The organism is Paraburkholderia sp. FW306-02-B (genome assembly GCF_058782725.1).
Genome location: NZ_JBYSXZ010000001.1, coordinates 2,981,091 through 3,096,433, shown reverse-complemented (window position 1 = coordinate 3,096,433; position 115,343 = coordinate 2,981,091). Strand labels below are relative to the sequence as shown.

89 protein-coding genes and 3 pseudogenes (2 of these 92 cut by a window edge) are annotated in these 115,343 nt (G+C 62.1%); 52 read left to right on the top strand and 40 right to left on the bottom strand.

Features of this window, described 5'->3' with window-relative positions; genetic code table 11:
- Positions 1–193 carry the 5' portion of an acetoacetate decarboxylase gene (locus AC3WOG_RS13730; RefSeq protein WP_492578512.1) on the bottom strand. It extends 545 nt beyond the left edge of the window, so 193 of the gene's 738 nt are visible here — the first part of the coding sequence; it begins with the start codon at positions 191–193; the stop codon falls past the left edge of the window.
- A 280-nt stretch (positions 194–473) separates the two neighbouring features.
- Between AC3WOG_RS13730 and AC3WOG_RS13725 the strand changes: the two genes are divergently transcribed.
- From AC3WOG_RS13725 to AC3WOG_RS13715, 3 genes are all read left to right on the top strand, one after another.
- Complete coding sequence (locus tag AC3WOG_RS13725; protein ID WP_492578511.1) at positions 474–1,865, top strand: EAL and HDOD domain-containing protein; 1,392 nt, start codon at positions 474–476, stop codon at positions 1,863–1,865.
- A gap of 176 nt (positions 1,866–2,041) precedes the next feature.
- A complete protein-coding gene (locus AC3WOG_RS13720; protein WP_492578510.1) occupies positions 2,042–3,541 on the top strand; it encodes an ATP-binding protein in 1,500 nt (499 codons plus the stop codon).
- 53 nt (positions 3,542–3,594) lie between these two features.
- The gene (locus AC3WOG_RS13715; protein WP_492578509.1) at positions 3,595–4,767 is read left to right on the top strand and encodes an alpha-hydroxy acid oxidase; all 1,173 of its coding nucleotides are present in this window, start codon (positions 3,595–3,597) and stop codon (positions 4,765–4,767) included.
- 51 nt (positions 4,768–4,818) lie between these two features.
- Here AC3WOG_RS13715 and AC3WOG_RS13710 read toward each other — a convergent pair whose 3' ends face one another.
- Complete coding sequence (locus AC3WOG_RS13710; protein ID WP_492578508.1) at positions 4,819–5,463, bottom strand: response regulator transcription factor; 645 nt, start codon at positions 5,461–5,463, stop codon at positions 4,819–4,821.
- A gap of 105 nt (positions 5,464–5,568) precedes the next feature.
- Positions 5,569–6,663 carry a porin gene (locus tag AC3WOG_RS13705; RefSeq protein ID WP_492578507.1) on the bottom strand — a complete coding sequence of 365 codons (1,095 nt, stop codon included), beginning with the start codon at positions 6,661–6,663 and terminating at the stop codon, positions 5,569–5,571.
- Between the two features lie 514 nt (positions 6,664–7,177).
- On the opposite strand from AC3WOG_RS13705, the gene AC3WOG_RS13700 reads away from it, so the two are divergent.
- The 6 genes from AC3WOG_RS13700 to AC3WOG_RS13675 are packed head-to-tail and all read left to right on the top strand — an operon-like array spanning position 7,178 to position 13,747.
- On the top strand, positions 7,178–8,329 hold the full coding sequence (locus tag AC3WOG_RS13700; protein WP_492578506.1) for an ABC transporter substrate-binding protein: 1,152 nt from the start codon (positions 7,178–7,180) through the stop codon (positions 8,327–8,329).
- A gap of 19 nt (positions 8,330–8,348) precedes the next feature.
- Positions 8,349–9,386, top strand: coding sequence for a branched-chain amino acid ABC transporter permease (locus AC3WOG_RS13695; protein ID WP_492578505.1), 1,038 nt, complete (start codon positions 8,349–8,351; stop codon positions 9,384–9,386).
- The gene (locus tag AC3WOG_RS13690; protein WP_492578504.1) at positions 9,383–11,191 is read left to right on the top strand and encodes a branched-chain amino acid ABC transporter ATP-binding protein/permease; all 1,809 of its coding nucleotides are present in this window, start codon (positions 9,383–9,385) and stop codon (positions 11,189–11,191) included. Before AC3WOG_RS13695 ends, AC3WOG_RS13690 begins: the two co-directional genes overlap by 4 nt.
- On the top strand, positions 11,192–11,914 hold the full coding sequence (locus AC3WOG_RS13685) for an ABC transporter ATP-binding protein (protein WP_492578503.1): 723 nt from the start codon (positions 11,192–11,194) through the stop codon (positions 11,912–11,914). It begins immediately after the preceding gene.
- Between the two features lies 1 nt (position 11,915).
- On the top strand, positions 11,916–12,935 hold the full coding sequence (locus tag AC3WOG_RS13680) for a ketopantoate reductase family protein (protein ID WP_492578502.1): 1,020 nt from the start codon (positions 11,916–11,918) through the stop codon (positions 12,933–12,935).
- 41 nt (positions 12,936–12,976) lie between these two features.
- The gene (locus AC3WOG_RS13675; protein WP_492578501.1) at positions 12,977–13,747 is read left to right on the top strand and encodes a class II aldolase/adducin family protein; all 771 of its coding nucleotides are present in this window, start codon (positions 12,977–12,979) and stop codon (positions 13,745–13,747) included.
- Between the two features lie 128 nt (positions 13,748–13,875).
- On the opposite strand, the gene AC3WOG_RS13670 is transcribed toward AC3WOG_RS13675, so the two are convergent.
- Positions 13,876–15,333 (bottom strand): HDOD domain-containing protein, encoded by a 1,458-nt coding sequence (locus AC3WOG_RS13670; RefSeq protein ID WP_492578500.1) that lies wholly within the window; start codon positions 15,331–15,333, stop codon positions 13,876–13,878.
- Positions 15,334–15,424: 91 nt separating this feature from the next.
- Positions 15,425–17,239 carry a putative bifunctional diguanylate cyclase/phosphodiesterase gene (locus AC3WOG_RS13665; protein WP_492578499.1) on the bottom strand — a complete coding sequence of 605 codons (1,815 nt, stop codon included), beginning with the start codon at positions 17,237–17,239 and terminating at the stop codon, positions 15,425–15,427.
- A 322-nt stretch (positions 17,240–17,561) separates the two neighbouring features.
- Between AC3WOG_RS13665 and AC3WOG_RS13660 the strand changes: the two genes are divergently transcribed.
- The 4 genes from AC3WOG_RS13660 to AC3WOG_RS13645 all read left to right on the top strand — a co-directional run bounded on the left by AC3WOG_RS13660 (position 17,562) and on the right by AC3WOG_RS13645 (position 22,275).
- Positions 17,562–18,899, top strand: a complete 1,338-nt coding sequence (locus AC3WOG_RS13660) for an EAL and HDOD domain-containing protein (protein WP_492578498.1) — start codon at positions 17,562–17,564, stop codon at positions 18,897–18,899.
- 228 nt (positions 18,900–19,127) lie between these two features.
- Positions 19,128–19,691 carry a peroxiredoxin gene (locus tag AC3WOG_RS13655; protein ID WP_492578497.1) on the top strand — a complete coding sequence of 188 codons (564 nt, stop codon included), beginning with the start codon at positions 19,128–19,130 and terminating at the stop codon, positions 19,689–19,691.
- A 109-nt stretch (positions 19,692–19,800) separates the two neighbouring features.
- Positions 19,801–20,265, top strand: a complete 465-nt coding sequence (locus AC3WOG_RS13650; RefSeq protein ID WP_492578496.1) for a hypothetical protein — start codon at positions 19,801–19,803, stop codon at positions 20,263–20,265.
- 879 nt (positions 20,266–21,144) lie between these two features.
- Entirely contained in the window at positions 21,145–22,275 is a 1,131-nt protein-coding gene (locus tag AC3WOG_RS13645; RefSeq protein WP_492578495.1) for an IS110 family RNA-guided transposase, read from the top strand.
- Positions 22,276–22,860: 585 nt separating this feature from the next.
- Here the strand turns inward: AC3WOG_RS13645 and AC3WOG_RS13640 are convergent.
- From AC3WOG_RS13640 to AC3WOG_RS13620, 5 genes are all read right to left on the bottom strand, one after another.
- Positions 22,861–26,181, bottom strand: coding sequence for an efflux RND transporter permease subunit (locus AC3WOG_RS13640; protein WP_492578494.1), 3,321 nt, complete (start codon positions 26,179–26,181; stop codon positions 22,861–22,863).
- A 3-nt stretch (positions 26,182–26,184) separates the two neighbouring features.
- Positions 26,185–29,307 (bottom strand): MdtB/MuxB family multidrug efflux RND transporter permease subunit, encoded by a 3,123-nt coding sequence (locus AC3WOG_RS13635; protein ID WP_492578493.1) that lies wholly within the window; start codon positions 29,305–29,307, stop codon positions 26,185–26,187.
- Between the two features lie 18 nt (positions 29,308–29,325).
- Positions 29,326–30,747 (bottom strand): MdtA/MuxA family multidrug efflux RND transporter periplasmic adaptor subunit, encoded by a 1,422-nt coding sequence (locus AC3WOG_RS13630; protein ID WP_492578492.1) that lies wholly within the window; start codon positions 30,745–30,747, stop codon positions 29,326–29,328.
- Positions 30,748–31,224: 477 nt separating this feature from the next.
- Positions 31,225–32,061: an IclR family transcriptional regulator gene (locus AC3WOG_RS13625; RefSeq protein WP_492578491.1), complete on the bottom strand. Its 837-nt coding sequence runs from the start codon at positions 32,059–32,061 to the stop codon at positions 31,225–31,227.
- A 722-nt stretch (positions 32,062–32,783) separates the two neighbouring features.
- Positions 32,784–33,236, bottom strand: a complete 453-nt coding sequence (locus AC3WOG_RS13620) for a helix-turn-helix domain-containing protein (protein ID WP_492578490.1) — start codon at positions 33,234–33,236, stop codon at positions 32,784–32,786.
- Between the two features lie 269 nt (positions 33,237–33,505).
- On the opposite strand from AC3WOG_RS13620, the gene AC3WOG_RS13615 reads away from it, so the two are divergent.
- The 3 genes from AC3WOG_RS13615 (at position 33,506) to AC3WOG_RS13605 (ending at position 35,485) form a co-directional block, all read left to right on the top strand.
- Entirely contained in the window at positions 33,506–33,793 is a 288-nt protein-coding gene (locus tag AC3WOG_RS13615; protein WP_492578489.1) for a hypothetical protein, read from the top strand.
- Positions 33,754–34,479: an HAD domain-containing protein gene (locus AC3WOG_RS13610; RefSeq protein ID WP_492578488.1), complete on the top strand. Its 726-nt coding sequence runs from the start codon at positions 33,754–33,756 to the stop codon at positions 34,477–34,479. Before AC3WOG_RS13615 ends, AC3WOG_RS13610 begins: the two co-directional genes overlap by 40 nt.
- A gap of 544 nt (positions 34,480–35,023) precedes the next feature.
- The gene (locus AC3WOG_RS13605) at positions 35,024–35,485 is read left to right on the top strand and encodes a hypothetical protein (RefSeq protein WP_492578487.1); all 462 of its coding nucleotides are present in this window, start codon (positions 35,024–35,026) and stop codon (positions 35,483–35,485) included.
- 214 nt (positions 35,486–35,699) lie between these two features.
- On the opposite strand, the gene AC3WOG_RS13600 is transcribed toward AC3WOG_RS13605, so the two are convergent.
- Positions 35,700–35,930 (bottom strand): DUF6817 domain-containing protein, encoded by a 231-nt coding sequence (locus AC3WOG_RS13600; protein WP_492578486.1) that lies wholly within the window; start codon positions 35,928–35,930, stop codon positions 35,700–35,702.
- A gap of 345 nt (positions 35,931–36,275) precedes the next feature.
- Complete coding sequence (locus tag AC3WOG_RS13595; RefSeq protein WP_492578485.1) at positions 36,276–37,115, bottom strand: asparaginase; 840 nt, start codon at positions 37,113–37,115, stop codon at positions 36,276–36,278.
- A gap of 259 nt (positions 37,116–37,374) precedes the next feature.
- Here AC3WOG_RS13595 and AC3WOG_RS13590 point away from each other — a divergent pair, with 259 nt between their 5' ends.
- Together AC3WOG_RS13590 and AC3WOG_RS13585 are read left to right on the top strand one after the other, a co-directional pair.
- Complete coding sequence (locus AC3WOG_RS13590; RefSeq protein WP_492578484.1) at positions 37,375–38,301, top strand: LysR family transcriptional regulator; 927 nt, start codon at positions 37,375–37,377, stop codon at positions 38,299–38,301.
- Positions 38,302–38,426: 125 nt separating this feature from the next.
- The gene (locus AC3WOG_RS13585; RefSeq protein WP_492578483.1) at positions 38,427–39,557 is read left to right on the top strand and encodes a DSD1 family PLP-dependent enzyme; all 1,131 of its coding nucleotides are present in this window, start codon (positions 38,427–38,429) and stop codon (positions 39,555–39,557) included.
- A gap of 44 nt (positions 39,558–39,601) precedes the next feature.
- Here the strand turns inward: AC3WOG_RS13585 and AC3WOG_RS13580 are convergent, their stop codons facing one another.
- A complete protein-coding gene (locus AC3WOG_RS13580) occupies positions 39,602–40,234 on the bottom strand; it encodes a helix-turn-helix transcriptional regulator (protein WP_492579794.1) in 633 nt (210 codons plus the stop codon).
- Between the two features lie 188 nt (positions 40,235–40,422).
- On the opposite strand from AC3WOG_RS13580, the gene AC3WOG_RS13575 reads away from it, so the two are divergent.
- The 7 genes from AC3WOG_RS13575 to AC3WOG_RS13545 all read left to right on the top strand — a co-directional run bounded on the left by AC3WOG_RS13575 (position 40,423) and on the right by AC3WOG_RS13545 (position 47,916).
- A complete protein-coding gene (locus AC3WOG_RS13575) occupies positions 40,423–41,535 on the top strand; it encodes an asparaginase (RefSeq protein WP_492578482.1) in 1,113 nt (370 codons plus the stop codon).
- A 120-nt stretch (positions 41,536–41,655) separates the two neighbouring features.
- Complete coding sequence (locus AC3WOG_RS13570) at positions 41,656–42,066, top strand: RidA family protein (protein WP_492578481.1); 411 nt, start codon at positions 41,656–41,658, stop codon at positions 42,064–42,066.
- A 28-nt stretch (positions 42,067–42,094) separates the two neighbouring features.
- The gene (locus tag AC3WOG_RS13565; RefSeq protein ID WP_492578480.1) at positions 42,095–43,414 is read left to right on the top strand and encodes a dicarboxylate/amino acid:cation symporter; all 1,320 of its coding nucleotides are present in this window, start codon (positions 42,095–42,097) and stop codon (positions 43,412–43,414) included.
- A 106-nt stretch (positions 43,415–43,520) separates the two neighbouring features.
- Positions 43,521–44,492 carry an ornithine cyclodeaminase family protein gene (locus tag AC3WOG_RS13560; RefSeq protein WP_492578479.1) on the top strand — a complete coding sequence of 324 codons (972 nt, stop codon included), beginning with the start codon at positions 43,521–43,523 and terminating at the stop codon, positions 44,490–44,492.
- A 24-nt stretch (positions 44,493–44,516) separates the two neighbouring features.
- Positions 44,517–45,485 (top strand): threo-3-hydroxy-L-aspartate ammonia-lyase, encoded by a 969-nt coding sequence (locus AC3WOG_RS13555; protein ID WP_492578478.1) that lies wholly within the window; start codon positions 44,517–44,519, stop codon positions 45,483–45,485.
- A gap of 18 nt (positions 45,486–45,503) precedes the next feature.
- Positions 45,504–46,328: a proline racemase family protein gene (locus AC3WOG_RS13550; RefSeq protein ID WP_492578477.1), complete on the top strand. Its 825-nt coding sequence runs from the start codon at positions 45,504–45,506 to the stop codon at positions 46,326–46,328.
- 295 nt (positions 46,329–46,623) lie between these two features.
- Positions 46,624–47,916 carry a D-amino acid dehydrogenase gene (locus AC3WOG_RS13545; RefSeq protein WP_492578476.1) on the top strand — a complete coding sequence of 431 codons (1,293 nt, stop codon included), beginning with the start codon at positions 46,624–46,626 and terminating at the stop codon, positions 47,914–47,916.
- 287 nt (positions 47,917–48,203) lie between these two features.
- Here AC3WOG_RS13545 and AC3WOG_RS13540 read toward each other — a convergent pair whose 3' ends face one another.
- The 8 genes from AC3WOG_RS13540 to AC3WOG_RS13505 form a co-directional block, all read right to left on the bottom strand.
- Positions 48,204–48,512: an acylphosphatase gene (locus AC3WOG_RS13540; RefSeq protein ID WP_492578475.1), complete on the bottom strand. Its 309-nt coding sequence runs from the start codon at positions 48,510–48,512 to the stop codon at positions 48,204–48,206.
- A gap of 199 nt (positions 48,513–48,711) precedes the next feature.
- Positions 48,712–48,981 carry a DUF1488 family protein gene (locus tag AC3WOG_RS13535; protein ID WP_492578474.1) on the bottom strand — a complete coding sequence of 90 codons (270 nt, stop codon included), beginning with the start codon at positions 48,979–48,981 and terminating at the stop codon, positions 48,712–48,714.
- Between the two features lie 243 nt (positions 48,982–49,224).
- Entirely contained in the window at positions 49,225–49,668 is a 444-nt protein-coding gene (locus tag AC3WOG_RS13530) for a response regulator (protein ID WP_492578473.1), read from the bottom strand.
- A 1,022-nt stretch (positions 49,669–50,690) separates the two neighbouring features.
- Positions 50,691–51,266: a phasin family protein gene (locus AC3WOG_RS13525; protein ID WP_492579792.1), complete on the bottom strand. Its 576-nt coding sequence runs from the start codon at positions 51,264–51,266 to the stop codon at positions 50,691–50,693.
- A 1,458-nt stretch (positions 51,267–52,724) separates the two neighbouring features.
- On the bottom strand, positions 52,725–52,991 hold the full coding sequence (locus tag AC3WOG_RS13520; protein ID WP_492578472.1) for a hypothetical protein: 267 nt from the start codon (positions 52,989–52,991) through the stop codon (positions 52,725–52,727).
- 881 nt (positions 52,992–53,872) lie between these two features.
- Positions 53,873–54,076: a cold-shock protein gene (locus AC3WOG_RS13515; RefSeq protein WP_154560554.1), complete on the bottom strand. Its 204-nt coding sequence runs from the start codon at positions 54,074–54,076 to the stop codon at positions 53,873–53,875.
- 315 nt (positions 54,077–54,391) lie between these two features.
- Positions 54,392–54,601 carry a hypothetical protein gene (locus tag AC3WOG_RS13510; RefSeq protein ID WP_492578471.1) on the bottom strand — a complete coding sequence of 70 codons (210 nt, stop codon included), beginning with the start codon at positions 54,599–54,601 and terminating at the stop codon, positions 54,392–54,394.
- A 308-nt stretch (positions 54,602–54,909) separates the two neighbouring features.
- Complete coding sequence (locus tag AC3WOG_RS13505; RefSeq protein WP_492578470.1) at positions 54,910–55,137, bottom strand: hypothetical protein; 228 nt, start codon at positions 55,135–55,137, stop codon at positions 54,910–54,912.
- Between the two features lie 396 nt (positions 55,138–55,533).
- Between AC3WOG_RS13505 and AC3WOG_RS13500 the strand changes: the two genes are divergently transcribed.
- Positions 55,534–56,091 carry a Uma2 family endonuclease gene (locus tag AC3WOG_RS13500; RefSeq protein WP_492578469.1) on the top strand — a complete coding sequence of 186 codons (558 nt, stop codon included), beginning with the start codon at positions 55,534–55,536 and terminating at the stop codon, positions 56,089–56,091.
- A gap of 215 nt (positions 56,092–56,306) precedes the next feature.
- Here AC3WOG_RS13500 and AC3WOG_RS13495 read toward each other — a convergent pair.
- Positions 56,307–57,611 (bottom strand): annotated as a pseudogene (locus tag AC3WOG_RS13495) (acyl CoA:acetate/3-ketoacid CoA transferase); the annotation flags it as partial.
- Between the two features lie 339 nt (positions 57,612–57,950).
- Between AC3WOG_RS13495 and AC3WOG_RS13490 the strand changes: the two are divergent.
- The gene (locus tag AC3WOG_RS13490; RefSeq protein WP_492578468.1) at positions 57,951–59,837 is read left to right on the top strand and encodes a TniQ family protein; all 1,887 of its coding nucleotides are present in this window, start codon (positions 57,951–57,953) and stop codon (positions 59,835–59,837) included.
- 388 nt (positions 59,838–60,225) lie between these two features.
- Here AC3WOG_RS13490 and crcB read toward each other — a convergent pair whose 3' ends face one another.
- Both crcB and AC3WOG_RS13480 read right to left on the bottom strand, forming a co-directional pair.
- Positions 60,226–60,606 carry a fluoride efflux transporter CrcB gene (gene crcB / locus AC3WOG_RS13485; RefSeq protein ID WP_492578467.1) on the bottom strand — a complete coding sequence of 127 codons (381 nt, stop codon included), beginning with the start codon at positions 60,604–60,606 and terminating at the stop codon, positions 60,226–60,228.
- A gap of 248 nt (positions 60,607–60,854) precedes the next feature.
- Entirely contained in the window at positions 60,855–62,057 is a 1,203-nt protein-coding gene (locus AC3WOG_RS13480; RefSeq protein ID WP_492578466.1) for an ammonium transporter, read from the bottom strand.
- Positions 62,058–62,472: 415 nt separating this feature from the next.
- Here AC3WOG_RS13480 and AC3WOG_RS13475 point away from each other — a divergent pair, with 415 nt between their 5' ends.
- Positions 62,473–64,230 carry a sensor histidine kinase gene (locus AC3WOG_RS13475; protein WP_492578465.1) on the top strand — a complete coding sequence of 586 codons (1,758 nt, stop codon included), beginning with the start codon at positions 62,473–62,475 and terminating at the stop codon, positions 64,228–64,230.
- Here the strand turns inward: AC3WOG_RS13475 and AC3WOG_RS13470 are convergent.
- Both AC3WOG_RS13470 and AC3WOG_RS13465 read right to left on the bottom strand, forming a co-directional pair.
- The gene (locus AC3WOG_RS13470; protein ID WP_492578464.1) at positions 64,217–64,543 is read right to left on the bottom strand and encodes a hypothetical protein; all 327 of its coding nucleotides are present in this window, start codon (positions 64,541–64,543) and stop codon (positions 64,217–64,219) included. The two genes, AC3WOG_RS13475 and AC3WOG_RS13470, sit on opposite strands and share 14 nt — an antisense overlap.
- Before the next feature lie 128 nt (positions 64,544–64,671).
- On the bottom strand, positions 64,672–65,253 hold the full coding sequence (locus AC3WOG_RS13465; protein WP_492578463.1) for a DJ-1/PfpI family protein: 582 nt from the start codon (positions 65,251–65,253) through the stop codon (positions 64,672–64,674).
- A 266-nt stretch (positions 65,254–65,519) separates the two neighbouring features.
- On the opposite strand from AC3WOG_RS13465, the gene AC3WOG_RS13460 reads away from it, so the two are divergent.
- From AC3WOG_RS13460 to AC3WOG_RS13445, 4 genes are all read left to right on the top strand, one after another.
- Positions 65,520–65,996 carry a BCAL1086 family glycoprotein gene (locus AC3WOG_RS13460; RefSeq protein WP_492578462.1) on the top strand — a complete coding sequence of 159 codons (477 nt, stop codon included), beginning with the start codon at positions 65,520–65,522 and terminating at the stop codon, positions 65,994–65,996.
- Positions 65,997–66,094: 98 nt separating this feature from the next.
- Positions 66,095–66,550, top strand: a complete 456-nt coding sequence (locus AC3WOG_RS13455; RefSeq protein WP_492578461.1) for an Rrf2 family transcriptional regulator — start codon at positions 66,095–66,097, stop codon at positions 66,548–66,550.
- Positions 66,551–66,694: 144 nt separating this feature from the next.
- Positions 66,695–67,342, top strand: a complete 648-nt coding sequence (locus AC3WOG_RS13450) for an NAD(P)-dependent oxidoreductase (protein ID WP_492578460.1) — start codon at positions 66,695–66,697, stop codon at positions 67,340–67,342.
- Positions 67,343–67,530: 188 nt separating this feature from the next.
- Positions 67,531–70,137: a mechanosensitive ion channel family protein gene (locus tag AC3WOG_RS13445; protein WP_492578459.1), complete on the top strand. Its 2,607-nt coding sequence runs from the start codon at positions 67,531–67,533 to the stop codon at positions 70,135–70,137.
- Between the two features lie 67 nt (positions 70,138–70,204).
- Here the strand turns inward: AC3WOG_RS13445 and AC3WOG_RS13440 are convergent, their stop codons facing one another.
- Complete coding sequence (locus AC3WOG_RS13440) at positions 70,205–70,849, bottom strand: cysteine dioxygenase family protein (protein WP_492578458.1); 645 nt, start codon at positions 70,847–70,849, stop codon at positions 70,205–70,207.
- 137 nt (positions 70,850–70,986) lie between these two features.
- Here AC3WOG_RS13440 and AC3WOG_RS13435 point away from each other — a divergent pair, with 137 nt between their 5' ends.
- Together AC3WOG_RS13435 and AC3WOG_RS13430 are read left to right on the top strand one after the other, a co-directional pair.
- Positions 70,987–71,469 carry an Lrp/AsnC family transcriptional regulator gene (locus tag AC3WOG_RS13435; protein WP_492578457.1) on the top strand — a complete coding sequence of 161 codons (483 nt, stop codon included), beginning with the start codon at positions 70,987–70,989 and terminating at the stop codon, positions 71,467–71,469.
- 195 nt (positions 71,470–71,664) lie between these two features.
- Positions 71,665–71,862 carry a hypothetical protein gene (locus tag AC3WOG_RS13430; RefSeq protein ID WP_492578456.1) on the top strand — a complete coding sequence of 66 codons (198 nt, stop codon included), beginning with the start codon at positions 71,665–71,667 and terminating at the stop codon, positions 71,860–71,862.
- A gap of 58 nt (positions 71,863–71,920) precedes the next feature.
- On the opposite strand, the gene AC3WOG_RS13425 is transcribed toward AC3WOG_RS13430, so the two are convergent.
- Positions 71,921–74,350, bottom strand: coding sequence for an FUSC family protein (locus AC3WOG_RS13425; protein ID WP_492579791.1), 2,430 nt, complete (start codon positions 74,348–74,350; stop codon positions 71,921–71,923).
- A gap of 202 nt (positions 74,351–74,552) precedes the next feature.
- Here AC3WOG_RS13425 and recC point away from each other — a divergent pair, with 202 nt between their 5' ends.
- From recC to recD, 3 genes are read left to right on the top strand one after another with little or no spacing between them, the layout of a single operon-like run.
- Entirely contained in the window at positions 74,553–77,924 is a 3,372-nt protein-coding gene (recC, locus tag AC3WOG_RS13420; RefSeq protein ID WP_492578455.1) for an exodeoxyribonuclease V subunit gamma, read from the top strand.
- Positions 77,921–81,613 (top strand): exodeoxyribonuclease V subunit beta, encoded by a 3,693-nt coding sequence (gene recB / locus AC3WOG_RS13415; protein ID WP_492578454.1) that lies wholly within the window; start codon positions 77,921–77,923, stop codon positions 81,611–81,613. Before recC ends, recB begins: the two co-directional genes overlap by 4 nt.
- Positions 81,610–83,694, top strand: coding sequence for an exodeoxyribonuclease V subunit alpha (gene recD, locus AC3WOG_RS13410; protein WP_492578453.1), 2,085 nt, complete (start codon positions 81,610–81,612; stop codon positions 83,692–83,694). The genes recB and recD overlap by 4 nt, the downstream gene beginning before the upstream one ends.
- A gap of 71 nt (positions 83,695–83,765) precedes the next feature.
- Here the strand turns inward: recD and AC3WOG_RS13405 are convergent, their stop codons facing one another.
- Complete coding sequence (locus tag AC3WOG_RS13405) at positions 83,766–84,407, bottom strand: VC0807 family protein (RefSeq protein WP_492578452.1); 642 nt, start codon at positions 84,405–84,407, stop codon at positions 83,766–83,768.
- A gap of 159 nt (positions 84,408–84,566) precedes the next feature.
- Between AC3WOG_RS13405 and arfB the strand changes: the two genes are divergently transcribed.
- Positions 84,567–84,971 (top strand): alternative ribosome rescue aminoacyl-tRNA hydrolase ArfB, encoded by a 405-nt coding sequence (arfB, locus tag AC3WOG_RS13400; RefSeq protein WP_492578451.1) that lies wholly within the window; start codon positions 84,567–84,569, stop codon positions 84,969–84,971.
- A 3-nt stretch (positions 84,972–84,974) separates the two neighbouring features.
- Here arfB and AC3WOG_RS13395 read toward each other — a convergent pair whose 3' ends face one another.
- Positions 84,975–86,273, bottom strand: a complete 1,299-nt coding sequence (locus tag AC3WOG_RS13395; protein WP_492578450.1) for an EAL domain-containing protein — start codon at positions 86,271–86,273, stop codon at positions 84,975–84,977.
- A gap of 536 nt (positions 86,274–86,809) precedes the next feature.
- On the opposite strand from AC3WOG_RS13395, the gene AC3WOG_RS13390 reads away from it, so the two are divergent.
- The gene (locus tag AC3WOG_RS13390; RefSeq protein ID WP_492578449.1) at positions 86,810–87,100 is read left to right on the top strand and encodes a putative quinol monooxygenase; all 291 of its coding nucleotides are present in this window, start codon (positions 86,810–86,812) and stop codon (positions 87,098–87,100) included.
- Between the two features lie 118 nt (positions 87,101–87,218).
- Here AC3WOG_RS13390 and AC3WOG_RS13385 read toward each other — a convergent pair whose 3' ends face one another.
- From AC3WOG_RS13385 to AC3WOG_RS13375, 3 genes are all read right to left on the bottom strand, one after another.
- Positions 87,219–87,476 carry a hypothetical protein gene (locus AC3WOG_RS13385; protein WP_007182306.1) on the bottom strand — a complete coding sequence of 86 codons (258 nt, stop codon included), beginning with the start codon at positions 87,474–87,476 and terminating at the stop codon, positions 87,219–87,221.
- Positions 87,477–87,733: 257 nt separating this feature from the next.
- On the bottom strand, positions 87,734–87,979 hold the full coding sequence (locus tag AC3WOG_RS13380; protein WP_492578448.1) for a hypothetical protein: 246 nt from the start codon (positions 87,977–87,979) through the stop codon (positions 87,734–87,736).
- Positions 87,980–88,224: 245 nt separating this feature from the next.
- Positions 88,225–88,944 carry a YdcF family protein gene (locus AC3WOG_RS13375; protein ID WP_492578447.1) on the bottom strand — a complete coding sequence of 240 codons (720 nt, stop codon included), beginning with the start codon at positions 88,942–88,944 and terminating at the stop codon, positions 88,225–88,227.
- A gap of 266 nt (positions 88,945–89,210) precedes the next feature.
- Between AC3WOG_RS13375 and AC3WOG_RS13370 the strand changes: the two genes are divergently transcribed.
- On the top strand, positions 89,211–89,534 hold the full coding sequence (locus AC3WOG_RS13370; protein ID WP_492578446.1) for a hypothetical protein: 324 nt from the start codon (positions 89,211–89,213) through the stop codon (positions 89,532–89,534).
- A gap of 277 nt (positions 89,535–89,811) precedes the next feature.
- Here the strand turns inward: AC3WOG_RS13370 and AC3WOG_RS13365 are convergent, their stop codons facing one another.
- Positions 89,812–90,066 (bottom strand): hypothetical protein, encoded by a 255-nt coding sequence (locus tag AC3WOG_RS13365; RefSeq protein WP_492578445.1) that lies wholly within the window; start codon positions 90,064–90,066, stop codon positions 89,812–89,814.
- A 294-nt stretch (positions 90,067–90,360) separates the two neighbouring features.
- Positions 90,361–90,756, bottom strand: a pseudogene (locus tag AC3WOG_RS13360) (transposase); the annotation flags it as partial.
- A 409-nt stretch (positions 90,757–91,165) separates the two neighbouring features.
- Between AC3WOG_RS13360 and AC3WOG_RS13355 the strand changes: the two are divergent.
- The 4 genes from AC3WOG_RS13355 to rluB all read left to right on the top strand — a co-directional run bounded on the left by AC3WOG_RS13355 (position 91,166) and on the right by rluB (position 96,885).
- A complete protein-coding gene (locus AC3WOG_RS13355; protein ID WP_492578444.1) occupies positions 91,166–92,068 on the top strand; it encodes a LysR family transcriptional regulator in 903 nt (300 codons plus the stop codon).
- Positions 92,069–92,222: 154 nt separating this feature from the next.
- A complete protein-coding gene (locus tag AC3WOG_RS13350) occupies positions 92,223–93,449 on the top strand; it encodes a pyridoxal phosphate-dependent aminotransferase (protein ID WP_492578443.1) in 1,227 nt (408 codons plus the stop codon).
- A 337-nt stretch (positions 93,450–93,786) separates the two neighbouring features.
- Positions 93,787–94,935, top strand: a complete 1,149-nt coding sequence (gene scpB / locus AC3WOG_RS13345; protein ID WP_492578442.1) for an SMC-Scp complex subunit ScpB — start codon at positions 93,787–93,789, stop codon at positions 94,933–94,935.
- A 63-nt stretch (positions 94,936–94,998) separates the two neighbouring features.
- Positions 94,999–96,885 (top strand): 23S rRNA pseudouridine(2605) synthase RluB, encoded by a 1,887-nt coding sequence (gene rluB, locus AC3WOG_RS13340; protein ID WP_492578441.1) that lies wholly within the window; start codon positions 94,999–95,001, stop codon positions 96,883–96,885.
- A 100-nt stretch (positions 96,886–96,985) separates the two neighbouring features.
- Here rluB and AC3WOG_RS13335 read toward each other — a convergent pair whose 3' ends face one another.
- Positions 96,986–97,231 carry a hypothetical protein gene (locus tag AC3WOG_RS13335; RefSeq protein WP_492578440.1) on the bottom strand — a complete coding sequence of 82 codons (246 nt, stop codon included), beginning with the start codon at positions 97,229–97,231 and terminating at the stop codon, positions 96,986–96,988.
- 184 nt (positions 97,232–97,415) lie between these two features.
- Between AC3WOG_RS13335 and rimP the strand changes: the two genes are divergently transcribed.
- The 5 genes from rimP (at position 97,416) to truB (ending at position 103,961) form a co-directional block, all read left to right on the top strand.
- A complete protein-coding gene (gene rimP / locus AC3WOG_RS13330) occupies positions 97,416–97,874 on the top strand; it encodes a ribosome maturation factor RimP (RefSeq protein WP_007182297.1) in 459 nt (152 codons plus the stop codon).
- Positions 97,871–99,346: a transcription termination factor NusA gene (gene nusA, locus AC3WOG_RS13325; protein WP_341312467.1), complete on the top strand. Its 1,476-nt coding sequence runs from the start codon at positions 97,871–97,873 to the stop codon at positions 99,344–99,346. Before rimP ends, nusA begins: the two co-directional genes overlap by 4 nt.
- A gap of 94 nt (positions 99,347–99,440) precedes the next feature.
- On the top strand, positions 99,441–102,389 hold the full coding sequence (gene infB, locus AC3WOG_RS13320) for a translation initiation factor IF-2 (RefSeq protein ID WP_492578439.1): 2,949 nt from the start codon (positions 99,441–99,443) through the stop codon (positions 102,387–102,389).
- A gap of 203 nt (positions 102,390–102,592) precedes the next feature.
- Positions 102,593–102,958 (top strand): 30S ribosome-binding factor RbfA, encoded by a 366-nt coding sequence (gene rbfA, locus AC3WOG_RS13315; protein ID WP_115109196.1) that lies wholly within the window; start codon positions 102,593–102,595, stop codon positions 102,956–102,958.
- Between the two features lie 67 nt (positions 102,959–103,025).
- Positions 103,026–103,961: a tRNA pseudouridine(55) synthase TruB gene (gene truB, locus AC3WOG_RS13310; RefSeq protein WP_492578438.1), complete on the top strand. Its 936-nt coding sequence runs from the start codon at positions 103,026–103,028 to the stop codon at positions 103,959–103,961.
- Between the two features lie 106 nt (positions 103,962–104,067).
- On the opposite strand, the pseudogene AC3WOG_RS13305 reads toward truB, so the two are convergent.
- From AC3WOG_RS13305 to AC3WOG_RS13290, 4 genes and pseudogenes are all read right to left on the bottom strand, one after another.
- Positions 104,068–105,639, bottom strand: a pseudogene (locus AC3WOG_RS13305) (DHA2 family efflux MFS transporter permease subunit); the annotation flags it as partial.
- A 22-nt stretch (positions 105,640–105,661) separates the two neighbouring features.
- Complete coding sequence (locus AC3WOG_RS13300; RefSeq protein ID WP_492578437.1) at positions 105,662–106,882, bottom strand: EmrA/EmrK family multidrug efflux transporter periplasmic adaptor subunit; 1,221 nt, start codon at positions 106,880–106,882, stop codon at positions 105,662–105,664.
- 76 nt (positions 106,883–106,958) lie between these two features.
- Positions 106,959–108,467, bottom strand: a complete 1,509-nt coding sequence (locus AC3WOG_RS13295; protein WP_492578436.1) for an efflux transporter outer membrane subunit — start codon at positions 108,465–108,467, stop codon at positions 106,959–106,961.
- A 49-nt stretch (positions 108,468–108,516) separates the two neighbouring features.
- Positions 108,517–109,032 carry a MarR family winged helix-turn-helix transcriptional regulator gene (locus tag AC3WOG_RS13290; RefSeq protein ID WP_492578435.1) on the bottom strand — a complete coding sequence of 172 codons (516 nt, stop codon included), beginning with the start codon at positions 109,030–109,032 and terminating at the stop codon, positions 108,517–108,519.
- 315 nt (positions 109,033–109,347) lie between these two features.
- Here AC3WOG_RS13290 and typA point away from each other — a divergent pair, with 315 nt between their 5' ends.
- The 3 genes from typA to odhB form a co-directional block, all read left to right on the top strand.
- Positions 109,348–111,174 carry a translational GTPase TypA gene (typA, locus tag AC3WOG_RS13285; RefSeq protein ID WP_492578434.1) on the top strand — a complete coding sequence of 609 codons (1,827 nt, stop codon included), beginning with the start codon at positions 109,348–109,350 and terminating at the stop codon, positions 111,172–111,174.
- Between the two features lie 371 nt (positions 111,175–111,545).
- Entirely contained in the window at positions 111,546–114,407 is a 2,862-nt protein-coding gene (locus tag AC3WOG_RS13280) for a 2-oxoglutarate dehydrogenase E1 component (protein WP_492578433.1), read from the top strand.
- A gap of 133 nt (positions 114,408–114,540) precedes the next feature.
- On the top strand, positions 114,541–115,343 hold the 5' portion of the coding sequence (gene odhB, locus AC3WOG_RS13275; RefSeq protein ID WP_492578432.1) for a 2-oxoglutarate dehydrogenase complex dihydrolipoyllysine-residue succinyltransferase. Its footprint extends 478 nt past the window's final position; 803 of the gene's 1,281 nt are visible here — the first part of the coding sequence; its start codon is at positions 114,541–114,543; its stop codon lies off the right edge, out of view.

The following is a 115,343-nucleotide window of genomic DNA, read 5'->3' as shown; positions in this document are numbered from 1 at the left end:
GAATGAATTCGTAATGTACCAACGGCTCGCCGATTTCCAGCGGCTCGGGCACGACGGCCCGCAGTTTGTCCGGATCGGTGCGGTAGGTGATGATCAGAAATTCCCGATCGGTGAACCGATACGGGCCCATCGGAAACGCCGGGCTCGTGATCGGCATCGCGAAGGCATTTGAAAGCACGCTTTTGACGTCCATGGTTTTCCTTGGTGGTTAAAGACCGGGGTAGCACAGGTGGAGCGCTTTTGCATTGCACAACAGTATCGTCGATTCCTTCCGGGCTTTCAGCGGGGCCGGCACGCAATTATTTCGAGATATTGCTGCATCGCCATGTCCGCGCGCGGCGGCCTGAGCTAAAATCGCCGGGCGCCCGTAGCCGGCGCCGCGCGGTGCCGCGAGCCTCGGGGGTTGGGGCGCGCCGTCAGCGGAAATCAAAATACAGCAGCAAGCGCCAGGGCGGCGCTCAGCGGGGATCGGAATGACCACCATCGCAATCGAGAATTCGCGCCGGACGGGTGTTGCGCCGGATGGCGCAGACGACGCGCAATTGAACGCCAGTTTTGCCCGTCAGCCGATCCTGAATCGGGACAGCATGCTATGCGGCTATGAGATCAAGGTGCGTGCGCCGGATCTGCCGGCCGCCGACTCGAGCGCGGCAGCGGCCGGCGCCGCCGCTGCGGGCTCGAACGCGAACGCCGACGCCTTGCTGGGTCGCGAGCCCGAGCCGGCGCAACAGGTGGCGCGAGCCGTCATTCGCGGTCTGCTCCAGAGCAACGTGCGCGGCGCGCTCACCGGTCATCCCGCCTACGTGGACGTGAGCCGCGACATGCTGTTCGACGACTCGATCAGGTACCTGCCCACTGACCGTTTCATGTTCGAACTGTCATCTGCGCTCGAAGTCGACGAGGCGTTGATCGCGCGGATCGTTCAGCTGCATGGGCGGCGCTATCGCTTCGTGCTCGATGAAGTGGCCCAGCCCAACGAGACGTTCGCGCGGCTGCTGCCTTACGCGGATGTCGTCAAGATCGATTTCACGCGCGCCTCGAGCGCGCTGCTGCCCAAGCTGAGCAGCGTACTCAAGTCCGCGGGCAAGCTGTTGATCGCAGCGGGCATCGATGCGCCGGGCGATTTCGAAACGGCGCTTGAGTTGGGCTTCGACCGTTTCCAGGGCTACTTCTTCGCGCGTCCCCAGACCTCGATGACGCGGCGTGTCAGCGCGCCACGGCACGCATTGCTGAACCTGCTGCAACTGCTGGCGGGCGAGCCGACCGTCGCGCAACTCGAAGCCGAACTCAAGCTGAACCCGGTGCTGGTGATGCATCTGATGAAGCTCGCGAATTCGAGCGGGCTGGCGGTCGGCCACAAGGTGACGACGCTGCGCGAAGCGATCAACGCGACCGGCACCGATCGGATCGCCCGCTGGACGCAGTTGCTGCTGTACGCGGACGGCCGCAAGGTCGCGCTGGAAGACGATCCGTTGCTGCAACTGGCGGCGACTCGCGCGCGCTTCATGGAACTGGCGATCGAGCGCTTGCCCGAGGCCGGGCGTGACGAAGCCGACGCGGCGTTTCTGACCGGCGTGTTTTCGTTTGTCGATGCGGTGTTTGGCGGCTCGCTCGAGAGCACGTTGAATGTGCTGACGCTGTCGCGGCCGATCCAGGCGGCGATTTTGCATCGCGAGGGCGTGCTGGGGATGTTGCTGAACGCGGTTGAAGCGCTGGAGCGGGGCGCCTGGGATGAGATCGATACCCTCTGCGCGTGCTTGCAGCCGCTGACGGCGGGAGAGGTAGCACAGCTTGGCCTGGCGGCAGGGGCATGGGCCGGGACCGCGGATCGGAGCGCGGAGGGCCTGGAGCGGATTGAGGATTGAGTTTGGCGCCGGCGGGGCGCGATTCTCCTAACTCATGAACCTCGGCCGGGGGGGCCACTAAAGAAACCTTTAGTCGCACGCTCCATTTCGACCCTAGGAACCCATATTGACGATGCGTTAAGCTGCGTTCAGGCCTTTTTGCACGGCCGTTACACCTCGTCGTTGGGCCTGAACGAATGGAAACGTCCCCCGTATTCGAACTGTTGGATGCCGATCGCCTCGCGCTTCTTCAATCGCTGAAGACGTGCATGATCCTGCATGACGCGGAAACCAAGGCCATTCTTTGGGCCAACGCCGCGGCATGCAACGCACTGGGTTTCACCGTCGAGGAATTGCTGCCGCTGAAAGCCCCCGATATGAGCCGCAACGCGGAGAAGTATCGGCACGAGATCGGTTTGCAGTGGCTGAAGGACGCGGTGGCGAACGGCGAGAGCATCATCGAATGGTGCTATCGCGCGAAAGATGGCACGGAAATTCTCTCCGAAGCGGTAGCGACACGCGTCAAGCTGCACGATCGCGACGTGCTGATGGTCCAGTTCAGGGACATTGCCGCCGAGGAGCGGATCAAGAAAGATCTGAAGCGATTCGAGACCCGCCTCAGGGAATTCATGCATGACCTGAGCGAAGGCATCGCGGTGCTGTCGGCAAGCGGTGAAATCAAATATCTGAGCGAGTCGTCGTGCCGGCTGCTGGGCTTGCAGGCAGATGTTTCGACACTGATGAATTTCACCGCGTTATGCGATGGCGCGTCGCGGCAGGTCGTGCTCGCGCAGCTCGCCCAAGCTGAGCTGCGCCACGAGCCGACTTCGTTTCGTTACCGGATCCGCAATGGCGACGGATCGCTGCGCTGGCATGACGCGTTCTGCCGCCATGTCGAGCTGGAAGACGATCTGAGCGGCATCCTGCTGCATTTTCGCGACGTGACGCCGCAAGTCGAGGCCGAGGAAATGCGCCGCGTCAGCGAGCGCAAGCTCGAATACCTCGCGCGCTACAACGCGATGGGCGAAATGGCCATGACGCTTTCGCACGAACTTAGCCAGCCGCTCGCGTCGGCGCGTAATTTTCTCGAAGGCGGCATGATGCGGCTCAACGCGTCGCCCGGTACGCCGGCAGACGTGATGTGGGGGCTGGACAGCGTGCTCAAACAGGTCGAGCGCGCATCGGTCATCATCAAGAGCGTGCGCGATTACGTGGTGAAACTCGAGCAGGTCGAGGAGGCGACCGACCTGAATGCCATCGTGCACGATGTCGAGTATTTCATCGCGCTGAAAGCGCGCGAGGCCGGCGTGCCATTCGAATTCGCACTGGACGATCACCCGTTATGGGTTCGCTGCGAAAAAATCCTGATCGGACAGGTGATCCTCAATTTCGCATTCAACGCGGTCGAGGCCATGCTCGACGTGTCCGAGCCCTCGCGTTTCCTGACCATCAGAACATGTTCCGAGCGCGGCCGGGCGATTCTACGCGTGTCGGACACCGGCGTCGGAATCGATCTCGGCCAGCATGAGAAGGTATTCGACGGTTTCTTCACGTCGAAGCTCGGGGGCAACGGCATCGGGCTTTCGCTCTGCAAGAACATCATTTCCCGGCACGGCGGCGACGTCTGGGCAGAAGCCAACCCGGGCCGCGGCACGTCCTTCTGCTTTTCGCTGCCGCTGCAAGGGCGGGATGACTGACTCGCGGTCAACCGTGGCGTTTCCGCTGCACCCCATCCATACCTCCAACACCGATGAAAAGACGTCTTTCCACTCCCGCTCAATTTCACCGCGCCTGCAATGTCGACGAACTCCGGCTGCTGGCCCGGCGCCGGCTGCCGAATTTCGCGTTCGAATATCTGGACGGCGGCGCAGAGGACGAGGTGACGATGCGGGCCAACCGGAGCGCGTTCGAACGCTGGCGCTTCGTGCCGAAGGCGCTCGTCGACACGCAGCGCCGAGACATGTCGAGCACGCTGTTCGGCAAGCGCGTAGCGTTGCCGCTGATCGTCGCGCCCACCGGTTTCAACGGTATCTACCACCGTCAAGCGGATCTGGCGCTCGCGCGTGCTGCGGCGCAGACGGGTATTCCGTTCACGCTCAGTACGGTGTCGAACATGCGCGTCGACGAACTGGCGCGCGACGCGGGCGGCCGTGTCTGGATGCAGCTCTATATGCTGAAGGACCGCGCGGTGACGGCAGGGCTGATGCAGCGCGCGGCTCAGGCGGGTTGCGACGCGCTGGTGCTGACCACGGACGCGACCCATCTCGGCAATCGCGAATGGGCGCAGCGGCCGTTTCGCGCGCCGATGAAACTGAACTGGCGCAATCAGGTCGATGTGCTGCGCCACCCGCGTTGGATCGGGAACGTGCTGATGCCGCACGGTGCGCCGTCGTTTGCGAACCTCGCCGACTATCTGCCGGCCGATCAGCAAAGCGTGCGCAGCGGCATGGGCTACATGGCGAGCCAGATGGATGCGTCGATCACGTGGGACGAGGTGGCATGGCTGCGCGAACGCTGGAGGGGCACGCTGATCGTCAAGGGCGTGCTGGATGCCGAGGACGCGACCCGCGCGATTCAGGCGGGCGCGGACGGCGTGGTCGTCACCAATCACGGCGGCCGTCAGCTCGACGGTACCGTGCCGTCGATCGACGTACTCGCGGAGATCGTTCGCGCCTGCGCGGGACGTGCAACGGTGATTGTGGATAGCGGTTTTCGCCGCGGCACCGACGTGGTGAAGGCGCTCGCATTCGGCGCGCACGCGGTGATGATCGGCCGGCCGGTGCTTTACGGTGTCGCGGCGGGCGGAGAGCAGGGCGCGCTGCATGCGCTGTCCTTGCTGGCCGCTGAAATCGACCGTACGTTGGGGCAACTCGGGTGTCCCTCGATCGACGCATTGGGGCCGCAATTTCTGCGCGCTGCATAGTGGTTGGCAGCGTGCCAGATGAGAGGCCGGCGGAGAGCCGGCCCTGGAAGCCTACCCATGCGGGTGATGCGCGGCCATCGCGTGCCGCGCTTCGATCACGTCCTTGAGCAGGCTTGCAATGGACGTCGCACCGAGTTTCTCCTTGATGCTCGCGCGATAGACGTCGACGGTTTTTGCGCTGATACCGAGCTCACGCGCAATCAGCTTGCTTGCCTTTCCTTCGATCACGCCGTTCAGCACTTCTTGCTCACGCGGCGTGAGCGCGCGGATGCGCTGGATCATCGCCTGGCGGTGCTGATTCGCCCGATGCGTTTCGCTCGCAACGCGCATCGCTTTCTGGATCCGTTCGAGCATCTGCTGCGAGTTATACGGCTTCTCGACAAAATCGATCGCGCCGTTTTGCAGCGCGCGTACCGACATCGGGATATCGCCATGGCCCGACACGAAGATGATCGGCAGCGAGACACCTTGACGGTTGAGTTCAGCTTGCAGATCGAAGCCGCTGACGCCAGGCATGCGCACATCCAGCACCATGCAGCCCGGCACGCGGGGATCGAATTGCTCGAGGAACTCCGCCGGGCCCCGAAAGCAGCGGGCCTGAATCTTCACCGAGGCGAGCAGCCAGGAAAGCGACGTACGCATGTCTTCATCGTCATCGACGACGTACACAATGGGGGACTGGGTGGGTGCGTCCATGTCGTGCTTCGGCTCGCTGCTGTGAGAAGAGCTGGCCGCCCCGAAATATCGAGCGGTCAGCTGTCATCGTAGCGGTTCAAAAAATTGCGGTAAACGAATCCGCGCCTAGAACATGTGCAACATGCCGACCACGACCGAGTTCGAATTATGGCCCGGCTTGGGTGCGGCGAGCGCGGCGGGGCCGCCCGCATTGTTCAGCGAGAAGGCCGCGGCGTCGCCGTTGCGCACTTCGGCGGCACCCGCATACACAATGGTGCGCTTCGACAACGGATAGTCGTAGCGGATGCCGAACGAATCGGCGTTGCCGTCGCTATTGGCGATCTTGCGATAGTGGCCGTAGCTGAGCAGCAGTTTGCCGACGCTGATCGGTACTTCCGCGCTCGCTTCGAAAAAGTCGGAATGCGGATTCGCATAGGTCGAGCCGGCCATACTGGCGACGTCCTGGCCGCCACGATGCCGTACATACACGAAGGCCGGCTTCACGAAGCCGAAGTTATACGACACGCCGGCAAGCGCGTAATTGCCGCCCTCCACCGGGCTGCTTGCCGTGAGCGTCGTGACCGGGCTGAAGCGCTGCAACTGGTAGCCGATATCTACTGACAAATTGTTGTACACGTAGTTGACGCCGCCGCTGTAGGTGTCGCCCAGCGACGCCGGCGCGTTGTTCGACGAGCCGTTGTTGCCCCGCGCGACTAGCGCACGCACCAGGAATCCGCCCATGCGCGGCGACACATAGCGCACCGAGTTGCTCACGCGCAGTGACGGCCCATAGACGAAGTTGTCGGCGGCATTGCCCCAGCCCAGACCCGCACCGTAGGCGGGCAGCGAATACGTGACGAGAATCGTGTGGATCGGCGTGTAGTTGACGCCTGCCTGAAACGCGCCGAACGACCCCGCGAGTCCGACCCAGGCTTCACGGCCGAACAGCGCGCCGTTCTGGCCCGCTGCGCCGTTAAAGGAATTGAAGCCGTTCTCGAGCTTGAAGATGGCGCGCAGCCCGCCGCCCAGATCCTCGACTCCTTTAAGTCCCCAAGAGGTGGCGGCGATATCGCCGCTGCCCATGTGAACCACGTGATTGGGCCCGAAGTTCGAATATTCGATCGATGTGTCGATCCGGCCGTACAGGGTGACGCTCGATTGAGCAAAGACCGGCGCTGCGCACAACGTCAACGCCGAGGTGAGAATGATTCGCTTGGCCATGCTGTTTATTCCCCTAGAGTAAAGGTCCGCTACGTGCCTCGTTGTTTTAGGTGAGGCAGCCGCCGACGGCGACGCCGGCAAATGCAAGGTCTTTCCGCGAGACAGTAAGCAATGCTTATTGAAGAAAATTCAGGCTGAAATTTTCGTCCGCGGCAGCACCGGCCGTGCCACGGGGTGTCCGAATGATGAGGGGCAGTCTAAGTGAACGTTTTTTTGGCGGTAACCCAAGGAATGCACGTTTCCTACCGGGAAAATCTTTAGGCTCGCGCTTATTTCGTCACTGCCGTTCCTGCTGTCTGGAACAGCGCCGCGTGCAGCGGGCTTGCTCAGCCGCCCATGCTTCGATCCCGTACCCGCCTAAAGATTTTCCTGGGGTGGGCGGTGGTTTGGTTGGGTTACCGCCAAAAAAACGTTCACTTAGACTGCCTTCACCGTTTAACGAGTGGGCACGTCATTCGTGAGCAATCCAGACGTCACTCATTGGTATCAGTCAACCTGTCCTCGGGGGTTTGCAATGTTGTTGAAGAAAATTTCGACGGTGGCGCTCGTCGCCGTGGCCGCTGCATGTTCGCTGCCGGCATACGCCCAACTCAAGGTCGGTGTGATTACTTCTTCGACGGGACCGACCGCGCTCGTCGGCATTCCGCAGAAGAACACGGTGCCGCTGTTGCCGAAGAAAATCGGCGATCTGAGCGTCGACTATATTTCGCTGGACGATGCGAGCGATCCCACTGCATCGGTAACCAACTTCAAGAAGCTGATCGCCGAAAACAAAGTCGACGCGATCATTGGGCCGACCGGCTCGCCTAACGCGATGGGCGTGATCCAGTTCGCCGCCGAATCCGGCACGCCGATGCTTGCGCCGGTCGGCACCGCGGCCGTGGTCCTGCCCATGACCGAGCAGAAGAAGTGGGTGTTCAAGACCACGCAAAACGACGATCTGATTGCTCAGGCGCTGGTTGACTATATGGTCAGGACCAACGTGAAGACGGTGGGCTTTATCGGCTTGAACGATCCGTACGGCGAGAACTGGTACCGGGTGTTCGCGGGCCTCGCGAAGACCCACGGCATTCAGATCACCGCGAACGAGCGCTATCAGCGCGCCGACAGTTCGGTGACGGGGCAGGCGCTGAAGGTGCTGGCGAGCCACCCGGATGCGGTGCTGATCGCGGCGCCCGGCGGCGCCAGCGTCCTGCCGGAAGCGACGCTGTACGACCTCGGCTACAAGGGCAAGTTCTATCAGACGCACGGCGCGGCATTGCCCGATTTTCTGAAGCTGGGCGGCCGCAAGGTCGAGGGCACCGTGCTGGCCGCGAGCCTGATGCTCGTGTTGCCCGAGATGCCCGACAGCAATCCGTCGAAGAAGGTGGCGACTACCTATATCGATGCCTATCAGAAGCTGAACGGCGTGAAGCCCGCTACCTTCGGTGCGAATGTCTACGATGCCGGCCTGTTGCTCGAACGCGCGGTGCCGCTTGCCGAAAAAGCGGGGCGCCCAGGCACGCCAGCGTTTCGCAGCGCATTGCGCGACGCGCTCGAGCAGACCCACGATCTGGTCGGCACGCAAGGTGTCTACAACATGAGTCCCGCCGATCACAGCGGTTTCGATGATCGCGGCCGCGTGCTGATTACCGTCAAGGACGGCAATTGGGCACGCATCAAGTAAGTCAAGGCCGGACGTCCCGATGAACGCTCAAATTGTTTTGATCCTCGGTCAGGACGGCTTCACCAACGGTGCGATTTATGCGTTGCTGGCGTTGTCGATCCTGCTGGTATTCAGTGTCACCCGGGTGCTGTTCATCCCGCAGGGTGAATTCGTGGTCTACGGTGCGCTGACGATGGCGGCGATGCAGGCGGGCAAGCCGCTACTCGTGGCCTGGTTGCTGGCCGCCTTTTCGGTGGCCGAAGCAGTGGCGGACCTCGCCGAGCGCTATCGGCGAACGCGCACGCTTCGCCTGTCGGCCACCGGGTGCGGGAAGCTCGCTTACGCGTTCGCGCTGGCTGGAATGGTGCATGTGTTGCCGGTGACGCAACTGCCCGTTGCGGTGCAGGCGCTGCTGACATTCGCGCTGATCGTGCCGCTCGGTCCGCAGTTGTACCGGCTCTTCTATCAACCTCTTGCCGGATCGTCGGTGCTGGTGCTGATGATCGTGTCGATTTCGGTGCATATGGCGCTGGTCGGTTTGGGTCTGCTGATCTTCGGCCCCGAGGGCGCACGCATCACGCCGTTCATCGACGTGCCGCTGCAACTCGGCGCCGTCAACCTGAGCAGCCAGGCATTGCTGATTATTTCGACATCCGTACTGTTGATGATCGTGATGCGCCAGGCGCTCGAATGCACCGTCTATGGCAAGGCATTGCGCGCGGTCGCATTCAACCGGCTGGGCGCCCGGCTGATGGGTATTTCGCCGGTATTCGCGGGCAAGGCGACGTTTTTCATCGCTGCGCTAATCGGCGTGCTGTCCGGCATTCTGATCGCGCCGCTTACGACGCTGTATTTCGATTCAGGTTTTCTGATCAGTCTGAAAGGCTTTGTCGGCTCGATTATCGGTGGGCTCATCAGCTATCCAGTCGCGGCGGCCGGTGCGTTTCTGGTGGGGCTGATCGAATCGCTCTCGGCATTCTGGGCCAGTCCCTACAAGGAGATCATCGTTTTTACGCTGCTCATTCCCGTGCTGCTGTGGCGCTCACTGAAAAGTCATCCTGTTGAGGAGGAAGAATGACGCCTCGCCGCATCTTTCTCTGCGCGCTGGTGTTGCTGGCGATCGGGCCGCTGGTGCTGCCGCCGTTTTACGTGACGCTGCTCAATTACATCGCCCTCTATGCGCTCGTGACGCTCGGCCTCGTGCTGTTGACCGGCGTCGGCGGCATGACCAGTTTCGGCCAGGCGGCCTTTGTCGGCATTGGCGCGTACACCACCGCTGTGCTGAGCGTACAGGGCGCTACGTTACCGGCATGGTTCGGTTGGCTCGGCGCATCGCCATGGCTGACGCTCGTGGCCGGTCTGCTGTTGACGCTGGTGGCGGCCTGCCTGATCGGTGTGCTGACCTTGCGCCTGTCGGGTCACTTCCTGCCGCTTGGGACAATCGCGTGGGGCCTGAGTCTCTATTACGCGTTCGGCGCGATCGGCGGACTGGGCGGCAATACCGGCATCGCCGATATTCCGCCGGTGACGGTGGCCGGCTTCAACCTGCGCGATGGCGCGCGCATGTACTACCTGATCTGGCTGTTCCTGCTGGCGGCGATCGTCTGTACCGGCAATCTGCTCGATTCACGCGCGGGCCGCGCGATACGGGCGCTCAAGGGCGGCACGGTGATGGCCGAAGCGATGGGCGTCGATACGGCGCAGGCGCGCATGGTGATCTTCATCATCGCTGCGCTGCAGGCGAGCGCGTCCGGCTGGCTCTATGCGCATATGCAGCAGTTCGTGAACCCGGTGCCATTCGGCATCCAGATGGGGATCGACTATGTGTTCATGGCCGTCATCGGCGGCGCGGGGCAGGTGTGGGGCGCGTTGCTGGGCGCGGGCGTGTTCACCATCACGAAAGAGTGGCTGCAGAACATCCTGCCGAAGCTGCTCGGCGAAACCGGCAACTTTGAAATCATCGTATTCGGCTTCGGCATGGTGTTTTTGCTGCATTACGCGCGTGGCGGATTGTGGCCGCTGCTCGCGCGCCGGCTGCCGGTCATCGGGCGGAGCGTGCGCCGGGCAGGTCTTCGCGTGGACGCGAATGCCGCCGCGTTGCCGAGGCGGTCCATGCCGCCAAGGGGCGAAGTTCTGCTGGAAGTGCGCGACGTCACGCGCCGCTTTGGTGGTCTGGTGGCGAACGATTCCATCAGCCTGACCGTGCACGCAGCGGAAATCGTCGCGTTGCTGGGGCCGAACGGCGCGGGCAAGAGCACGCTGTTCAACCAGATCTCCGGCGTCGATACGTCGACCTCCGGCGAAGTGGTGTTTCGCGGCGAGTGCATCACCGGCATCGGCTCGAGAAAGATCGCCCAGCGCGGCATGAGCCGCACCTTCCAGCACGTGCGGCTGTTGAGCCGGATGAGCGTGCTCGACAACGTCGCGCTCGGTACGCACCTGCGCGGCAACGGTGGCGTGCTGCGCGCCGCGTTCCGGTGCGGGCAGGCCGAGGAGCGCAGTTTGCTGGCCGAAGCGGCGCGGCAGATCCAGCGGGTCGGGTTGGGTGCGTATCTGAACGAGGAGGCCGGGTCGCTCGCGCTAGGTCAGCAGCGCGTGCTGGAAATCGCCCGGGCGCTGGCGTCCGATCCGTGCCTGCTGCTGCTCGACGAGCCTGCTGCCGGTCTGCGTTATCAGGAAAAGCGCGATCTCGCCGAGTTGCTGAACAAACTGCGCGCAGAGGGACTGGCGATTCTGCTTGTCGAGCACGACATGGACTTTGTGATGAACCTGGTCGACCGCGTGGTGGTGATGGATTTCGGCAAGAAGATTGCCGAGGGTCTGCCGGCCGAGGTGCAAAAGCATCCGGCCGTGCTCGAGGCCTATCTGGGCGGGGAGGATTGAATGGCCGGACAACTGCTGGAGGTACGCAACCTGTCGGCCTCATACGGCAAGGTGCGCGCGCTGTCGGACGTCAGCCTGCAGGTGGGCGAAGGGCAGATCGTGACCGTGATCGGGCCGAACGGCGCGGGCAAGACCACGCTGCTGTCGGCGCTGATGGGCGTGCTGCCGTCGGAGGGTGAGATTGCATTTTGCGGCCGCCATCACGCGCATGCGCAGATCGAAGACAGGGTAGCGGCCGGTATGAATCTCGTGCCCGAAAAGCGCGAGTTGTTCGCCGAAATGCCGGTGGAAGACAACCTGTTGCTGGGCGCGTTCAGCCGGATTCGCCAGGGGCATCGCGATCATTCGCAGACCATGCAGGAAGTCTACGAGCTGTTCCCGCGCTTGCGGCAACGCCGCACCCAGGCTGCGTGCACCCTCTCCGGCGGCGAACGCCAGATGCTGGCCGTCGGCCGCGCTCTGATGGCGCGGCCCAAGCTGTTGATGCTCGACGAACCGAGTTTGGGGCTCGCGCCGCTGATCGTGCGTGAGGTGTTTCGCATTGTCGCCGCATTGCGCGAGCGTGGCGTGTCGATCCTGCTGATCGAGCAGAACGCGCGCGCTGCGCTGAAGGTCGCGGACTATGCCTATGTGCTGGAAACCGGCGCGTTGACGATGGAAGGACCGGCGGATCAGATCGCGCGGGACTCGCGAATCGTCGACGTCTACCTGGGATTAGCTTGAAATGGGTTGGGTAGAAGAACAAGTGCGTCGCGGCGGTATGCCGTCGTCGCCGAAGATCTGCGTGGCCGGCGCGGGCGCGATTGGCGGCACGCTGGCGGCGCGGCTCGCCGCCGGTGGACATGCGCTCAGCGTGTTCGCGCGTGGCGCGACACTAGCGGCCATTAGCCGGCACGGTATTGAACTGACTGATCTGTCCGGGGCGACCCAGGTGAAGGTGCCGGTCAGCGATCAAGCTGAATTCGGTATTCAGGACATCGTGTTCGTGTGTGCAAAGGCTCATGCGCTAGCCGGTCTGGTGACATCTATCGCGCCGATGCTCGGCGAAGAGACGCTGATCGTGCCGGCGGTCAACGGCGTGCCGTGGTGGTTTTTCGGTGGTGAAAGCGGTGGCCTCGATGGCGAATCGATACGCGCCGTGGACCCGGACGGCAGGCTCGCAGCGATGCTGCCGGCGCGGCAAATCCTCGGCTGCGTCGTCTATATCACCGCCGAGGTACGGGAACCCGGGAGCGTGATCGCGACCAATCCACACCGGATGATTCTGGGCGAACTGGACAATCTTCCGAGCGCGCGCCTGCAGCAGGTCTGCGCGCTGCTCTCGGGCGTGGGCATCGAGGCACGCGCGAGCAGCCGCATTCGCGATGACGTGTGGACCAAGCTGATCGGCAACCTCACGTCCAATCCGCTTTCCGTCGTTACGGGAGGAACCTTGCAGGACATCTACGGCGCGGCGGAGTTGCGCGAGGTGGTAGCCGACATGATGGATGAGGTGATGAGCGTTGCGCAGCGTTACGGGGCGCGCATCGCGCTGAATCAGGATGCGTTGTTCGCCCAGGGGGCAAAGATGGGGGCATTCCGCACCTCGATGCTGCAGGACTACGAGAAGGGGCAGCGTCTGGAACTGGCGGCGATCGGCGACGCGGTGCTGGAGCTTGCCGACCGGTATGGCATTCCGATGCCGACGACCCGCGCGATTCTCGCGCTGACGCGCTTTCGAACGACGCAGCGCGCGCTTCGGTAAAACGCGCGCGATACAGCTTTGCTTTTTAACCGGAAACAGTCATGACATACGCCATCCTCTCTGACATCCGCAAGCCGGCTCACATCGACGATGCCGAATGGGCGCTGCGCATTCAACTGACGGAGTTCTACCATCTGGTCGATTACATGGGCTGGACGGAAATGATCTTCAACCACATCTCGGCGCGCTTGCCCGGGGCAGACGCTCATTATCTGGTCAATCCGTTCGGCCTGAACTATTACGAAGTGACGCCGGAAAACCTGCTGAAGGTCGACCACGAGGGCCATCTGGTCGAGCCGTCGCCGTATCCCGGCAACCCGGCCGGGTTTGCGTTGCATAGCGCGATTCATGGCGCGCGAGAAGACGTGCATTGCATCGTCCATACGCATACGACGCCGATCTCGGCCATTGCGTTAAAGGAAGAAGGCTTTCGCTACGACGACTTTTACGGCGCGCAGCTGTTTGGACGCGTGGCCTACCACACGTTCGAAGGGATCACGCTGTTCGCCGACGAGAAGGCGCGCATGCTGGCCAGCCTCGGCGACAAGCATGTGCTGGTGCTGCGCAACCATGGCATTGCCGTTTGCGAGAAGGATATTCCGGGCACCTTCATGCTGCTGTGGACCGCGCAGCGCGCCGCGGAAATTCAATGCCAGGCGGCGGCGCTGCGCGGCGACGATGTACCGCTGTCGGACGCCATCAAGGAGCGTTGTTCGCAACTGGCGGCGCAACTGATTCGCAACGATCGGTTCGCGATCAAGCTGTTTGATGCAATGGTGAGGAAGATGCGGCGTGCGCGTCGGGTTGGGTGAGGGGGCGACGGCAGCATCAACTGCGTCGCCTGAGTCAGGCCGCGAGTTTCAGTAACTTGATCGGCCAACTCGATTTAGGGCAAATGCGGGAGAATTGAAGCACCGTGATCAACGATCACGCCACGTCTTCACATCGTCTCCATTTCCTGCATTTGCCCCTGGGCGAAAAAACGTCCTAACTCCCTGGCCAGTTCATTTAGCGCGCCCATCTCTTTCTGTGAGATCCGGCGCGCCTCCTGGGTATCCGACCAGTCGCCGTAGAGTAGCGCGACGGTCTTCTCGGTCTCGTCGACCACCGGCAGCAGCACGAACGCACGCGTGTCGTCGAACGAGCGGCGGAACCAGTCGGGCAGTCGCGCGACCATCTTCGGATCGCGCGCGTTCTCGATGAAGATGCCCACCGAGTTCGCTATCGCGAGATGAAATACGTCGGGCTCGAAGGCGGTGTTGAACGATAGCTTCGGCAGCGCCGCGTCGATTTTCGGACCGAGACCGAGGCGCGCCCTGAAGGTGCCGTTGCTGTGCTTGACGAACACAACCGTGCGCGCAAATCCGAGGCCGGCCAGCACGGTTTCGGAGGCCATTGCCAGCGCCGGCGCGAGCGGGCTGCCGGCGGGCAGGGCACGCAGATCTTCGACCCCTGCCGTGATGCGCGCTTCCGGATTGAGCGCCTCGCGCGCAATCGCGTCCGCATTGGCGCGCAACTCGACGATTTCGCGCATCACGCCGTCGCCGCCTTCTTCACGGGCGAGCGCGACGCTCATATCGAGCAGCACCTCCGGGTCGGTGTTCAGCGCGCGGCTGTAATCATGGGCCAATTCGCCGATGCGGGATTCGCGTTCCCAGTCCGGCATGTTTTGCTGGGTCAGCACGCCGGCCACGGCCGTCGAATAGTTGGTGATGGCGCGCAGCCACTGCACCTGGCGCGGCTGCTCGGTATCCTGCGGATCGAACTCGCCCATGCCCGAGCGGATCATGTCCGGCAGACGCCAGCGTGTGGCCGCTTCCATGCCGATTTCGTCGAACGTTACGCCGAGCACGAGGACGCAGGCGTCGGATTCGAGCGTGCCGCTTTCGATGTGGCGGCGGATCTGATCCCACTCTGCGTCGAGATAGAACACCACCAGCAGCTTGCCGATCTGCCGCATCAGCGTGCAGACCACCGCCTCCTCGCCGGCGCGCAGATCGCCGCGCTCGGTCAGCTTGCGCGCGACGCAGCCCGACAGCAGCGTGCGGTTCAATTCGAGTTTCGCGTCGATGCGGCGCGGCGCGCTGTGATGAAAGTGATCGACGATCTTCAGGCCGACGACGAGGTGGCCGACCGCATCCATGCCGAGCACCATCAGCGCGCGCGACACGGTCGTGATGTTGCCGCCGAACGCCATATACATGGCCGAGTTGGCGAGGCGCAGCACTTTTTGCGTCAACGCGAAATCCGACAACACGACTTGCACGAGTCCGGTGAAGTCGAGGTCGTCGTTGTTCATTGCCGCCATGGTGGTACGCAGCGACTGCGACAGCATGGGGAAATCGCCACGCTCGCTCATTCGCGTCCAGAGCCTGTCGAGCACCGCCGCCTTTACCATGTGATTCCCGCAAAAGCCATACAAGTTCCAATGAGTGCCACGCCGGCGTGAAGCCGGCTCGTTCCACTGCACAAGCGCTTCGCCTGCATCGCTAGGCGGCGTGCAAGTGTAGCGTGCGTGATTCGAAACGCTGTGCGAGTTCGTCGGAGGGCAACGCTTTGCAGACGAGCCAACCCTGAATATGGTCGCATCCCATTTCGGTCAGAAGGGTGCGCTGTTCTTCCGTTTCGACACCCTCGGCGACCAGTTCGAGATCGAGTGTTTGCGCGAGACCCACGACCGCGCTAACGATCGCCTGATCGTTCCGGGAGGTTAGCAGATTCTCGACAAAGCTCCTGTCGATCTTGAGCTTCGCGAGAGGGAATCGCTGCAGGTAAGCGAGGCTCGAATAGCCGGTGCCGAAATCGTCGATGGCGAAGCGAATGCCCATCGCGGTGAATTCCTCGAGCAGGCCTTTGGCGTGCGCCGGGTCGTGCATCAGCAGGCTTTCGGTGATCTCGAACACGACGCGGCGCGGATCGATGCCGGTCAGTTCGATCGCTTCGCGTACGGCGTCCTTGAAACGCGGATCGCGGAACTGCTGCGGCGACACGTTCACGGCCACGTACTGCAACGAGATGCCCTGCGCGTCCCACTGGATCAACTGCATGCAGGCCACCTTCAACACCCAGTTGCCGAGAAAGTTGATCAGGCCGATCGATTCCGCGAGCGGAATGAACATCGAAGGGGGAACCAGGCCGTGCACGGGATGCAGCCAGCGGATCAGCGCCTCGACGCCGACCACGCCATGCGTGCGGCTGCTGGTGATCGGCTGGAAGTGCAGCGAGAACTCGCCGTTGCGCACGCCGTCGTACAGATCGGCTTCGAGCTGCAGACGTTCGGCGTCGGCCGGGTTGTCGTCCGGCACATAGAAGGCGAGCGTGTTGCCGCCGGCCGCCTTGGCCTGCTGCAGCGCATGGTCGGCCCAGCGCAGCAGATGCGTGTCGTGCGCGGCGGTGTCGTTGGCGTGGCGCACGTCGGGGTAGAGCGCAATGCCGATGCTCGCCGACAGATGCACCTGCTGGCCGTTGAATACGTACGGTTGCTGGATTGCGGTCAACAGGCGGCGGGCTAGCGCTTCGGCCGCCGCCGCCGCGTGGGTGCGATCCGTCGCCGCCTTCACGAGGATCGCGAACTCGTCGCTGGCCACGCGCGCGATCGTCTCGCTCGGGCTCGTCATGTTCAACAGACGCCGCGCGGTGTCGCGCAGCATTTCGTCGCCGGCGTCGTAGCCGAGCGCGCGGTTCACGCGCTGATAGTCGTCGATGTCGAGCAGCAGCAACGCGGCCGGTGTGCCGTGTGCGTCGGCTTGCTGTTGCGCGTCGAGCAGCGCGGGGATCAGCGCCGACTGGTTGGCGAGGTTGGTCAGGCGGTCGTGATGCAGCGCCTGGGTCAAGCGTTCCTCGGTGGCGCGCCAGGCCGACACGTCGAAGCCGGCGATCGCGTAACCGTCGATGCCGCCGTGGTTGGTGCGCACCACGCGCAGTTCGACCGTGATCGGGTAGGTCAGCGACTTGATGAGGCCGAGCGTCGTTTTCTCGACGTTGCCCGTCGTGGCGGCGCGCGCGAGCAGCGCGTCGAGGCGCTGGACATCGGTGGGCGCCACCAGATCGTGCAGCGTGATGGTCTCGAGATACTCGCGGTGATAACCGATGAAGCGCAGACTGGCGTCGGAAACATAAAGAAAGCGCAGTTCGTGATCGACGTGCGCCAGCAGGTCGACGGCGCCGACCACTTGTTCCAGTTGCGCAGCGCGGCCTGCGTCCAACTGCGGTTTGCGCTCCGCGCGCCGGCCGAACGCCCGCAGCCGGTCGATGACCGTGCGCAAGGAGCCCCGGCGGGGCGCGGTGATCCTGTTCGCTTCCATGTTTGTCGCTGGGAACCTGTGTTCGTCTGCAGGCGAGGCGGCTTGCTGCCCGCCGTGCTCTCGGGCGGTCGAGAGGTATCAGGCCGCCCCATCAGAACAAGATAACGACCGGCGGCGGGAAATCTTTAGCGCCAGCTGAAAAAAACCGTTGGTAAGGAATGGCTGCGCGAGTCGCTCCCGCGGCGGGATCGATTCGGTTAAAGTGCAATCGCGCCGCGTCCGTTAATACGGCAAACCCGCGGCAAACCCTGCGGCAAACCCGTTGTGCAGCGTCGGCCGTGACGCCGTTGCACAGCTTTTCCGAATACATGCACCGATGCCCATGTCTGAACGTCACCCTGTCAGGGCCGAGCCTGGGCACGTCGAGGTGCTTGCTCAATGTGCCGACAGCGTCGATCCGGCGGCTCGGGCGCAGTTTGTCTATCTGGGCCGCCAGCCGATTCTCGATCGCGACGGCGCGCTGAATGGTTACGAATTATTGTTTCGAGCCGGCGTGCATAACTACGCCGAAGTCAGCGACGACGCCCAGGCGACGGCGCAGGTAGTGGCGCGCACGATCGGCGGGATCGGTGTGCCGGCGGTACTGGGCCCGCACCACGGCTTCGTCAACATCGACCGCGCGCTGCTCTTCAACGACATCGTTCATCTGATGCCGCCTGAGCGCTTCGTGCTCGAAATCCTCGAGACCGTGACGTTCGATGCGCAACTGGCGCGCCGGCTGACCGAGTTGCGCCGCGCGGGCTTCCAGGTGGCGCTCGACGATGTAAGCGAGCTGTCTGACGAGCTGATCGCCGTGCTGCCGCACGCCGACATCGTCAAGATCGACTTCCTGCAGACCGAGCGATCCGCGCTGGCGAAACTGGCGGCGACCGTGCGCGGCCACGGCAAGGTACTGGTCGCCGAGAAGATCGAGACGCGCGAAGACTTCATGCTGGCTCGCGAGCTCGGCTTCGATCTGTTCCAGGGATATTTCTTCGCACGGCCGCAGGTGCTGGCCGCACCGCGTAACCGCTCGCCGCGTCCGGCCTTGCTGCGTTTGCTCGCATTGCTGTCGCGCGATGCCGGCATCGTCGAGCTCGAAGCGGAGCTGAAGCGCAATCCGAGCGTCGTGGTGCAGTTGCTGCGCCTCGTCAATTCGAGCGCGTTCGGCTTGGGGCGCAATATTGCGTCGCTGCGCGAGGCCATCATCGCCACCGGCACGCGACAGATTGCGCGCTGGGCACAACTGCTGCTCTACGCCGACGGCGGCGAGCTGCCGTGGCGCGCCGATCCGCTGGTGCAACTGGCCGGCACGCGTTCGCGCTTCATGGAACTGGCCGCCGGCTGGCTGCGTCCACGCGATGACGATTTTTCCGATGCGGCTTTCATGACCGGTATTTTTTCGCTGGTCCACGTGGTGCTCGGCAGCACGCCCGCTGCCGTGCTCGAGAAGCTCGGCCTCGCGCCGCAGATCCGTGAGGCGATTGTCTCGCGTAGCGGTCCGCTCGGTACTTTGCTGCGCATTGCCGAAGCGGCGGGCGAGGGCGCCGATGCCGCGCCGATCGCTGCCAGTCCCGATGCGCCGGCCGGCTTCGCCACGCTTACGCCTGAGGTGCTGGCCGAACTGAACCTGTCGGCGGCTGCATGGTTCGGCGCGCATATCGAAGAGACGGCGGCCTGAAGCTTGCGCGCTGCGCAATCCGCGCGGCCGGGGTTCGCTGCGCTTTGGCGCGTGGCTCCATGCGGCGCGGTTGCGAGTGCTGACTCGTGCGCCGCTTGTAGGCTAGTTCTGACGCACTTGACCCGGACGTGGTCCAATAACGGAGGAGGGGTGAGCGGTGTTCGGATGAACGCCGCGCCCCTTGGCTCATTGCACGCACTGCGTGCGTTAACGCCTGGAGGGCTGCAGATGAAGGGGAAATTCATACCGGTGGCGCGTGCTGCCGTCTTGTCGGTGGGATTCGCGATGCATTCGCTGACGGCGTCGGCGACGCTCAAGCCGGGCGATGCAGCGCCGGCGTTCACCACGCAGGCATCGCTGGGCGGTAAGACCTACACCTATTCACTTGCCGACGCGTTGAAGAAAGGACCGGTGGTGGTTTATTTCTATCCGGCGGCTTTCACGAAGGGCTGCACGATCGAAGCCCATGAGTTTGCCGAAGCCGTCGATGAGTACAAAAAATATGGCGCGACCGTGATCGGCGTGTCGCACGACAACATCGACACGTTGGCGAAGTTTTCGGTCAGCGAATGCCGCAGCAAATTCCCGGTGGCCGCGGATGCCGACTCGAAGGTTATCGGCGAGTACGACGCCGGTTTGCCGATGCATAGTTCGATGGCCAATCGCGTGTCGTACGTGATCGCGCCGGACGGCAAGATCATCTATGAGTACACGAGTCTGTCGCCGGAGAAGCATGTCGGGAACACGCTTAAGGCGGTGAAGGATTGGGCTGCGACGCATAAGCAGCCATAGGGTTTGGGGTGCGCGCGCCGGCGCATTTTTCGCAATAGTTTTTTGCCCTGAGGTTTGGGGCTGCGCCATGCCAGGCTGATTTTTTTGCTGCCTTGCCTGTGAGTTTGCGATGCCGATTATTGTTGCGTTGATTGCTTTGATTGCGGTGGTGTATGGCGCAGTGCGGGCTTTTTATGCCTTGCAGGCGGCTTTTGGTTTGGGTGTTGCTGTTGGGGTTGCGGTTTTTGTTGGTGCGCTTTTGATTGCTGCTGTTGTTTATTGGTGGCGCCGCCGGAAGGAAGTTGCTCCTAATGTTCGTGATGGGGATTGGACTCACGAGGTTCGGGGTGACTGGGGGTCGGTCCGGCTCGCCGCCGGTAAGCGGTTATGTGAGATTCGCCTTGGCGGCGAGCAAGGGTTTTATATTTTTGCCGATCTGCTCGGGGCAGAGGTGCAGGGCCATGATGCTCAATGGCATGTCGCTGTTAAGGTTAAGGACGCTAAGCGTGGGGTTTGGGTTTTGCCCTTGCGGGGCGAGCGGCAAGCTAAACAATGGGAGAGGATTTTTTTGCTCGCTATGGAGCAGAGGCTTTGAGGGTTTTTTGCGCGTAGCGGCTGGTTGGGGTGTTTGCCTGCTCGGCGCTTTTTGGCTGTGTGCCTACGGTGTTGGCCTTTCTTTTCTTATTGGTTTATTAGCGTTCCCCCTGTGCGGGGGGCACCTACTTTTCTTTGCCTGCCGCAAAGAAAAGTAGGCAAAAGAAAGCGGCTTTACACCGCCAGCTTCGAAGCGGGTTCCCTGGCTTGGAGGAGACAGTGGAGCATCTGGAATCAGTGCTCTCGCACACTCCGCGCTGGTGACAAGGCAGTCATCCTTCCGGCGGCGCTGCGCGCGCCGCAGCGGTACTTCAAAACCTACGGGCCTACCGGGCCCGTAGGGTGCTCCGGCGCCTGCGGTGTTTATGCGTGAGGGCTTGCCTTTGCGGCGCTGACGTAATTCGCGGCTGCATTTCGTTCGACGAGATGGCTTGCAATTCACGGCTGCATTTCGCTCGGCGTGGTGGCTGGCACTTTCACAATTCAGCGCTTCGCCGAGGCGAAGCCGGTGGCCCCCACTGCGCACAAACGAAGCCCTTGGTTTCCGTTGCAGACTGTTCAGGCGAGCATGCAGTGCGAGGCAGGAAGAATGATGCCGGAAGCGCGTACGCCCCATTGGTTTTGAGAAGCACCGCTGCGGCGCGCGCAGCGCCGCCGGAAGCATGACTGCCTTGTCACCAGCGCGGAGTGCGCGAAGGCACCGATTCCAGATGCTCCACTGCCTCCTCCAAGCCAGGGGACCCGCTTAAGCGTTAGACAGTATGACTCCCGTGAGGCAAGGGCTGGCCTGCCGTGAGGAATCAAACGCGGGTTAGCATTGCTACCAGAGCCGCACGGTGCGGACGGGCCGCACCCGGCGAATTCCGGCACGGAGGCCAGCATGGAACACGATAGCACGCTGTACGTCGGTTGCGACGTTCACAAGGATTCGATCACGGTTGCCTATGCACTCGATGCGGGCGAGGTTGAACTGCTCGGCAAGACCGGTACGAGGCAGGCCGATATCGATCGCCTGTGCAAGCGCCTGCAGTCCAAGGCGCGCCGCATCCGCGTCGTCTACGAGGCGGGCCCGTGCGGCTATGGGCTTTACCGGCAACTCATCCAGAAAGGGTTCGACTGCATGGTGTGCGCGCCATCGCTGATTCCCAGAAAGCCCGGTGAACGTGTGAAGACCGATCGACGTGATGCCGTGAAGCTCGTGCGCTCACTGCGCGCAGGCGACCTGTCAGCGGTGTACGTGCCCGGCGTGGACGACGAAGCGTTCCGCGATCTGGCGCGTACCTGGGTCAGCGCCAAAGATGATCTGAAGCGTGCACGGCAACGGCTGAAGGCTTTCCTGCTCTCGCATGGGGTGCGCTATACAGGCCGTGCCGACTGGGGACCGGCGCACCAGCGCTGGCTGGGCGCGCATGCATTCGACAGTGCATGGCAGCAGCTGGCGTTCGAGGAACATCGGCGCACCATCGAGGACCGCCTCGCTCAATGCGCGCGACTGGAGGCCGCGTTGCGCGAAGCGGTCCCCAACTGGCGCTTCTATCCGGCCGTGCTGGGCCTGCAGACCATGCGCGGCGTGCAGTTCACCACGGCGGTGGGCATGCTCGCGGAGCTGGGTGACCTGTCGCGTTTTGCCCATCCGCGCCAGCTGATGGCCTGGCTGGGCGTGACGCCCTCGGAACACTCGTCAGGCGAGAAGCGCCGGCAGGGCAGTATCACGAAGAACGGCAACAGCTACGCGAGAAAGCTGCTCGTCGAAGCGGCCTGGAGCTACCGGCATACGGCCCGTGTCAGTCCCGACATCCAGCGCCGCCACGAAGGTATCCCCAAGCCGATCGTGGATCGCGCCTGGGACGCACAGGTGCGGCTGTGCCGACGCTATCGCAAGCTCATCGCGCGCGGCAAGCAGAAGAACATCGCGGTGGTCGCGGTTGCCCGCGAACTGGCAGGTTTTATCTGGGACGTCAGCCGGCTCGCGATGTCGCTGGCCGTACCGCACGAGGTGCGCCTGGCATGATGCAACATCCAGCCCCGTTGCCCCAACCTGACACTGGAGGAGTTTCCTGAAGGCGGCGTAGCCCGGCACACGAGTAACCCGCGACACCGCTACGCAACGGATTGCATCCGACTTGCGGCTTTAGATTGCGGCAGGCTCATTGGGCGGACCTCTGTAATGCGGTACCCAACCCGCGGATATCAGCGTGATCCACCGTCGAGATGTACTGCTACGTCGCCCTCAGGAAATTCAGGTAAATATGAATTTGAGAAACCGAAAAACCGATCCCGATTGACACCGGGAGTCATATCAGCGGTGTGAAGCCGCTTTCTTTGCTTACTTTCTTTGCGGCGGCAAAGAAAGTAAGTGCCTGCCCCGCACAGGGGCGACGCTAATAGACCAATAACAAATCAAGGAAAGGCCAACCCCGCGGGCACACAGCCAAAAAGCGCCGAGCAGGCAAACAGCACAGGGGCAACGCTAATAAACCCATAGAAAAAGAACAAGCCACCGCCGCAGGCGAACAACCAAACCCGCCGCATAGGTAAAAAACAAAGGCCACCGCCGCAGGCGCACAAAACAACGCCGCCGCCAAAGGCAGAAAAATCAAGAAGGAGCAATCCCGGCCCGTCGAGCCTTCCTCGACTCCCATCGAACTCGAATCCGATCCATATAAAGATAAACCACCGGCGTGGTATACAAAGTCAGCATCTGGCTGACAATCAACCCACCCACAATAGCGATCCCCAGCGGAGCCCGAAGCTCCGCCCCTTCCCCTCGTCCAAAAGCCAACGGCAACGCCCCGAGGAGGGCAGCACAAGTAGTCATCATGATCGGCCTAAACCTCAGCAAACAAGCCTGAAAAATCGCATCTCGCGACGACAACCCCTGCCGGGAGGCTTCAATAGCGAAGTCGACCATCATGATGGCGTTCTTCTTCACGATGCCGATCAGCAAGATCACCCCGATCAAAGCAATGATGCTGAACTCGGTCTTGAACAACAGCAAAGCCAGCAACGCTCCAACGCCCGCGGAGGGCAGCGTGGATAAAATCGTCAGCGGATGGATATAACTCTCATACAACATCCCGAGCACGATATACACCGCCGCCAAAGCGGCCAGAATCAGAATCGGCTGGTCGGACATCGACTGCTGAAACGCCTGGGCCGTTCCCTGGAAACTGCCGTGAATCGTCCCCGGCATGCCGATCTGCGCCATCGTGTCGTAAATCACTTGCGTCGCCGTCGATAACGACACGCCCGGCGGCAAATTGAACGAAATCGTCGATGCCACGAACTGGCTCTGGTGATTCACCGACAACGGCGTATTCCCCGGTCCGAAGCTCGCTATCGCCGACAACGGCACCATCGTTTCCTTCGAGGTCGATACGGCCGCACCCGACGAAGCACTCGACTTGCCGCTCGCCGCAATCGAATTGATCGCCTGGTTGCGCGCGGAATCGGCGGCAATACTCGCCGCGCTCGATGCGGTCGTGCCCGCCGTGCCACCTGTCGACGCACTAGTCGAAGACGAGGTCGATGTGGTCGCCTTCGACGTCACGGTGCCGGCCGGCGCGTTGGTGGTCTGCGCGCCGCTCGCGCTGCCTCCCGAGGTGCTGATGTAAATCTGCTTCAGCATCTCGGGGCTTTGCCAGTACTTCGGCGCGACTTCCATCACGACGTGATACTGGTTCAGCGGGTTGTAAATCGTCGATACCTGGCGCTGGCCGAACGCGTCGTACAGCGTGTTGTCGATCTGCGCCGGCTTGATGCCCAGGCGCGAGGCGCTGGCGCGGTCGATCGTCACCATCGATTCGAGACCGCCTTGCTGCTGGTCGGAATTCACGTCGGCGAGTTCGGGGCGCGCTTGCAGCGCCTCGGTGAGCCTGGGTCCCCACAGGTACAGATCGGTGGTCGAATCGGCCAGCAGCGTGAACTGATACTGCGCATTCGATTGCCGGCCGCCGACGCGAATGTCCTGCACCGCCTGCAGGAAAGTTCGCGCGCCGGCCATGTCGCCGAGCGGGGCGCGCAGTTGCTGGATCACCTGGTCGGCGGATATCTTGCGCTCGCTTTTCGGTTTCAGCGACACGAACATGAAGCCGGAGTTGGTCTGCCGACCGCCGGTGAAACCGGCCACGCTGTCCACCGCCGGATTCCTGCCGACGATCTCCATCATTTCCGAGAACTTGCCCTTCATCGCCTGGAACGACGTACTCTGGTCGGCCTGGATGCCGCCGATCAGCCGGCCCGTGTCCTGCTGTGGAAAGAAGCCCTTCGGCACGATGATGTACAGCCAGATGTTCAGCCCGATGGTCGCGAGCAGAATCGTCACGATCAGGCGCGGATGCAGCAGCGCCCAGCCAAGCGTGCGCTCGTAACCGCGATGCATCGACGTGAAGCCGCGTTCGAGCCAGCGTCCAAAGCGTCCTTCTTCCGTCTTTTCGTGCGGCTCGCGCAGGAGGCGCGAACACATCATCGGCGTGAGGGTGAGGGAGACCATCAGCGACACCGCGATCGCCAGCGACAGCGTCAGCGCGAACTCGCGGAACAGCCGCCCGACAATGCCGCCCATCAGCAGGATCGGCAGGAACACGGCGACCAGCGAGATACTGATCGACAGCACGGTGAAGCCGACTTCGCGCGCGCCGAGAAATGCGGCCTGCATGCGTGGCACGCCGTTCTCGATATGCCTTGAGATGTTCTCCAGCACCACGATCGCGTCGTCGACCACGAAACCGGTCGCGATCGTTAGCGCCATCAAGGACAGGTTGTCGATCGAAAAGCCGAGCAGGTACATCGCGGCGAACGTGCCGATGATCGAAATCGGCACGGCGACGCTCGGAATCAGCGTTGCGCGCCAGTTGCGCAGGAACAGGAACACCACCATCACCACCAGCGCCACCGCGATCATCAGCGTGCGCTCGGTGTCCTTCAGCGACGAGCGGATCGTCGTGGAACGGTCGGCGGCCGGCGCGATGTCGACGTCGGCGGGCAGCGACGCGTGCAACTGCGGCAGCATCGCGGTCACGCGGTCGATGGTTTCGATGATGTTCGCGCCCGGCTGGCGGTACAGAATCACCAGCACCGAACGCTTGCCGTTGAAGAGGCCGAGGTTGCGCAGGTCCTCGACCGAATCGACCACTTCCGACACATCGGAGAGCCTCACCGCCGCGCCGTTGCGATACGCGATCACGAGGTCGCGGTACTGCGCCGCCTTGCTGGCCTGGTCGTTGGTATAGATCTGCACGCGGTTCGGGCCGAACTCGATCGAACCTTTCGGGCTGTTCGCGTTGGCCGCGGCGAGCGCCGCGCGCACGTCTTCGAGACCGATGCCGTAGTGGAACAGCGCCTGCGGTTCCAGTTCGACGCGCACCGCCGGGTTGGCCGAGCCGCTCACATCCACTTCGCCGACACCGTCCACCTGCGACAGCGACTGCTGCAACACGGTGGCCGCCGAGTCGTACAACTGGCCGGCGGTCAACGTCTTCGACGTGAGCGCCAGAATAAGGATCGGCGCGTCGGCGGGATTCACCTTGTGGTACGTCGGGTTGCTGCGCAGGCTGGCCGGCAGATCGGCGCGCGCGGCATTGATGGCCGCCTGCACGTCGCGTGCGGCGCCGTCGATGTCCCGGTTCAGGCCGAATTGCATCGTGATCCGCGTCGAGCCGACCGAACTTGTCGAAGTCATCTCGGTCACGTCGGCGATCGAGCCGAGATGCCGCTCGAGCGGACTGGCGACGCTGGTCGCCACCGTGTCCGGACTTGCGCCCGGCAGCGTCGCCTGCACCGAAATGGTCGGGAAATCGACCTGCGGCAGTGGCGCGACCGGCAGCTTGGAAAACGCGAAAATGCCGGACAGCGCGATGCCGATCGCCAGCAAGGTAGTGGCGACTGGGCGGGAGATAAACGGACGCGACAGGTTCATCGGTCAGCTCCCTGCATCGGTGGCGGGCGGCGTTGGCGTGCCACGATTGAAGCGCTCGCGCGCCCGGCGGCCGAGCGAGTCGAACGCGAGATAGATCACCGGCGTCGTGAACAGCGTGAGCAGCTGGCTCACGACCAGGCCGCCGGCAATCGCGATACCGAGCGGCCGGCGCAGTTCCGACCCCGCACCGGTGCCGAGCATCAGCGGTAGCGCGCCGAGCAGCGCGGCCAGCGTGGTCATCAGAATAGGCCGGAAGCGCAGCAGACACGCCTGGTAGATCGCCTCGCGCGGCGGCTTGCCTTCCTCGCGCTCGGCATAGAGCGCGAAGTCGATCATCATGATCGCGTTCTTCTTCACGATACCGATCAGCAGCACGATGCCGATGATGCCGATGATGTCGAGATCATGCCCGGTCATCAGCAGCGCGAGCAATGCGCCGACCCCGGCCGACGGCAGCGTCGACAGAATCGTGATCGGATGGATGAAGCTCTCGTACAGCACGCCGAGCACGATATACATCGTGACGATCGCCGCCAGAATCAGGAACAGCTCGTTCGACAGCGACGCCTGGAACGCCAGCGCCGCGCCCTGGAAGCGCGTCTGGAACGATGCAGGCAAGCCGATATCTTTCTCCGCCTGAGCGATCGCTTTCACCGCCGCGCCGAGCGACGAACCGGGCGCGAGGTTGAACGACACGGTGGTGGCCGGGAACTGGCTCAAGTGCGTGACCAGCAGCGGCGCGGGCTTCTCGACGAACTTCGCGATCGACGACAGCGGCACCTGGCCGCCCGACGACGTGGAAGAGGGCAGGTAGATCGCGTTCAGCGATTCGGTGTAGTGCTGGATCTGCGGCTGCGCTTCCAGAATCACGCGGTACTGGTTCGACTGCGTGAAGATGGTCGAGATGATGCGCTGGCCGAACGCGTCGTACAGCGCGTTATCGACGGTGGCGGGCGTGATGCCGTAACGCGACGCGGTGGCGCGGTCGATCTCGATGTAGACCGACTGGCCGTTGTCCTGCAAGTCGGTGGCGACGTCGGCGAGTTCCGGCGACTGCTTCAACCGGGCGACCAGCTTCGGCACCCACGTGGTGAATTCGCCGATGTTCGGATCAGTCAGCATGAACTGATACTGCGTCGGGCTGACCGTCGAATCGATGGTCAGATCCTGCACCGGCTGCATGTATAGCGACGCGCCGGGAATATGCGCGACGTCCTGCTGCAGCTGGCGGATCACGTCGCTCGCGGTGTTCTTGCGGTCGTCGCGCGGCTTCAGGTTGATCAGCATGCGGCCGCTGTTGAGCGTAATGTTGCTGCCGTCCACGCCGATGAACGAAGTCAGGCTTTCCACGTCCGGGTTCTTCAGGATCTGCGCGGCCAGTTCCTGCTGCCGCTCGGCCATCGACGCATACGACACCGACTGCGGCGCCTGCGTGATCGCCTGGATCACGCCGGTATCCTGCACCGGGAAGAAGCCCTTCGGAATGAACACATACAGCACGCCGGTCAGCACCAGCGTGAGCACCGCGACGAACAGCGTCGAGCGTTGCCGGTTCAGCACCCACGTGAGCGCGACGGCGTAACGGGCGATTACATAATCGATGAACGCATGCGCTTTTGCTTCGAAGCGGTGGCTCTCGGGCGGCGGCGTGTGGCGCAGGAGCTTGGCGCACATCATCGGCACGAGCGTCAGCGAGACGATCGCCGAGATCACGATCGTCACCGCGAGCGTGATCGCGAATTCGTGGAAGAGCCGCCCGACCACGTCGCCCATGAACAGCAGCGGAATCAGCACGGCGATCAGCGAAACCGTCAGCGAAATGATCGTGAAGCCGATCTGCTTCGAGCCCTTCAGCGCGGCCTCCAATGGCGATTCGCCTTCTTCGACATACCGCGCGATGTTCTCGATCATCACGATCGCGTCGTCGACCACGAAACCGGTCGCGATCGTCAGCGCCATCAGCGACAGGTTGTCGAGCGAAAAGCCGCACAGGTACATCACCGCGAGCGTGCCGATCAGCGACAGCGGCACCGACAGACTCGGGATGATCGTGGCGTAGATGTTGGCGAGGAACAGGTACATCACCAGCACCACCAGCACCACGGACATCAGCAGTTCGAACTGCACGTCGCGCACCGACGCGCGGATCGTGGTGGTGCGGTCGGTGATGATCTCGACATCGAGCGCGGCGGGCAGCGACTGCTGCAGCCGCGGCAAGAGCGCCTTGATGCTGTCGACCACCTGGATCACGTTCGCGCCGGGCTGACGCTGCACGTTCAGGATGATCGCCGGCGTGTTGTTCACCCACGCGCCGAGCTTGGTGTTTTCCGCGCCTTGCACGATGGTGGCGACGTCCGTCAACATCACCGCGCGGCCGTTCTTGTACGCGACCACCGCGCTCTTGTACGCGTCGGCGTCGGTCAGCTGATCATTCGCGTTGATCGTGTAGTTACGCGTGGGGCCGTCGAAATTGCCCTTCGGCGTGTTGACGTTCAGGTTCGAAATCGTGGTGCGCAGGTCGTCGAGATTCAGACCATAGGCGGCGAGCGCGCGCGGGTTCGCCTGAATTCGCACGGCCGGGCGTTGACCGCCGGACAGGCTCACCAGACCCACGCCCGCGACCTGCGAAATTTTCTGCGCGAGGCGCGTATCGGCGAGATCCTGCACCTGCGTGAGCGGCAGCGTTTTCGACGTGAGCGCCAGCGTGAGGATCGGCGCGTCAGCCGGATTGACCTTCGCGTAGATCGGCGGCGCGGGCAGGTCGGACGGCAGCAGGTTGCCCGCTGCGTTGATCGCGGCCTGGACTTCCTGTTCGGCGATGTCGAGCGGCAGATCGAGGCTGAACTGCAACGTGATGATCGACGAGCCGGCCGAGCTTTGCGACGACATCTGATTCAGCGACGGCATCTGCCCGAACTGCCGTTCGAGCGGCGCGGTGACTGATGAAGTCATCACGTCCGGGCTCGCGCCCGGATAGAAGGTCTGCACCTGGATCGTCGGATAGTCGACCTCGGGCAGCGCGGACAGCGGCAGGAAGCGCAACGCGACGAGACCGACCAGCATGATCGCCGCCATCAGCAGGGCAGTGCCGACGGGACGCAGAATAAAGGCGCGGGATGGATTCATGCGGTAATTGCCATGCCTTTATTGCGAGGCTTGCGCCGGGTGTCTGCCGTGATGCCCGCGTGCGCCGGATGCACCCGACGCCGCGGCCGCTCCGCTCGCGCCGCGGGCGCCCGAGGCGCCGCGCGGCTTGTCGGCCGGAATCGTGATCTGCGCGCCTTCGCGCAGGCGGTCCGAACCGTCGATCACGACGCGCTCGCCGACTTGCAAGCCCGACTTGATGCTGGTGCGCTCGCCGTCGACCGGACCGATCTTGACCGGTCGCACCGTCACCGTGTTGTCCGGTTTCACGACGTACACGAACTGGCCCATCGAGCCGTTCAGCACGGCCGGCGTCGGTACGATCACCGCGTCCTTGATCGTACTCACCAGCAGGCGCGTGTTGACGAACTGATTCGGGAACAGCAGGTTCTTCGTGTTCTGGAAGATCGCGCGCAGCTTGACCGTGCCGGTGGTGGTGTCGATCTGATTGTCGAGCGTTTCGAGCGTGCCGCCTTCGAGCGAGGTCGTGTTGCTGCGGTCATAAGCGGTGACCGAGAGCTTCGTGCCGGTTTGCGTTTGCTGGAGGATCTGTTGCAGGTTGTCCTCCGAGGTCGTGAAGATCACGCTGATCGGCTGCAACTGCGTGATCACGACGATGCCATTGGTCAGGCTCGGCGTCACGTAGTTGCCCGGATCGACCTGGCGCAAACCGACTCGCCCCGACACCGGCGCGGTGATGCGCGCGTAGACCAGGTCGAGCTTGAAGGTGTCGATGTTAGCCCTGTCGGACTTCACCGTGCCTTCGTATTGCCTGACGAGCGAGGCCTGCGTGTCGACCTGCTGGGCTGCGATCGAGTCTTGCGCGAGCAGGGTCTGGTAACGCTTCAGGTCGAGGCGGGCGGTTTGCAGCAGTGCCTCGTCGCGCGCCAGCGTGCCTTGCGCGTTGTCGAGCGAGATCTGATACGGACGCGGGTCGATCTGCGCGAGCACATCGCCCTTCTTGACCATCTGGCCTTCCTTGAAATACACGTCCTGCAGCACGCCGCTCAACTGCGGCAGCACGGTTACATTGGCGAGCGGCGTGACCGTGCCGAGCGCGCTCAGCACGACCGGCATCTCGCCTTGCATGGCGGTAGCGACGTGAACGGGCTGCGGCAGGTTGGCCATGCCGCCCGGAGGGCCGCCGCGGCCCGCGCGGCCGCTGCTTGCGCCGCTCGCTCCGGCAGCCGCGCTGGCGCGGCCGGCCGGTCCGCCCCACGGATGCCAGCGCCACAGCACGAACCCAAGGATCACCAGCGCCGCGACAATCAGTGCGATGTTGCGGCCGCGATGCCGTCGCACCACGCCAGGGGCGTCCGCGGGACCGCCGGCCGGCCGGCCGGTGGCGGGCGGTTGCGAACCCGGTTGGGAAGCCGGAGCGGCAGGGCGTGAGGTTTCCGAATGCTTTTGTTGTTCGTCCATCGGTTCGGTCAGGTGGCTGGCTTGGATGTGGGCCGCTGGGTGACGGGCTGCTTCGACAGTTCGGCGGCTCGGCGCGCACGCGGCGTAACAGGCGGTTTCGACAGCGGGGGCGCCGCGCTTGTTCAGCGCGATGCTACCCGAGGCGCGGGGCAAAGATGTTAACCAAAGATGTTACGCGGAGCACTATCGTGACAGGTCGGCCGGGCCGTTATGGACCTGTGCAGTGAGCCGGATTGCTGCAGCGAACTGCGCATACCGCGGCCACGATGCCGGTAAGGTACCGGGGCCGGATACAGGTGCAAGGAGCCTCATTTAGCACGCCGACAGCGCCCTGTAGCGGCAATCCCGGGCAGCGCCCCGCGACGGGAAAGCATGATCCTACGTCGCGTGCTCTGTAACAGTCCACCCGTGTATTTTTCTTTTGATTACGAAGGTTACTGGATGCGCCGGGTGTTGACTGGGGCGCTTCGACGCGGCTCAGTTGTCGAGGCGGCGCCCAGGCGTGCCGCCGATTTCGAGGACGATTTTCGAGATGCATTCGAGCAACGCCGGCGCCGCGCGCGCCACTAGCCAGTCGCGCGGACACTGGTCCGCCGAACCGCCGCAGTTAACCGCATAGCGTTCGCCCGACGGGCCGATGAAACCCGCCGCGATCGCGTTCAGGCCGTCGTACCATTCACCGGTCGCGATGGCGAAGCCTTGCTCGGTGGTTTCTTGCAGCGCGGCTTCCAGCCGGCTGCTGACGTGACCCCAATCGTCGCCTTCAGCGGCTTGCAAGCCGATCAGCAGCTTTTCCCGTTCCGGTTCGGCGAGCGCCGCGAGATAGGCGCGGCCGATGGCGGTGCGGCTCAGATTCATCCGCGAGCCGATTTCGAGGCGCGACACCAGCACCGCCGAACGCGGCCGGATTGCGTCGATCACCACCATGTCGAGGCGGTCGCGCACGGCCAGGTGCACCGACAGGGCGGTGCGTTCGGCGAGTTCGATCAGGAACGGCCGCGCGCGGGCCCGGATGTCGAAATTGCGCAGAAAGCCGTTGCTCAGTTCCAGCACGGACGATGTCAGCACGAAACGTTCGCTGTCCGGCAAACGGAACAGGAAACCCGCGCTGACCAGCGTGGCCGTGATCCGCGAGACGGTCGGTTTCGGAATGCCGGTGAGTTCGGTCAGTTCGCGGTTGCTGAGCGGCGCGTCAGCGGCCGCGATCGAGCGCAACACAGTCAAGCCGCGTGCCAGCGCGGTGACTTCGTCTCCCGAGCCCTCTTTCTCTCTGGCTGGGTCGGCAGCAGTCTGGGAAGGCGTCGGTCGGATCATGTCGTTTTTTTGGAACTATATTTCAATTTTATTGATCACACGCTATTGGCGGCCATCCGGCAATACCGTCTGCCGACGGGCCCCTCATGGAGCATGGAGTCCATTTTTCATCTGAAGATTCATTGTATCGGAATATTTTGCCGAGACGAAAGACGGCTCTCCAGATTTTGCTTGACTTAGTCAGCATAACCATAAAAAATGGAATCTCATTTCGAAAGACGGTTTGGTGTTCGAGAATTTCAAGTTTCGAACTGAAGTTTTGAGCCAAACGTGGTCGCGCCGCTGTCCGCCTTGTGTCTGTCAGTTGTCCGCGCTGTTCCTGCCCGCGTCGCCGGGCAAACTTTCGAAATACCGTCTCTCAGGTTCTAGCACGGCCCTCGGAATGGCTAGAACTTTTTAAGGCGTCACGGCAACGTGACGCCTTTTTTTTGTGCGCTAATGGCGCACAACAAAGTCTGCTCCAACCGCAAACTCAGGTTTCGGAGACAACAAAGTCTGCTCGTTCCTCAAATTCTGTGGTGCATCGCAGCAATGCGATAGTCAAATCGCTATCAAGGTTCGCCATCAGCTTCCGTGGTTTAGCGCACGATGGGTTTGCACGGACCGATAGCGTCCTCTGTGTGGGCCAATCCAGAGTTCACAAGCAGGCGTTTGAAAGCTTGAAGTAAGTATTCTTTGCGCAGTCAGAGAGTTGACCACAACGCTCATGGCGGTCGCAGGCGTCAGGCAAGCAGTTGCCACGTTGGAATGCCAAGGGAGCGGGCTATTGCATCCAGCGTATCCAGCGTCACCCGAACGTGCCGTCCCTCAACTTTGTAGACATAGTTCCTAGCCAGTCCCGCTGCGACGGCGACATCTTCCTGAGTCAGTTTTAGACGGCCTCTAAACCGTTTTAGATTTTTCGCGACGCATTCGTCGAGCTTCCGCTCTTCGTAGGTGCCAACGTTGGTCCGTTCGATTGTAGACAGGAGTAGACACGGGTCGACGTCGAGGGAGGTGGCGAGTCGGTTGATTGTGTCCAAGTGCACGCTCGGTGCCTTGTTTTCAATAAAACCTACCGTATTCCTTGCTAAGCCTGCGTAAAGCGATAGCTCCACCTGCGACACGCCAAGGCGTGAACGGTGGAGTTTTAGATTGCGCGCAAACAGGGCTCGGGCGGACGTGGACTCGGACATAGAGTCCACGACTCTATTTAGGTGTCACATCCCCGTCTACATCCAAAAAACGTGTATCCAAATTTCGTGTAATGAATCGGCTAGGTAAAAGCTCGGAAACGTGCGCTTGAAATCAAATAATAGCTCCGGTATGCAGCTTACAATCTCTTCAATTTTTATCTTGACGAAAACATCCTTTTGTAGTGGTATACAAAAAACACTATCTGATAGGTAGACGCCTTTTCGGCGTGTATAACGTGCTCTGATGGTCTTTGAGGCGGGGAGGGGAGATGCCGGTCTGGAAGGCTCGTCCGGTTGAAGATGTGCCGCAGCGGGAATTGCAGAGGTGGCGCATTTTTCAAACCGTGCTCAACACCCGAGAATTTCTTGTCGAGCATTCACAGGGAGATGATGCGCTCGAGAGAGCCCGACTTCGCGAAGTTGCGAAGATGTTGCTGCGACACTACCCGGATGAAACGCATCTTTCATTGTCGGCTGCGGTGCTCCCGGATGTCTGGCGTGACCCGAGCAGGAGGAAGTGGCGATTGCGCCGTTCACCGCAAAGCGCGCCGAGCTGACAGGAAAAGTGTTCCGCCCTCGCGTGCTCGGTCTTGCCCAAATAGTGGCAATTGCCAGGCCCACGGAGAAAATCGTCACGTCAGTCAATTCCTCGCACCCGGTTTTGGATGGCCAGGGTAGCGAAGAAAGCAAGGCTCGAGTGACGGCCGATACCCTAGTGCTGTTTCAAGACTTTGATAACGTTCTTCACCGATGTGACGCATATCGTACGCGCCGCGGCATCGTGCCCGGCGACCCGAGCGCGACGCTATTCGATTTCGCGCAAATTCTCGATGACCTGTTGAAACCATATGTGGACGTAAGACTCGTTCTATCGACATCTTGGGTTGAAGTGTTCGGGTTTGCTCGGGCACGTGACAGCCTTCCGTTGCAGTCCCTGCGCGACCGAGTAATTGGTGCCACGTACCATCCCGAAGATTCTTTGGCTCCAGTTTGGTCAGCGATTCCCCGCGGTCAGCAGGTGCGCCGATACGCGGAGCGACATGGTCTGCGGCGATGGCTCGCGATTGACGACATGCGCGAGGGCCTTGATGGCGTCGAGTCACAGCTGGTCCATTGCCAGCCGGGCGTTGGACTTGGCGACAAAGACGTGCCGGCACTGTTTGCATGGAAGCTGGAGTGGATGTTCGGGCGGCGAGAGACTTCTGTCGTCGCTGTTACTTCGCCCTCAGGGCGGTCGAAGTGAAGGCGAAGCGCAAGCCACTGCGAGGTCGTGCCCAGGGGCGCGAGACAACGCGCGTCCTTGACTATGCCCTTGCTGGTGTCGCCAAGGAGCTGGCGCGTCTGTTCAAGCGGCAGCTAACACGCCGTCGGCGCCCTTTAACGCGGCGCGGCAAGAGCGGGCCGTCGAATCGACAGGTATTTCGCCTTCTATGTCGCGCCTTCTCGACGGCACTGCTGAATCCACGCATTCACGTGGAGCGCGCATCGAACCAACGAAGAAGCAACCTTGACAGTACGAGACTTACTGAGCCGCTTGCGCGGAGTCGACCAAGACGCGGTCGCGCTCTACTTGGCGCCGTACGCCGACAGCACCTGTGCGGAAGAAACTTGCGACGTGCTTGTTGTACCTGAAGCTTGGATATGCGAGCGTCACCAGTCGGAGGACGGTGATATTTCGGATGTACATCATCCGGCCACAAGCGGTCTATCACTTGGCTGGGACCAATCGACCGACGAGCAATGGCCCGAGCGTGTAGTCATCTTGTCTCCTGCCCTTGGGGCTTCGTATGGCCAACAGCGGCTGGGACATCGCTGTGCGACGCATCGATGCCGAATTTGACCTACCGCAGTTCATAGCGTCATCGCTTGGGCGCAAAATCGCCGCAAACAATTTTCGGCTACCGACTTCCGACCGCGGTAAGTTTCAACCGATACCCGACGACGTTATTGCTTGCATAGAACAAATTGTTCGCGACGCATACCTCGATGCGGGCGAAGATGTCGGCGGTGAGAGCTTGCGGGAGCGGAGGTCAGGTGTGACGGTAGACGAGGTAGCGCGCTTGCTGTTCGTCAGTCGAGCACATGTGCTCCGACTCCTTCAACACGGCGATTTGCGCGGAAGTGTCGGTAAAGACGACGAGACCGTCATCGACGAGGATTCGGCCCGCACCTATAAGGCGGAACGGGACGCGGCAAGGAAGCAGTACTTTCGCACTCAGACGGAAGATGACGACCCGCCCGGAATCTGAAAACAAGCGCCCGTGTATCCGCGAGAGTCGCCAGTCAGTGCGACTAAGATGTTTAGTCGGTTCTATCTCGACAAGTTCGCTGAACGTTTATCGGGAAACCTCAACTTCAATGCTAAGCGATGGCAGTGAAATGCGGAATGGACCAGACCCCGAGTGCGCAAAAATCCTGTTTCGGTCGGCTAGTGCAAACAAATAAACAAGTTCTTCCGCAGACTCACCTATGAGCGCGCGCATCAGCTCTGCGAGCGAGAGACAGGGTTCTTTCCTTGAATTCCTCAGTTCCGAAAATGCTGTGGAACGCCCCCGCCGCAACGACATGCGAGGGATTACACCACTTTTGCAACCGTCGGCTTGTCTCAATCAGGTGCTCTGTCAAAGGACTTCCGTGATGGTTCACCGCATCGGTCCCAAGATTCTGCAATTCTTCCCTGAAGTCAGATTGCACGAAACGCTCCCGCTTCTAGATACACTCAAGTCTTGCGATGACCACCTTCGTCGTTTCATCTGATTGCTGCGCGCACGTAATGTGCGCTCCGTAGTCGCTCCGGTGTACGCTTCCGGAACCGTTGCCGCGATGAGTCTGGCCGTCGGCCATGTCACCGAGAAAGCCGACAAAGTTACCCCAGTCCGCCCGGTTGTACAGCGAGAAAACGCTATCGGGCGCCGGCAGCCGGTTCGACTCCCCGTTCGCTGCCTGGTGCATTTTGCACCGGTATATCGCGTGAGTGAACTGTCAAGCTCCCGTTCCCGGGCTCTCCGTTTCCCCAAAACCTTGAGCGAGATGTCGTAGTTAGTGTTGCCCCTTTACAGCGTTGGAGTTCAAAAGCGTGAGCATCAACGCAATACGAGCTTTGACTGGGTAGAGGCAGCCTGCTTCCGGAATCTTGTCCCGCGACGTGCGGATAATCTTCCCGCTGAGGCAGCGACTCGCGCGCCACACAGAAATCCCTGCTTCGATAGCGCGGAGCGCGGCCGTCTCCAGATTCACGTTCAACGAACCGTTTCCGGTGGCCGCGATTACCAGACCATCCACAGCGCCAGCGCGCCCTCGATGGCGCTCCTCTATCAACATATCGACAAGCCGCCCACTAACACCTGCGTGGCTGGAGAGTATCTCGACGCGCGGCCAATTCGCTGGGCCTTGCTCGGACATATGCTGCCAGTTACACACAAGTTTTTGGTTAGCAGAAGGTTCGCGAACGTAACGGACCCATCCCTCTTCTACGAAGCCAACCGGTCCGACTTCTCCCGAATCGAAGGCATTCAGTCGACACGGATGCGCCTTGCGGAGAGCGACGGCGTCATGGACTTCGCCAGCGCACACCACCAGAATGCCCATCGAGCCCGGAGCAGTGGCTACCGCAATCGCGTCTTGCAGATTTTGCGGTCCGTCAGCCGAAGTTGCTGTGGCGGGACGCATGGCGCATGTCAACACCACCGGCTTCGAGTCGAGCCCGAGCACCGAGTGCAGGAAAAACGCTGTCTCCGCGATAGTGTCGGTTCCGTGGGTGATGATGACTGCCGCGACATCGGGACTTGCAACGAGAGCGGCGCATCGGATTGTGAGCTGATGCCAAACAGCGAAGTCCATGTCTTTGCTGTCTATCTGCGCTATCTGCTCGAAGTCCAACCGGTACCCATCGGGAACCGCGACGCCATGAGCTATTTGTCGACCGGGAGAGTGCCGGCTACGTACTCCATTCCGCTACCAGGTTTCGCATCTCCCGCGCCGGCGATTGTGCCTCCGGTACCCAGTAGTACGATGCGTTGCGTACCTGAGTCGTTAATTCCATTCATGACTCACTCCTTCGACTATCTCGCCACAAGTATAGATTCAGTGCGTCACATGGTGTTTAATGGTCAATAAAGACAGCATTAAGGAAAATAAAATGCTCGACTTCGAAGACCTTCGCTTGATTCGCGCTATCGGCGCATCCCGCTCGTTGGCTTCTGCCGCGCAGTTGCTGAACCTCACACCACCGGCAGTCACGATTCGCCTGCAGAGGATGGAAGAGCGGATGAATGTAAGACTTGCGGTGCGAAAGTCGCGTGGTATCTCTCTGACCGACGAAGGGCAGCGTTTGTACCAGGAGGCACTGGAGATTCTCGATAGGGTAGAAGCGCTGCCAGTTCAAATCTCCGGTCGCCACGGTGAAGTGCAAGGCACACTGCGCGTCGTAGCGTCTTTCGGGTTTGGCAGAAAATATGTCTCCCAAATTGTGCGGGAACTGCAACGTGTGCACCCCAAACTTGAAGTGATGCTGCATCTGTCTGACAGCCCATTAGCTAATGCGTCCGTGGCTGACGTGGTCGTACATGTCGGCAACCTGAAATCCTCATCCTGGGTCGGATTTCCGCTTGCGCCGAACGAACGGTTTCTGTGTGCGAGTCCGGCATACGCGCGCCGAATCAAAGACCTGAACCATCCATCAGACCTCGCTCGATATAACTGCATCTGCCTGCGGGAGAATGATGAAGACGTCGCGCGGTGGCGCTTCTCGCAAGAACCAAACGGAGGAAGCGATGCGCGAAAGTCGGCCGTTATCCGCGTAAACGGGACGCTTTCTTCCAACGACGGCACCGTCATCACGGAATGGGCGTTGGCCGGGTTAGGTATTGTGGAGCGTTCCGAGTGGGACGTCGCAGGTCTCCTGGCCGCCGGCAAGCTTGTAAGGCTGTTGCCCGAATGGCAGCTGCCGTCTGCGCCGGTGACGGCGCTTCTGCCATCGCGCACAGGTAGGTCCGTCCGACAGCGTATTTTTCTGGACATCGCGAAGCAGTTTCTCAGTCCGCCACCTTGGCGCCGCAGAGCGTAGCGCTGCAACGCCAGGAAGCAACTCGAATTTAATTGTGTTTAATAAAAGATTAGATTTTCGTTAAACATGGCGCAACTTGCCGGGCCTATAGTGTTTCCATTCGCAACGCATCGAGGCATAGCACCATGGGCATCCAAACCGTCAACACCCCGGCCGCAATGATTGATGTCGGCCGTATGCGTCACAACATCGACCGCATGCAGTCGCGGTTTGACAGACTCGGCGTCAAATTCCGTCCCCACGTCAAAACGACAAAATGCGGGAAGGTCGTCGAGGCGCAGGTTGCGGCAGGCGCGCAAGGCATCACTGTTTCAACGCTGAAAGAGGCCGAGCAGTTCTTCGCGGCCGGCATCCGTGACATTGTCTACGCCGTCGGGATGGTTCCGACCAAGCTGGGGCAAGCGCTGGCGCTTCGGTGCAAGGGCTGTGACCTGAAGATTATTGCTGACAGCCTGGAGGCTGCGAAGGCGATAGCGGAATTTGGACACGAGCAGAACGAACGTTTCGAAGTCTGGATTGAGGTCGATGTAGACGGCCATCGGTCCGGCATCCAAGTGGAGGACGACTTGCTCCTCGACGTCGGTCGCGCGCTCGTCGACGGTGGAATGATTCTCGGCGGGGTCCTGGCTCACGCCGGGTCCAGCTACGAATACAACACCAAGGAAGCGCTGGTGAAGATTGCTGAGCAGGAGCGTAGCCTCACAGTGCGGGCCGCCGAGCGGCTCAGAACTGCCGGATTTCCTTGTCCCGTCGTGAGTATCGGTTCGACTCCGACCGCGCTTTCCGCCGAATATCTGGAGGGTGTAACAGAGGTTCGAGCCGGTGTGTACGTGATGTTTGACCTCGTGATGCACAACGTGGGCGTTTGCGAGCTCTCGGACATCGCCCTGTCAGTGCTGACTACCGTTATTGGTCATCAGGAAGAAAAGGGTTGGGCAATTATTGACGCTGGATGGATGGCAATGAGCCGTGACCGTGGAACGCAGCGGCAGGCCCACGATTTCGGCTACGGACAGGTATGCACCGAGGATGGACAGGTGCTCGGAGACTACGTAGTGAGCGGGGCTAACCAGGAGCACGGCATCGTGTCACGGGTGAGTTCAACCGATACCGAGATTGCGAAGAAGTTTCCTATCGGGACTCGTCTGCGTATCGTGCCAAACCACGCCTGCGCCACAGGCGCACAGCACCCGGAATACCACGCGGTGGGTGAGGATGGTTCGGTTGAGACCTGGCCGCGATTCTATGGCTGGTAAGCGAACTCAAATGGAACAAATGCCGGAACAAGCGGCATTTGTTCTTATTTTGCGTCGTTGTAGACAGTTGCGCGCGATACGCCTAGATGTTGTGCGACCGTCTCCATCGACCGCCGCAACTCCAGATAACCCTCTTCTTTCAGTGCTTGCATCAGAGCCCTGCGCTGGTCAGTGCGCAACGCCTGCGGCGTGGTTGCCAGGCTGACCGCAAACCGGTCAATCCGCTCACGGAGTGAGCTTGCGCTCGACGGGTCCAGCGATTCCCCCACCACATCACTTTTGAGAACTGAGAACTGTTCCAACAGATTCGTGATACTGCGGAACAGCGTTACATCGACGTTCAGACAGAGTGCAGCGAAGTAGTGCCCCTCCGAATCCTTGATTCCGATGGAGGTGCTTTTTGCCTGCCGTCCATCCGCGAATCGATTGGCATAGTTCGCGAGGATTTGGGGATAGTCGTCGTCCGCAATCCGAGCGAGGCCCAGTTCGGTCGCAGGGTCGCCAACCTGGCGCCCAGACAGGTTGTTGTGGATGGCGAGGATAGCGTTCTTCGGTGAGCGGAGGTCGTGAACTACTACCTCCGTAAACGGTGCCAGCGTTTCGCCTAGTCCCGCTGCGATTTGCTTGACCTGCTCGAGAATTGTCTGCTGCTCGCTGGTGAGTTTGCTCTTAGTCATTGGACGATTCATCTACATTTCTCCGCATTGTATAGGCTCTCGGCGCGTCGAGGGAAACTCTCGCATTCCCCTATTGTTGACATATATTCTAATTGTAGACAATGCGTCTGGTCCGTGTGCCAGCCAAAGTTTCGTCATGGAAGCGCGGCGCTCGGTCTCTTAAAGACACCACCGCCAGGAGATTTGACATGCAAGGGAAGGATGTACGCCAGAACGCTTTTCAGCGCACCCTCTGCGCGGCGCTTTTGGCGCTGACGGTCGGCGCCTACGCGACAACCGCTAATGCGCAGCAGCTCAGCGCAAATCAGCCTCAGCATTTGCCGCGCATTCTCGTGCTTGCAACGGGGGGCACGATTGCAAGTACCTCTGACCCGCGCTCAGCAATCGGCTACAACGCTGGGGGCATCACCGGCGAGCAACTCGTTGCGAGCGTTCCTGGCATCGAGAAGCTCGCATCGATTAAGGCCGAACAGATTTCCAATGTCGGCTCGCAGGACATGAACAACAAGATTTGGTATCAGCTGGCAAATCGAATCAAACAGGCCATTGACCGGAACGAAGCCGACGGCATCGTGATTACGCACGGCACCGATACGATGGAAGAGACCGGGTTCTTCCTAGGCAGCATCCTGTCGACGAGCAAGCCTGTCGTCCTCGTGGGCTCGATGCGCCCGGGTGGTACGAACAGCGCTGACGGCCCGCTCAATCTGTACGAGGCGGTGGAGGTCGCAACCAGCCCTCAGTCTGCTAACCGTGGCGTGCTCATCGTGATGAATGACACGATTAACAGTCCTCGTTGGGCGACGAAAACGCACTCCACTTCGGTGCAAACTTTCCAGAACCCGAACGCCGGCCCGCTCGGCTATGTTGACCCCGCCTCGATTCGCTACCTCTCACCGGCTCAGACTGGTCACAAGAAAACGCTGGAACTGCCCAGCGGCGGCCTGCCACGCGTGGAAATCGTGTATGCACACGCCGACATGGACGCGACGCAAATCGAAGACGCTGTGCAACACGACGCCAAGGGCATCGTCCTGGCGGGCGATGGCGACGGAAACGCGTCGAAAGCCGCCCTGGACGCCATGGAAGCGGCGGCTCGAAAGGGCATCGTCGTTGTTCGTTCGACGCGCGTGAGTAGCGGATTCGTCAATCGCAATGTCGAGGTCACGGACGACAAGAGCGGCTTTGTCGTTTCCTATGACCTGAATCCCCAAAAGTCGCGCGTCCTCACGCAGCTACTCATCGGCAACGGTGTGACTTCGCCGGACAAGGTACAGAAAGCCTTCCAGTCAACGTACTGAGTTCAATCAGATAGCGGGTCGCCTGCGATGCCGACTCGCCGATACATTGCCAACTCGCAGGCGTCTTCCGCTGCTACCAGTAACGCATGAGGCGCCGGCCCACAACCTGGGGATTAACGAATGTCTACTCAAGTCCACGCTGCAGCTATTACTTGCGCTAATGCCTCCGATATCACTCCGCCGGCCGGCCACTACTCTCACGTCTGCGTTGCGAATGGCTTCGTCTTCGTGTCTGGTCAGTTGCCCATTGACCCAACCGGAAAACCGCTGAGCGACTCGCCCTTCGCCGCGCAAGCCAAGCAGGTCCTGCATAACGTGGACGCATGCCTGAAAACTGCCGGCGTGACGCTTAGCAGCCTGGTCCAGGTAAGTGTGTTCGTGTCGAACATCGAGCATTGGCCTGAGTTCAACAAGCTCTACGCCGAGTGGATTGGCACTCACAAGCCGGCCCGCGCTGTAGCGGAGTCGGCCTCCTTGCACTACGGCGCCGCAGTTGAGGTGGAAGCCGTTGCACTGGCTCCCGCCAACTGAGACCAGAGACATAGGACGAGACACCATCATGAAAAAGTGGAAGCTTTCTCACTGGATTATGCTCAGCATGGTCCTGGGCGTAGCGGTTGGCTACGCCTGTCATCAATATGCGGCTGACGAAGCAGCTGCCAAGGCCATCGCCGCTGACTTCGGTGTGGTGACGACGATTTTCTTGCACATGGTCAAGATGATTATCGCGCCGCTGGTCTTCGCGACGCTCGTCTCGGGCATTTCTAGCATGGACAGCGGAAAGGCAATCGGACGAATCGGCGCGAAAGCTATCGGCTGGTTCGTCGTAGCCTCACTGCTGTCGTTGAGTATCGGCTTGCTGTTCGTCAATATCGCGCAACCTGGTGCCCATCTCAACATACCGTTGCCTGCAGCGGACGCCGCGACCAACTTGCAAACGAGCGCGCTGAACGCCAAAGACTTTCTGACCCACATGTTCCCAAGCAGTATTGCCGAGGCGATGGCGGAAAATCAAATCATGCAGATTTTGATTTTCTCGCTGTTCTTCGGCATTGCCTTGGGCAAAGTCCCGGGAGCACCTGGTGAATTCTTGAAGCGCTCGATTGACGGCCTGATGGAGACCATGCTGCGTGCGACAAACGCGGTAATGGCATTTGCACCGTTCGGTATCTTTGCCGCCATCGCAAGCGTAGTGACTGTGCAGGGGCTCGGCGTCATTCTTACCTACGGCAAGCTGATTGGATGGTTCTACGTTGCCTTGTTCACGTTGTGGACCGTTCTCTATTTCGCTGGTCGGGCCGTATTGGGCCGCCGCATGTTCGAACTCCTGAAAACCGTCCGCGAACCGATGATGATTGCATTCTCGACAGCCAGCAGCGAAGCCGCCTATCCGGTGTTGATGGAAGCGCTACAGGGCTTCGGGGTGCGCAAACGGCTCGTCGGCTTCGTCCTGCCTCTTGGCTATTCCTTTAATCTCGACGGGTCGATGGTGTATCAGGCATTTGCGGCGATTTTTATTGCGCAGGCGTTTGGGGTCCACATGCCTATTGGCACCCAAATCACGATGCTCCTCATTCTCATGATAAGCAGCAAGGGTATGGCTGCCGTGCCGAGAGGGTCCCTGGTCGTGGTCGCTGCAATCTTGCCGATGTTCAAGCTTCCTGAGGCTGGGTTGCTGTTGGTGATGGGCATCGACCAGATTCTGGACATGGGCCGAACTGCGACCAACGTGTTCGGCAACAGCATCGCCAGCGCCGTGGTTGCGAAGTGGGAAGGGGAATTGGCACCTGCTGGAACAAGAGAAGAGGATGAAGCAACGCGCGGACGGAGCGCGAACGCGCCATCGGTTTCAGCGTATGGAAATGCACACTCGTCCTGAGGCAAAGGGGCGCCGTACCCCTCGGCACCCCCGTCTTGATGTTTTGTACATATTTAGACATAATGTAACCCCACCCAGCTGCCTCCGCGCAGAAAGACGTACGACCATGCCGAAAGATGCACAACTCCTTCTCCTCGACCGGGATGTCGTCGAGCCCGCCCTCCAGGCCCGGGAGGTCATGGCTGCGGTTGGCGAAGCCTTCCTCTTGCATAGCCAGCGAGCCGGGCGCGTTTTCCCTGTTGTCCGCGAGAAGTTGCACACGGGCGGCGTGTTCGGCATCAAGTCTGGCGACGTCGCTAGCCAGGACCTTCTCGGTTTCAAAGCGGCCGGATTCTGGCCGAGCAACCGAGGCCGAGGTGGCGAGCCGCACCAGGCAACAGTTGCACTGTTCGACCCTCACACGGGTCGGCCAGTCTGCATCATGGACGGCAACGCGATTACCACCGCACGGACTGGCGCTGCGGGTGGATTGGGGTTGCAGCAGCTCGCGCGCCCCGAGAGCAGCAGAATCTGCATCTTCGGTACTGGGGTGCAAGCGCGGGTTCAACTTCAGTATGCGCTCAAGCTTCTGGCGCAACGTTGTACGGTCCAATACGTGAGCCTCACCGGAGAGGCTGAGGCGGCATTCGAGTCCGCATTTCAGGACCAGTGCACCATCAGCGTGGCAAAGGACCGAAATGATGCCGTTGCCAACAGTGATTTGGTTATCACCGCGACGCCAGGCGGTGGCCCATTGTTCGAAGCTGATGCGGTCAAGCCCGGAACCCATCTCACATGCGTGGGAGCCGATACAGCTGGCAAGCGCGAACTCCCTGACGGGGTATTGCAGCGTGCGCGCGTTTTCGTTGACGACGAAGTCCAGGCTCGCAGCATTGGTGAGTGCCAATGGGAGCCGTCGCTGCCATGCACGGAAATCGGAGACCTCCTCGCTGGTACAGCCTCCTTCGACCGGTCCCCGAGCGACATCACTGTGTTCGACATGACTGGCCTTGCTCTGCAGGACTTGACGGTAGCGCACTTCCTCTATGAGCACGCTATGGAGAAGCAGGTCGGGACGTCCGTTGCATGGCCCTGGTAAATAACATCTTCTAGCGAATCTGAAATGACTACTTTCGAACTCCCCACCTATGCAGACGTCGAGGCGGCTGCGTCGCGCATCGCCGGCGTCGCGCATCGCACTCCGGTTCAAAGCTCGCGTACGCTGAACGAAATCATCGGCGCGGAAGTCTTCTTCAAGTGCGAGAACTTTCAGCGAATGGGTGCTTTCAAGTTTCGCGGCGCATTTAATGCGCTTCGGAAGTTCTCTCCTGAGCAGCGCAAGGCCGGCGTGGTTGCCTTCTCATCCGGGAACCACGCTCAGGGGATTGCTCTTTCCGCGAAGATTCTCAACATTCCGGCAACCATTGTGATGCCGCATGATGCCCCCGCAGCGAAGGTCGCAGCGACGAAAGGGTACGGCGCGAATGTTGTCGTGTACGACCGCTACACTGAAGACCGCGAGGCGATTGGTCGCCGTCTGGCAGACGAGAAGGGACTCACGTTGATTCCGCCTTACGACCATCCGGACATCCTTTCGGGACAAGGCACTGCGGCCAAGGAACTGTTCGAGGAAGTTGGTGCGCTCGATTACCTGTTCGTGCCGCTGGGTGGCGGTGGATTGCTGTCAGGCACAGCACTCTCCACCCGAGCACTTGCGCCGCAATGTGTGCTGTATGGCGTCGAACCGGAAGCCGGCAATGATGGTCAGCAATCGGTCCGGAGCGGCGAAATCGTGCATATCGAAACGCCGAAGACCATCGCGGACGGAGCGCAGACCCAGCATCTCGGAAATTACACGTTCGGCATCATCAAACGCGACGTGAACGACATCCTCACGGCGCCGGATGCGGACCTGGTCAACGCCATGAAGTTCTTCGCTTCCCGCATGAAGATGGTCGTGGAGCCGACCGGATGCCTTGGACTTGCAGCCGCACTAAACCTGAAGGACTCTCTCAATGGAAGCCGCGTCGGTGTTGTCATCAGCGGGGGCAATATCGACCTTGAGCGCTTCTGCTCTCTTGCTACGGCGTAAGCTCCATGTCGACCGTCTTTGAAAAACGGGTACCTGACGGAACCGGTTAGCCCGAACGCGGATTTCGGCATCATCTTCCTGCACAACGAGGGTTACAGCGACCACTGCGGCCATGGTGTCATCGCGCTGTCGACGGCAGCGGTCGAGCTGGGCTGGGTGCAACGTCAGATACCAGAAACGCGCATTGGCATCGATGCGCCGTGCGGGTTCATTGAAGCCTTTGTGCAATGGGACGGTGAGCATGCGGGAAATGTCCGCTTCGTGAATGTGCCGTCGTTCGTCTGGAAAAAGGACGTCACGGTTGAGACGCCGTCGTTCGGGGCGGTGACTGGCGACATCGCTTTCGGAGGTGCGTTCTACTTCTACACCGACGGTCAGCCACACGGACTTGAAGTGCGGGAGTCGTCGGTGGAAGAGCTCATCCGTTTCGGCGCCGAGGTTAAGGCGGCTGCCAACAAGGCGTTCCCGGTTGAGCACCCTGATATTCCTGAAATCAACCACATATACGGGACCATCATCGCTAACGCCCCCCGGCACGCCGGTTCGACGCAGGCCAACTGTTGCGTCTTCGCCGACCGTGAGGTCGACCGGTCGCCGACAGGCTCTGGAACGGGTGGTCGGGTAGCACAGCTCTATCTGCGCGGGAAGCTAGGGAAGGAAGAGACGCTTGTAAACGAGTCCATCATCGGCACCGTGTTCAAGGGACGAGTTTTGAGCGAAACGACCGTAGGTGATTTCAAGGCTGTCATCACGGAAGTCGAAGGCAACGCTTTCGTATGCGGCTTTGCCAACTGGATAGTGGATGAACGAGACCCGTTGACATATGGGTTCCTCGTTCGATAGAGCAATTGCAATAGCGGTACCAGGTTGGCACATACGGGGGGCAACACGAGCACAGGTGCTGCCCGCGAGTTTTTCGCCACGGCTTGAGTAGAAGGTCACAGTGGCGCGCCCACACCGTCTGAAGCGTTACGCACGCTCGCCCCCTAGAGAAATAGCTGATTAAACCAAAAATGTTTCTTTAATCAATAATAACAACTGCCGCATTCCGGATACTATTCATACATCAACTTAGGTTGGCCGGTTTTGAAGCATTTTCAAGCTGTTTGCGTTCATTTTGGCTGCGGAGTCAGTATCTATGCGAGTTGTCGTATTGGGCAGCGGTGTCGTCGGCGTAACAAGTGCGTTCTACCTTGCGCGTGCGGGCCATGAAGTGACTGTCATCGACCGTGAAGAAGGTCCGGCGCTTGAAACGAGCTTTGCAAACGCAGGGCAGATTTCGCCTGGCTATGCAGCGCCATGGGCAGCTCCTGGCGTACCACTTAAAGCAGTGAAGTGGATGTTTCAGAAGCACGCGCCGCTTGCGATTAGGCCAGACGACGAAGACAAGCAGTTTCAGCTTCAATGGATGTGGCAGATGCTGCAGAACTGCACTGCCGAACGCTACGCAGTGAACAAGAACCGCATGGTCAGACTTGCGGAATATAGCCGCGATTGCCTGAAGGCTCTGCGAGCCGATACCGGTATCGAATACGAAGGGCGCTCGGGCGGCACTCTGCAAGTTTTTCGCACCCAGCAGCAATTTGATGGCGCGGCCAAGGATATCGCCGTACTTAAAGAGGCCAACGTTCCGTACGAGTTGCTGAGCAGAGACGAGCTCGCCCGGATTGAGCCCGCACTCGCAGCCACCTCACATAAGTTGACGGGTGGATTGCGCTTGCCCGGCGACGAGACCGGTGATTGTCAGTTATTCACGACTCGGCTTGCGGCTCTGGCTGAGCAGGCTGGCGTCACGTTCCGTTACAACACTCAAGTCGAAGGTCTTGTTGTCGAGGGTGGCAAGGTTACCGGCGTGCGGCATGGTGCCAAGCTCATTCATGCCGATGCCTTCGTAGTGGCGTTTGGGTCATATTCGACGAGCTTCCTTTCTGGAATCGTTAAGATTCCCGTATATCCACTCAAAGGCTACTCAATCACTGCGCCAATCATCGATGAGGGACGTGCTCCGATTTCAACCGTCCTTGACGAAACCTACAAAATCGCTATCACAAGGTTCGATAAGCGCATCCGTGTTGGAGGAATGGCTGAAATCGTCGGCTTTGATAAACGTCTTCGCGAAGCCCGTCGCGAGACGTTGGAAATGTGTGTGAACGACCTTTTCCCAGGTGGCGGCGATACATCGAACGCCACCTTCTGGACCGGACTGCGTCCCATGACGCCTGACGGAACTCCGATTGTTGGCAGCACCGCACTGCCCAACCTTTATCTGAATACAGGTCATGGCACGCTCGGCTGGACCATGTCATGTGGCTCGGCACAGCTTCTTGCGGACTTGATATCCGGAAAAGAACCAGCTATCAAGCATGACGACCTGAACGTTTTCCGCTACGCCACAGAACCTCAGGCTCCAGCCGACTTTAACCTCAACTAGGCGCCGCGTTGCTATAGCAATCGTCGGCTCGCGGTACCGATATTCGCCACGAACATTGAAAGCAGCACGAACGCGAGGGTTCGCGCAGTTGAAGGCGAAGCTGGCGGGCAGTTCTCAGAACGCAGGTACTGTTGTGCCGCGGTCATCTGCCCAACGCTAGCAATTGCATTCGAATAAGCATCTCAGGCAATGAAAATTGAGTCGCCGGGTCGAGGAGAGGGCGTCGTTCAAAGTTAGCACGCTAGGCTTATGCACAGTGGGAATGCTATGCGGTAAACCGTGAGTCCCTACAACGTCGGTAATCGCTCAAAGTGTTCGAAGCGGGCGAACGGTGGCAGGACCTCGGTTACCTCAAGCCTGTCGACAAGCGCGGCGGACATGCCCTCACTTAACCAGGCACACATTTCTGCAAGCTGCTCCGGCGAGCCCTGAATCATCGCTTCAACCGAGCCGTCCATGCGGTTGCGGACCCAGCCAGTGACGCCCAGTGCATGGGCGCGGCGTACACAGGCCTCCCGATAGCCAATACCCTGCACGAGGCCGTGCACCCTCACCAGTCGCGTCTCAAGTATTCCATCTTTCTGGTCGTCTTCCATCCGTGTGTTTCCAGCGTTGGCTGACACGATGTCCTGCGCGCCGAACGGCTCCGCATGGACGCGCCTATCGCGAAGTTGGGAAGCTATCGAGTCGGCGCTACTCACCGGTTAACGGCGCCCCACCCGGCCATGCATCTGCCAAAGCTCTCTTCATGACAACTGGTTGTTTTTGTCTGCGCGAAACGGAGTAACGCGACGCTCATTGAGGAAAATCTGCGGCGTTCAGCTTTATTGGCTCGTCCGAGCCTTTCAGCACCTTTCGTTCAACAGCTGCCACAATCCGCTTGTGTCCGTCCATATAAGCTTTTAGAAGACGCGCATCGTTTGCGCCGATGGGCGCCCAGAAATACTGTTCGAGTACGTCTCGGGTAATCGAACATTGCACCGCACGTCCGCGGGCAATGACGATGAAAACTACCAGTTTTCCGTCTGGCGAAACGCTGGCTTCTGCGGCGAGAGTGCTGTCCATGGTTCATTGGTTCTTTGTTGACCCAGCCACCGGGCTGCCCCCGCAGGGACTGGCGTCGGTACTCGTCTCATCATAAATCATAGAGCCCTACGCTTAGAGAGTTCTCGCTTACGTCGGTGGGGCAGCCGAATCGTGACCGGCACCAGACGTGCGCCATATTGTCAAGGAAATGCGGGATGGCCACAGAGTCGGCCGCCGACGGCGACCGCAGCTGTCGAAATTTACCGGGTCGCGCTTACAGCCTCACCTGCCTGTGACGGACCGGAGCACGGTGAGTAACTGAACCGGCGTGAGCGGTTTCGCGCAATGCCCATCAAAACCTGCCTTGAACGCGCGGACTATGTCCTCGGGGGAGGCACGCGCGGTGAAAGCAACGAGCAACATATCGCGCGTGAGTGCGCCAAGCCGGAGTTGGCGTGCGAGTTCGAAGCCAGTCATGCCGGGCATGGCAAGGTCGACAACAACGGCGAAAGGCAGCCATTGTTCGGCGACCGCGAATGCCATACGAGCATCGCCCACGCTCCGAGCTTCGAACCCGTCCTGCTCCAGTAACAGCTGCAGCGCATCTGCGCCGGCGGGGTAGTCATCGACCACCAGAACGCGCGGACGCGCAATCGGGCCCAGTGCATCGACAGCGCGCCACATCACGAAGTCATCGGTGCTGTCGACATAGACGCGGTGGACCATGATGCTGCCTCCTGGTCGAACGTATCCTGGCCCGTGTAGAACTGGCCTGCCGCGAGACCTGGCTATTTGCGTCACCGCGGCCGCTCCGTGCCACGAGTTTCACGCTAACACTTGAAAAAACGTGGGGCAACTCGGCGAAACCACCGATTCGTCGGACCTTGGAGGTGACAACAGCACCATCGGCGGCGATAACGGTGATATTTCATGCAGCAGCAGGCCGGCGTTGAGCATCCAGCTCGGGCGGGTGATTGCGACAGGTGCAGTCGAAACCGTCAGCATGCATTTCATTATCGTTCTAATGCCTAGCCGAAGTCCTTCGGGCGTGGGCCGAACTTTTCGCCAGGCTTGGCTATGCCGCTGCCTGCAGCAGGACGTCGCAAACAGCAGATGAACTCGTGACGGACTGGCTGCGACAGATGCGCCGCTCCCGGATTTTCGCCTGACGTGTCCAGCGCTGCTATTTTCGGGTCACCACGTCACGCCGCACTTGCGTAAGCACGTATTGTTAGCACCTGCTCTCAGGCGGGAACACGCGCCAGGTACCGTCATCGTGCCGGAAGAAAAATAGTGCAATCGGGCCTTCCGGTCGCAGTGCCTCAACGCATACATAACGTCTCCCGTTAGAGGCTGTGCGACCGAATCGGGTTACCCGAACTGGTGTCGCGGAAGTTGGCGTCAGCCATTTTTCAACTAGCAAATGCAAAGACTTTTCTGCTGCGGTCATCCGCTTCTCCTTCAACCTCGCTCCCGTTGGTTCGGTCGTGCCCCATTGGACTTGGCGCGACGAAGTTTCGGCCACAAGGAGTCTGGTCAAATCGCATGATTGACAGTGAACGCAACCCAACGAAGCAACGGCGGCTACCCGTGCAACCATGCCTGCGAATGTCTGGCTCAGGCCAATGCTTCATGACGGCATCCGAGGCGCGCCGGACGCCGCCGTGCTCCAAAAGGTCACGCGCAAAAAAAGCGAGCAGAGGCTCGCTTGAAGAATTAGGCGCCGGTGGCCGACGTCAAAAACGCTGTTACTTCTCAGCGGCGGCGACTGGTACGACGGCCTGTCGAGTCCGCTTGGCCGAGGCCGACGACGCAGCGCTAACATTGCTTTCGGCAATCTCAACCGCTTGCTTCGTAGCATTTTTGGCAGCTTCATACGTCGTGCTGGCCGTTTCGCTGGCCGTCGTGATGAATGTCTTCCATGCTGCCACGGCGGTTTCGCTTCCGGCCGGTGCGTACTTCGCGAGCTTGTCGACGAACTCTTGCGTCTCGCGATAGTACTGCTGGAACTGCGCTTCAGCCGCCGCCGCGAATTCACCTTGCGTGCTGGAGATGATTTCGTACACTTTACGGCCGTACGACTGCGCTTTGTCTGTCACCGACTGCGTATAGCTGGCCTGCAGAGCGAACAAGTCCTGTGGGTCTTTGGAAGAAAGCGCCTTGGCCGTGATTTCCTGATTTTCGGTGAGCGTCGATTTGACCACTTGCAGGTTCAGTTCAACCAGCTTTTCAACGCCGCCGAAAGCTTTGGTCAGGAGTCCAGATATCGTTTCGAAACCGACCTTCTGCGCTGCGAAAAGTTGTTCAGGGGCGAGACTGCTCATCACTAACTCCATAAGGGTGGACGTGGCGAGTCTCCGGAACACCGCCGAACGGCATCACAAACGACGAGCCACAAAATAGGAACGTTGGTGCGGTGCAGCGGAGTTCATTCTAGGACTGAGTGTGCGAATGTCAATCGTTTGCTGCGTTGCGGCGATACGCGGCGTGTGCCGGAGACGCTTAATGCCCCGTTGCTGTTGACGCACAGCGGTGCTCCAGGGAAAACCCGGCCAACGCTTAGGGCCTTGCCTTGAGGTCATATATGAACGCTTACCTGGGTGTGTGCAACGCCGCAAAAAAGGGTTGCAGTCAGCCGGCCGAAGCCGTTGTGGAGCGCTGTCGAACTCGATGCGCAAAAGTCGTTGCTTCGGTGCGCGTAGGCGTGTCTGCCCAGTGGGACGCCATCGTCAACGGTTCAGTCGAACACTGGCGCACGCGTTGAAAAATGTTCGCACTTTGCTGATGAGGCAACGGCGAATCTTCCAGTACCCCCGGCCCAGCTTAAACAAGAGGCTGGCCCGTGCGAGAAACGCTATAGACCGCACCCTTTATTGGGGCGGTTCATTTGGAGAAGTCCGGGCAGGCTCTGGCTTTCACCATGTCGAGTCATGATGGCTTTACATCGTCTGTGCGATGGGACACAGTTGCCGACCGAGAGAAGCGGAGCACGCTGAATACGGCGCAACGACTTGTGCGCATTGTTTTTTGTTTGACACCAATGCGCACGCGGAGGAATAGTTGTGCAAACAACCAACACACAACTTCGGCGCCTTGCAGGTTGACGCGTACTTAACATTGCGTCACGAGGCTGTCATGGCGGACGTGTATCGTCGTTCGACGCTGTCGATGAGTGGCGCTGAATTGCACAAAAATATAAGCTGAGAGACACAAGATGAATCGACAGGCCCAAAATATCAGTCACCTTGAGCGTAGCGCACAGGACAACCGCCTCAGGCGCGCCTTGGCTGCACGGGTTGACAGGGCATTCAAACGCGCCAATATCAAGTCAGCCCACGCAGCGAAGTGGTTAGGCGTGAGTGAAGACGACGTGGAGTATTGGCGACGCGGAATCACGGTCCCTCCGCTGAACGCTTGCGCGTGTCTCGCCGCCGTCCTCAATCTCGACGTTCACTGGCTCTGCACGGGGCACACCCAAGTCGCCTAGTCCGCTTTCCGTGAGAATCGCGGGGTAAGGAGTTACCGCGGGTAAGCGATGTGTGCGGTCTGCTGTCGACAAGCTCGTACGACTTTGCAGGTCGCTGGAGAATGTCGATTTGGTCGCAACTTTCATTGCATGGGCCTTGCGCCCTGGTGCTCTGGCGCTTTCTGTCACTTCGCTCGCCACATTGGCAACGCCATCCGGTTCGCCATCTCGACGCCCGAAGAAAGCGTCGCCTACATGGAAGTACTAGGATGGCGGTGGAGAGGCGCGGCTCGGTGCGGCGTACTGTCCCGCAAATTCAGCTAAACGCGGCCATCGGTTCTTCGATGCGCGCGGAGCCGCGGTTCTGATTACTGAAGAGGGCCTCAGGGTCCTCTACTGGTGTTTCGCTGAGTTCGCGGAATGTCGTGACAAGGCTATGCCAGGAAGCGGACCACCTCGTCTCCCTTAATCGGGCACCAGTGGCGTCGGTAATTCGCAGGACGCCGGTGTCAGGGAAGAATGTGAGCGTGACGGCGATGCCGTCAATGACGCAGGTTGCGGTACACGATTTCGTTGCCAGCATGTGAGTCTCCAGTGGGGTACGCGGTGTGGGCGCCGCTCGGTTGACGGGCTGGCTCAATCAGGCAATGAATGTGCCCGTGACCACGCTGCCACTCGTCTCCCTGAGGGCACAAGGGTTCAATGAAGCCGGGTGCACGGCAACCGAAAGGGAAGCGATTCAGAACGCGACATAGTGTTGGGCTGCTGCCAACACCAACGCTGCAAAGTCCCAACACCAATAGCCAGTGCCAGGGGGCTGCCAAAGCCCGGTCACCCGCGCGCCACGCGAGCGTTGTCCAAACGCAAAAAAGAGAGCCCAGTCCCGTTGGGGAACGAGGCTCCGGTGGATAGGTGAGGTCGTACAGACGCGTCGATGTTTGCCGACACATTCCCATCGCTAACAATGCCGTTGCTACATCAATTGCTACTGCCCCACAACTACAGCTTGAAGCAAACCCCCACTGCCTTTAACGCATACTGTTTCAACTACGCGGTATTTCAACTCCCGACGCTTCAACTGTCTGCTGCTTCGACTGCCTGCGCTTCGACTACAACTGCTTGAATTGCTATCAATGGTACGGTATCAAACGATACTGCGGGAGAAGTCAGAAGACCGCGTGCGTGGGCTCAACGAGTCGCTCCATGGAAACAAGTTTAGGGGTGGAAACGAAAATCCGATTGAGCGACACGAGTGGCGTTCGGCGGGCAGTTCGGTGGATTGCGGGGAGGTTAGGTACCAGCGGGTGGCTTCGGGCGACCAGAAGATGTGGCGCGCGCGGTCGTGTGCCTGGCGTCGGATGAGTCGGCGCGGACGGTAGCGATGCCGTCCGGGCTGAGCATCGTCGAAAATGGACGATGCCCGGCGAACCGGGCATCGTATGCTGCAGTGACGCAGATTTTCTCTTAGACCGGCGTGATGTTTGCGGCCTGCTTGCCTTTCGGGCCCATCTTCACGTCGAAGCTGACCTTCTGGTTTTCCTGCAATGACTTGAATCCCGCTGCCCTGATTTCCGAGAAGTGGGCAAACAAGTCCGCACCGCCATCGTCCGGCGTGATAAAGCCGAAGCCTTTCGCGTCGTTGAACCACTTTACTGTGCCTGTTTCCATCATTCAATCCAACAAAGTGTAAAGAGCGCACCGAATTCCGTACGCCTGAATCTTGTACATATTGCAACAGCGGAAGTTACTGCCCGGCGCTCAACCACAGTGTTGAAACCGCTATCCAAGACTCCGACACCGAATTTGTAGCCGATTGCGGAGTACGGGTCAATTCGGGCGGCGGTCTCAAATGTGAGGTGCAACACCTTGTCTCGTATAAAGTGTCGCGATGCAAGAAAAGACGCACTATCAGCACGCCCGATGATTCAGGACTGCGTTCCCGTTGTTTGGTAAGCCGTGTGGGGTTTGTCCAGACGAAGTATGTTACTGCGACTCGAGAGCGTCGAGTCGCGCTTGCGCAATCTCGCCCGGGTGTTCGCAGTGGTACGCGTCGAACAACTGTGAGCACAGCTCAGCAAGCGAAGCGAGGTCCACGGCCTGGTCTGCGTGCTCGACCTCGCCTGCGTTGAGTACGTCATCGAGAACCGGAGCGAGACGGCGCAGTCGCACAAACATGGCGGCGTCTAGTTTCATGTTGGACCTCCTGTGGCCAGACGGTGGAGCACACCCTGAGTCGACCAGCCCCAAAGCGATGTTTCTCCTTCATTTGCCTGGCTCGTTCAATATGCCGGTTGTCGCTGCAACGAATTTCATGATGTCTTTCACCAGAATGCGGGCACACGATGCAGGACCGGCATGGGCCGGCACCGCGCTAGTCCGCAAGACCGTGTCCCAATCCTACGCTCTATCAGCTTTCCTGGCGCTAACACGCCGGTTACGGTTCCTGCTGCCTGGCGCGCCGATGTGAACTGGCCTCAGCCAACGCCCTCGCACGCACACTTCTAGTGCAGCCGAGAGCCTGTTTCGGGACCGGGCAGGAGGTAGATTTCCGCCGACGAGCGGCGCGTCTCGTCGCGACGGATGTCTTTCGGCGAGGCCGACTCAGCGGCGGCTTCCTCCGCCGCCTGGCGCATCGTGTTGCGGGTGGCGACCGCCCGGAGCGTCCTGCATTCATGGGCACGCTTGATATCGGACAGCAACCGTACGAGATGTCGCGTCGTGGTTCTCATCTCTTCCTCCTGCCGCAGTGCACAACAGACTTGAGAAACTACTTGAACCTTAGAGTGTGAAGGGCTGCCTCGCAAGGAGATGGACGATTTCACCGCACACGTTCATGAAAATAGCAACAGCGCAGCAACACACATGCCCGGACGGGGGCAACCCAGCGGCAGAGGTCACATTTTGGCTTCATCGAGATGTGGCTGACCCATCAGGCAAAGGCGAGCCGGATTCGTCGTCTGTCCGAAAACGAACGTGGGTCGGTTCGCCGCAATCCCGCATGAACAAAACAGACTGACGCCGGCGTCGGCCGTTGAAAGCCGCTTAAATGTTGCAGCGCACACATGCATAATTGTTAAATCGGGGCGAGAGGGTATACGCTTAAGGACCTTCCCTGCGAGAAGCTCATGGACGTGCCTACTCTCCTGGACTGCAACGGATTGCTGGCGGTATGGCGTCGCCTGACTGCGAGGGCGGAATTTGGTCAGCGGGAACCGTACGAGTTGGACGAGCGCGGTAAGGTGGTGATGAATTCGCTCCCGTCGGCGAGGCGCCAGATAGTGCTCACTGATATTTTCTGTCATGTGACCGAGCAGATTGGCCATCTTGCTGTCATGTCGGTACCCGTCGCCACACCCTCGTTTGGCATCAGGGTCCCGGACGTCGTATGGATGCCATGCGACAAGTGGGAGGGTTTCGACCGCGACGACCCCGTGCCGTTCGTACCCGACCTTTGTGTTGAGGTGCTTCTCGATAGCGACAGAACACAGGACATAGACCGAAGGGTTAAAAGCTATCTGGAAGGCGGTGCCGCCGAAGTCATTGTTGTCGGCCAGCGCGGGCAGGTTGAATTCTGGGGAGCCACGGGCCGGCGACAAGCTTCAATGTTCGGGATAACGCTATCGCTTGACCGCATGTATTTCGAAGAAGGTGATGTGTCCTCCATTTTCAGCGTTCGTTGTTGAGAACGTATCATTCGCATGAGGTCCACACAGGGCGAACGTCACCAGCATTTCAACACGGCGAGTTGTTCGCTCGAATACTTCGCGCAACCATCGCTCGACAAGGCTGTAGAGCGGGCGGTCGTCGTTAATGTAGCGCCCCGCGCAGGAGCTTGGAAACGGACACGCCTCCGGATGTCTCGCTCTGGCTCTCCAAAGCTGCAAGCGTGGCCAGTCGGCTAGCGCGTTTCGTGAGACGAGACCTCTTCTGGACTTTCATAGATGTACGTAGCGACGCTGCGCCGCTGCGGCGCATTCCCCAATTTCATCCGAAGGAAACTGCTTGTCGTGTATCGGGTCACGTCCGGGTAATATCGGGCGACGAGGCCAGTCACCATTTCGGAATAGGCATCGATGAGTTCAGGCGCTATCGGGAAATTGTCGTAGTTGACGATTGCGTGAGGCTTGACCTTGAGGCCGGACAGCGCCCGCTCGACCTCGACACGAACTGCTTCGACATCGTTCACCGTCGTTACCTTGTGGCCTTCGAAGTTAATAAAGAGCATGTTCTTGTCTGCGTCGTAGCTGAACCGCTCACTGAGTTTCAGTCTCAGCAGCATTGCCCGCAAACCCATCGGTCTGTTCTCGAAAATGCGGGCGTCCATCAGACGCGGCGGCGACTTGATGACTGGAGCGAAACCCATCTGCGAAACGATATCTCGCTGCAAGTCAACGCCGGGGGCGATTTCGATGAGTTCGAGCCCCTCACGCGTCAGGGTAAAGACGCATCGCTCGGTGATGTAGAGCACAGGCTGCTGACGCTCGTTGGCGTGACGACCCCCGAAAGTTCGATGTTCGACTGCGTCTACGAACTTTTGACAGATGCCATCCTGGATTATCTGCAGACGCCCGTCTTTGATAGTCACTTCGAGCTTGCCGGTATTGAACGTTCCGACAAAAACAACTTTCTTCGCCGCCTGTGAGATGTTAATGAAACCGCCAGCGCCGGCGAGCTTCGGCCCGAATTTGCTCACGTTGAGATTGCCTTCGCGGTCGACTTGCGCAAGTCCGAGAAATGCAATGTCCAGACCGCCGCCGTCATAGAAGTCGAACTGGTAGGGCTGGTCAATGATGGCGTCGGTATTGGTCGCGGCGCCGAAATTCAAGCCCCCGGCAGGGATGCCGCCGATGACGCCCGGCTCGGTTGTCATCGTAAAGAGGTCGCAGACATTCTCTTCGTTCGCGACGCTCGCAATCCCTTCGGGCATGCCAATCCCGAGGTTCACCACGCTATTGGCCATCAGTTCGAACGAAGCGCGCCGTGCAATGACTTTTCGCTCGGTCAGAGCCATAGACGGAATCGAACTTGTCGCAATGTCAAGCTCGCTAGCGAAGCCTGGACTGTACGATTCGGCGAAAGTTTGCCAGTGGTTCTCCGGTTTTGCGACTACGAAGCAATCGACCAGAATTCCAGGTATCTTGACCTGTCGGGGATTCAGCGTGCCTGACTCGGCAATACGCTCCACCTGAACTATCACAATGCCAACCACCACGATGGGTCAGTGCAATTAGCATTTTGATGGTTGCGCAGGTTCCGCAGGGAACGAGGAATCAACTCGAAAAATTGCCACGGTGTCGACGTCTCCTTCACGAAGTCATCGAAACGCGTCAGGAATTTCTGCGGCGTCAGTTCGATTGGCAAAAATTCGAAGGACAAAAAGAGGGCAAAGACGAAGTGTCGATGGAATAGAGTCCACAGTTTTAGATTCAGGCGTCACGCATAGAGTGGATTCACGCGCGCCTCTGCGTGCCCATTGATACGCGTTACTGATGTGTTTTAGCAGAGACGGGTAGTTTCCTCCACTCATTCTCGGGAAAACGTCATGGCGCTTACTTTGAAACCTCTGCTAGAAGGAGAAACGCTCTCAAGCAATCTCAGTCGATATGCAGTTGAAGTTGGACTGCAAACGTTCTACCCTATATTTAGGCTGATTTTTGGAAAAAGCTGCTCATTGAGTGACAAAATCCTGCCTAGAGGAGTCGGGCTTCTATGTGAGGCTGCCAAGGATTATTGGCGTATAGCGCCAATCGATTGTTTGAGGTGTCATACTCCGTTCAACTACTATCTATTGTTCGCAGAGAAGCATGTGCGCGATGCAGAGGCTGAACGCATGTTGGCTCCGCCTGGCACAGTGAGGCGGGCCCTGAAGGCGAACCAATTGCGCCGCGAGGAAAAATCAGGCGTGCGCTATTGCGACGAGTGTGTTTCTGCTTGCCGGCAAGCAGGTGTCGAACCGTATTTTCAAGTCATCCATCAACTGCCTGGCGTGTATGTGTGCCCCGAACACGCTCTTCCGTTAAGGGTCTCTCCCTTGGCGGATGACTTTGACCTCTCCACTAAACCGGTGACCTGCGCAGCGCTCGCCTCGCCCAATGACGCGCCTGTCATGAACGGCGTTGCGGCGCTTGAGCTTCAGGCAATAAGGGACGTTGCAAGGCGCAGCGCGCACGGACAGTTGACGGGGGGCGAAATGTTCAAAGGCTTCCCGTACCATGAAGTGTTGAAGCAGGCAGGATTCGTCTCGAAAGCCGGGCATATCAAGAAACTAGCCTTGGCATCGGGCTGTGTTGAGTATTTCGGAGAGGCCTATTGCAGCAAGACTGGTCTGGACTTTGACTATCTGGAGACTGCGTTTTGGGGTACCGGGCAAATCGAAAAAGGGTGTCCCTTCAAGTATCTGGCGGTCCAGTCGTTTCTTGCTTACCGCATATCTCAGCCAGGTATCTTTGTTCCTAGCATTGGAGTCGCAGGGCAGAGACGGAGCCAGGGAGCGGTTGATGAACCTCCGCTGCGCTCAAGAAGTCATGCCAAGGAGGTAACCTATGCAGAGGAACCCGAAAGAATCGCGGCCCTCATTCCTTGCGCCGGTGCGTTCCATCACCGGCATGACGAATATGAGCAAATGAAGCGTTCAGCCGACGGAGTCAAGATTTTACTGACCTGCTCGTGCGGCATGTCGACGAGCTGCCAAACCTATGAGAACGGTGAGACCAAAGTAGAAATTGTGCGATATGGCGAAAGGTACAGGCGGGCGTTCCGTGAACTCATATCCAGCGGTATTTCGGCAACCGCGGCGGTGCGCCAGCTAGGAATGAACCCACGCATGGGTTGGATGTGGAAGAACTTGCGCCCAACGCGTGAGGACTCAGAGAGAGTCTCTGTTTTAGAACGGGATTCACTCCGTGCGAGTTGGCGCGCCAGTCTGAGTGCGGCACCGGCCGGAAGTAAGCTGAAAAGCGCGATTGGTGCCAATGGGCGTGTGTATCGAACATTGCAAATGCATGACAACGTCTGGCTTCAGCAGCTCAACAGGCGTTACGACTGGCGTTATTCGAAGAGAGCAAGCTTGGCCCCATCGTATGTCGTTCAGCTGGATGCGGCTTGTGCTGTGCTCGATGCCTCGCCGCAGCCCGTTTGGAAGAACCGAAAGGCGATTTTGGCGGCCGCCGGTCTCACAAGATTTAGAGTCAAGCACGCTCCTGGCTGCCAGCAGCATCTGGACCGAATTGTTGAGCGTCGCTCAGATTACGTTGACCGTTTGCTCGAATTCTGGCTCCAGCGTTTGTCAGACCGACAACCTCTGTCCCTTCCCAAATTGTTGCGTCATTGCGGCCTCCAACACAAGTCGTTGACCGAAATGCAAAGGCGCAATGTCGAGCGGCGTTTGTCTTCATCTGCTCAGTCTCGCTCACCGGCCTGGCGCGGATAGTCTGACATCCACCAGGCTTGACGATTGAGGCAATCTATTAAATTGGTGCGGCGCACAATTATCGGTTGCGTCCCTTATAAATGAATTGACCTATGGCCCTTGAGGGGCGGGCTTGGAGCACACTTTGCGTGCGTAAGACGATGGCTCTGGGTGTCGTCCGGTGTCTTTAATGCAAACTTTAATCGGTCAGACGTTGCGTTCCCGGACGCTCGGAAGCGGCTGGCTGCGAGATTTGCGAGCACACTTTGTTGCCGGCGATTACGTCCTTCGGTATCTGGCGGCGTATATGGCCGCGCGGCAGCGGCGGAAATCGTGTCGTTTCGCGCCGGCGGGGGCACGCGTGAGGTTGCGGGCAACGCGATAGCGCTGCCGCTACGCATCGGGCGCTTCAGCGCGCCAGCAGCGCGACGGTCGTAATCCCGAGCACGGTCATCACCAGCGACGCCCCCACGTGAATCACGATCTCGCCGGCGGCCCAGCCGAGCCGTCCGTCCTGCAAGCGCTGCACGACTTCCGCGGAAAAGGTCGAGAAGGTCGACAGGCCGCCCATCAGGCCGGTAATGACGAAGAGCCGCCATTCCGGCGCGATCTGTGGCGCCCGCGCGAAACCCGCGACGGCGACGCCGATGATGTAGCCGGCAATCACGTTGGCGGCGAAGGTGCCGAGCGGCAAGCCGGCAAATATGCCGTTCAGACGGATGCCGAGGAACCAGCGGAACAGCGAGCCGAGCGCGCCGCCGATGCCGACCGCAAGAATGGACAGATACATATCGATAAGACCTGGCAGCAGTGTCGAATGGTCGTCGGAGCGGGTAGTGCGCGCCGGCCGCCGCTTCCGCGCGGCCAGCGGGGGCGAAGCGGGGCGTGGTCACCCCGCTGCCGGTGCCTTGCCGGCCTCGAAGCAGTCGAGAAGCAGTCGAGGCACAGGCGACGAAGCCGCTCCGGCGCGCAAGTCTATCATCGGCACGGCGCCCGCTGCAGGGACCGCGCGCCGGGTCGCGGAGGCGATATCGATAATCAGCCGACGCTTTCGCGCTCCGGGGTCGCCGAAATCTTGTGGATCGACAGATCCGCGCCGTTGTATTCGTCTTCCTGGTCGAGCCGCAGGCCCACCGTCAGGCGAATCGCGCCGTACACGAGCGTGCCGCCGAGCGACGCGACCGCGATGCCGCCCAGCGTGCCGATCAGTTGCGCGCCGAACGACACGCCGCCCAGCCCGCCGAGCGCGTGCAAGCCGAAGATGCCCGCCGCCAGCCCGCCCCACGCGCCGCACAGGCCGTGCAGCGGCCACACGCCGAGCACGTCGTCGACGCGCCAGCGGTTCTGCACGCAGGTGAACATGTAGACGAACAGCACGCCGGCGATGCCGCCGGTCACCAGCGCGCCGAGCGGATGCATCACATCGGAGCCGGCGCATACCGCGACCAGCCCGGCGAGCGGCCCGTTGTACGTGAAGCCGGGGTCGTTGCGGCCCGCGAGCCACGCCGTCAGCGTGCCGCCGACCATCGCCATCAGCGAATTGACCGCGACCAGACCGCTGATCTTGTCGATGGTCTGCGCGCTCATCACGTTGAAACCGAACCAGCCGACCGCCAGCACCCATGCGCCCAGCGCCAGGAACGGGATATTCGACGGCGGATGCGCGGCGATGCCGCCGTCGCGGTGATAGCGGCCGTGGCGCGCGCCGAGCAGCAGCACGGCCGGCAACGCGACCCAGCCGCCGAACGCATGCACCACCACGGAGCCCGCGAAGTCGTGAAACGGCACGCCGAACAATTGGGTAAGCCACGTCTGGATGCCGAAGCGGCCGTTCCACGCGATCCCTTCGAAGAACGGGTAGATGAAGCCGACCAGCACGAAGGTCGCGAATAGTTGTGGGTTGAATTTCGAGCGCTCGGCGATGCCGCCCGAAACGATCGCCGGAATCGCCGCGGCGAAGGTCAGCAGGAAAAAGAAGCGCACCAGCGCATAGCCGTTGTGCGCGGCCAGCGACTCGGCGCCGCCGAAAAACTGCACGCCGTAGGCGATGGTGTAGCCGATGAAGAAATACGCGATCGTCGAGACCGAGAAGTCCACCAGAATCTTGACCAGCGCGTTGACCTGGTTCTTTTTGCGTACCGTACCGAGTTCGAGAAACGCGAAGCCCGCATGCATGGCGAGCACCATTGCGGCGCCCAACAACAGGAAGAGGGTATCGGTGCCGGTTTTCAAACTTTCCATCGATGTGTCCCGTTTATGCCAAAAAAGCGGGCAGTGAATGCAAGAAGCGGGCCAAACTTGTGCCTGAAGCGTCGATTCGGTGCAAAACTGCACCGGAATGCGCTTTGTTGTGGCTGCTACACTGTGCTGCCGGCTGCACGGTAAGCGCCTTTAATCACAAATTAAGCACAATAAAAGTGCATATCGGTATCGTGGTGGTCAGAATGATCCAAGTTTGGGCAATTTATTCGATTTGATTTACGTTTTAATTCAAATTCCTGAAGGCGAGAATGCTCATTTTCGGAGCACGGTCTCCACCATTACTTGAAGAACCGCCGTCACGCCGCGCTCTGCCTTTGTCTTCGCGTTAAAACGCCGACATAATGTGCCGTCCCCGCGCATCAGCTGCCGGGCCACCGAACTCCAATGCGCACGCATGAGACTGACCACCAAAGGCTTGCTGCTGATCGCGATTCCGGCCCTCTTCGAACTGGCGCTCCTGTCCGGACTGGTCAAGGCGCAGGCGGATGCGACGCAAGCGGAGCAATGGGCCGTCCATAGCGAAGAAGTGCTGCGCCAGACCACCGCGATTCTCGAACCGGTGCTCGACGAATCGGTGCGTCTGCGTGGTGCGGTGCTCGTCGGCGATATCCGCTTCGCCACACCTGTCACGCTGTGGATGGACGTCGACCGGCGCATCGATCAACTGGCCGAACTGGTTGCCGACAACCCGGCGCAAGTCGAGCGCGTGGTTCAGCTGCGCCAGGCTGTACAGGCGTATCGCCAGTGGTCGGATCGCATGCAGGACATGCTGCGTTCGGGGCGGCGGCGCGATGTCGTCGAGCGGTTCCGCGATCTCGCGGCGGCCGACGTGCTCGATCGTTTCCGCCAGCAGGTTGTGGCGTTCCAGACCGAAGAGCGGCGCCTCGACACGGAGCGCTCGAATGCCGCCGACGCCGCGCGCGAACGGCAGCAGATACTGGTGGTCGCCGCGGTGTTCGGCTCCTTGCTGTTTGTCGCGCTCGCGGTCTGGCTCTTTACGCGCGGCGTGCGCGGCCGTCTCGCGCTGCTGTCCGACAACGCCGGGCGCCTTGCGGGAAATGAGCCGCTCGCGCCGCTCGGCCCAGGCACCGACGAGATTGCCCGGCTCGATCTGACCTTGCACGAAACCAGCCGGCGTCTACTCGAAGCCGAGCGCTTCCAGGCGCGCTTCCAGTCCGATCTCACGCGCCGCACCGGTGAGCTCGCGCGCATCAACGAGACCTTGCGGCAGCAGACCCAGGAAAACGAAATGTTCATTTACAGCGTGTCGCACGATCTGCGCGCGCCGCTAGTGAATCTGCAGGGATTTTCTAAAGAACTGATTCGCGCCTGCGACGAGTTGCGCGCGGCGGTGCGCGAGTCGTCGCTCACGGCCGAGACCCGGCAGCGCATCGAACGGGTGGTCGACGAGGATATCGGCGAAGCGCTGCACTACTTGCAGACGGCCGTGCTGCGCGCATCGCACATCATCGACGCGCTGCTGCGGCTCTCGCGCGTCGGCCGCGTCGAGTACCGGCAGCAGAAGGTCGAGGTGCGTGACATCGTGCCCCGTGTGGTCGATGCGATGCAGGCGTCGATCCGGGCGCGCCGCGCCCGCGTCATCGTCGATGAATTGCCGGCGGTGTGGGGCGACCCGACCGCGCTCGAACAGGTGTTCGCGAATCTGGTCGGCAATGCGGTCAATTATCTGGACCCGTCGCGCGAAGGCCGCATCGAGATCGGCACGACGCCGGCGCCGCCGGGCGTGCACTCGCTACGGATTTTCTATGTGCGGGACAACGGTCTGGGCATTCCGGCCGTCGCGTTGCCGCGGCTATTTAACGCGTTTCAGCGGCTGCACGGCAATGTGGCAGCGGGCGAGGGGATCGGCCTCGCGCTGGTTCGGCGCGTGGTGGAGCGGCACGGCGGGCGCGTGTGGGCGGAGTCGAAAGAAGCTCAGGGGACGACCTTTTATCTGTCATTGCCCGAGGCCGAGGCGCGGGCGGCGCACCTGGCTGCCGAGGCGGCGCAGGCCACGCTCGAAGCGGGTGGTCTTGACGAAGTTCGCGATGCGCGGGAGATGCGTGATGGTCGCGGTGGGCGTGATCCAAGTGGTGGCGGCAGCGCCGCTGCGCCCACCGCCAATGCGGCGCAGAGCGTCAGCACGCGGTAAACAGGAGGCGCGGTTTGAGCAGCTTGCTCGCGCGAATCGACCAGTAGCAGCTGCAGCCGATGAGGATAACGACACCCGTGAGCGCCTCCAGCGGCGCGGGGCGCAAGCCGGGCAGGCCGTCGAGCGCGAACAGGCCGTGCGCGAGGATTAGCAGCGCCGCCCACAGCGAGCACGCGGCTTGCACCAGCAGACGCGTGCCGGCAAGACGGCGCGCGCGGTTTTCCAGCGACCAGTTGGCCGGCGTGCGCGTACAGAAAAAAGCAATTGCCATCAGCGTGACGGCGAGGATAACGATCCAATCAGTCAGTTCCATCGAAACAGGCTCCCAAGTCAACTGGCGACTATAGGAGAGCCTTCCGCTGCAAACTATCGGACTAATCTCAAATGCTGATGGGATTGGCGAGCGCACGTTGTCGCGAGGACAAGGCGCCCGCCGTGGTATCAGAGTTCGATGCGGGTGCCGAGCAGCACGAGGAATTGACGCAGCCACTCGGGATGAGCGGGCCACGCGGGCGCGGTGACGAAATTGGCGTCGGTGATTGCGGCGTCGATCGGAATGTCGGCGTATTCGCCGCCGGCCAGCTTCACTTCGGGCGCGCAGGCCGGGTAGGCGGAAATGCGCTTGCCGCGGATCACGTCGGCGGCGGCCAGCAGCTGTGCGGCATGACAGATCGCCGCGATCGGCTTGCCCGCTTCGGCGAATTGCCGCACGAGTTCGATCACTTTATGGTTGAGCCGCAAATACTCCGGCGCGCGGCCGCCGGCGATCGCTAGCGCGTCGTACTGGCGGGCATCGGCGTCGTCGAAGGACGCGTTGAGCGTGAATTGATGACCCGGCTTTTCGGTGTAGGTCTGGTCGCCTTCAAAATCATGGATCGCGGTCTTGATGCGATCGCCTGCCTTCTTGTTCGGACACACCGCGTCGACGACATGGCCGACTGCCTGCAGCGCCTGAAACGGCACCATCGTTTCGTAATCCTCGGCGAAGTCGCCGGTCAGGAACAGGATCTTCTTTGCTGCCATCGTATGCCTCCAATTGATCGACGGAATACATTGAACGCGTATTTACGTTCAGGCAGTCTACTCCAACGCGTTTGACAGAACCGCGACGGATCACGCGGCGGCTAGTGCGACGGCTCTTGCATTTGACCTGTCGAATGGCGCAAGCCTTCGCCACGAGGCGCTTGCGCGGGCTTTCGGGTGCTCGCCGGGGAGACCGTGCAGCGCAACGGCGTATCATGGGCGCGTTTTCGCATGCAGAAGCCGCTTGACGCGGCTCATACTCAAACATGATTTCATCGATTCGTTCGCCGTTGCTGCGTCGTGCCGCTTTTGTCGTTCTCGCGTTGAGCGGCCTGGCTGCTTGTCAGAAGAATGATGCGTCGGCAGGGCAGGTCGCCGGCAAGCTCAACGACGTCGCGCAAGCCGCCGGTCAGAAGCTCGATCAGGCGGCCAGCTATGTCGGCCAGCAAGTCGACGCGACCAGCTCCGTCGCCCAGCAGAACCTCGACTCGGCCTCCGCGCCGTCGATCAAGATCGATCCGGCGTCGCTCGCTTCAAGCGCGCAAGCCAATCTGCAAGGCGCGGCGAGCGCGGCCAACGCGCAGCTTGGCAAGGCTGCTTCGCTGACCGGTCAGGGGCTGGAGACGGCAGGGCGCAAGCTGCAGGAATGGTCGGCGCAGAATACGGCGGCGTCGGCGAACGCTTCGACTTCTTCGTCGGCTTCGAGCGATTCCAGCGATGCGCAAAAGCAGATGGATAAGTAATGCGCCGGCGAGCCCGCTCGAGGGTTTGAGGACGGTTTGACAAGCGGATTAAATGTAATTACTATGGTTACACATTGTCGTTGGCGGGCAGGTTTGCTGTGAATACGAGTAGCCGGTTTGCGTTTGCGGTGCACGTGCTCGCGCTGCTGTCGTTGCAGGAAGGCGTGCCGTTATCGTCGGAGATGATCGCGGGCAGCGTGAATACGAATCCCGCGCTGATCCGGCGGCTGTTGACCATGCTGGCCGAAGCGGGTCTCACCAGCTCGCAACTCGGCGCGGGTGGCGGCGCGCTGCTGGCTCGGGCGCCGGAGGACATCACCTTGCTCGAGGTGTACCGCGCGGTGGACGACGCGCAATTGTTCGCGCTGCATCGCGAGGAGCCGAATCCGGCGTGCATGGTCGGGCGTAATATTCAGGTTGTGCTGCGCGACATCATCGACGAAGCACAGCAGGCAATGGAGACATCGCTTGCCGGACGCACGCTTGCCGATGCCACCGCAGACGTAGTGCGTGCCGAACGGGCGCGCGAGCACAAGCGGCGCCCGCACGGGTGACGCGACAAGGAAGCTGTACGGGAGGGCGCGTGTCGAGTAGTCAAGACACGCGCGCCTGATAACGGACGGGGCCGGGGCCCCTCTTTTTTCCACGCTATATGTAATTAACGCGGTTACATATAAGCTAATGACAGGAGCATCGAAATGAGCAAACAGTTGAGAATCGCATTGTTTGGCGCCACCGGTATGATTGGTTCGCGGATCGCCGCGGAAGCCGCCCGGCGCGGCCATCAGGTGACGGCGCTGGCGCGCAATCCGGCACGCGTGCCCACCGACGTGGCGAATCTGCATGCTGCCAAGGCGGATCTGCTCGACGCCGCCAGCGTCGGCGCCGCGGTGCGCGGTCACGATGTGGTGGCCAGCGCCTACGCGCCGCCGCATGGCGATGTTGCGGCACTGACGAAAGCGACCCACGCGCTCGTCGAAGGCACGCGCGCCGCCGGCCTGAAGCGCCTTGTGGTGGTGGGCGGCGCGGGTTCGCTTGAAGTGGCGCCGGGCAAGCAACTGGTCGATACGGACAGTTTTCCCGAAGCCTACAAGGCGGTCGCGCTCGCGCACCGCGACGCGTTCAACTACTACCGCAGCGTGGCCGACCTCGACTGGACTTTCTTAGCCCCCGCCGCGCTGATCGCTCCGGGCGAGCGCACCGGCAAGTTCCGCACCGGCACGAACACGTTGCTGGCCGACGCCGAAGGCAACAGCCGCATTTCCGCGGAAGACTACGCGATCGCCTTCGTCGATGAACTGGAACAGGGACGTTTCATTCGTCAGATCGCGACGGTGGCTTATTGAGCATAGCGGGAGCGCCATCACGCATGCGCCCTGCATGCGCGTGGTAACAGGCGTGCCGTGGATGTGAGAACCAGCCCGGCCTCACATTCCGGGCACGCGCAAGCGTCCTAACATTCGGTTACGCATGTTCGGTCGCTAGCGGTGCAACTGCGGCTACACTGGCGTCTCCCGTTTTCTTACGGATCGCCATGCAGTCATGTCCATTGCGGCGTGAGTCCGGGGCTGCGCCGTTCAACGGCGGGCAGCCGGCGACTCGCGCCGCCTTTCAATTTCCTTTTAGTCATGCCCAAGGCGGCGCTCGCCGCAGCGTTCGCGCGCGCGTGGCGGCGTGGCTCGGCGCGTGGTCGGCCATTGTCTGCCTCGCGCTGCTGCTATGCCTGGGATGGATGCCCGCCAACGCGCAGGCCGCCGGTAGCACCCCGGTCATTCCGGCGTTGCAGAGCCTGATCAATAGCGCGACGGCGACGCCCGCAGCGGCCTCCGGCGCCTCGGCGGCAGAGGCGGCCTCCGCGCCGTCGCCCGCCAGCCAGGCGGAACTGGCACGCTCGCTCGACAGCGTGATCGCCACGCTCGACAACGACCGTCAGCGCACCGCGCTCGTCGCGCAACTCAAGAAGCTGCGGGACGTGTCGCAGAACGTCGCACCGCCGGCGCCCGCGCAACCGAGTCCCGGCTTGCTGGGCGCGATTGCGTCGGGCATCGCGTCGTTCGAATCCGGCGTGCATCAGGGCCGCTCGCCCGTGCACTACTGGGCCGGACGCTTCAATGCGGCCGGCAACGAGCTGTATACGATCATTTCGGGCCAGGGGCAGGAGCGCCTCGGCCACATCGTGTTGTCGATGTTCGCGATGCTGGCCGGCTGGGGCGCCTGCGCCGGCGCCCTGATCTATCTGCAACATCGTTTGTACCGGCGCTTCGGCATCATCATGGGACTCAACCCGAATCCCACCACGCGCGAGTTGCTGATTTTCGCGCTGCGCCGCGTGGGGCCCTGGATCGTCGCGTTTCTCGCGGCGCTCCTGTTCGTGCACGCGATGCCCGATGCGCTTGGCCGCACGCTAGGCATGGTAGTCGCCTATGCGATCGTCGCGGGCGCGGTGTTTTCGGCGATCTGTCTGATCATGTTTTCGCTGTTCGGCTCGGGGCATCGGCGGGTCGCGGTGCATCTGCTGATCGATCACGCGCGGCGCTTGCTGTTCGTGGTCGGCGTGTGTGGCGCGCTCGGCGATGCGGCCGTGAATTACGACGTCGCGCATCAACTCGGATCGAACCTTGCCGCCCTGATTTCGACCGTGGCCAACATGACGGCCGCCGTGCTGACCGCGTATTTCGCGGTGGCGTTCCGCCGCCCGGTCGCGCATCTGATCCGCAACCGGGCCTACGAGCAGCGCAACGATCATAAGGCCGCGACCGACGCGTTCGACGTGCTCGCGTCACTATGGCACGTGCCGGTGCTGGTACTCGCGACGGCCTCGGTGGTTGCCACGCTCGGCGGCTCGGGCACCAGCGAAAACGTGCTGCAGATTTCTCTGGTGACCGCGCTGTTGCTGGTGCTGGCCTTTTTCCTGTCGGCCATCGTGCTGCGCATGACGCGCCCGCGCAGTCCGCGTGCACGCCGCCGCTCGCCGTATCTGACGCGCTTGCTGCGCTTTTCCGGCACGTTGCTGACGCTCTTCATCTGGCTGTTTTTCTTCGAACTGGCGGCGCGTTTGTGGGGTTTGTCGCTCGCGGCGGTGGTCGAGAAAAACGTCGCGGCGCGCGGCATTGCGCACGCTGTGACGGCGATCATCGCGACGGTGTTCATAGCGTGGCTGTTGTGGATTCTGGTCGACACGGCGATTACTGAAGCGCTCAACCCGGGCAGCCTGCGCAACAAGTCGCGTAATCCGAGCATGCGCGCGCGCACGATGTTGCCGCTGGTGCGCAACGTGCTGCTGGTGTCGATCATGACGATCGCCGGGATCGTCACCGCGGCCAACCTCGGCATCAACGTGACGCCGCTGCTGGCCGGCGCGGGCGTGATCGGTCTGGCGATCGGTTTCGGCGCGCAGTCGCTCGTGACCGACCTGATCACGGGCCTCTTCATCATCCTCGAAGACACGATTTCAGTCGGCGACTGGATCGACGTCGACGGTGGCCACGCGGGCACCGTCGAGCATCTGTCGATCCGTACCGTGCGGCTGCGCGACGGGCAGGGCGCGATTCACGCGATCCCGTTCTCGCAGATCAAGATCGTGAAGAACCTGTCGCGCGATTTCGCCTATGCGGTGTTCGAAGTGCGGATGGGCTTCTCGACCGACGTCGATCAGATCACGCAACTGATCCGTGAAGTCGGCGCCGATCTGATGGCCGACTTCCGTTACCGGCGCGAAATGCTCGGGCCGATCGAGGTGTGGGGACTGGACCGTTTCGATCCGAACTGGATGGTCGTGAAAGGGCAGATCAAGACGCGGCCGTTGCAGCAATGGAGCGTGGCGCGGGCCTTCAATTTGCGGCTCAAACGCAAGATGGACGAAGCCGGCATTGAGATTCCGGTGCCGCAGATGCGTGTGTACACATCGTCGAAGGATAACGAAGGGCAAGCGCTGCCGGACGACGACCTTCCCGGGTCCGGCGCGCATGGCCACGCGCAGGCGCATGCTGATACGGCCTCATCGGTACGGGCCGCTCATGCGGTTGCCGCGGTGGTGCGCGATGTCTCGCACGAACCGCGTCCTGCGCCGCCGCCGACTGGACAGACTGCGCCGATCCCGCCTCAAATACCCACGGCAGGCGAACCAGGCGGCAAAAGCTGATTGGATGACGAGCGGGTCGGCCAAGGCTAGGGCCTCGGCCCGCCATCGCCATGCGAAATGAGCGCGCCTAGGCGAGCGCTGGCGCTTCGGCCGCACGCACCACGTCGTTGACATGCGTGGCGATCTGCGTGCCCGGGACCCCGTAGATATGCAGTGAGACAGCGGGCTCGCTGCTGCAATTGCCCAGCCGATGAATGCCGCCGCGGCCGCCGCGCACGAACGACACGGCGCCGCTGTTGCGCGCTTGCGTACGCGTGGGGCTCGCGCAGTGCTGCGCGCCGTTCCATTCGAATACCGTTTCGCTCAGCGTGCCGTCCAGCACCGCATAGCCGCACCACGTGTGATGCCCATGCACGGGGCTCGCCTGATGTGGCAGCCAGACCAGTGCGGCAATTGCATAGCGGCCCTGCGGATCGGCGGCTAACAGATGACGCCGATAGTTTTCGGCCGAACCTTCGCGTTGCGCAGGCGTGAGCAGCGCGGGATTCGCCGCGGCGTCCGCGAGCGCGACGCGCATGGCGCGGGCGAAAAAGGCGGAGTCCGACGGCTCGGGAAATTTCGCGCAGGCTTCGAAGATCGCGTCGAGCGCGTCGCACAGGTGCGCGACCGGCGCGCTTCGTTGCGCGCGTGATGACGCTTCATTCGGCTCGGCAAGCTGCGCGCCGCTGACGGATGGGCAGTCGAAAGGTGTCGGACGGAGGACTTGGTTCATGATGGCTGTGCAGCGGGCGGCTGCTTTTTCGATATTTTTGGATAGCTACATTTATACCTGTTTGTCTGGAGAAAGAGTTTCCATATAATTCCCCTCAGATTCTTAAAAGTAGAATAATTTTCTATGAGGGTGAATTGATGGGAATGGATATCATCGATCGGAAGCTGCTCGAACTGCTGCAGGAAGACGCGACCCTGCCGATCGCCGAGTTGGCGCAACGCGTGAACCTGTCGCAAACGCCTTGCTGGAAGCGGCTGCAACGTCTGAAGGAGGCGGGCGTGATTCGCGCGCAGGTGGCGCTGTGCGACGCGCGCAAGCTCGGTGTGGGCACGACCGTATTTGTCGCGGTGCGGACCAACCAGCACACCGAGGCGTGGGCGCAGACTTTCACGCGTGCGGTGCAGGAGATTCCGGAAGTCGTCGAGGTATACCGGATGAGCGGTGAAACCGATTACCTGCTGCGCGTGGTGGTGTCCGATATCGACGACTACGATCGCGTCTACAAGCAGTTGATCGCCGCCGTGCCGCTGTACGACGTGAGCTCGAGTTTCGCCATGGAGCAGATCAAGTATTCGACGGCGCTGCCGGTGCGGCCGTCGGCCGTTGTGGACGGGCGCTAGCGGTGAGTTTCGGCGAGTTGCGGCGAGTTGCGGCAGTCTCGGCGCCTGGCTGCTGCAACGAGCAAGGCAAGACGGCGAATCTGCCCGCAACGCCATGCGAGCCTGTCCAATTGCAAGCCGTGTGCAAGCTCAGTGGGCGTAGAATGCCGCCTTTCCAGACATAACCGCGACTGCCTCGCGAACCGAGCCCGCCTCATGAACAATCCGCCGCGCAAGAAGAACCCGACCTTCGGCATTGCTACCTTTATTGTGGTCGCGGTGCTGCTGGTGATCGCCACGCTCTTCTATAACGCCATCACGGAAAAGCGCGATTTCGACCGCCAGAATGCTCCGGCGGCGTCGAGCGCATCGGACGCGGTGGCAGCGACAGCGGCGAGCGGCGCTTCGCAATAAAGCGCGCGAGGGCGGCGCATTGCGCCGCGGCTTGCTTCGCCGTGGCCTTCGAGAAGTCTCACTCTTCCGGCAGGCGAATCACGCTCGCATCCTTGCGAATCAGTGCCGACGCCGCGAGCATCTGCTTGCATTGATGCGCAAGCAATTTGATGTCATGCACGGCGTCCGCCGAATAGTCCGGCGATTTCTCTGCCTCGACCACCATCGCATCCAGTTCGCGCGTCAACTGTTTGATCTGCTCGCCCTGATCGGCGGGCGGCGCGTTGCCGGCCTCGGCTTCGGTCAGATTGTCGCGGACTATGCTCAGCGCGCGTTGCAGCGGTTGTAGCGAGACGCCCTCTGGGTGTTGCGCAGAGGTGCGCAGCAAGGGCGCCGCCACCGTGATCTGCGACGCCAGCACGTGGCTGCGCACCAGCAGGCCGTTCAGTTCCGGCACGAACTTCTGCGCCGACTTGGGCTCCAGCATCATGCGCTGGAACGCCTGGCCGAGATTGGCAAACGCGACATGGACGTTCTTGCGCGCGAGCCGGTAGCGATAGTCGCGATCGAGCGCAGTAGCGGCGGCTGCGGCGGCAGCAGACGTCGCGGTAGCTGGTTTGACTGTGGCGTTGCTGACGGTCGTGGTGCCTGGGTTCGTACCCGCACCGGTGCCAGCACCCACGCCCGCAACCGCCAGCGTCGGCGTGCCGAACCCGATTGCCGGGTCCGCCATCGCCGCGACCGGCGCGCGCGCGCCGGCTTCGGTCACGGTCGCTGCAACCGCGGCGGCCGGTTTGCCGCTCCACCACCAGCTCGCTTCCAGATACTGCCGGGTCGCGTTGATCATGTTGTTGACGAGCTTGCCCATCAACCGGTATTCCCAGTACGGGAACAGATGGCTTGCCGCAATCGCGATCGCGCAGCCCACCACCGTATCGATCGCCCGTTCGCCGATGATGCGCATGCTGCCCGGCGCGAGCAGATGGAACAGCAACAGCACATACGACGACGTGAACACCACGCTCGCCGTGTAGTTGAACAGCAGCAGGCTGTAGCTCATCACCATCGACGCGAACATCACCACCAGTAGAACGGCTGGCTCCTTGACGAACACCATCAGCGCAATGCTGACCGCGCAGCCGATCAGCGTGCCGATGATCCGCTGCCCGTTGCGCTGCTTGGTCAGCGAATAGCCGGGCTTCAGAATGATGACGGTGGTCATCACGATCCAGTAGGCGTTGGTGAGCGGCAGCAGACGGCCGAGCCAGAAGCCGACCGCGACGGCAATCGTCACACGCAACGCGTGACGGAAACTCGGCGAGGCCATCGTCAGATTCGAGAAGATCTGCCCGAACGGCACGCGGCGGCTCGACACGAAGCGCGTGAGCGCCTGGTCGAGGCGCAGTTCGGTTTCGGTGACGCGCGCGTCGCTCGACAGACTCTTGCGCATCTTGTCGATCAGCCGTGTCGCGCTCCAGATGCGCCGGAACGTGGCCGACACTGCCGAATAAGCCTCGGGGTTCTTGGCCGGCAGATCCTGCTTGCGCATCAACTCGATCTCGAACTCGATGGCGCGCAATTCGGCTTTCACATTGACGCGCGTACGCGGCGCCTGGTTTTGCAGCACCGCGAGCCCGATCTCTTCGAGATCGGCGGCGGCTTTGCGAACCAGATCGCGATAGAACACCAGCAGATCGGAGCCGCCGAACGTGTTGCGCACCAGCGGGTAATCGGTATGCGTGCCGACAAACAGTTCGTGCAGATCGACGGTGTTGATGAACAGATTGAACAGCATCGCGCGGCGCGGTTCGAGCCGGCCGGTTTTCAGCTTCGGCAGGTTGCGTAGCACGATGTCGCGCGCGGCATCCTGGCGATCGACCGCGGCAATCTGCTTGTCGACCAGATTGCGATAGCACTCGTCCAGATCGTTATCGAGATCGTAGAACGCGGCGCGTGCGAGCAGATAGTCGGCGCACGCGAACACGCTTTCGGCAAGCGCCTGCTGTTCGATGCGATGCATCATCCAGCGGCTCACCAAGGTCGACCAGTAGGTGTACCAGAGACCGCCCACCAGAATCCACGACGCATTGACGAGCGCCTGCATCGGCGTGAAATGCTCCTCGAGCGTCATGATCATCATGAAGAGCGTCGCGAAGCTGATCTGCGGCCAGCGGTTGCCGTACACGACGATCAAGGACAGCACGAAGGTCAACGGTACGACCGTGCACCACAGCGCCACCGAGTTGACCGTGGCGAGGCCGGTGGCGAGCGCGGCCAGGAAGCCGATTACGCTGCACGCGAGCATTTCGTTGTGCTTGTACTTGAGCGGTCCCGGCATATCGACCACGCACGCGCCGAGCGCGCCGGTCGCAATCGTGAAGCCGAGCTCCCGATCGTGAAACACGATCAGGCACAGTACAGCCGGTAACGAGACGCCGACTGCGATGCGCAGGCCGCCATAAAAGTACTGGCTATAGAGGAATTTTTTTATCTCGACCGAATAGCGCATCGACTGCCTGGATTCCATGCACAGAGAAAGCAGCGGTTGAAGGGACAGACCCAAACTGCCGTCGAGTCTAACTGATTTTGCAGGCGATCTGACCTCGTCCGCCTGCCCAGGTTCTGCCCCGGTAGCGCGTTTGTTATGCTGTCGCTTCAATGTCTGCCGTGACGCGCGTGTTCCGCTTGCGCCGCACGCTTCCCCGGAATCCATGCTCCAACTCTTCTACTCGAACCGCTACGAAACCCTTGTCGGCGCGCTGCTCGACGACCTGGCGCAAGCGCCGTCCGATCCTTGGGCCGCGCAGCCTGTCATCGTGCCGAGCGCGGCGGTGCGGCGCCGGCTCGAACTCGATATCGCGGCTCGCCAGGGTATCTGCGCAAATGTAAATTTTGGTTACCTCGCGCAATGGCTGTGGACGCAGATCGGCGGCGTGATCGAGGTGCCGAAGCATTCGCCGTTCGCGCCGGACCGGCTCGTATGGCGCTGCTACCGGTTGCTGGGGGAGGCGGATGAAGCGCTGCCGTGGAATGCATCGCCGCGTCTGCGCACGTATCTCGATGCGGCCGATGCGTCGATGCGCTACGAACTGGCGCGGCGCGTGGCCACCGTGCTCGACCACTATCTGACTTATCGCCCGGAATGGCTGCTGCAATGGCAGAAGGGCGGTTCGATCTTCGCAAGCGGCGCAGCGGACGACAACGGCCCGCGTCTGGCCGGCGCAAGCGAAGCGGCACGTGAAGACGAGCGCTGGCAAGCCGCCCTCTGGCGCGCGGCGCTCGCCGAAGTCGCGGGCGGCGCGCAAACGCCCGCGGCCGCTTTACCGCCCGCTTACCGTTTCCTCGACGAAATCCGCACGCTCGATCTTGAAGCGATCTCGAACGCGCAATGGCCCGAAGCGGTTAGCGTATTTGCATTGCCGACCATGCCGCCGCTGCACGTCGCGTTGCTGCGTGAGCTGTCGCGCTGGGTCGATGTGCGTCTGTACGTGATGAACCCGTGCCGCGAGTTCTGGTTCGATGTCGTTAGTGCGGGGCGCGTCGAAGCGCTCGACGCGGCGTGCCAGCTCGACTATCAGGAAGTCGGCCATCCGTTGCTGGCAGAGTGGGGCCGCCAGACTCAGGCGCAACTGCACATGCTGCACGAGTTGACGGAGAGCGCCGCATCCGGCGAGACCGGCGACTTCACCGGGAATCCCGCACCAAGCTGGCTGGCCGCCGTGCAGAACGGCATTCTCGATCTGCGAGCGGAAACGGACACCGACGCGTTGCCGATCGAGCGCGGCATTGAAGTGCATGTGTGCCACAGCCTGTCGCGGCAGCTGGAAGTGCTGCATGACCGACTGCTCGGCTGGTTCGATGAGTTCGACGACCTGCAGCCGTCCGACGTGCTGGTTGCCGTGTCCGATCTCGCGGCCGCCGGTCCGTTGATCGACGCGGTGTTCGGCACCGCGCCCCTTGGCGATATCCGCCGCATCCCGTATCGGATTACCGGCTTGCCGCCTTCGCAGGCCAATCCGGTCGCGCGTTTGCTACTCGACTGGCTAGCGCTGCCGGAGCGCAGCGTCGGTGCGCCCGATCTGATCGAATGGCTGCGCGTGGACGCGATCGCCGCGCGCTACGGAATCGATGCCGGTGCGCTCGAAGCCGCGCAGGAATGGCTCGCGGCAGCCGGCGCGCGGCGTGGGCTTGCGCCGGTCGAGCCGGTCGGCGAACACGTGCCGGTCGCGCGTCATACTTTCGCCGACGCCTTGACACGTTTGTACCTCGGCTACGCGATGCCCGACGGCGGCGAGCCGGTCGACGCATGGCTGCCGGTTGAGGGCGCCGACGGCTCGGACGCCGAATTGCTCGGCCGCCTGTCGCGTTTCGTCGACGATATCGACACCTTCGCGCAACGCTGCGCCGTCGAACAAACGCCGGCCGAATGGACGCAATTGCTGCTCGCAACGCTCGCGCAGTGTTTCGACGGCAGCGTCGCGTTCGCCGACTCGCTGGCTGCCGTGCGCGACGCGATCGACAAGATGGGTGACGCCATGCGCGCCGGCGCGCAAGACGTGGCGCTGCCTGCCGCCGTGGTGCGCGGCGCGCTCACCGAAGCGCTCGACGACCCGGCGCGCGGCGGCGTGCCGTGGGGCAGCGTGACGTTTTCGTCGCTGACCAGTTTGCGTGGCTTGCCGTATCGCATTGTCTGCCTGCTCGGCATGGACGACGGCGTGCTGCCGAGCCTCGCGCGCGCCGACGAGTTCGACCTGATGGCCGCATTCGGCAAGGCCGGCGACCGGCAACGCCGCGACGACGAGCGCAACCTGTTCCTCGATCTTTTGCTGGCCGCGCGCGATCGTCTGTTCATCGCCTATACAGGCCGCAGCATCCGCGACAACGCACCGTTGCCGCCGGCCGCGCTGGTCGACGAATTGCTCGACCATCTCGCGCAAGTGTCGGCGGGCGAGGATGCGAGCCCTGCGGAGATCGACGCCGCGCGCCGTGCGTTTATCGTCGATCATCCATTGCAGGCATTCGCATCGGACTATTTTTCGGCGCAGCGCGGGTTGTTCACCTACGATACCGATCGCGCGGAACTGGCCAGCTTGCTGGCCGCGCCGCAACATCCTCCGGCCGCGCCGTTCTTCGATCGGCCGTTGCCGGCCGAAGACGCCGCTCCGGTTGACTTCGACGAATTCGTGCGCTTCTGGCGTCATCCGGCGCGTGCGTTGCTGCGCGACCGGTTGGGTATCGTGTTGTCGGATGCGCAGGGCGAACTGCTCGACACCGAACCGTTCGAACTCGACTATGCGGGCCGCGATGCATTGGCCGATCGTCTATTGCCTGTGTTGCTGGACAGCGATGCCGAAGACGACGCAATGTTCGAGCGCGTGCGCCGCGTCGCCGAAGCAAGTCCCGAGTTGCCGGGCGGGGCGACTGGCGCCGTATGGCGCGCGCGCGAACTGGGCGCGCTGCGCCAGCTCGCGGACAGCGTGCGCCGCGAAGTGGCCTCGGGTGTCGAGCGCTTGCCCTTCGTGCTCGATATCGCGCCGCGCTGGCCGGACAGCGCCGCTACCGAAGCGCTCTTCGGCGCTCACGACGCGGTGCTGCGCCAGGCGGCCGACACCCCGTTGCAACTGCACGGCACCTTGAATCTGCTGACCGAAACAGGACAAGTGATTTTCCGCTACGCCAAACCCACCGCGCGCGACTACCTATCTGCGTGGCTCGCGCATCTGGTCTATTGCGCGGCGCAACCGAATGGCTCGCGCCGCACTGTCTGGCACGGCAGCGGAGAAAGCTTCGAGCTCACGCCGGTCGCCGCGCCGCTCGACGAACTGGCGCCGCTTGCCGCTTTGTTCAGAGCGGGGCGCAGATTGCCGTTGCGCTTTTTCCCGAAGAGCGCCTGGGCCAAAGTCAGCGAGAGCGATTCCGCTGCCCAGGGCGCGTGGATCAATGACCGTGTGCGCGGCGAATCCGATGACCCGGCCTTGCGCATCGCGCTGCGCGGCACGCCGCTCACGCTCGACGAACCGTTCGGCAGTCTGGCGTCGATCGTCTTTAAACCGCTCGTGCAGCATCTGCGGAGCGCGTCATGAGCGTCGCGGTTCGGCATGACGCGCTGGTCGCCGGGGAGCTCGACGTCTTCGCCTGTTCGCTCGACGGTGTCAACCAGATCGAGGCGTCGGCCGGAACCGGCAAGACCTGGAACATCTGCGCGCTGTACGTGCGGCTCCTGCTCGAAAAGAACCTCAACGCCGATCAGATTCTCGTCGTCACCTTCACGAAGGCCGCGACCGCCGAATTGCACGAGCGGATTCGCGGCCGGCTCGCGGAATTGCACCGGGCCATCGAAACGGACGACGACGGCGGCGATCCATTCATCGAGCGTCTTTTCGAAACGACCTTGGCGCCGGAGCGTGGCATCGGGCGCGACGCCGCCTTGAAGGTGGTGCGCCGCGCGCTGCGCACCTTCGACCAGGCCGCGATTCACACGATCCACGCGTTCTGTCAGCGCGCGTTGCAGGAAGCGCCGTTTGCCGCCGCGATGCCGTTCGCGTTCGAGATGGAAGCCGACGACGCCGCATTGCGTTTCGACATGGCCGCGGATTTCTGGCGTGAGCAAGTGGAACCGGTGGCGCACGCGCATCCGGCGTTTGCTGCATGGCTGGTGCAGAGGCGCGCCGGCCCTGCGTCGCTCGACGAGCAACTTGCGCGGCGCCTGAAAAAGCCGCTCGCGCAATTGCGCTGGGGCAGTGTCGACGCGGGCGGAAACGCTGCCGATCCACAAGCGGGTTTCGACGCCGCCAGCGAGGTCTGGCACGCGCAGCGCGACGCGATCGTCAGTCTGCTGGCTGAGGCGCAAGACCGTTTGAGCAAGACCTCGCACAAGCCGGAACTCGTGAGTGCCGCGATCACGGCATGGACCGACTACTTCGCGCAAGGCGATTGCCATGCGCCTCCGCCGCGCGCCGCATTGAAGCTGACGGCTTCGGCGTTGAAGAAGGCCACCAAGGTCAAGTTCGAGCCGCCTGAGCACCCGTTCTTCGTGCATGCCGAGGAACTGGCGGCCGCGGTGGTCGCGGCCGAAGCCGCGCAACGCGCGCGCTGGCTCGCGCTGGTGCAGACCTGGCTCGACTACGCGCCCGCCGAACTGGTGGCGCGCAAGCGCACGCGCCGCGTCGTGTCGTTCGACGATCTGCTGTCCAATCTTTATCGCGCGCTGGCCGCGCATCCGTGGCTTGCCGACGCTTTGCGCACGCGCTATCCGGCGGCGCTGATCGACGAGTTTCAGGACACCGATCCGCTGCAGTTCGCGATCTTCAGCCGCATCTTCGCGCCTGCCGGGCCGCTGTTTCTGGTCGGCGATCCGAAGCAGGCGATCTACAGTTTTCGCGCAGCGGATTTGCATACTTATCTGGCGGCGCGCGCGGCGGCTTCAGCGTGCTACACGCTGGCCGTCAATCAGCGCTCGACCGCGCCGATCGTCGAGGCCTGCAATCGTCTGTTCGAAGCCAATCCCCAGGCATTCGTGCTCGACGGTCTCGACTATCAACCGGTGCGTGCCGGCGAGCGGCGCCGGCCGCCTTTGTCCGATCCCGATGCGAACGTGGGCGACTTCCGTATCTGGACCTTGTCACGAGGCGACGCTGCGTTGACCAAACGCGAAGCCCAGCGCGAAGCAAGCGAAGCATGCGCCGCCGAGATCGTGCGGCTCTTGCGTGGCGCACGTGAAGGCACGGTGACAATCGGCGAAGCACCGCTCGCGCCGGGCAATATCGCGGTGCTGGTGCAGACGCATAAGCAGGGCAGTTTGATCAAACGCGTGCTGGCGGCGTGGGGTGTCGGCAGTGTGGAACTGGCGCAGGCCTCGGTGTTCGCGACACTCGACGCCGAGCAGATCGAACGCGTGCTGGCCGCGGTCGATACGCCAGGCGATCTGCGCCGCTTGCGCGCCGCGCTCGCCACCGATTGGCTCGGCATGGACGCCGCCGCGCTCTGGCGTCTGGAGCAGGTCGCGGAGGCACCCGCGCCGGCCGACGATCCCGCGCACGCCGCCGATGCAATGGGCTGGGTCGAGCGTTTTTCGCGGTATCGCACGTTGTGGCATGAGCGCGGCTTCGCGCTGATGTGGCGCACGCTGATGCGCGAGTTGCGGGTCGCGCAACGGCTGGTGGCCGGACCGGACGGCGAGCGCCGTCTCACGAACGTGAACCATCTGGCCGAACTCGTGCAGGCGCGCGCCGCCACGCAACCGGGCATCGCGCCCACGTTGCGCTGGCTCGCCGCGCAGCGCACACAAGGTGGCGGCGAAGACGCGCAATTGCGGCTCGAGTCGGATCGCAACCTCGTGCAGATCGTCACCGTCCACAAATCGAAAGGGCTCGAATACGCGGTCGTATTCTGTCCGTTTCTGAACGACGGGGCGCTGCGCGATCCGCCGTCGTCGGGACTGCCCGACGCACGCGAGTATCACAACGAAACCGGCGACGCGGTGCTGCACTACGGCTGCGATGACGACGAAGCCGAGCGCGCGTCCCGTTACGCGGCGCGCGAGCAGGCGGCCGAGCGGGCACGGCTTGTCTATGTGGCGCTGACACGCGCGGTGTACCGCTGCTACCTGGTCGCCGGCACTTACCTCTCGTCACGCTCCAGCAAGGAATCGCGGCGCAGCGTGCTGAACTGGCTGGTGGGCGGCAGCGGCCACAGCTTCGACGACTGGCTCGCCGATCCGCCCGACGAAGCCGCCTTGTCCGCTCGATGGCAGGCGCTGGCGGGCGGCCCGATTGTGTTGCAAACCTTGCCCAAGGTCGAGCGCCGCGTGCCGTTGGAAAGCATGCAGGATAGTGGCGCGCGGATGCAGGCGCGGGTCAGTCGCCGGCCGTTGCGCGATCAGTGGCGCATGGCGAGCTTCAGTGGCCTGATCGCGGCCGGCAGCAAAGCCGAAGACATGCAGGCGCCGGCGGAAGAGGTGCGGCCCGACCACGACGAGATTGCCGACGTGCTCGCGCCTACGCCGCTGCCGGCGCCGCAAGCGCGGTCCTACGCGGCGGACGACATTCTCGCGTTTCCACGCGGCGCGGCGGCGGGCGACTGTCTGCACCGGATGTTCGAACTCGCGGATTTCACCGAGCCGCACACCTGGCCGGAGGCGATCAGGGGCGCGTTGCGCGAGCGCCCCGCGCCGGCGGTGCCGGAACTCGCGGCGCGCTTGCCCGCGATGATGCATAACCTGCTCACGGACGTGGTGACAACCGAACTGCTGCCCGGCATGGCGCTCGCGAAACTGAATCCGCGGCGGCGGCTGAACGAACTCGAGTTTCTGTTTTCGGCGCCGTCGCTCGACTTCCCCGTGTTGCGCGCGTTGCTGATCGAGCACGGGTATCCCGACGTCGCGCTGGAACCGGGCGTGTTGCGCGGTTTCGTCAAAGGATTTATCGACATGATCGTCGAGCACGAAGGACGTTTCTGGATCGTCGACTGGAAGTCGAACCATTTGGGCGACACCGCCGCTGACTACGCCGCGGCGCCGCTCGAAGCGGCCATGGCGAGCCACGCGTATCATTTGCAGGCGCTGCTTTATACGGTCGCGCTGCATCGTTATCTGAAAGCGCGGATGCGCGATTATGCGTACGACACGCACATCGGCGGCTATCTGTATCTGTTCGTGCGCGGTGTGCGTCCGGGCTGGCGCGACGCCGGCGGGCCAGCCGGCGTGCACCTGCGCCGGCCCGCGTTCGAACTGGTCGCGTTGCTCGACGCGGCGATGATCGGAGGTGCGGCATGAGCACGTTCGATCCGACGTCAGTCGCGCCGACGGCGCTCGACGATATCGAGGTGAATGCGCCTGCGCCGGCTGATTTCAGCACCGCGCTCGCCGAAGGATTTGCGCGCCGCATCGGCACGCTGGCGCGGCGCGGCGGCGCGTCGGCAGAGGCGGTGAAGTGGGCTGCGCGTGCGGCCTTCGCCGCGAGCCGGGCGACTGCCGAAGGACACGTTTGCGTGCCGCTTCCAGTGCTCGCGCGGCGCTTCGAGGCATCGAGCGCCGACGTGCGCGCGGCGCTGCTTGCAAGCGGGATGGCCAGCGACGGTTCGCCGAGCGCGGCGGCGCTGCGGCCCTTGGTGATCGACGGGCAAGGGCGGCTCTATCTCGCGCGCTATTACGATTACGAGCGGCGCCTCGCGCGCTCGCTGGTGGCGCATGCGGGGGAGGGTGCGAGTGTAGGGCAGACGGATACGCACGCGCGAAACGGCAAGCTTCGTGCTGACAACGCGGGAGCCAAAGCGAATGCGAGCGGCCGCGCTAACGCCGATGCCGATGCCAACGCAACCTCGCTGACGCTGCGCGAGCGCCTGCTGCGCTACTTCGGCCCGCCCCAGGACGACGCGATCGACTGGCAGCGTGTCGCCGCCGTGATGGCGCTGTCCGGGCGGCTCACGATCGTCAGCGGCGGTCCCGGCACCGGCAAGACCACTACCGTGGTCGGCGTGCTGGCCTGCCTGCTGGATGCACGCGCCGATCTGCGAATTGCGCTGGCTGCGCCCACGGGCAAGGCGGCCCAGCGGATGCAGGAAGCCTTGCTCGCGCGCGCCGGCGATTTGCCGCCGGCGCTCGCCGCGCGGTTGCCACAGACTTCGTACACCTTGCATCGGCTGCTCGGTTCCGCGCCGGGCGGGCGCTTCCGGCATCATCGCGACAATCCTCTGCCTTACGACGTCGTCGTGATCGACGAGGCGTCGATGATCGACGTCGCCATGGCGGCGCATCTGCTCGATGCCATCGCGCCGCAGACGCGTCTCGTGATGCTCGGCGACAAGGATCAGCTGGCGGCCGTCGAGGCCGGTGCGGTGTTCGCCGAACTCAGCGCACGGCCGGCTTTTACGCAAACAGGGCTGCAGCGGATCGCCGGCGCGCTGGGCATCGAAGCGGCGCGTCTGGCTCAGGCATTGCCGGGGGTCGCGAGCGGCTTCGATGCGGGATCTGGCGATCCGTTTGCAAGCGCCGCCGATCCCACAGCCGCGCCGGCATCGCCCGGGCAGAGCCCGCTTGCCGACAGCGTCGTCTGGCTCGAACGCAACTATCGATTCGGTCTCGAATCGCCGATCGGACGCTTATCGCTCGCGATCCGCAACGGCTCCGCCGAGGCGGCGCTCGACGCGCTGCGCATCGATCCTGCCGAACCCTGCGCCGCGGCGCTGCACGAAGACACCCACGCGACGCTGGCAGAGCGCACCGTCGCGCGTCTCGCAGCAGGCTTTGCGCCGTATGCCGACGCGCTTGCCGCAGCGCTCGCGGCCGGCACGCCGGATCCGTTGCCGCTCTTCGATGCGTTGAACCGATTTCGTATTTTGTGCGCGACCCGTTCGGGGCCGCGTGGCGTCGATCAGGTGAATGCATCGATGGCCGCGCAGGTGCGGCGCACGGCGGGCGTGACGCTGGCGGTCGGCGCGCAGTGGTTCGCCGGCCGGCCAGTGATGGTGACGCGCAACGACTACGCGCTCGGTCTGTTCAACGGCGACATCGGGATTGCGTTGCCAGGTGCCGGCGGCGCATTGCGAGTGTATTTCCGCACCGGCGACGGCGGTCTGCGCGCGGTGTCGCCGGCGGCGCTTCCGCCGCACGACACCGCCTTCGCATTGACTGTTCACAAATCGCAGGGCTCGGAGTTCGAACACGCGGTGCTGATGTTGCCGTCGGTGTTCAGCCGGGTGTTGTCGCGTGAACTCGTGTATACGGCGATTACCCGCGCGCGTGAACGGGTCGAAGTGATCGGCGCGCGCGCCGTGCTGGCGCAGGCCATCGCGACGCCCACTGAGCGTGACTCGGGGCTGGCCGCACGAATTGCCGAGGCGTGGCGCGGTGCGTAGGAATATGGTGCGGGCGGGGTTGACACGTGGCTCGCCGGAGTACCCGGAGCGGCCGGGTAGCCCGGCCCCGCTCAGCTCGCGATGCCGTCCGGCTGCATGCGCGCCTCGACCCGGCTGCGCATGGTCTTGCGATACCACAGTGTCCACAGCGTCAAGCCGCCGTAGATGCCGTAGCCGATGAACGGCGAGACCACCAGGAAGCGCTCGATCGGCCACGTGAGGGCCATCCACGCACGCAGCGCGGTTTCGCCGGTCAGGCCGACGCCCCACACCAGCGTCATCAGCCGCAGCGAAGTAGCGAGAGCGGGGCGCTCGCGCCACAGTGCCTCGAAGCGCGCTGCGCCGCCTTCCATTTCACGGGCGACAGTGGCGCGCGCGAGATAGAAGATCAGCGGACGGCGCATCGGCAACGACAACAGAAACACCACGCCCACCGCGCCGGACACCAGCGACTCACGCAGCAACAGCATGCGTGGACTGCCACCCAGCGCCATTGCCGCGACCGACAGTACGATGCCGGCCACGACCATGACGCTCAATGCGTCGACGCGGCGGAAGCGCGCCAGTTCGATCAGGCTCCAGACGATCGGCGGCGCAGCGGATGCGATCAGCGCGCCTGTCTCGCCCAGATGAGGCAGCGCGAACCGGTAAGCGAGCCACGGCAGCAGGAAGTTGACGGCCAGTTCCAGTACAAAACCCGGGCGGAGCTTCATATGAATTTACGCTGTAAGCGAAAAACTGCAGTACCGATGAACTGGCCGTTCACGTGCAAATAGTTTTTCGCATCGGTGGGCGCGGTCGCTAGCCGATAGTCGTCGCCGGTAGTCGATCCGCCCTGTGTACACTTGCGGTTCTTAGCCCCTTTTTGCGCCATGACCTCCCGTTATCCGATCCCGCCGAATGAAATCGAATTGACCGCAGTGCGCGCGCAAGGAGCGGGCGGTCAGAACGTCAACAAGGTGTCGAGCGCCATCCACCTGCGTTTCGACGTTCAGGCTTCGTCGTTGCCGGAAGTGCTGAAGATGCGTCTGCTGGCGTTGTCCGACCATCGGCTCACGCGCGACGGTGTCGTGATCATCAAGGCGCAGGAGCATCGCACTCAGGAGATGAATCGCGCGGCGGCACTGGCGCGGCTCGATGAACTGATCGAAAGCATCAGCGTGACGCGCAAGCCGCGCGTCGCGACCCGGCCGACGCGCGCGTCGAATCTGCGCCGCCTCGACGGCAAGGCGAAACGCAGTGAGATCAAATCCGGCCGCGGCCGGGTGGACGATTAACGCTTAGCGCTTGCCGCCCCGGCCTGCGGAGCGCGTGCCGTTCGGCGAGGATGTCGGCACGAAGTCGACGCAAAGCACGTGGGTGTCGCCGTCGCGCTCGAACGCGATCGCGGCGGTATAACAGTCCTCGCCGTCGGCCAGCGAATAGTGCGGACCCATCATCGCGACGCGTCCTGGCGCGGCCAAAGCGTGCTTGAAATAGGCACGCCGCGACCAGTTGCTGCGCGTATCGGTGTAGAGCGGCGCGAGCCGCAGCGGTGGCGGCGGCACCGAGGCGGCCGTTACCGATGGCTGAGTCTGTTCGCCCTGAGCGTCGGTGACGAACACCCGGCGCGCCTCGCGCAAATGCCAGATATTTTGCGCTGCCTGGCGCAGATCGCCGGTCGCTTTGAACGCGTCGGCGGCGGCCAGCACCGCTTCGGCGAAACCTTCGAAGCCGAGCCGCTGGTGGCTGGCATGGGTGCGCTCGTAATCGGCGAACTTGCTCCACATCGATTCGATCAGCGCGGGCACCTTCGCGCACGCTGCCTGCACCGAGCCCTTCGGCTGGCCGAGCCAGAAACCCTGCACAAAATCGACGTCGGCCTGCATCAGGATCATCAGTTCTTCGTCGGTTTCGACGCCTTCGGCCAGCACCAGCGTGCCGGACTGATGCAGCATCGCGATCAGGTGGCCGATCATCGAGTCGTCGCCTTCGCGCTTGCCGGCGCGCGCTACCAGCGAGCGGTCGAGTTTGACGATGTCGGGGCGGAAGCGCCACACGCGGTCGAAGTTCGAAAAGCCGGTGCCGAAGTCGTCGATCGCGATCAGGAAGTCACGCGGCTGCGAGGCGGCGAGCATACTCGCGACGGCGGATTCGTCGTCGGCCGGCTGTTCGAGCACTTCGATCACGATGCGCTCCTGCGGCAGGCCGAAGTGCGCCGAAAGCTCGTCGATGAAGATACGCTGCGGCCAGCCGGTTTCGAACACCTGTGGACGCGTATTCAGAAATAGCCAACCGGTCTCGATGCCTTGCTCCATGAAATTCGCCACATGCAGGCAGCGCGCGATGCGGTCGAGTTCGCGGGCCTCGGCGGCCGAGCGGGTACCGGAAAACAGCACCTCCGGCGACACCGGCAAGCCGACCGGATCGAATGCGCGCAGCAGTCCCTCATAGCCGACCACGCATTGATGCGTCACCGACAGCACCGGCTGGAACACGCTGTGCAAGGTCAGCGCGCGCCATGTCGCGGTCCAGCCGGACTCGTCCCGGACCAGATGCGGGAGCAGGCCGCTCAGGGTCAATTCACTGACGGTTGGCATAAGGGCGGGCATGAGAGCGGGCATAAGGACATCACAGCAAGCGGGTGATGGGGCGCACAAGCAGATTTTGCGCGCAACGGATGCACAGCCCAAGCGTTGGCAGGGTGATGCGGGGAAGGCCCGGGAACGCGGAGAGCGATGCCAGCCATGCTGGACTCCGGCGGATTAGTCAAACCAGTCTAACAGTTCGCACTTCGCATGAATGTGCGGGTTATCACAGACGCGGGCAATGGCCGATTCGCGGCAAACCAGCCACCGGCGCGCGGGTTAGGCACGGCTGCGCGGGCGTCTGCGAGCGCTTCGCAGGCGTTTGCCTGGCGCATCTGAGCCCATGAGCCGAGCCCATGAATCAAGCGTATGAGTCAAATGTATGAGTCAAATGTATGAGGCCCAGCGTAACAGGGCGGCAAGCGGATGCCCGCCAAACTCCAGGTGAGGACGGTGCTCAGACGTTTAGCGGACGGCAGGTCTTTGGCCGCCTGCACGTTTGCCGGGCGGCGGGTATGCTGCTGCTTTTCGTGAAACGGAGATCAAGCATGGCGGAAATCGCGGTGGTCGCAATCTCGGTGGCAAAGCCGGGCTATGAAGAGCAATTGCGTGAGGCGCTCGAGGGTATCGTCGGGCCGACGCGCAAAGAGCAGGGCGCGCTTCAATACGACCTGCATCGCGACGTGCAGGAGCCGCGCCGGTTCGTGTTTGTCGAGCGTTGGGAAAGCCAGGAAGCGTTGGCCGCGCATGCCAGATCCGCGCACATCGCGGCTTACAGGAAAACGGTTGCGGATTGGGTCGAACACGCGGAAATTCGCGTTGTGTCGAAGATTGCGTAGAGAGAGTAAAGCGGAGTGCAAAGCGGCTGAAAGGCGGTTCAGCGGGATGTGAACCGCCCGGTAACGGCGAGCGGGCTGGCTGGCCAGATCTGGTCTGTGCGTCGCTCGCCGTTTGCTTTTAGTGAGTTGCTTGCGGGACGTCGAGAATCAGGATGATGGTCCAGTCGGCGTCGCCATCGTGATGATATTGGCGCTCGGCGACGATGAACGGTTGCTGCTTGCCGTCCGGGCCGAGAAACAGCACGTCACCTTCCATCGGCAGGCACTCGACGGGCGGCAGCGCGAGGAACGCTTCCTGACCGCCGCGCGGCATCAGTTTTTCGATTTTGCGGGATGCTGCTTCAGTCCATTCGATATCTAGCTGGATGTTGCTCATGCTGTCCTCCGCACCAAGGTGCGCACGGGTTGGGGGGATTCCGGCTGGGCTTCCGGTCGGTGCGCGACTTTAGCATACCGTCCGCCGTGCGCAGGGGTGTGTGACGCACCGGCAGCCCTTCTTCAACGAGGCCCCGGCCGGCGCGCCACGCATCGAACACTGCCAAGTCCATTAGACAACAAAAAAGCCGAAACCGGCGGTGCCGGCTTCGGCTTTTCACCTTCGCGGCGAGGCCGCAGGTGACGCGGTCAACTACGTTACGAACTCGCGGCGTCGGCCTTGGCGGCCTTCTTATGATGATGCGGGGCCATCTTGTGTTGTTTGGCCGGCATGGCCGGTGCGCTTTCCATTGCCTGTTGCCGGTTTTGCAAATCTTGCGCACGCTGTTCGACGTCGGCGGCCTTGGCCGGATCGGTGCTCATCGTGACGCCGTTGTCCTGCGCATAAGCCGCGCCCGTTACGGCGCTGAGGGAAACCAGGATCGCCAGGGACACTTTCTTCATGTTACCTCCGTAGAGTGGTTGTGGACCCGAGTACTTGCCTGTCCAATCGGAAAGACAATGCATTCTAGCGAGCAATATCCGCTCCAGCGGACATTTTGTAACGGCGATGACAATTCGTTACACCTTGTTACTTTCAGCCCGCAGCCAATACCGGTCACGAGATTCCATATAACTCGATCGCGTATCGCCGACGCTGAAAAATATTCGCATCTCTAAATAAATAACGTTCCCGTTGCAGCGGTCATTCAGAACCAGCCGATTGCACGATAGACGTGAAATTGCGCAATTCCAATGAGTTCGTGCAGCGCGATCTCTGCGTTCACAAGGTTGTCATAGTGCGGCAGTAGACCGAGACGTGCGTGCCGCGCACTGGAGATCAGCGGTTGCGGCGCGAGCCCGAAGCGCTGGAAGTCGAGCAACGCGCGAGGCATCTGATACGCGGAGGTGACGAGTATCAACGAACCGTAGCGTGCGCGTTCGACGATAGCCGATACGTTGCGCGCGTTTTCGTAAGTCGTGCGGCTGCGGTTTTCCAGCACGATATCCGCGCGCGGCACCTGTTTGCGCAGCAGGTAGGGCAGGTAAGTATCGGCTTCGGTCGCTCGATGCCGCTGTGGATTGCCACCGCTCACGATCACCTCGCACGTCGTTGCCGTGCGTTTGCACGCGGCGTAGTTGTCAGCGCTTACGGCGATGCGCGCAAGCACGTCGCGCGGCGGAACCAGCACGTCTTCGTCGTCGTATTCGGTGCCGCCGCCCAGCATGATGATTGCCGTGCGCGGCGCGAACCTCGCGGGTGCGTCCGTCTGCCGATGCGGCTGTGCCAGCTCGAGCAACGGAGCAGTCAGCCAGCCGGCGGCGAGCAGCCAGAACAGGGTGATTGTGCAAACGGCAAGGTGTCGGCGGGCGCGTTTCCATAGCACGATTGCTGCAAAAAAAAGCGCTAATAAAGTGAATAGAATCAATTTAAATGGGGTAACGTATGACTTTCGGGACAATCCACTGGCTTGCTATCGCGCCGCAGCGGTTGCATCGTCGGCTTGTGGACAGAACGCTATCATGCGTTGAGACGGGGATCCTGAAAAACAAGACCAAGCAGCATTTGGCGGGAGCTAGCATGCATCGCATGCAGCCGGTTTTCAGCCATAAGCGGATGCTATGCGCATCACTGGTGGCGCGGTGACGTGTTGGGCAAAGATGTGTCATAGCTGCACTTTAAGAAAGAAGTGAGATGACCACGTATTCCAACGAAGCGGTACTTGAAGCGCTGCGGCGGGCGCAATATCGCCAGGTGCCATGGGCCAGACGGCCGGGCGTCTTCCAACATCTTCGGGCGCTGGGCTTGATGGACACGGTCCGACAGCGCACGGTCGCGCCTGCTCCGGGTTTTCATGCCCCTGTCGATATTGCCGTGCTGACCGAGCGGGGCAGGGCCGAGTTCGCGCGACTCGAGCACGCCGAACGCCTGCTGAGTTGGGCTGCGCAGCGGATGAACGACTACGTCGTCGCGACAGCCGACACGCGCCCAACAGCCGCTCTCGAAGTCAGACCTTAGGGTCGCTGAGCGGGCTTGCACTGTTTCCCCGGCCGCATGACGCGGCCGGCGGCAGTTTTATTCTCTGCTGTTTCGCGGGCACGACGCGTGCCGTCCCTCCTGTTCTGGCGAAAAAAAAGCCCGTATCGCGAGGATACGGGCGTACCGGAATTACTACTGCCACGCTGTGCTTATGGCATTGAATGAGACTGGTGAAGCGCCAGGTGGTTCCCCCGATCGCTTAATTCGTACTACAGCGCACTATCATCACGACGTCTGACGCATGAAACGCCTGCGTCTAGCGGCGTCGCGTCGGATCTTCGCGTGGCGGCTCCGGTCGTGTGCGGACATTGCTTGCGATATCGCCGCGCAAATCGCCTCGCGGCGCCGGCGGCGTGAAGCCGCGGTTGCGCGTTTCGCTTTGTTGCGAGGTGTCAACGGAGGCCGTGTGATCCGGCCGCCAGTTCCACCCTTGTGGGCGCTGCTGTGCGAGCGCCGGTGCGGCCATTGATGAAACGACAATGCCGCACAGAAGCAGTGACATTGGTTTCATGCTGAGCTCCCGTCAAGCCGATCGACTCAAGGCCTGTTTGCATATCCATACGGTATGCCGAGTAGCGAAAGCACGCTGTAAGTAATAGTAAATGGATGTTTCACCCGCAACATTCGTGCGGCTTCAGGCATCTGAAACCGCACGACGGCAAACGCGGGGAAGCTGAAGCGGACGACTACGATGGGCGCGCCGGGGAGCGGTGCCCATGACAGGCCGGTCGAGCGTGTGAACGCGTGGCGGCCTGGATACACGCCGGGCGCCCGCAGGCGCCCGGCGGCAAAACAATTCGCGTCAGGCCATCTTGACCGGCGCGCGCCACGATTCCGGATTGGTCCAGAATGCGCCGCGCAGACGGTCGCGGCTCGGCGGTGCCGGCGGTTTCGCAGCGGTCGCGCCAATGCGTCCGCGCAGCGAAATTTCGCGGCCGCTCGTGCCGAGTCGCTTAACTATTTCGGCGAGCGTACCATCGGCTTGCCACTCGTCGAAGCGGCGGCGGCAAGTCGGCGGCGACGGATACCGGCCGGGCAGCTTGGACCAGCCTTCGCCCGTCGACAGCACCCAAAGCACAGCGTTGACAACCGCGCGCGCTTCCACACGTGGTCGACCGCGTCGTTCACTCCGTGCTGGCTCCGCACAGAACAACGCCTCGACCAGCGCCCACTCGTTGTCTCTCAAATCGTCGAACAGCATCATGTTTCACCTCAGCGAAGCTAACTCCGGTGCGCTGCCCCGCGCCGCGCACTCTCCATGCACTCGATAGGCGAGTGCCAAGGGGGGTCGGGCTTGCCACGGTCTGCTATGCAGTCAGATGTCATGGCGCCGACCCTGTGTGCATGTAAATGCAGGAAGTGTGCCAAGTTAAGTCCAACTGCCTGAAAGCCCCGTAACAGCGGGCCAGCGCGGGCGCTAGCTAGGGGCGTATAAGAATCCAAAAAACCCATCTCGCAAATCGGGACAATCACCAATCTTGTGCAATCAAGCCCGGCCAGCGTGCGTTTGCGCCTTATTGCTGCAATGCGGCGACATAATCCAGCACGGCTTCTGTGCGACATTTCGCCATACAATGCGCATCAAACGATGTTATTGATGAGGTCGGTAAATGAATGTGACGCTGCGCCAGCTAAGGGTTTTCATCGAGGTCGCCCGTTTGCAGAGCTTCAGTCGCGCGGGCGATGAGATCGGCCTGACGCAATCGGCGGTCAGCCGCTGTGTGCGCGAACTGGAGGGCGAAATCGGCCTCAAGCTGATCGACCGCACCACGCGTGAGGTGCAGCTCACCGACGTCGGCGGCAATCTGGTGTCGAGCGTGTCGCGGCTGCTGACGGATCTGGATGACGCGCTGCGCGAGATTCGCGAAATCGGCGAGCAGCGGCGCGGACGCGTGGTGGTCGCGGCCAGCCCGACGGTGGCCTGCCGGCTGATGCCGGGCGTGGTGGCGTCGTGCGGCCGGCAATTCCCGTTCATCGCGTTGGGTTTGCGCGACGACGTGCAAAGTGACGTGGTGCGCAAGGTCAAGTCGGGCGAAGTCGATTTCGGCGTCATCATCGGCCCGTTTTCCGCCGACGACCTCGTCAGCGAATCGTTGATGACGGATTCGTTCTGCGTCGTGTCGCGCGACGACCACCCGCTGGCGGCCGAAGAGCAGGTGGCGTGGACGGACCTGGATGGTCAGCAACTCGTCATGCTCGATTACGCGTCGGGCAGCCGCCCGATCATCGACGCAGTGATGCAGGAGTACGGCGTGAGCGCCACGGTGGTGCAGGAGTTGGGGCATTCCGCGACCGTGTTTGGGCTGGTCGAAGCGGGCGTCGGCGTGAGCGTGCTGCCGTGGCTGGCGTTGCCTTTGCCGGCGGGGGCTTCGCTGGTGGCGCGGCCACTGGTGCCGCGCGCCGAGCGCACGGTCGAATTGGTGCGGCGGCGCGACCGGTCGCTGTCGCCGGCGGCGGAGGCGGTGTGGGGCTTGATCCGGCAATTGCCGGCGCGGGCAGAGGATCTGGACTGACGTACGGATCAGCGCGGGCGCGCGGTTGCTGTTGCCAGGGGCTCCGCTGCGCCTGCTGGTTTGACGACTTCGCCGTCCCCTTAAACAGGCGCCGCGCTAAACTGTCGCCTTTCCTGAACCTCAACCTTTACCCGTCACCCGTGTGGAAGTCTCGATGAGCGAATCGGATCTGCCTGTGCCATCCGTCCCGAACGCGCGCGATGCCGTGCGCGCACTGCGTCCTTCGCAGATCCGTGAAGTCGCCAACGCCGGTTTCGGCGTGGCAGACGTGCTGCCGTTCTGGTTCGGCGAGTCCGACCGGGTGACGCCGTCCTTCATCCGCGACGCCGCCGGTGCCGCGTTGGCCGCCGGTGCAACCTTCTATACGCATAACCTGGGCATCGCGCCGTTGCGTGCCGCGCTCGCTGACTACGTCAGCGAACTGCACGGGCCGACTGCGCCCGATAACGTCGCGGTGACGAGCGCGGGCGTCAACGCGCTGATGCTGGCCGCACAACTGGTGGTGGGCGCGGGCGACCGCGTCGTCGCGGTGACGCCGTTGTGGCCCAACCTGGTCGAGATCCCGAAGATTCTCGGCGCGCATGTCGAAACGGTCGCGCTCGGTTATGGCGAGCACGGCTGGCAACTCGATCTCGAGCAATTGCTGGGGGTCCTCACGCCGGACACAAAGATGTTGCTCGTCAACTCGCCGAACAATCCGACCGGCTGGGTGATGAGCCGCGACGAGCAGCGCGCCGTGCTGGCGCACTGCCGGCGCCACGGCATCTGGATCGTCGCCGACGAAGTCTACGAGCGCCTTTACTATGAGGACGTCGGCATTGACGCCAGCGGCGCCCGGTCAGGCACCGCGCCTTCGTTTCTCGATCTGGCCGCGCGCGACGAGCGCGTGATCTGCGTAAACTCGTTCTCGAAAGCATGGCTGATGACCGGCTGGCGGCTTGGCTGGATTGTCGCGCCGGCCGCGCTGATGGACGATCTGGCCAAGCTGGTCGAATACAATACCTCGTGCGCGCCCGCTTTCGTCCAGCAGGCGGGCATCGCGGCCGTCCAGCAGGGCGAGCGCTTCACGCAGGAACTGGTGCGCGACCTGAAGGCGTCGCGCGACCATCTGGTGCAGGCGCTGTCCGCCGTGCCGGGCGTCGACGTGAAGGCGCCGCCGGGTGCGATGTATCTGTTTTTCTCCATGCCGGGGGCCTCGCGCAGTCTCGAGTTGTGCAAGGCGCTGGTGCGGGAAGTGGGTCTAGGCGTAGCGCCCGGCAGCGCGTTCGGTCCGCAGGGCGAAGGTTTCGTGCGCTGGTGCTATGCCTGCGACACGGCGCGGCTGGACGTGGGCGTCGAGCGTCTGAAGCGTTTTCTGGCACAGCACGGCGCGCCGCATTGAGCGTTGGCGGTGAAGCGGGGAGCGGGGCGGGTTGCCTGTCCATTTCCGCCCGTTTCGGCAATAAAGCAGGTGGGCCGAGGCATACGCGGAAAATGCGCCGGGGATTTCGTCTTTACGCACCGATTGTTTTTGCGTAATATGGCGCTCAGTCACGCGATTCCTTTCAGGAATTTCGCTGCTCCGTCCGGCTGGGTTTGGCTCGATTGCCTGTTTCGCCTCCCCCCGGTGCGTGCTCCCATCAATATGACCGATCAGAATCGGGCGAGCGCGTCTTCAGTTCCACATCGTCTGTTTGATCCGGTTCTTTGACCCTAACTCATAAGGTCGACCTGGCTGCATGAATACCCAAGAGGCGAAGATCGTCCTCGAGACTGCTTTGATCTGCGCGCAGGAGCCGTTAAAGCTCGGCGAACTGCGCAAGCTCTTTGCCGACGGCGTGTCGGCAGACACCGTTCGGACTTTGCTCGAAGACCTCAAGCAGGATTGGTCTGGGCGCGGTGTGGAGTTGGTCGGGCTGGCCTCGGGCTGGCGGTTTCAAAGCAAGCCCGCGATGCGTTCGTACCTGGATCGTTTGCATCCCGAGAAACCGCCGAAATATTCGCGCGCGGTGCTCGAGACGCTCGCGATCATTGCGTACCGGCAACCGGTGACACGCGGCGATATCGAAGAGATTCGCGGCGTCACGGTGAATACGCAGGTTGTCAAGCAGCTCGAGGATCGGGGCTGGATCGAAGTGATCGGCCATCGTGATGTGCCGGGCCGTCCGGCGCTGTACGCGACCACGCGGCAGTTTCTCGACGACCTTGGGCTGAGGGCGCTCGACGAATTGCCTCCGCTTGCCGATCCGTCGGCGCAGCTGAATGCGGATCTGCTCGGGCAGCACGCGATCGAGTTCGCCGATGCTGAAGCCGCGCAGGCGCAGGACTCGGGCGAGGCGGTTGCGCTCGAAGCGGATGCGGAATCTGCCGCAGTCGAAGCCGAGGCGGTTGCGGCCGAATCCTTTGGCGCGGCTGTGAATGGTGCGGAACAGGATGCCTCGCAATCAGCAGGGGAGACGCTGCAGACTGAATCCGTGGACTCAGCGAGTCACGGCGATGGCGGCCATGTCGAAGCAGATGCGGCAGCAGGAGAGGAAATCACTGAGGAGCGTCAAGCGCCGCTCCATCGGCCGCAGCATGCCGAGCCGGCAAAATCAGCCGACAGCGCTGCGGACACCGCAGCCACACCGGCGGCGCACGAACATGTTGTAGAAGCGGCACACGTTGAATCGCAAGCCGGCGGCGCCGAGCCTGCATTGAATCACGATCCGGTCTCCCAGGCCGATCCGGCAATACCCGCGCACGACTCGGGCGTACTCCGCGATACGGAGCACGCCGCCGAGCCGAACCCGACCACAGCGGCGCACGGCGATCCTGAGGGTCGCCGCGATGCCGCACAGGACGCAGGCGTTCTAACCGACGACGAACCCGAGTCGCGCAGCGCCTGACGTAACCGAACTTTTTTGCCGTGCCCGCAACGGGCGCGCGCGACCTGACATTTTGAGGTTGTTTTGACACATACCCACGACACCGATTCGTCCGAATCCGAGCGCGCCGTGCCGTCGGCTCGCGCCGACGAAGCGCGCACCACGCAAGCGTCGGCAGGCGAGGGCGAGCGCCCGGCGCAGACCACGGAAGCAGACGGTGAAGACCGTCCGCGCCGTGGCCTGCGTCGCGGGCCGCGTAGCCTGATCGCGCGGCGCCGCGCCGGCGCGAAGACGAAAGGCGCCGAAGGCGCGCCGGTCGTCACCGAAGCGCCGCCGGACGGCGAGGTGGTCGCGCAGGTGCGCATGCCGCGCAAGGATGCGGGCGCCAAGGGCCAGGGACCGCGCCGCAACGCGGGCGGCGCCAAGCGCGAGGGCGCATCTCGTGAGGGGCAACGCGAAGGTGCTCCTCGTGAAGGTCAGCGCGAAGGCGTTCCTCGCGAGCGTCAAGCGCGCGAAGGCGGTCAGCGTCAGAACCACCGCCGCGGCGGCGAAGCGCCGGCGGCGGCTGCGGCATCTGAAGCGGGTCAGGACGATCTGTTTTCGTACGTCACATCGCCCGCCTTCGATGCGGACAACAGCACCACCGGCGGCGTGCGCGCCCCGATGCTGCGCCGTGGCAAGCCGGCCGCGCCCAAGCGCGTGCTGGCAGCGGACGATGACGCGCCGAAGCTGCATAAGGTGCTGGCCGAAGCCGGCATGGGCTCGCGCCGCGATATGGAAGAGCTGATCGTGGCCGGGCGGGTGTCGGTGAACGGCGAGCCGGCCCATATCGGCCAGCGCATCATGCCGACCGACCAGGTCCGCATCAACGGCAAGCCGGTCAAGCGCAAGCTGGCCAACAAGCCGCCGCGCGTGCTGCTGTACCACAAACCGACGGGCGAAATCGTCAGCCATGCCGATCCGGAAGGCCGTCCGTCCGTGTTCGACAAGCTGCCGCCCATGAAGACCGCCAAGTGGCTCGCGGTCGGCCGCCTCGACTTCAATACGGAAGGTCTGCTGATGCTGACCACGTCGGGCGATCTGGCGAACCGTTTCATGCATCCGCGTTATAGCGTGGAGCGTGAATATGCGGTGCGCGTGGTCGGCGAGCTGGCTGAAGGGATGCGTCAGAAGCTGTTGCACGGCGTCGAGCTGGAAGACGGTCCGGCGAATTTCCTGCGCATTCGCGATGGCGGCGGCGAAGGCACCAATCACTGGTATCACGTCGCGCTCGCCGAAGGGCGTAACCGCGAAGTGCGCCGCATGTTCGAAGCGGCCGGCCTGATGGTCAGCCGCCTGATCCGCACGCGTCACGGTCCGATTTCGCTGCCGAAGGGTTTGAAGCGCGGCCGCTGGGAAGAACTCGAAGACAACCAGGTGCGCGCGCTGATGGCGTCGGTCGGCCTGAAGGCGCCGACGGAAGAACGCGGCAGCCGCAGCTCGGCGCCGGAGCGCAAGCAGCCGGATCCGATGCAAACGTCAATGGGCTTCATCAGCCGCGAGCCGGTACTGATGTCGCATGGCCGTTTCGACCAGCAGCAACCGCGTAGCCAAGGCCGGCGCGGTGCGGCGGGCGGCGGCTTCGGCGGCGGCGCGGGCTCTGGGTCAGGTTTCGGTGGCGGCTACGGTAATCGCGGTGCTGGCCGCAGCGCTGGCGGTGGTTTCGCCGGGCCGATGGGTGGCGGCGCGGGCGGTCCGCGTGGCGGCCGTGATGTCGACGGCAATCGCGCGCCGTCGGGCAATGGCAATCGCGCCGCGAGCGGCGGTAAGCGCGCCGGTGGCAGTGGCGCCAATCCGGGCAGCGGCGGCGGCAACCGCGGACCGGGCGGTAATCGCGGCGGCAACGCCAACCGTGCAGGCGGCGGCAACGCCAATGCGGGCGGCGCCAATCGTGGTAGCGGCGCGCCGCGCGGCCGCTCGCGTGGCCGTTAAGTCAAAGTCGTAGCAGGCAAGGTAGCCGGCGCGGTCGTTCGTCTTTAGCGATCACGCCAGGCCGCCGTGAGAATCGATCGACGAGCGCCGCAGGTTTCATCTAACGCATGAATACAGCGGCCTGTGCATAAATAGGGGCAGATTTTCTCGCAAGATTCATCGGCCGCCGCAGATGAGCGGTGCGAGCCACCTTGCAAAAAGGTGGGGCTGCCGCCATATCGTTGGCATAGCGTCGAAAGATTGCCATGAAATCAAGCGGAAATGCGCTTCGCGCGGCGTTCTGCGGTTTGCGTTTGTCCCGAAAAATGGCTACAATCGCAGAGTCGCTGGGCGTGCGGCTTTTCATGTGCGGCTCAGGTGCGACCACCGGCAATAAGATGATGGGCGTTTAGCCCATTTTTTTTTGCCGCTCGGTTCATCGTGGTTCGGCATCTCGGGTAGCACGAACGTGCGCCGGCTTGGCGCGCGGCCCGCATTGGTTGTTTGCAAACAAGCGGCAGGCTCGCCGCGCGAACATCTTAGAGGGCACTGTGCAACTGACGGAACTGATTGAAACCACGGTCGTGGGACTCGGCTACGAGCTCGTCGATCTCGAGCGCACCGGGCGCGGCATGTTGTGTATTTATATCGACCAGCCGGCCGGCATCGCGATCGAAGACTGCGAGAAAGTCACGCGTCAGCTCCAGCACGTTCTGACGGTCGAAAATATCGATTACGAGCGGCTTGAAGTGTCGTCGCCGGGTCTCGACCGCCCGCTGAAGAAACTGGCGGATTTCGAACGCTTCGCAGGCAGCGAAGTGGTAATCACATTGAAAAAGCCATTGGACGGACGGAAATCGTACCGGGGCATTCTGCATGCTCCGCAAGGCGAGACGATCGGTCTGGAATTTGAAGGGAAGGAAGGCGCCGCGATGCTTGATTTCACGCTCGCGGACATGGATAAAGCACGCCTCGTTCCGAAAGTTGACTTTAGGAGCCGCAAACAATGAGTCGCGAAGTGTTGATGCTGGTGGATGCGCTGGCACGCGAGAAGAACGTCGATAAAGACGTGGTATTTGCCGCGCTCGAGGCGGCCCTCGCTTCGGCCTCCAAGAAACTCTTCGAAGAAGACGCGGACATCCGCGTCCAGATCGACCGTGAAAGCGGCGAACACGAAACGTTTCGCCGCTGGCGCGTGGTGCCGGACGAAGCCGGTTTGCAGGAGCCGGATCAGGAAATCCTGCTGTTCGAAGCACGTGAACAGAAGCCGGAAATTCAGCTCGACGAATACATCGAGGAACCGGTGCCGTCGATCGAATTCGGCCGTATCGGCGCGCAGGCTGCCAAGCAGGTGATCCTGCAGAAGGTGCGCGACGCCGAACGCGAACAGATTCTGAACGACTTCCTCGAGCGCGGCGAGCACATCATGACCGGCTCGGTCAAGCGTCTGGACAAGGGTAACTTCATCGTCGAAACCGGCCGTGTCGAAGCACTGCTGCGCCGCGACCAGCTGATTCCGAAGGAAAACCTGCGCGTGGGCGACCGTGTGCGCGCCTATATCGCGAAGGTCGATCGCACCGCGCGCGGTCCGCAGATCGAGCTGTCGCGTACGGCGCCCGAATTTCTGATGAAGCTGTTCGAAATGGAAGTGCCGGAAATCGAACAGGGCCTGCTGGAAATCAAGGCGGCGGCGCGCGATCCGGGTGTACGCGCCAAGATCGGCGTGGTCGCTTACGACAAGCGCATCGATCCGATCGGCACCTGCGTCGGCATTCGCGGTTCGCGCGTGCAGGCCGTGCGTAACGAGCTCGGTGGCGAAAACGTCGACATCGTGCTATGGTCGGAAGATCCCGCTCAGTTTGTGATCGGCGCGCTCGCGCCGGCAGCCGTCCAGTCGATTGTCGTCGATGAAGAAAAGCATTCGATGGACGTCGTTGTAGACGAAAACGAACTGGCGGTCGCGATCGGCCGCAGCGGCCAGAACGTGCGTCTTGCCAGCGAACTCACCGGCTGGCAGATCAACATCATGACGCCGGACGAATCTGCGCAAAAGCAGAATCAGGAACGTGGCGTACTGCGTGACCTGTTCATGGCGCGTCTCGATGTCGACGAAGAAGTCGCCGACATCCTGATCGACGAAGGCTTCACGAGCCTCGAAGAGATCGCTTATGTGCCGCTCAACGAGATGCTCGAAATCGAAGCATTCGACGAAGACACCGTTCACGAACTGCGTAATCGCTCGCGCGATGCGTTGCTGACGTTGGCGATCGCGAATGAAGAAAAGGTCGAGAATGTTGCCCTCGACCTGAAGAGCCTGGAAGGCATGGACGCCGACCTGCTCGCCAAGCTTGCCGAACATCAGATCCAGACGCGCGACGAACTCGCCGAACTGGCTGTGGATGAACTGGTCGAGATGACCGGAATGGAAGAGGATGCCGCTAAGGCGTTGATCATGAAAGCACGTGAACACTGGTTCCAGTGAGAAATGACCATGGCGCACTAAATTGAACGCGGCCGTCAGGCCGCATGACCCGATGCTAACCGCAAGGAATCGGTCCTTGCATTAAGAGGAATGAATGGCGAGTAACAACGTAGCCCAATTTGCCGCGGAACTGAAAATGCCTGCAGGCGTGCTGCTCGAGCAGCTGCAGGCGGCGGGCGTCACAAAAGCGAGCGAAGACGACAGCTTGTCCGAAACGGACAAGGCGCGTCTGCTCGACCACTTGCGCAAGTCTCACGGCTCGACTGATGCGGACAAGCGCAAGATCACGCTGACGAAACGGCATACGTCGGAGATCAAGCAATCCGACGCGACGGGCAAAGCTCGCACCATTCAGGTCGAGGTGCGCAAGAAGCGCACTTTCGTCCGCCGCGACGAATCCGCCGCTGAAGGCGCGGAAGCATCGATTCATGTGGCCGAGGCCGACGTAGACGACCTCGAACTCCAGCGTCGTGAAGAGGAAGCCCGTCACGAAGCCGAGCTGCTCGAAAAGCAGGCTCAGGAGCTGAAGGCGCGTCAGGAACAACTCGAACGCGAAGAAGCCGAACGTCAGGCGCGCGAGCAGGCTGCCGAAGCCGAGCGTCGCCGTGCGGAAGAAGAAGCGGCGAAGAAGCGCGCTGCTGCGGCGGCCGAAGCGGCTGCTCGCGAGAAGGCTCAAGCGGTGCAAGCTACTGCACAGCCGGCCGCCGCGAAGGCTGAGCCGGTCGCTGCCAGGGCCGCGGAGCCGGTGGCGGAGCAGGACGACGAGCGCGCTGCGGCAGAGCGCGCCGCTCAACGCGAAGCGGCGAAGAAAGCGGAAGACGCAGCGCGTCAGGCGGCTGAAAAGACGCGCGCCGAGCAGGAAGAGATCAGCAAGCGCCGTGCGGCGGCAGAAGCCGAAGCGCGCGCGATTCGCGAAATGATGAACACGCCGCGCAAGGCGCAGGTCAAGGCGCCGGAACCGGCACCGAAGCCCGCTGAGCCGGCCAAGGCCGTGGAAGCCAAGGGCACGCTGCACAAGCCGGCGCGTCCGGCAGGCGAAGCACCGGCGCGTCCGGCAGCCAAGAAGCCGGCTACTGCGGCTCCGGCTGCTACGACCACGCCGCCGGCTGGCGACAAGAAGAAGCCGGGCGCCGGCAAGGGCGGCTGGCAGGACGACGCAGCGAAGCGCCGCGGCATCAAGACGCGCGGCGATACGAGTGGCGGTGTCGATCGTGGCTGGCGCGGTGGCCCGAAGGGTCGCGGCAAGCATCAGGATCAGAACACCACGTTCCAGGCGCCGACTGAACCGATCGTGCGCGAAGTGCACGTGCCGGAAACCATCACGGTCGCCGATCTGGCGCACAAGATGGCGGTGAAGGCCTCGGAAGTCATCAAGTCGATGATGAAGCTCGGCCAGATGGTCACGATCAACCAGATGCTGGACCAGGAAACGGCGATGATCATCGTCGAGGAACTGGGCCACCACGCGGTTGCGGCCAAGCTGGACGATCCGGAAGCGATGCTGGTCGAAGGCGAAATCTCCGACGCAGAAGCACTGCCGCGTCCGCCGGTCGTGACCGTGATGGGTCACGTCGACCACGGCAAGACCTCGTTGCTCGACTACATTCGCCGCGCCAAGGTCGCAGCGGGTGAAGCGGGCGGGATTACGCAGCACATCGGCGCGTATCACGTCGAAACGCCGCGCGGCGTCATCACGTTCCTCGATACGCCGGGCCACGAAGCGTTCACGGCCATGCGTGCTCGCGGTGCGAAAGCGACCGACATCGTGATTCTGGTGGTCGCAGCCGACGACGGCGTGATGCCGCAAACGAAGGAAGCGATTGCCCATGCGAAGGCAGGTGGCGTGCCGCTCGTCGTCGCGATCAACAAGATCGACAAGCCGGATGCGAATCCGGAGCGCGTGAAGCAGGAACTGGTCGCGGAAGGCGTCGTGCCGGAAGAATACGGTGGCGATTCGCCGTTCGTGTCGGTGTCGGCAAAGACCGGCGCGGGCATCGACGACCTGCTCGAAAACGTGCTGCTGCAAGCCGAAGTGCTGGAACTCAAGGCACCGGTCGAAGCGCCGGCCAAGGGCCTCGTCATTGAAGCGAAGCTCGACAAGGGTAAGGGTCCGGTTGCAACGATCCTGGTCCAGTCGGGTACGCTCAACCGTGGTGACGTGGTGCTGGCGGGTAGCGCGTACGGCCGTGTGCGAGCCATGCTCGACGAAACCGGCAAGCCGACCAAGTCGGCGGGTCCGTCGATCCCGGTCGAAATCCAGGGCCTGTCGGAAGTGCCGCAGGCAGGCGAAGAAATGATCGTCATGCCGGACGACCGCAAGGCGCGTGAAGTCGCGCTGTTCCGTCAAGGCAAGTTCCGCGACGTCAAGCTTGCCAAGCAACAGGCCGCGAAGCTTGAGAACATGCTGGAACAGATGGGCGAAGGCGAAGTGCAGTACATGCCGCTCATCGTCAAGGCCGACGTGCAGGGTTCGCAGGAAGCTTTGGTGCAGTCGCTGCTCAAGCTGTCGACCGACGAAGTGCGCGTGCAGATCGTGCACGGCGCCGTGGGTGGCATCAGCGAGTCCGACGTCAACCTGGCTACGGCTTCGAAGGCGGTCATCATCGGCTTCAACACCCGTGCGGACGCGCAGGCTCGCAAGCTGGCGGAATCCAACGGCGTCGATATTCGCTACTACAACATCATCTATGACGCAGTAGATGAGGTGAAGGCGGCAATGTCGGGCATGCTGGCACCGGAGAAGCGCGAGATCGTGACGGGTACGGTCGAAGTGCGTCAGGTCTTCAAGGTACCGAAGATCGGCGCGGTGGCCGGCTGTATGGTCACGGACGGTTTCGTCAAGCGTTCGTCGTCGGTACGCGTGCTGCGCAACAACGTCGTCATCTTCACGGGCGAGCTCGATTCGCTCAAGCGCTTCAAGGACGACGTGAAGGAAGTCCGTCAGGGCTTCGAGTGCGGTATGTCGATCAAGAACTTCAACGATATCGTCGAAGGCGATCAGTTCGAAGTCTTCGAGGTCACCGAAGTCGCGCGTACGCTGTAATTCACGCGGCACGGCTCAACGGGCGGAGCGGGCTTTAACGCCCGCTCCGCCCGTTGTTTTTGAGCCTGCGCGTTTGGCGCGTAAGGCGCCCGCGGTGGCGGTTGCCGTGGCTGTTTTAGCCGCTTCATTGCCGCCCGGAGAACACAAGCCGCGGCCCGCGCGACCACCCTTTGTCATCCGCTAGAACGGATCACCAATTCACCATGCCTAAAAAACGTACTTCTCCCAATCGCAACGTGCAGATCGCCGATCAGATCCAGCGCGACCTGTCCGAGCTGCTGCGCGAGGTCAAGGATCCGCGCATCGGCATCGTCACGATTCAAAGCGTCGAACTGACGCCGGACTATGCGCACGCGAAGGTCTATTTCACGACACTGACGGGTGACCCGCAACAGACGCTGGAAGCACTTCAGCACGCTGCCGGCCATCTGCACAATCAGCTGTTCAAGCGCCTGCATATCCATACCGTGCCGACGCTGCATTTCCATTACGACAAGACCATCGAACGTGCGGTCGAAATGTCGCGTCTGATCGACGAGGCGAACGCCAATCGCGCGAAAGAAGACTGATCGCACACTGTTTCGCGACGTTTTCCGCGCTGCTCACCGTTCACCTTGACTCCGTCTTCTTTCTGACATGACCGTACCTCAACGCCCCCGCGTGCCGCGTCGCGCGCTCGACGGCGTGCTGCTGCTCGACAAGCCGATCGGCCTGTCGAGCAACGACGCGCTGATTCGCGCGAAGCGTCTCTATCTGGCGAAAAAGGCAGGCCATACCGGTACGCTCGATCCGCTGGCAACCGGTCTGCTGCCGCTGTGTTTCGGCGAAGCCACCAAGTTTTCGCAGGATCTGCTCGAAGCCGACAAGACCTACGAGGCGACCATGCGCCTCGGTATCCGCACGACCACCGGCGACGCCGAAGGCGAAACGATCGACACGCGCGATGTGACGTGCGATCAGGCGGCCGTCCTTGCCGCTTTGGAGAAGTTTCTCGGCGACATCGTCCAGGTCCCGCCGATGTATTCGGCGCTCAAGCGCGACGGCAAGCCGCTGTACGAATATGCGCGCGCCGGCCAGGTGGTCGAGCGGGAAGGGCGTCAGGTGACGATCCACGCGCTCGAGTTGCTCGCCTGCGCGCTGCCGGACGTGACGTTTCGCGTGACGTGCAGCAAGGGGACGTATGTGCGAACGCTGGCCGAGGATATCGGCGAAGCGCTCGGTTGCGGCGCGCATCTGGTAGCGTTACGGCGCACCGGCGTCGGCGCGCTGACGCTCGAGCATGCGGTGACGCTCGACGCGTTGTCCGATGCGACGGAAAGCGAGCGAGATGTCTGGTTGCAACCGGTCGATGCGTTGCTGTCCACGTTCCCGTCCGTGCATCTGGATGAAGACGCGACGCGCCGGTTCCTGCATGGTCAGCGGTTGAAGCTCTCCGAGTTGAGCATTACCGGCGATGCGCTCAACGCGCCGCGAGTTCGCGTGTACGCTGCTGAAGGCCGCTTGCTCGGCGTCGCGAAACAAGGCGAGGGCGTGCTGGCACCGGAGCGGCTGGTGGTCACCGCCGCGAGCTAGACTACAAGCAAACGTGCGCAACAACGAAAAAGGCGGGATCGCTATCGAGCGGTCCCGCCTTTTTTCATCCAGCTTGCGTCTTGGATTGAAGCTAAAAACTAAAAACTCAATGCGCCGCCGCGGCCGCCGCGCCCGCGTCACCGCCCGCGCGTTCCGGCTTGGTGATCCAGATCAGTGCGATCAGCGCGACGAAGATGCCGGCGGAAACAAAGAACAGATCATTCACGCCCAACTGCGCGGCCTGCTGCGTAGCCATCGTGTTGAAGAGCCCGTACGCCTGCGGTTGGCTGAACCCTGCCGCACCCATCTGCCGGATCGACTGATCGAACACCGGGTTGTATGCGTTTGCCTGTTCCGCCAGTTGCGCGTGATGCATGATGGTCCGGTGATCCCATGCGGTCTGGAAGATCGAGGTGCCGATCCCGCCGCACATGATCCGCACGAAGTTCGACAGGCCAGATGCGGCCGGAATCCGGTTGCCCGGCAAACCCGACAGCGTGATCGACACCAGCGGGATGAAGAATCCGGCCATACCGATGCCTTGAATCAGCGTGGGCAGCAGCAGCGAGTAAGTATCGACGCCGGTCGTATAGCGCGAGCGCATCCAGAAGCACAACGCGAACACGAGGAACGACAAGGTCGCGATATAGCGCGGATCGGTACGCGGCAAGACCTTGCCGGTAATCGGCGAGAGCAGCACCGCGAACAGGCCGACCGGCGCCATCACCAGGCCGGCTTCGGTTGCGGTGTAGCCGATGTCGGTTTGCAGCCACAGCGGCAGCAACACGAGATTGCCGAAATAGAGTCCGTAGCCGATCGAGAGCGCGACCGTGCCGCCGGTGAAATTGCGCCGGCTGAACAAGGACAGATCGACCACCGGGTGCTCGGCCGTCAATTCCCATACGATGAAGAACGCGAGCGAAATCACCGCGACCAGCGCCAGCACGACGATGGTGGTCGACGAAAACCAGTCGAGGTCCTTGCCCTTATCGAGCATCACCTGCAACGAGCCCACCCAGAGGATCAGCAGGCCGAGGCCAACGCCGTCGATCGGCGCCTTTTTGACGACCGAATCGCGGTTGCGGAAGATTGTCCAGGTCGCCACGGCGGCGATCGCACCGACCGGGATATTGACGTAGAAAATCCACGGCCACGAGATGTTGTCCGAGATCCAGCCGCCGAGAATCGGCCCGGCCACCGGCGCAATCAGCGTGGTCATCGCCCACATGGACAAAGCCATCGGCGCCTTGGCGCGCGGATAGCTCGCGAGCAGCAGCGTTTGCGACAGCGGAATCATCGGGCCGGCCACCGCGCCTTGCAGCACGCGCGAGGCGAGCAGGAACGGCAGAGTGGGCGCGAGGCCGCACATCCATGACGAGATCACAAACAGAATGATCGACGCCATGAACAGGCGCACCTGGCCGATCCGGTCGGTGAGCCAGCCGGTCAGCGGCACGGAGATCGCGTTGGCGACCGCGAACGACGTGATCACCCACGTGCCCTGGTCGGACGACACACCGAGATCGCCCGAAATCGACGGGATCGACACGTTCGCAATCGACGTGTCGAGCACGTTCATGAACACGGCGAGCGACACCGCGATGGTGCCGATCACCAGTTGCGCTCCCTCGAGCGGCGGGTGAGGGAGTTGCGCCTGAGCCTGAGCCATTAAAAAAGCCTTATATGAATCGTGGCAAGGCTTACATCAACTTCGCAGCGGGCTTCGCGGCTTGGCTCGACTTCTGCGAGCCGCCGTTCGGACCTGCGTTCTCCGAGATGATGCGAGCGATTTCCGCATCGGCCTCGTCGCCGTACTTCTCGAACACGCTGGTTTGATAGACCGTGTTCGGCGCGTTGCCGAGCTGGCCGCCGTCGTCGTTCTTGATGGTCACGTCGGCTTGCATCGACAGACCGATACGCAGCGGGTGCTTCTCAAGTTCTTGCGGGTCGAGCGCGATTCGCACCGGCAGGCGCTGCACCACCTTGATCCAGTTGCCGGTCGCGTTCTGCGCGGGCAGCAGCGAGAAGGCCGAACCCGTGCCCGCCGAGAAGCCGACCACCTTGCCGTGGAACACCACCGACGAGCCGTACACGTCGGCCGTCAGTTCGACCGGCTGGCCGATGCGCATATGCTTCAGTTGCACTTCCTTGAAGTTCGCGTCCACCCACACGCCGTTCAGCGGCACGATCGCCATCAGCGGATTGCCCGGCGAGACGCGCTGGCCGACCTGCACCGAGCGCTTCGCGACGTAGCCGGTAACAGGCGCCGGCAGGTTGTTACGCGCGTTGTTCAGGTAAGCGTCGCGGACCTTCGCGGCGGAAGCTTGCACGTTCGGGTGATTCGCGATCGTGGTGTTGGCGGTCAGCGCGCGGTTCGACGCGAGCTGTTGCTCGGCGGCGTCGAGTGCGGCCTGCGCGCTTTTCACGGCGTCGCGAGCATGCGAGATTTCTTCCTGCGACACAGCGCCGGTTTGCGCGACCGTCATACGGCGCTTCAGGTCGTCCTGAGCGCGCGACAGATCGGCCTGGCGTACGGCGACTTGCGCCTGGTACTGGTTGTCGTCGGCGAACAGGCCGCGCACCTGGCGCACCGTTTGCGCGAGATTCGCTTCGGCTTGTTCCAGCGCGACGCGTGCGTCGGCCGGATCGAGCACGACGAGCGGGTCGCCGGCCCTCACGGTTTGCGTGTCATCCGCGTTCACGGCGACGACCGTGCCGGTGACTTGGGGTGTGATCTGCACGACGTTGCCGTTCACGTACGCATCGTCGGTGTCTTCATGGAAGCGCGCGACGAGGAAGTAGTAAAGACCGTAAGCGATCGCTGCGATCAGGATCACGATGACGAGCAGCGTCATCATGCGCTTGCGTTTGCCGTTGTTCGCCGGTTGTGCGGGGGGCGCGGGCTGCTGGGGGGTGCTCATTGATGTGCTCCGGGTTCTCTCAAGCGTCGTCGTTTATTCGGATGTTCGTGCGTGTGTGTGTCGCGCCGGTCTGGCTTCAGTTTGCGGCGGCGGTCGCGGCCGTCGCCGAGGCCGGGGCATCGGTCGGCACCACGAGGCCGGTCTGCGTCGCGTCGAAACCGCCGCCGAGCGCCTTGATGAGGCCGATCTGCATATCGCGGCGGCGCATCTTCAGGCTCGTTACCGTCTGTTCGGCGGCAAGGCGGTTCTGGTCGGCGGTCAGCACCTGCAACTGCGGCGACAAGCCGGCCTTATAGCGAATCACGGCCAGCTCGTACGCTTTGGTCGACGCGTCGAGCGCGCGCTGGGCGTCGCCCGATTGGCGATCGATCGACCGGATCGACGAGACTTGCGTCGCGACGTCGGACAAGGCGCTGATCAGCGTCTGGTTGTAGTTCGCCACATCGAGGTCGAAGTCGGCGTAACGGCCCTTCAACTGCGAGCGCAGCGCGCCGGCGTCGAAGATCGGCAGGTGGATCGCCGGGCCGAATTGCATCTGACGGCTGCCGGATTTGAGAAAACGGCCCCAGCCGAACGCGTCGAAACCGAAGCCGGCCGCGAGGTTGACGTCCGGGAAGAATTCAGCTTTCGCCTCCTTCACATCGTGCATCGCGGCTTCGACCTGCCAGCGCGCGGCGACGATATCGGCGCGACGTGCGACGAGGTCAGCCGGCAGATTGTTCGGCAACGCGACGGTGTCGCCGGTGGTCAGAACCGGCTGGGCGATTTGCAGGCCGCGATCCGGGCCTTTGCCGAGCAGCGCGCCCAACTGATAACGCACCACGGTGATCTGACCGTCCAGGTCAGTCAAATTCGACTGGCTGGTCGCGATGTTGCCGTTCGCGGTCTGCCGCTCGACGTTGGTGTCGAGACCGGCGCTCACGCGGCCGTTGGTGATCCGGCCGATGTCCTGGCGGTTGGCGATTTCACGCTCAGCGATATCGCGGAACGCATACAGCTGCGCAAGCTGGTTGTACGTGCTAGCCACCGACGCGGCCAGCGTCACGCGCGCCTGCTGCATGTCGGCCTCAGCGGCCTTTTCCTGCGATACGGCCTGGCCCAGACGCTGGCGGTTCTTGCCCCACAGGTCTAGATCCCACGAGGCGCTCGCCAGCACGTTGTTTTCGCTATACCAGGCGCCGCCGTACGGAGGCGGGTAGAGCGCGTTGCCCGAGAACAGTTCGCGGGTCCACGAATAGCTGCCGTTGACCTTCGGGTACAGCGCCGAGCGCGAGCTTTCGATGTACGACGAGGCTTTTGCCACGCGTGCCTGCGCCTGCGCGATCGACGGATTGCCTTCCAGCGCTTCCGCGATCAGCTTGGGCAGTTGCGGGTCGCCGAACTGGTTGGCCCAGTCGAGCGACGGCCACTGGCCGCCCTGGCCGGGCAGACTCTGGGTGGACTCGTACTGAGCCGGCGACGAGATCTGCTTGTCGCTCTTCATGCCGAAGTAGTTCGCGCACCCCGTAAGGGCGAGCGCCGTCACCGCAGCGGCGACAGCGGCCCGGCTCGACAGCGCGGGCGCGGACAGGGAAAGGGATTTCATCGCTCGACTCTTTGAGTGGAATGTAATGATGGACACTGCAAGCAATTTCTTACGATTTGCTGTCAAAATTGCTTGCTGCATCACGGGTTAGTCCCGTTTGTTCGCCGGAATTGATGAGCACGCGGCGCAGCATGCTCTTCAGGAAACCCACTTCTTCGGGAGTGAAGCTACCCAGCAGGCTGTCCAGCACGCCGTTGAAAATCGCCGGCATCTTCGCCGCGATCGCATGGCCTTCCGGCGTCAATGCCAACCTGACGACACGCCGGTCTTCGTTGCTGCGCACCCTTGTCAGCAGCCCGCGTTTCTCCAGCCGGTCGACGAGGCGAGTGACGGCGCTTGCATCGATACCGTATTCGCGCGCCAATTCCGCTGCCAGCAGACATTTGCCGCTGGCCACCATGAACAGGATGCTGCCCTGCTGACTGGTGACGCCAAGTTCGGCCATGCTGCGTTGGGTGACCAGGTTGGACATGGTCGATTTCACGCGCGAAATCAGATAGCCGACGCTTTCGCCTAGCTGGTACTCGCTGAGGTCCGGCGTGGGGGTGGGGGACGGCTCCGTCATGATTCTCGTGCGAATGCAATGGTTGACTAGGCAGGATTATAGGGGGCGGTTGATTGACGCGGCAAGCGTTATTACAGCTTAGGCAAGGAACTTTTCCCGCTCAAGACCTAATGCGCGTGGTTTCGCGTAAGAGTTCGCGGGCGCTGGATGGCGCTTCTTCCTACGCACCTCCGCATGGGAAACTGTCGGTCTATCAGGGAATACCAGAGAGCTTCATTTGTGCGTGCTACAATATCGGGTTCCCAAAAGTGCGCTTTGGGCTTGTCGTGGTTTATATAAGCAACCGGCGCACTCTCAACTGTCTCCAGGTTTCCTATGACCCGCGCCCTACGCAACATCGCCATCATTGCCCACGTCGACCACGGCAAGACTACGCTCGTCGACCAGCTCCTTCGCCAGACCGCCACGTTCCGTGAGAATCAGGCGGTGGTCGAGCGGGTGATGGACTCGAACGACATCGAAAAAGAACGTGGCATCACGATTCTTTCGAAGAACTGCGCGGTCGAGTACGAAGGCACGCACATCAACATCGTCGACACCCCGGGCCACGCCGACTTCGGCGGCGAAGTGGAGCGCGTGCTGTCGATGGTCGACTCGGTGCTGTTGCTGGTCGACGCGGTCGAAGGCCCGATGCCGCAAACCCGCTTCGTGACCAAGAAGGCGCTGGCGCTCGGCCTGAAGCCGATCGTCGTCATCAACAAGGTCGACCGGCCGGGCGCGCGGATCGACTGGGTGATCAACCAGACCTTCGATCTGTTCGACAAGCTGGGCGCGTCGGACGAGCAACTCGACTTCCCGATCGTCTACGCGTCGGGCCTGAACGGCTACGCCGGTTTGACGCCGGACGTGCGCGAAGGCGACATGCGTCCGCTGTTCGACGCCGTGCTGCAACACGTGCCGGTCCGCCCGGCCGATCCGGAAGCACCGCTGCAATTGCAGATCACGTCGCTGGATTACTCGTCGTATGTCGGTCGCATCGGCGTGGGCCGCATCACGCGTGGCCGTATCAAGCCGGGCATGGCAGTGGCCGTGCGTTCGGGCCCGGACGGCGCGATCCTGAACCGCAAGATCAATCAGGTGCTGTCGTTCAAGGGGCTGGAGCGCGTGCAGGTGGAGTCGGCTGAGGCAGGCGACATCGTGCTGATCAACGGTATCGAAGAAATCGGTATCGGCGTGACCATCTGCTCGCCGGAACAGCCGGAAGCGCTGCCGATGATTACCGTCGACGAGCCGACGCTGACGATGAACTTCCTCGTCAATTCGTCGCCGCTGGCCGGCCGCGAAGGCAAGTTCGTCACGAGCCGTCAGATTCGCGATCGCCTGATGAAGGAACTGAACCACAACGTCGCGCTGCGCGTGAAGGAAACCGGCGACGAAACCACGTTCGAAGTGGCGGGCCGCGGTGAACTGCATCTGACCATTCTTGTGGAAAACATGCGTCGTGAAGGCTACGAGCTGGCCGTGTCGCGTCCGCGCGTGGTGATGCAGGAAATCGACGGCGTGAAGCACGAGCCGTACGAAAACCTGACCGTCGACATGGAAGACGGCCACCAGGGCGGCGTGATGGAAGAGTTGGGCCGCCGTAAGGGCGAAATGCTCGACATGGCGTCGGACGGCCGTGGTCGTACGCGTCTCGAGTATCGTATTTCGGCACGTGGCCTGATCGGCTTCCAGTCGGAATTCCTGACGCTCACGCGCGGTACGGGCCTGATGAGCCACACGTTCGACTCGTATCAGCCGGTCAAGGAAGGTGCGGTCGGCGAGCGTCGTAACGGCGTGCTGATTTCGCAGGACGACGGCGCAGCGGTTGCATACGCGCTGTGGAAGCTGCAGGATCGCGGCCGTATGTTCGTGTCGCCGGGTGAGCCGCTGTACGAAGGCATGATCATCGGCATTCACAGCCGCGACAACGACCTGGTCGTGAACCCGATCAAGGGCAAGCAGCTGACCAACGTGCGCTCGTCGGGTACGGACGAAGCGGTGCGCCTCGTGCCGCCGATCCAGATGTCGCTGGAATACGCGGTCGAATTCATCGACGACGACGAGCTGGTCGAAGTCACGCCGCAATCGATCCGTCTGCGCAAGCGTTACCTGAAGGAACACGAGCGTCGCAGCGCCAGCCGTAAGGGCGCAGTGGACTAAATAGGTATCGCGCCGCGATTTCGCGGCCGATGTCAGGCAAAAGCCACCTTCGGGTGGCTTTTGCCGTTTTTGGGCTCCCGCATAACTGATGCGCCGTTAGCCGCGGGTTCTATTCCCATTTGTCCCCCGTTTTTCGCAGAAGACTGTTGCAAGGACTGGAAACTAGCCAGAAAGCCCGTCGCGGCGGGGCTCGAGCGGCAATCCGTCTGCTATCTGGACTATCCGTTATGTGATATGCTCCCCGGGTGCAAAGTTTTAGGTCCTTCCAAGCAAGACTTGATTCGCGCAATCCGCTAAACGGTCAGGCCGTGTCGCGGAAGGTTCTGTAACCCGCTATTTCTCGAGAAACTCGAAGAAAGGTGAGCGTAAAAATGATGAAGCAATTCCAGTCGAACTCTTATCTGTTCGGCGGCAATGCTCCGTACGTAGAAGAAATGTACGAAGCGTATCTCGATAATCCGGCGTCAGTGCCCGAGAACTGGCGCAGCTATTTCGATGCGTTGCAGAACGTCCCTGCATCGGATGGCAGCAATGCCAACGACGTGGCCCATGGCCCGATCGTCGAATCGTTTGCTCAACGGGCCAAGGCTAACGCCTTCATCCCGCGCACGGCTACCGGCGGCGAAGATCTCGCTACCGCACGCAAGCAAGTCTATGTGCAGTCCCTCATCGGCGCATATCGCTTCCTCGGCACGCAATGGGCCAATCTCGATCCTCTGAAGCGCCGCGAACGTCCCGCTATCCCCGAACTTGAACCCGCGTTCTACGACTTCACCGAAGCCGATATGGACCAGGAGTTCAGCGCGACGAATCTGTACTTCGGGTTCGAGCGTGCGTCGCTGCGCGAGATCGTCAAGGCATTGCGCGACACGTATTGCGGCACGATCGGCATCGAGTACATGTACCTGAGCGATCCGGAACAGAAGCGCTGGTGGAAAGAGAGGCTCGAGTCGATCCGTTCGACGCCGAATTTCTCCAATGACAAGAAAAAGCACATCCTGAATCGCCTGACGGCCGCTGAAGGCCTCGAGCGCTTCCTGCACACCAAGTACGTTGGCCAGAAACGCTTCTCGCTCGAAGGCGGCGAAAGCTTCATCGCGTCGATGGACGAAGTCGTGCGTCATGGCGGCGCTAACGGCGTCCAGGAAATCGTCATCGGCATGGCCCACCGTGGCCGTCTGAACGTGCTGGTCAATACGCTCGGCAAGATGCCGGCGGACCTGTTTGCCGAATTCGAAGGCAAGCACGTCGATGACCTGCCGGCTGGCGACGTGAAATACCACAAGGGTTTCTCGTCGGACGTCTCGACCGATGGCGGCCCGGTTCACCTGTCGCTCGCGTTCAACCCGTCGCACCTCGAAATCGTCAACCCGGTGGTCGAAGGCTCAGCCAAGGCCCGTATGGACCGTCGCGGCGACGACAGCGGCCTGCAAGTGCTGCCGGTGCAGATCCACGGCGACGCGGCCTTCGCAGGCCAGGGCGTCGTGATGGAAACGCTGAACCTCGCGCAAACGCGCGGTTACGGCACGCACGGCACGCTGCACATCGTCATCAACAACCAGATCGGCTTCACGACGTCGGATCCGCGCGACTCGCGCTCCACGTTGTACTGCTCGGACGTCGTCAAGATGATCGAAGCGCCGGTGCTGCACGTGAACGGTGACGATCCTGAAGCGGTTGTGCTGGCTACGCAGCTGGCCATCGACTTCCGGATGCAGTTCCATAAGGACGTCGTCGTCGACATCGTCTGCTTCCGTAAGCTGGGTCACAACGAGCAGGACACGCCGGCGGTCACGCAGCCGCTGATGTACAAGACGATTGCGAAGCATCCGGGCACGCGCGCGCTGTACGCTGAAAAGCTGGTGCAACAAGGCGTGATCACGGCTGCTGACGGAGACGAATACGTCAAGGCCTACCGCAAGGCGATGGACGAAGGCCATCACACGATCGATCCGGTGCTCTCGAACTACAAGAGCAAATATGCGGTCGACTGGGTCCCGTTCCTGAACCGCAAGTGGACCGACGCAGCCGACACGGCAGTGCCGCTGGCTGAGTTGAAGCGGCTCGCTGAGCGCGTCACCACGATCCCGGAAAACTTCAAGGTTCACCCGCTGGTCGAGCGCGTCATCAACGACCGTCGCGCGATGGGCCGTGGTGAAGCGAAGCTCGACTGGGGCATGGGCGAACACCTGGCATTCGCGTCGCTGGTCGCATCGGGCTACGCGGTGCGTCTGACCGGTCAGGACTCGGGCCGCGGCACGTTCACGCACCGTCACGCGGTGCTGCACGATCAGAACCGCGAACGCTGGAACGACGGCACGTATGTGCCGCTGCAGAATATCGCCGAAGGTCAGGCGAAGTTCACGGTGATCGACTCGGTGCTGTCGGAAGAAGCGGTGCTGGGCTTCGAATACGGATATTCGACTGCTGAACCGAATACGTTCGTCGCGTGGGAAGCGCAGTTCGGCGACTTCGTGAACGGCGCGCAAGTCGTGATCGACCAGTTCATCTCGTCGGGCGAAGTGAAGTGGGGCCGCGTCTCGGGCCTGACGATGCTGCTGCCGCACGGCTACGAAGGTCAAGGTCCGGAGCATTCGTCGGCACGTATCGAACGGTTCCTGCAACTGTGCGCGGACCACAACATGCAGGTCGTTCAACCGACCACGCCGGCGCAGATTTTCCATCTGTTGCGCCGTCAGATGATCCGCCTGTTCCGCAAGCCGCTGATCGTCGCTACGCCGAAATCGCTGCTGCGTCACAAGGAAGCCGTATCGGATCTGTCGGAACTGGCGAAGGGCGCGTTCCAGCCGATTCTCGGCGAAGTGGACGAGGCCATCGACGCGAAGAAGGTCAAGCGCGTGCTGGCCTGCTCGGGCCGCGTGTACTACGACCTCGTCGCGCATCGCCGCGAAGCGAAGGCGAACGACGTCGCGGTCATCCGTATCGAACAGCTCTATCCGTTCGCGCATAAGCAGTTCGAAGCGGAAATGAAGAAGTACGACAACGCGACCGAAGTGGTCTGGGTGCAGGACGAGCCGCAGAATCAGGGTCCGTGGTTCTACATCGAGCACCACCTGAAGGAAGGCATGAAGGACGGGCAGAAGCTGGCATACAGCGGCCGTCCGGCTTCGGCCTCGCCGGCAGTCGGCTACTACGCGAAGCACTACGAGCAGCAGAAGGCGCTGGTTGAAGGCGCTTTCGGCCGCCTCAAGAGCGCGTCGATCGCTAAATAAACACAACAGACGAACCGGGAAAGCGCCACGCGCTTTCCCGTGCCGCGTCTGAAGGTTCATTCGCGGCAGTTATGGTTCGCAGGCGGTCGTCGTTCACCGCGCCGTCACCCGATACGTATTCAGGATATTCATAATGGCTATTGTTGAAGTCAAGGTTCCCCAGCTCTCCGAGTCGGTCTCGGAAGCCACCATGCTGCAGTGGAAAAAGAAGCCCGGCGAGGCTGTCGCACAAGACGAAATTCTCATCGAAATCGAGACCGACAAGGTCGTGCTCGAAGTGCCGGCTCCGTCGGCGGGCGTGCTCGCGCAAGTCATCGCGAACGACGGCGACACCGTCACCGCCGATCAGGTGATCGCCAAGATCGACACCGAAGGTACCGCTGGCGCCGCTGCTGTCGAAGCAGAAGTGAAGCCGGCTCCGGTTGCCGCTCCGACACCGGCCGCAGCACCTGCTGCTCAAGCCGCATCCGCAACGGGTGCGAACACCGCTGCTTCGCCGGCTGCCGGCAAGCTGATGGCTGAAAAGAATCTGTCCGCAGGCGACGTCGCCGGCACGGGCCGCGACGGCCGCATCACGAAGGGCGACGTGCTGACCGCGCAAGCCGCACCGGCACCGGCCGCCAGGGCTGCCGCACCGGCTGCCGCACCGAAGGCTGCGAAGCCCTCGCTGCCGGACGTCAAGGCGCCGGCATCGGCCGAGCAATGGCTGAAGGACCGTCCGGAACAACGCGTGCCGATGTCGCGTCTGCGTGCGCGTATCGCCGAGCGTCTGCTCGAGTCGCAACAAACCAACGCCATCCTCACGACGTTCAACGAAGTGAACATGGCGCCGGTGATGGACCTGCGCAACAAATACAAAGACAAGTTCGAGAAGGAACATGGCGTGAAGCTCGGCTTCATGTCGTTCTTCGTGAAGGCGGCTGTTCACGCGCTGAA

Bases quoted from the DNA above. Each gene is read 5' to 3' on its own strand.
- AC3WOG_RS13725 (WP_492578511.1), top strand. From the start codon at position 474: ATGACCACCATCGCAATCGAGAATTCGCGCCGGACGGGTGTTGCGCCG.
- AC3WOG_RS13720 (WP_492578510.1), top strand. From the start codon at position 2,042: ATGGAAACGTCCCCCGTATTCGAACTGTTGGATGCCGATCGCCTCGCG.
- AC3WOG_RS13715 (WP_492578509.1), top strand. From the start codon at position 3,595: ATGAAAAGACGTCTTTCCACTCCCGCTCAATTTCACCGCGCCTGCAAT.
- AC3WOG_RS13710 (WP_492578508.1), bottom strand. From the start codon at position 5,463: ATGGACGCACCCACCCAGTCCCCCATTGTGTACGTCGTCGATGACGAT.
- AC3WOG_RS13705 (WP_492578507.1), bottom strand. From the start codon at position 6,663: ATGGCCAAGCGAATCATTCTCACCTCGGCGTTGACGTTGTGCGCAGCG.
- AC3WOG_RS13700 (WP_492578506.1), top strand. From the start codon at position 7,178: ATGTTGTTGAAGAAAATTTCGACGGTGGCGCTCGTCGCCGTGGCCGCT.
- AC3WOG_RS13695 (WP_492578505.1), top strand. From the start codon at position 8,349: ATGAACGCTCAAATTGTTTTGATCCTCGGTCAGGACGGCTTCACCAAC.
- AC3WOG_RS13690 (WP_492578504.1), top strand. From the start codon at position 9,383: ATGACGCCTCGCCGCATCTTTCTCTGCGCGCTGGTGTTGCTGGCGATC.
- AC3WOG_RS13685 (WP_492578503.1), top strand. From the start codon at position 11,192: ATGGCCGGACAACTGCTGGAGGTACGCAACCTGTCGGCCTCATACGGC.
- AC3WOG_RS13680 (WP_492578502.1), top strand. From the start codon at position 11,916: ATGGGTTGGGTAGAAGAACAAGTGCGTCGCGGCGGTATGCCGTCGTCG.
- AC3WOG_RS13675 (WP_492578501.1), top strand. From the start codon at position 12,977: ATGACATACGCCATCCTCTCTGACATCCGCAAGCCGGCTCACATCGAC.
- AC3WOG_RS13670 (WP_492578500.1), bottom strand. From the start codon at position 15,333: ATGGTAAAGGCGGCGGTGCTCGACAGGCTCTGGACGCGAATGAGCGAG.
- AC3WOG_RS13665 (WP_492578499.1), bottom strand. From the start codon at position 17,239: ATGGAAGCGAACAGGATCACCGCGCCCCGCCGGGGCTCCTTGCGCACG.
- AC3WOG_RS13660 (WP_492578498.1), top strand. From the start codon at position 17,562: ATGTCTGAACGTCACCCTGTCAGGGCCGAGCCTGGGCACGTCGAGGTG.
- AC3WOG_RS13655 (WP_492578497.1), top strand. From the start codon at position 19,128: ATGAAGGGGAAATTCATACCGGTGGCGCGTGCTGCCGTCTTGTCGGTG.
- AC3WOG_RS13650 (WP_492578496.1), top strand. From the start codon at position 19,801: ATGCCGATTATTGTTGCGTTGATTGCTTTGATTGCGGTGGTGTATGGC.
- AC3WOG_RS13645 (WP_492578495.1), top strand. From the start codon at position 21,145: ATGGAACACGATAGCACGCTGTACGTCGGTTGCGACGTTCACAAGGAT.
- AC3WOG_RS13640 (WP_492578494.1), bottom strand. From the start codon at position 26,181: ATGAACCTGTCGCGTCCGTTTATCTCCCGCCCAGTCGCCACTACCTTG.
- AC3WOG_RS13635 (WP_492578493.1), bottom strand. From the start codon at position 29,307: ATGAATCCATCCCGCGCCTTTATTCTGCGTCCCGTCGGCACTGCCCTG.
- AC3WOG_RS13630 (WP_492578492.1), bottom strand. From the start codon at position 30,747: ATGGACGAACAACAAAAGCATTCGGAAACCTCACGCCCTGCCGCTCCG.
- AC3WOG_RS13625 (WP_492578491.1), bottom strand. From the start codon at position 32,061: ATGATCCGACCGACGCCTTCCCAGACTGCTGCCGACCCAGCCAGAGAG.
- AC3WOG_RS13620 (WP_492578490.1), bottom strand. From the start codon at position 33,236: ATGTCCGAGTCCACGTCCGCCCGAGCCCTGTTTGCGCGCAATCTAAAA.
- AC3WOG_RS13615 (WP_492578489.1), top strand. From the start codon at position 33,506: ATGCCGGTCTGGAAGGCTCGTCCGGTTGAAGATGTGCCGCAGCGGGAA.
- AC3WOG_RS13605 (WP_492578487.1), top strand. From the start codon at position 35,024: ATGGCCAACAGCGGCTGGGACATCGCTGTGCGACGCATCGATGCCGAA.
- AC3WOG_RS13590 (WP_492578484.1), top strand. From the start codon at position 37,375: ATGCTCGACTTCGAAGACCTTCGCTTGATTCGCGCTATCGGCGCATCC.
- AC3WOG_RS13585 (WP_492578483.1), top strand. From the start codon at position 38,427: ATGGGCATCCAAACCGTCAACACCCCGGCCGCAATGATTGATGTCGGC.
- AC3WOG_RS13580 (WP_492579794.1), bottom strand. From the start codon at position 40,234: ATGACTAAGAGCAAACTCACCAGCGAGCAGCAGACAATTCTCGAGCAG.
- AC3WOG_RS13575 (WP_492578482.1), top strand. From the start codon at position 40,423: ATGCAAGGGAAGGATGTACGCCAGAACGCTTTTCAGCGCACCCTCTGC.
- AC3WOG_RS13570 (WP_492578481.1), top strand. From the start codon at position 41,656: ATGTCTACTCAAGTCCACGCTGCAGCTATTACTTGCGCTAATGCCTCC.
- AC3WOG_RS13565 (WP_492578480.1), top strand. From the start codon at position 42,095: ATGAAAAAGTGGAAGCTTTCTCACTGGATTATGCTCAGCATGGTCCTG.
- AC3WOG_RS13560 (WP_492578479.1), top strand. From the start codon at position 43,521: ATGCCGAAAGATGCACAACTCCTTCTCCTCGACCGGGATGTCGTCGAG.
- AC3WOG_RS13555 (WP_492578478.1), top strand. From the start codon at position 44,517: ATGACTACTTTCGAACTCCCCACCTATGCAGACGTCGAGGCGGCTGCG.
- AC3WOG_RS13545 (WP_492578476.1), top strand. From the start codon at position 46,624: ATGCGAGTTGTCGTATTGGGCAGCGGTGTCGTCGGCGTAACAAGTGCG.
- AC3WOG_RS13540 (WP_492578475.1), bottom strand. From the start codon at position 48,512: ATGGAAGACGACCAGAAAGATGGAATACTTGAGACGCGACTGGTGAGG.
- AC3WOG_RS13535 (WP_492578474.1), bottom strand. From the start codon at position 48,981: ATGGACAGCACTCTCGCCGCAGAAGCCAGCGTTTCGCCAGACGGAAAA.
- AC3WOG_RS13530 (WP_492578473.1), bottom strand. From the start codon at position 49,668: ATGGTCCACCGCGTCTATGTCGACAGCACCGATGACTTCGTGATGTGG.
- AC3WOG_RS13525 (WP_492579792.1), bottom strand. From the start codon at position 51,266: ATGAGCAGTCTCGCCCCTGAACAACTTTTCGCAGCGCAGAAGGTCGGT.
- AC3WOG_RS13520 (WP_492578472.1), bottom strand. From the start codon at position 52,991: ATGCTGGCAACGAAATCGTGTACCGCAACCTGCGTCATTGACGGCATC.
- AC3WOG_RS13515 (WP_154560554.1), bottom strand. From the start codon at position 54,076: ATGGAAACAGGCACAGTAAAGTGGTTCAACGACGCGAAAGGCTTCGGC.
- AC3WOG_RS13510 (WP_492578471.1), bottom strand. From the start codon at position 54,601: ATGAAACTAGACGCCGCCATGTTTGTGCGACTGCGCCGTCTCGCTCCG.
- AC3WOG_RS13505 (WP_492578470.1), bottom strand. From the start codon at position 55,137: ATGAGAACCACGACGCGACATCTCGTACGGTTGCTGTCCGATATCAAG.
- AC3WOG_RS13500 (WP_492578469.1), top strand. From the start codon at position 55,534: ATGGACGTGCCTACTCTCCTGGACTGCAACGGATTGCTGGCGGTATGG.
- AC3WOG_RS13490 (WP_492578468.1), top strand. From the start codon at position 57,951: ATGGCGCTTACTTTGAAACCTCTGCTAGAAGGAGAAACGCTCTCAAGC.
- crcB (WP_492578467.1), bottom strand. From the start codon at position 60,606: ATGTATCTGTCCATTCTTGCGGTCGGCATCGGCGGCGCGCTCGGCTCG.
- AC3WOG_RS13480 (WP_492578466.1), bottom strand. From the start codon at position 62,057: ATGGAAAGTTTGAAAACCGGCACCGATACCCTCTTCCTGTTGTTGGGC.
- AC3WOG_RS13475 (WP_492578465.1), top strand. From the start codon at position 62,473: ATGAGACTGACCACCAAAGGCTTGCTGCTGATCGCGATTCCGGCCCTC.
- AC3WOG_RS13470 (WP_492578464.1), bottom strand. From the start codon at position 64,543: ATGGAACTGACTGATTGGATCGTTATCCTCGCCGTCACGCTGATGGCA.
- AC3WOG_RS13465 (WP_492578463.1), bottom strand. From the start codon at position 65,253: ATGGCAGCAAAGAAGATCCTGTTCCTGACCGGCGACTTCGCCGAGGAT.
- AC3WOG_RS13460 (WP_492578462.1), top strand. From the start codon at position 65,520: ATGATTTCATCGATTCGTTCGCCGTTGCTGCGTCGTGCCGCTTTTGTC.
- AC3WOG_RS13450 (WP_492578460.1), top strand. From the start codon at position 66,695: ATGAGCAAACAGTTGAGAATCGCATTGTTTGGCGCCACCGGTATGATT.
- AC3WOG_RS13445 (WP_492578459.1), top strand. From the start codon at position 67,531: ATGCAGTCATGTCCATTGCGGCGTGAGTCCGGGGCTGCGCCGTTCAAC.
- AC3WOG_RS13440 (WP_492578458.1), bottom strand. From the start codon at position 70,849: ATGAACCAAGTCCTCCGTCCGACACCTTTCGACTGCCCATCCGTCAGC.
- AC3WOG_RS13435 (WP_492578457.1), top strand. From the start codon at position 70,987: ATGGGAATGGATATCATCGATCGGAAGCTGCTCGAACTGCTGCAGGAA.
- AC3WOG_RS13430 (WP_492578456.1), top strand. From the start codon at position 71,665: ATGAACAATCCGCCGCGCAAGAAGAACCCGACCTTCGGCATTGCTACC.
- AC3WOG_RS13425 (WP_492579791.1), bottom strand. From the start codon at position 74,350: ATGCGCTATTCGGTCGAGATAAAAAAATTCCTCTATAGCCAGTACTTT.
- recC (WP_492578455.1), top strand. From the start codon at position 74,553: ATGCTCCAACTCTTCTACTCGAACCGCTACGAAACCCTTGTCGGCGCG.
- recB (WP_492578454.1), top strand. From the start codon at position 77,921: ATGAGCGTCGCGGTTCGGCATGACGCGCTGGTCGCCGGGGAGCTCGAC.
- recD (WP_492578453.1), top strand. From the start codon at position 81,610: ATGAGCACGTTCGATCCGACGTCAGTCGCGCCGACGGCGCTCGACGAT.
- AC3WOG_RS13405 (WP_492578452.1), bottom strand. From the start codon at position 84,407: ATGAAGCTCCGCCCGGGTTTTGTACTGGAACTGGCCGTCAACTTCCTG.
- arfB (WP_492578451.1), top strand. From the start codon at position 84,567: ATGACCTCCCGTTATCCGATCCCGCCGAATGAAATCGAATTGACCGCA.
- AC3WOG_RS13395 (WP_492578450.1), bottom strand. From the start codon at position 86,273: ATGCCAACCGTCAGTGAATTGACCCTGAGCGGCCTGCTCCCGCATCTG.
- AC3WOG_RS13390 (WP_492578449.1), top strand. From the start codon at position 86,810: ATGGCGGAAATCGCGGTGGTCGCAATCTCGGTGGCAAAGCCGGGCTAT.
- AC3WOG_RS13385 (WP_007182306.1), bottom strand. From the start codon at position 87,476: ATGAGCAACATCCAGCTAGATATCGAATGGACTGAAGCAGCATCCCGC.
- AC3WOG_RS13380 (WP_492578448.1), bottom strand. From the start codon at position 87,979: ATGAAGAAAGTGTCCCTGGCGATCCTGGTTTCCCTCAGCGCCGTAACG.
- AC3WOG_RS13370 (WP_492578446.1), top strand. From the start codon at position 89,211: ATGACCACGTATTCCAACGAAGCGGTACTTGAAGCGCTGCGGCGGGCG.
- AC3WOG_RS13365 (WP_492578445.1), bottom strand. From the start codon at position 90,066: ATGAAACCAATGTCACTGCTTCTGTGCGGCATTGTCGTTTCATCAATG.
- AC3WOG_RS13355 (WP_492578444.1), top strand. From the start codon at position 91,166: ATGAATGTGACGCTGCGCCAGCTAAGGGTTTTCATCGAGGTCGCCCGT.
- AC3WOG_RS13350 (WP_492578443.1), top strand. From the start codon at position 92,223: ATGAGCGAATCGGATCTGCCTGTGCCATCCGTCCCGAACGCGCGCGAT.
- scpB (WP_492578442.1), top strand. From the start codon at position 93,787: ATGAATACCCAAGAGGCGAAGATCGTCCTCGAGACTGCTTTGATCTGC.
- AC3WOG_RS13335 (WP_492578440.1), bottom strand. From the start codon at position 97,231: ATGAAAAGCCGCACGCCCAGCGACTCTGCGATTGTAGCCATTTTTCGG.
- nusA (WP_341312467.1), top strand. From the start codon at position 97,871: ATGAGTCGCGAAGTGTTGATGCTGGTGGATGCGCTGGCACGCGAGAAG.
- infB (WP_492578439.1), top strand. From the start codon at position 99,441: ATGGCGAGTAACAACGTAGCCCAATTTGCCGCGGAACTGAAAATGCCT.
- rbfA (WP_115109196.1), top strand. From the start codon at position 102,593: ATGCCTAAAAAACGTACTTCTCCCAATCGCAACGTGCAGATCGCCGAT.
- truB (WP_492578438.1), top strand. From the start codon at position 103,026: ATGACCGTACCTCAACGCCCCCGCGTGCCGCGTCGCGCGCTCGACGGC.
- AC3WOG_RS13300 (WP_492578437.1), bottom strand. From the start codon at position 106,882: ATGAGCACCCCCCAGCAGCCCGCGCCCCCCGCACAACCGGCGAACAAC.
- AC3WOG_RS13295 (WP_492578436.1), bottom strand. From the start codon at position 108,467: ATGAAATCCCTTTCCCTGTCCGCGCCCGCGCTGTCGAGCCGGGCCGCT.
- AC3WOG_RS13290 (WP_492578435.1), bottom strand. From the start codon at position 109,032: ATGACGGAGCCGTCCCCCACCCCCACGCCGGACCTCAGCGAGTACCAG.
- typA (WP_492578434.1), top strand. From the start codon at position 109,348: ATGACCCGCGCCCTACGCAACATCGCCATCATTGCCCACGTCGACCAC.
- AC3WOG_RS13280 (WP_492578433.1), top strand. From the start codon at position 111,546: ATGATGAAGCAATTCCAGTCGAACTCTTATCTGTTCGGCGGCAATGCT.